Source organism: Bifidobacterium sp. LH_449 (assembly GCF_056356755.1).
Window position 1 is genome coordinate 1 of the sequence record NZ_JBKEUV010000011.1, and the last position, 93,054, is coordinate 93,054.

Here is a 93,054-nt window from a genome sequence, read left to right on the forward strand (position 1 = left end):
CCCACCGAGAATATCGATTGGATAAGGCCCCACGCCCACGGCGAGTCATAACGATCCTGCATGGCGACAGGGCCCTGCGTCATGAACAACGACCATACAACGAAATGCCACAGGCCCGAACCCACGATGACACGCAGCAGAGGCTTTTGCCCGATTAAAAACCTGCAGTCGGACAGTAGGTCGGATCCGAGACCATCGGGCCTCGCGGGAGGAATCTCCGGGAGACGCCTTTGCAGAAGCAGCGACAGGGACATGAACCCGGCGAGCATGAGCCACATTAGCGAAGCGTTGAACAACAGAACGCTTACCGACACGATGGCGGGGCCGACGGCGGAACAGATGCCGAGGACGAAGCTTTGGAGCGAATTCGCTTTTGCCAGACCGCTTTTATCAACGATCAGGGGAAGGAACGAGCCCATCGTCGGAATCATCACCGCCCCGGCCAACTCCACAAAGAAGGAGATACCGACATACCCCTGAAGCGGGATCTGACGTTGTCGGGAATACAATGCGCAGACGACCGCCAACACAATCCATATGACGGTAAGGGCGGAAAACAGTCTCCTTTGTGAGATCCGATGCAACATCATCGGGGCCAGGACCCCTCCGAAAACGGCCGGCAGGGCGCCCAGACCAAGGATCAGGCCTATTTCCGACGCATTATACCCATCCTGAGCCGCGGATGTGGACAACAGAACCGGAACCGAGGCGAACGCGAACGAATAAAGACCCCGCGAAAGCAGGTACGACGGCAATGTCTTCATGATTCCCTTCCATGCCGCAACCGTTTCATGGTCATTATATGGCCCGGGTCGGGAACGTGGAATCGTTCCTCCGCCTGTCGGCCGTTCCCCCGCCCATAGGGCTCCACGATGACGCGCAGCCGGCTTATGACGTTTCGGCATGACGACTCCCCCCGAACCGTTTGGATCCCACGGCGGATCCTGGCGTTCCCGCATGGCGGCAGGCGCCTGCGTCATGAACGACGCGCCCATACGGCGAGGCGACGCAGGGCCCGAACCCGCGGCGGCAAGGTTTTGAAGGGAAATCATGTTTTCGCATGACGGAAGTCGACCGTCTCCTTGAAATGTCATGCGACAGGGATTTACCATGTTTGAGGGGGCCATCCCTTCCATCCAATCGACGAAGATTCGGGGGGACGCGATCATGGGGCCGAAGCCGGATTCTCTCGCGCGGGTCGTCAGGGCACTTTGGGCCATGTCCGCCGTCCGCGCGTGTGGACCGTGTTCCCGTTCACCGCATCCGATCAGGCCAAGGCGCCGTAGGGCGGACGTGCGGCCGGGATGGGTCCGCGGCCGGAGAGGGTGGAAGCGTGCGCCATTACCCGTTCGGGAGGAAGGAGCCGCCATGTTGGTGCTGGATGACGTCGGTTTTTCGTATGGCAGGCGTGTGGTGCTGGACGGGGCCGACGCCGTGTTCGAGCCGGGGTCGGCGACGGCGCTGATGGGGCCGTCGGGGTCCGGAAAGACGACGCTGCTGCGGCTGATGGACGGTTCGCTCAGGCCGGATGCGGGGTCGGTGTCGCTGGACGGCACGCCCGTCGCCGACATCGACCGCGGCGAGCTGTTGGGATCGGTGTGCATGCGCGTGTTCCAGGACTACCGGCTGGTCCCGTACCTGAGCGTGCGGGACAACATCATGCTCGCGGTCGAGGCGTCCTCGCACCGTCGTGGCCATGGTCGGCGGAGGCCGGCCCCCGGCACGGCGGGCGTCGCCGCGGTGGATGCCGGTTCGGTGGACGCGCTGCTGGACCGTGTGCGTCTGCACGGGTACGCGGACCGGGAGGCGGGCGAGCTGTCGGGCGGCGAGCAGCAGCGTGTGGCGATCGCCCGCGCGCTGGTCCTGCGCCCGCGCGTGATCCTGGCCGACGAACCGACCGGCGCGTTGGACGAGGAGAACACGGGGACGGTCGCCGGACTGCTCGCCGACATCGCGCATGAGCGGGGAGCGATCGTCGTCGTCGCCACGCATGACCCGATGGTGGCCGGACGGTGCGACCGGATCCTGCGCATCCACGACCACGGGCTGGTGGCGTCGTGACCGGGCGGGGCCGGCGGGCGGACGCCGTGCGGGTCTCCGGGCGTGTGACCGGCGGGTATGTGCGCGCGCACCGCGGGCTGGCGGTGCTGCTGTTCGTGGTGTCGCTGGCGACGGCGATGCTGCCGGTGCTGGCTTTGAACGGCATGGACGCGTACGTGCGCGCCGTGGAGGAGGGGGCGGCCGGACGGTTCGGCGGGTACGCGTACCAGGTGTCGGGCGGCAGCGACGCGCTGGCCGCCGCGATGGAGGGCCGGACGGCCTCCGGCGACGTCGTCGCCTCCTCGTCGGCGCGTGGCTCGCTCGGCGTGCGGACGGACGGCGGGACGCGCAGCACCGTGGCCGATCTGACGCTGCTGACCGGCCCGTCCCGTTACGGCACGCTCGTCGCGGGGCGACGGGCGGACGCCCCGGGCGAGATCGCGCTGTCGCGGGCCGCGGCTGGGCAGATCGGCGCCGTCCCCGGGGACACGGTGACCGTCGGCTGCGACGATGACGGGGCGTCCGGCGACTACACGCTCGTCGGGCTCACGGTCGACCCGGCCGACACCGGCGCCGTGACGGCCGCGGCGGTGGCCGCGCCGGGCGTGTTGGGGGACGCGCGGCTGTGGCTGACCGACGACGCCGCGGTCGTCGACGGCGGGATCGTGGCGCAGGAGGCCACGACCGGCAGCGTGGCCGTCGGATACCGCGACGCGGCCGTTCGCCGGGCGTCGGAATCGGCGCGCAGCCGCGACCTGCCCGGCTACCGGTGGTACGGGCTGGTCCTGTTCCTGTGCGCGGTGTGCGTGCATACCGCGATGGCGGTCGCGTTCCATCGCGCCGGCCGGTGCAACGGCGGCATGGTCGTGGACGCGCTGCAAGCCTGCGGGTTCCCGCCGCGGGCGGCGCGGTGGACGGTGTTCCGCGGGATGCTGGCCTGCACGCTGCCGGGCTCCGCGGCCGGCGTCGCGCTGGGGTACGCGGTGTTCGCCTGGGGGCACGGCACGTTCGGCGGATGGTTCGGACAGTACTGGCGGTGGGAGGCGTCCGCCGGCGCGCTGTCGGCGGTCGCGTTCGTGACGTCCGTGCTGGCGTGCGCGTGCACGCTCGCATGGGCGGTCCTGTTCCGCCGGCCCTCCCATGGCGGCATGGCCGTGGCGCCGGCCCGGCCCGCGCGCTGGTTCGTCATACCGTCGGCGGCGCTGCTGATTGCGGCGTGCGTGGCGGTCGGACGCTACCACGCCGCCGAATGGGCCTTCGGCGGCGTCGCGGGCGCGCTGCTGGGAGGATGCGCGCTGGGCGCGCTCCTGGCGTCGCTGCCCTGGCTGGCGCGCACGCCGGTGCAATGCCGCGCCGTGGGCCGTTCGCGCGCGCTGGCCGCGCCCGCGTGCGCGCTGGCGCTCCTGCTGCTGGCCGCCGGATCATGGTTCAGCGGGCAGATGATGCTCGCCACCGGCGGCGCGGACAACGGGCTGTTCATCGTCGACTATCTGAACGAACAGGACGTGGACTACCTCGCGGGCCGTTACCCCGACGTGATGGACAAGGCGATCGTGCTCACCGCGCCGGACGAATCCCGTCACCTGGTCCGCGCCACCTCCCAGGCGTACTACGAGTGCGTCGTCCAACGCGGCGTCGACGACTTCGACTGCGGCACCGGCGCGGGCATCGACGAGACGACCGTCATGCTCGTCGACCCCGACTCGCCGTTGGCCGGCACGGCCCGGAGCGACCAGACGGGAACGGACGGGGCCTCCGGCGTCATCCTGATCGACCCCGCCAGCCAGGCGATCGACGGCTCCGCCCGGGTGGACGTCGAAGGCACGGACCCGCTGCTCGACGACGACGCGATGCCCGGCCTGGTCCTGGGCGTCGGCTCCCCTCAGGCTCACACGCTCGGCATAACACCCGGCAGCCAACGCACCCTGGTCATCACCGGCTTCCCCTCGATCGCCTCCGGCGTACGCGACGAGATCCGCTCCGACATCATCAACCGGTGCGGGTACGCGTTCATCACCGAACACGACACGACCTCCTACCGCTCCTACCAGACCCGGGCCATCGCCATGCCCGTCCTGACCGCCATCATCAGCGGCCTGGTGTTCGCCGCCCTAGCCGTGTCCGTCCGCCACTCACAAACCCGGCTGCGCCGCACGCTCCAGGAGTTCGGCGCCGGCCGGAAACGCCTCATGCGCCTGTTCACGCCGCTGGCCGTGACCATGTCGGCCGGAAGCGCGGGCGCGCTGCTGCTCGGCTGGCTCGGCTCCCACCCATGGATCGTCGCACCGTCCACCGGATTCGGCACCACCGGCTGGTGGTGGCTCATCCCCCTGCCCGTCATGCTCATCGAGACCATCGCGCTCACATGGTGGAACAGCCGACCCGAACCCGACGAAAACCAACCGACATGAGCATACACGCTCGTCCCGGGCTCGCCGTTCTTGGATGACTTTCACGGCATACTGGAGGACTGTTGGTATTGACCGGCTTCTGGTCCGATTTGTCACAATCCCGACATGTTGCGCAGGCGGCCTCTGGCCATGTCCATCGATTGGGGGTGGGGGACGATGTGCCGGATATACCGGTATCATCGGTGGTTTTCGATTCCGCTACTCATTGTGTCACGATGATGCCGTTGCCTGGATTGATCGTGAAAACTCTCTATGTCGGAGTCATCAATCCGTAACGTTTTAGAGGGAATCACCTTGGTCGGACGCTTGTGTGCCGTTCATGCTCGGACAGCAGACGGGCCTGAACATCGACGACGCATCCTTCCTTCTCTTTCCCATGTGATGCCGGGTCATGGTGACGGATGGTTGATTCAATGGTATCCGTCCCCTGACCTGCGTGATTCCGCCGAGACGCGGCCATGATTCCACATTTGGTCCTGTCCCCGACCAAGTCTTTTCGGCGGAGGCTGGCCCAATTCCCGATACATCCTCCGCTGCCGGCTATTTCGATACCGTATCTCATGCAGGCGGACACACCCGATTGCACGGCCTGGGGTCATCTCTGTGCCCCGGCTCGATTCGCTCATCGAAACAAATGTCTCCGCCAAAACAGCATTTGCGACCTTCCCGGAGGCCGGATGCTATGCTGAGAATTCATTCATGGTTCCAGAATGACGAAGAGAGGCAAGGACCTATGCCCGCAAAAGGAAGCGATGCGGATCAGCCGTTACTCGACGCGGATGTAGTGGGCAGCGATATTGATCTGCATAAAGTCGCCACCTTATTCGACATCGAAAGCCGGGAACCCAACAGCGCGGAGATATGGTATGGGCATTCCATCCTGACCTCGACGTTGTTCCCGTCGACGCAGCCGGATCCCGGAACCGACTTCGTGTCCAAAAGCAACGGTCAGCTTGAATACATCCTTGAGGCGGGCATCGACCGGCAGGCCCGAGTCCGTAAGTTTCCGTTTGGCAAGTATCCTCGCCTGCTGATGGCGTGGATGGCGAAACAAATTCGGGCCGCAGGGTCCCACCGCACTCAGTTTGTTGATCCGGAGACACGTACCATCACGATTCCGAGCATCTACCAGTTGTGCGAGGACATGGGAATATCGCACGGTGGACGTACCACACAGGCGTTGCAGGAACAGCTGCGTTTGCTGCTGTCCTGCCGTATCTCCATTAACCGAACGACCGGGTTCGCGGGGAAACGCGTAAGCGATACTGCGTACATGCCTATTGTCGAGGCGACTCGGCTTGTCGATGATGAGCGTAATTCCGACTTTTCCGGTGCCACGTTCGTGTTGACCGAGGAGGTGTACAAGCGTCTTGGACATGAGTCGGCTCCGTTTGATACGAGGGCGAGCAGAATCCTGTTGGAGGGACGTAGCGTGCTTCCCTACGACATATACGTGTGGCTGACAGGCAGCATGAAATCTCTGCGGCACGATCTTCCGGTGAGTTGGGATTGGCTGTATGAACGGTTTGGCGATGGCATTAGTAACATGAAGGATTTCCGGAAGATTTTCCGGCGGGCTCTTCAGAAGGTCCGGAAAGTATATCCGCAGGTGAATGTATCGGTTCCTTCTCGTGGACAGGGTATTGTGCTGCATCCGTCGCCTACCGCAGTGACGTCACGGGCGAAACGTGAACTGGAAGACTGACGGTTTCGTTACGTCGTTTCAGCTGTATTGGGGTTTCATCCCCTTGCTTGTGGGGGTTTCATCCCCTATCGGTATCACGGTACTGCTCCGACATGGGGTTTCATCCCCCTCGACATGGGGTTTCATCCCCTTAAATATGGGGTTTCATCCCCTTCGACATGGGGTTTCATCCCCCTCAATGTGACAAAAAGTCTGTAGCGAGTAGGCAAAACAGAGTCGCTTATAGTGTTATAGTTTTATACTTTTTTATAGCAGTACGTTCTTTGACCAGTCACAAGACGATATCGCATAAATGTTTTCCTCCGTCTACCTTCTATCATCTGTCCGATAGCCCACCACATCTCAAATTCATGCAACCAACATATTGTCTTTGATTTACGCGTCAACATGGAAGCAATAAGAAAGGGGATGAAACCCCATTATGCCAACACCTCACATGTCTCCCACAAAATTCCGTTCCACCGTCTACCGTAAAACGTAAACATGGGGTTTCATCCCCCTCCTGTTCTCATGCCGTTTACGCTTCCTTTGCTGAGATGGGCAAATTTCATGAAGTTTGACATGGTTGCGATTTTCTGACGGTGCGAATGCAGATGGCAGCGCCTTTCGAATGGTTCCGTTCATACTGTATTTGTTCCCCAAAGGGGGATGAAACCCCACTATCAGTAATTGATATCGCGTCAAGTTATTTCTTGAACGGCATGAGATTTGCGTTCACGTCTTCGATCAATGGCGGCGCCGTAGATTATTGGGGTTTCGTCCTCCTGCCGATTTTCTGAGATTTCGCTATCTGTTTTGAAACATTCAAGTCGCATCTCCGATTTCGGTTTCCTTTTTGGCAAAGTGACCTGCAACGTCTGCCATGGTTATCGTGATAGGAACCAAGAAATGTTTCCCGGTTTTCAGAAGGACGTTTCACACCGTTTTTCAACGTGAGTTGAAAAACGGTGTGAAACGGTAGTTTAAAACCTTATGCCAGAAGAATATCTGTCCTATCAGATTGATGCTCGGAACTGCGCATAATAATACAGTTTTCAACGTACGATGAGAAAAGGGCGTCATCGCATTTTAATGTTAGCTAGTCCGACCCCCGTCATCTTAAGTCCTTGCCCTTTCGGGTTCCAAGAGCTTGCCATGGACCGATGCCTCGTTCGCGGTGCGGGCGGCGAATGTGATGTGATTTGCCGGATGATTTTTGGGATGCGGAAATCTACGTTTAAACCATGCCGCCATCGTACGTTGAAAAACGGTGCTCATCTTTGGTGTGGAATAACTTCCCTACTCTACTTACGAAGCGGCCTATATCAGGATAGTCAGCGTATCGGCGAGGGCCGGCACCCTATTCCCCCACAAGTCACCCTGCTGTTTGTCAACGCTTAAAGTGGAAATGTTTTCAACGCGAGTTGAAAAATGCGTACAAAATCTTCTTCCCCGTCAACTGTCAAGGTGAAGCATTTTTCATCTGCCGCACAGGGGCGGCCTGCATGGTGCGATTATTAGCTGATGCGATGACACCCCTTTGTCAGGTGTCGTGCATTTCATTTTTTCAACGTGAGTTTGTTAGATGAGAAAAGGGTGTGTGTGATGGTTGTAAGTATCTTTAATGATTGCGATGAAAACATCTTGTAAATGTAGGTTGTAAACAAGTTTTCAACGTGGGATGAAGAATGATTTTTGTTGTCGTTGGTGTGGGGTGCTGTTGTTGGGATGGTGGAGCGGAGTCCTTGTGGTTCTGAATGTCTGGCAGGGCCTTTCGTGGCGTACCGGTGGGGCGCGTTGGTCTTGGTGAGTTCGATGGGGCGTCGTGTGCGTCTTCGTGCGCCGTGGAATATGAAGTGGGTTGCTTGCTGCGGTGACGTTTCGGTCGTGGGGTCGCATGCGGTGTCTCGCGGAGATTGCCGCTAAGTTTTGAGCATATGCGGCGTCTGTTTTCATTCGAGGGATGAGCGGCGTTGGATGGGGCGTTCATGCTCTAGCAGCTGACGATAATCTTCCAGTACATCCAGTGTTACGTCCAATTCACATGCCATTAGGTACGTCTCCCCGTCGTATTCGAATTCCGCGGTCGCATAGGCGTTGACGTCGATGAGGAATTGTGCCGTCTCGCGGCGAGTTCGCAGTTCCGCGCGTTCTCCGTTGATTCCGGCGCAGTCGTTGTCGCCGTGCATCCAATGGAACAGTTCGTGTACGAGCGTGCATTTCTTTTGTACGTCGGTCATGCGTGGGTCTATGACGACAGCCTGCAGATTGTCGTCATAGACCCCGCATGCGGTGTCCGGCAGGTTGGTGCTGATGATGCGTAGCCGTGTTTGTTCGGAGATGGCTGCGCACATCTGTTCGTAGGTCATACCGCAGATGATGGGGAGTCGGCGGCCGTCGTCCTTGCCAGACGTCGAGGTGTTTCTCCCTCGCTGTGAATCTAGTGCGGATAAAAAGTCCTCAACGTCCATCGCCACCTTCGATCTCTTCGTACTTATTGGGATCTCGATTCGCGACAAGCGACATGTCGCCGTTGGCGAGTTTTGCCAGCACGACTTGAGCGAGTTGGTCGTCGGTCAGCGTCGTTGTCGCGTCCGTGGGGTCCATCGTCTTAAGTCTTTCTCGAATGAGGGAAAGCCGCTGCTCGTCGGTTAGTCCCGGTTGGTTTTCCGGCAGGGCGGACAGGTCTTCCGTGCGCATGATCGTGATTTGGTATTCGTCCGGGTGGTCCGAACTGATTTTGAGCATCTGCGCGAGGACGTCGTGTGGATGCGGAGGGGACGAAAGTTCCTGGTCTGTGGGGTGGTGTCCTTCCTTGGTCGATTTGAGTTTCGCGTCCGTTCGGTGTTCCTGTGTCCATTGCGTCCGGACGATGATGTCGCAGAACGCCCGTACGCATGAGGTGTTTGTGGCCTCGCAGATAAGCAGCAGTTCGCTGATGCGCGCCGGGGCCTTCTGCGCGTTCGTAATGTCGCGGATGCGGTTGTATTTAATCTGTCCGCCTGTCTTCTTTTCGAGATCGCGAGGTTTGGTTCCTGTGCGATCCAGCATTTCGGCGATGACGTCTGCCGCCGCATAGTCGGCGGCGCTCCATGGGTAGCTTCTTTGCGGCATGTTCCCATGATATATAGAATTCACTTGCAACATGCCGATTAGTCACTTGCGATTGTTTTTTCGTGTTCTCTGCCATATACTCGACTAAGAAAATTCACTTGCAACCAATGGGGGTTTTATATGAAAGAGTCGGTTACGTTTTCCCATACGACGCAAGAAAGGGCCGACGGCCCACGTGTTTTTCGACGCGGTACGGGCACTCGGTCGCCGCCGCCTTTGGGTGTAAACGCGTTCACCATCTGCGTGTGTGGCGTGGAACGTACGGAGTGTAGGGTTCTGTGCCCATACGTGGACCCGTTTTGCGAGAAAAGCGGAATCTGTGCGGCGCGGGATGTCGACGGTTTCTCCTTTTCACCTGGAATCCCTCAGGATCGGTATGTCCGGCGGTCATCCTGATGTGCCGGTGCGGCGACGGTTTTGAACGCCGTCGGCGTGAGGGTGATTCCACATTCTTCTTGTACTTGGTCGGTTACATCCTAGGGATTCGTTTGCCGGGCCCGCGGAATCGACACTGATGTCGTCGCAATCTTTCATGCATTTGTTTTTTGAAAGGCGCTCGTCTTCCTTCCTATGTGAATACAGGCCGATCGGCTCCATGTCGTTTCGGCGCAGCGGAGTCTCCGGAGATTCATGGGCGGCGAAAGCGACCTGCATGGAGCATGCGGCTCCGTCTCGTGGTCGGGGCTGGACGGCGCACGCAGCTGATGTCCTTGAAAGACGATGCTTGGCGATGCTCCTTGCGAAGACCGTGATTTGAATTTGGAGTTATATCACAATGAATGATTTCATCAAAACATCCTCGTTTCGATATTTCCATACGTTTCCCGGACGTCGTATGACGTGGCGTATCGATTTGTGGAGAGTCGGGAAGGCACGTTGTCGGTCCATGGCGTTCCATCCCTCGTCGAAGTCCGCGGCGACGCAATGCGGCGCGGACCGGGGGTGTGAGTCATGAGCGTGAAAGCGATGGACTGGGCGCTGCGTTTCGCTCCGGTGGACGCGCGTCATAACGGAGCGGAACGGCTGCTGATGTGCTTGGCGAACGTTGCCGATGAATACGGTCGCGACGCGCATCCGACACAACGACGTCTGGCTGAATGGTGCCGCTGCAGCGTGAGCACGGTCAAAAGACATTTGGCATGGCTTGAGTCAAACGGCCTAATACGTCGCGGAGATCAGAGTCGGGTTTCCCACTTCAGTGATGGGCACCGACCGGTTGTATGGGATCTGTGCCTGGAAAACCGTGTGGATTGTTCGAAAAGAATCGTCAGATCCGCCGGTGTCGATTCATGGCCGGACAATCGCCCGGCTATGAAGGGCGAGACGGGCGGGCAAACGGACGTGGTCAGCTGTGAAGGACCATCCGGCAGCAGGCCGGGGGTCACGGCTATGAACTACCCCCCGGCTCAGCAGATGAACTACAGTACGTCCCTGGTACGTAATATCCCCTCTGCCCCTACGGGGCATCTCCCCGAAGACGGGGAGACGCCAGCAGTGGAAAAGACGGACGGTGCTTCAGGGCGGAGGACGGGGGTGGCATGCGATACGGGAATCCTTGACCGTGGGGGAGAGGGTATCTCAGACGTCGATGCGTGCATCCGTTTCTTGGCGGGCGTCCGCTCCTCGAAAGGATTGACGACGCCTGCGGCGACGAAACGTGATAGGCGCGCGTTGTCAAACCTGATGCGTCGTCTGTCCGCGCAGGGAGACCAATCTCCGGAGTCAAGCATTCGTGAGGCGGTACGGTTTGCGGTCGGGAGCGTCTGGTGGGCGAAAAGAATCCGTTCGATGCGTCGACTGGCCGTTTGCTGGGACGAGCTGTCAGACGACATGCGCATCGGCGTGTGCCCTGACCTCGGGGGAAATCAGATCGAACGAAGGCAACGGAACTCAGAGGCAATCCATGTCGGAAAGCATCGGCATTCGCCGGATTGTCCTCATGTACGGCGCCTGTTGGAATCGAGTTTGATTTTGAAGGCTGCGGAGCCGGACCTCAAACGGCGTCTGCTCTGGGGGCCCGAAGTGGCGGACGGCATGAACAATCAAGGCTGCTCCAACGACAACGTATGGATTTTCGATTTGGAACGGCGGATTCGTTCGAGTCGGGAGACGATATGAAAGGTGTGGGGATATGCGTACAGATCGCTTTTGAAAACCCAGATCTGGCCGATCGCATGTGGGGGACCGTTTCAATCGGCGACCACGACGAAGTGGATAATGAGATGCGTGAACGTGCACGTATGCTATGCGGGCGGTGCCCGTTTCGGTCCCGCTGTCTTGCTGTCGCATTGACTCGCGGTTGGAAGGACGACAGCATCATCGGAGGTCTGGATTACCGTCGTCGCGTCATGCTCGCTGCATTGATCAACGATGATCTGCAGCCCGGTCAGCCGACCGTTCGTCTGCATCATGTGCCGGAGTGGCGTGTAAGCGCATGGCTCGATGAGCATGCCGAATGGCCCGGACTTCTGTCTGCCATGGAACGGCGGTATTGGCGTGAGCGCAAACGAATCTCGCGTCGCAAGGACAATGAATCGTCGAAGTCTTTGGGCTAGCTGATTCAATCGCGGTCGCAGGGCGGAATTTGCTGGCGGTGAGGGAAAATAGTTCATTGCATGATCTGTCCTTGGCTGCCTTGCATTTTGGCGGCGTCGCGGCTTTCCTGGGATTCCTGTCGTTTTTGTTGATGCGGTGTTGAAAAAGGGCGATTGTTCATGACCATCCTAAATGTTCGGTGGTTGTCGGCTTCGCGATGTTGATGGGCGCTATATGACTCCTTCCATGGTCTCGAGAGAGCGAATAGCGATGGAATTATTGAACGCGCTTTTCATGCATAGTAATGGTTCGATAGTTTGGGTCACCATCGTGGGTGATTGTTGGTCGCGAGTCCTGGGCGGCGCATTTGATATGACGAAAGCGTGACGCTGCTTTAACGACAGTCCAGGACGCGTACGGCGCGCCCACCCGCAGCCCGCCCTGATTGGGCGCGGCTGTATCCGCGCCGTCGTCCAACCTCGTAGCGATTAGATGGAACCTCGCCTGGCCTTCGCCGGGCCGCCGCGCTCGGTGCCTCGGCCCCCCATGAAACCGTACAACTGCTCGACATGATCCATGCCAACCTCCAATGATCGGAAAACAACCAGCCTTATCATCATCCGATGGACTCGCCGTGTTGTGGACGGACGCGCAAACGGACCATCTTGTCCGTTTTGTCCGTTTGCCGCATGATGGTGGGTATCTGAATACGCAAGGAGGACGAACGATGACGCTGTCATTGATTGATACGCCCGCGCCGGCCGGGGCTCGGTTCGCGCTCCAGGGGTACGGAAGGACCTACGAGCTGACCGAGGAGGAGTTCAACGCGGCTATGCTCGCTGCCGACGCGCTGTCCCCGGACGCGCGCCCTATCGGCACCGGCGAGGCCGCCAGGATCCTCGGGATCAGTGCCAAAACGGTGGCCCGCCTGCTGGACGCCGGTCGCATCCCCTGCTACCGCAACGGCGGGACCGGACACCGCATGATGGAGATGCGCGACGTGCTTGCCTACAAGACGCGGCGCGACCGCCGCCACGACTTGCTCGAACAGGCCCGGGACATCGCCTATGACATGGGCGCTTACGACGATTCCGCCGCCGCGGGGACGCGCAGATGATGCGCGCGCTACTCGACGCGAACGTGTTCTTTCAGACGTGGACCGTCGACCTGCTGCTTTCGTTCGCCGACTCCGAATTCTTCGAGCCCCTGTGGTCCGACCTATTCTGGCGGAGGTACACGAGCACCTGCCCAAGGTATGGGGACGTTTCGCTGCCTCTGGCGTGGACCGCTACCTGCGTCTGGTCGACGCGGCCTCCCCGGACGCCAGGGTCCGCGGATGGGAAGCGCTGGAGAACTCGATTCGGCTCGCGGATCCCGACGACCGGCACGTCCTTGCCGCCGCCGTGACTGGACGGGCCGATGTGATCGCCACATGGAACCTCAAGCACTTCCCGGAACCCGTCCTCGCTCCGTACGGGTTGCGCGCCGTCTCCCCGGACGATCTGCTGTGCGAGCTGTTCGCTATCGATCCGGAGGAGGCCATGACGGTCATGCATGCGCTTGTCGCGTCGAAGATACGGCCCCCACGCACCATGCGCGAGGAGATCGAACACCTCCGGCTAATCGGCGACGAACGATTCGCCGCACTGATCGAGGAACACACCACCCCGGACGCCGAAGTGTTCCTCGAAGAGGAATAAAAGGCCCGCCCCGTTGATGGGGCGTGCTTTGTCCGTCCGTCCGACAGGCCGGTCGGACGGACGCTTCACGCCGGTCAGGCGCGGCTGTTACCGGCCGTCTTTCCGACGTATGCGGCGTGGAAGCCTGCGACGCGTCGGCGGATGACAATCAGGCGGCCGCCGATCGTGAGCATGGCCAATTCGCTTGCAGCGATCACACCAGCAAGACACTCATCTCATGCAGTATCACTCCACAACGGTCTGGTCATCTTTATGGAAAAATTGCTTGATTTCCCATATAAGAACTTTCCCGCGGGTGTTCCATTCATTGAACCAGCGCTTCACCAGTTCCTTGTTTTCGTATTCAGGCCCCCAGCTTTCGGTATAGACGACATCGTCCGCGAAGATATCATCTATTCCTGAATCCTGTTGATTGATCCACATGCCGAACCATAGACGGATGATTCTTTCTCGCTCTTCCATATGATGAAAACCTCCAAGCCGATATTCATGGATACGTAATTCTCAAGACCGATCCCGGCTGATTTCCGGCTTTTTGACTGGTGTGCTTTTTGACTGGTGCATCACTCGTCTTGGGCAATAACCCGCCGTCGCAATCATCATGCCGGCCTTGTCGGATCGGCGGGCTTTCGAATCGGCGAAGCTTTGAAGCCGTGTTCGGCCTTTATGGGATTTGACGGACGGCCGGCGTCCCGAAACCCTCGTGAAGGCACAATCCTTTCAAGGGGATCGCCGTGACCCGAAGGAAATTCATGCTGGAGGAAGTGGCCGGAATCAAAACCGTAACGATCTGCGGCAGCGCATTATAGAACAATAGATATCTGTGATGCCGTTTATATCGTTGACCCCGATGGGATGTCGGAGCATCGGTCGCCGATGAAATTTCATATGCAACGGTAAACGGGGAAGAGTCCATTTTTCACAGCGGACAGTCCTGGAGCATTCCGCCAGATGGGCATGGTCGTCGGCGAGACGGCGGAACCGGTCGCCTTGATGACGATTGTGAGGCGGCGCAGCGTAGCGTGATACGGGATGCCGCTTTGTCCAAACCGGCATGGCGGGAACGGGGTTCTAATGGAGATGGTCACATCCGGTGGCTGCTTCTCATGGGACATGGGGCCGGTTGGCCTGTCGAGGCAGACAGGCGTCCTCGTCCTCTTGGCATGAGGAGGGGAATGAATCATTGGAAGGCCCAGGGATATGAGCTGCAAGCATATATGTAAAATCGTCGCGGCTGCTGTCATGGCCAGCCTGGTTGCAGGAGGGGCGACGGCTTATGCGAACGATATCGAACTGTACGGCGGTGGGGGAGGTAACGCCGGGGGCGGCGTCCCGGCCGGCACCGCCGACATGTATCTGACCTGGCGATACCAGGACAACAACGACGGCGGTTTCGGTCCCGCGTCCGATCCCGCCAGCACCCGTAAAGCACTCGAGATGGACTGGCCCCGCCTCGAGGGCCATGCCGACGACTGGATCGCCGAGGCGACGGCGGAAGCGAACGCGAACTGCTCGGCACGATTCGACGAAGCCCATCCGGACCAGGCGGGTCAGGCGCAATGCCGTGTGGTGGCCGTGGGCGCCGTCGGCGCGCAAAGCTCGAAAGGCAACCAGTTCGGCTATGAGGCGGGCGCGGACCACGGCATCTGGATGGACGCATGGAACCAGATCGTCGCACAGAATGGTCCTTATCGCAATAACGGTAAGGAATATCACACCAGCGATATTTTTGCGGACCAGCCGGGCACGAGCGTGGACTCCCTCGCCGACCAGTGGGCGCCCGACTACGCGAACGGCCAGTCCACCGGCACGATCGTCGTGATCGCGCTCAATCAGTACGAGCCGGCCGATCCCGCATATGACCTGACGATCACGACGACGGCGCAGGCCCCGGACGGGTTCACGGCCGGGTCGACGACGCCGTTGAAGGACGTGATCCACGCGGAAGCGTCCGACGGCACGAAGGAGAGCCTCCAGGCGACGGTGACCCTGCATTTCGACGGGAACGAGGACCAGGACGCGCGGCAGGCGGCGAAGCAGGTGACGATCACATCGAACGGGGACACCACGTCCCCCGAGTTCACGCCGTCCGATTTCGGGTTCGAATACTGGCACAAGGGCAATTACTGGTTCGACGTGCAGGTGCCGAAGCAGGGCGAGATGTCGGCGGCCGTCGACACCCCGGACAACGAGCCGTCCGAAACGGTCGGCGCGAAGGGATACACGCTGACCGGGTCGACCACGATCCAAGCGCCGTCCGACCTGCGTGACGGGAGCGTCGACCCGTTCCGGGACGTGATCCATCTGAGCGGCGGGCCGGGCGTCGAGGTCGACGCGACCGTGACCGCCCACTACGACGGCAACGACTACGTCGCTCCGGCGTCGGCGACGATCCGGATGAAGGTGAGCACGGACGGGGACACCACGACCCCGGACTTCAGCCCGTCGGATTTCGGGATGACGCACTGGCAGGCCGGCACCTACTGGGTGGACGTGTCGATCGAACAGCAGGAGGACATGGAGGAGGGGATGGACACCCCCGACCGCGACCCCGCGGAGACGTTCCGCATCAGCGAGGTCCCGCCGCCCGCTCCGGAGAAGACGATCGAGGAGGGCGTGAGCGCGGATTCGATGGACAACCGGACCACGATCACGACCGGCACCGGCCGCGGCGGCTGGGAGATGACCATCACCGACCGGATCGAACCGAACGGCGTGGACTACGAGATCGACGACATCAGACTGGTCGACAGGACCGACGACGGCAGGGACGTGTCCGGCACCTTCACGATCGAATGGGACAAGACGGCGAACACCGTGACCGCGACGCACTCCAAGGAGCAGGGCGAGCTGCCCCTGGACCACGAGTACGAGCTGAGCTTCCAGGTCAAGGTCCGCAAGCCGTCCGACTGGCAGAAGGTCACGGACCGGGCGACCGTCGAGTGGAACCACGAACCCGACGCGTCGACCGATGAGCACGAGTTCCCGACATGGCGTCCGAACCCGGACAAGAGCTGGGTGAAGATGAACGCCGAGACCGGCAAATGGGAGGCGGTGATCGACCCCGACCGGACCAACGCGACCGGCGGCGACACCCAGAAGTTCCTGGACGGGGACAAGGTCGCCAGCGTGGTGAACGCGACATGGACCGCGGACGCGATCGACGTGCCGTTCAGGTTCGAGATCACGGACGACTGGACGAAGGCCGACTACATCTGGGACGGGCCGGACAAGGCCGGCCTGGTGAAGGTGTACGTGGCCGAGGCGTCCTCGGACCGCGAGTCGAGCGTCCCGGACATCGCCAACAAGGGCGAGGACGTGACCGAGCACTTCGACATCAAGGTCGAGGGCACGAAGGTGACCGCCTCGGCGAAACCCGAATACCTGGAAAGGATGCAGGGCATGGCGAAGCCGATGCAGTACACGCTGCTGCTTCCCGGCGTCGTCGACTACGCCGACGGCGGCGGAGCCGGCCAGGTCCGCGAGGACTTCGGCAGGCAGCCGGGCGACGAACTGACGTTCTGCGCCGATTCGGCGGCGTCGAAGGACCCGACGGACGCGACGCTGACCAACAGCGGTTCGCAGACGGTCAACGACCACACGATCGAGACGAACGAGCCGTACATCTGCGGGTACATCCCGCCGGTGGAGAAGGACGTCATATCCGAGGCGTCGCAGGGCGGCGAGCAGGAAAGCGTGCAGGGCAAGGTCGTGTATCCGGGCCAGAAGGTCGAATACCAGCTCCTGACCACCCCGAACCTGCCGCAGGACCTCGCGTACACGATCGGGAAGGTCGTGTTCACCGACCGGTACGACCAGTGGCTGGAACCCGACAAGCAGACGGTCGAGATGATGGACCTGACGGACGGCAAACCCGTCTCGAAGACCGAATACGAGACCGCCTGGGATGCGGACGGGCATCTGTTCCGCCTGACGGTCACCGACCAGGAGCTCATCGGCCAATGGCGCGCGGGCGGGAACCCGCGCATCCAGATCCGCTTCGAGGGCACCGTCGCGAAGGACGCGCCCACCGACCACAAGGTCGACAACGACTGGGTACTCACCCTGAACAACTCCCTCACCCCGAGCAACGAGGTGTTCAACACGCCACCGGAGTTCGACCCCTCCAAGGAGGACAACCAGAGCGAGACGCAGGGCGATCCGACCGTGTCGATCGACGGGAAGACCCTCCTGCTGGGCGACACCGGCAACTACGTCGTCAGCCTGGACCTGACGCAGACCGGCCAGGCGTACCGGGTGTGGCGCGCGGGCATCGTCGACGACTTCGACGACGGGCATCTGGAGATCCTGGCGAAGGACGTCGAAGTGCTCGACTCGACGGGCCGTGACGTGACCGACCGGTTCAACGTCGAGATCCGCGACGGCGTGGCCTATGCGTTCGCCAGGACCGTGGACACGGAGATCCCCGCGACCGGCGAGACCGTCCCCGGCGACCCGCAGCCGGGGAACCTGAAGGAGTACAGCGAATGGGACGGCTACGACCCGCTGAAGGACCCGGCGATCGACCAGACGCTGCTCGGCCGGTCGTATCAGGTGATCCTGCCGTACACGGTCATCAAGGTCGAGGACGGCTACGTGGTCAGGAACACCGCCACGCAGATCGAGAACGACCAGAGCAGGGAGACCAACGAGGTGTCCAACCCGCTCAAGCCGATCAACCCCGCCAAGGACGTCGTGATCGAGGTCGGCGGCGACAGCGCCGACGGCCGGTCGATCTATCTGGACAACGCGTTCCTCTACCAGCTGGATTCGTCGATCATCCCGCCGGACCGCGCCTACCCCGAGGTCACCGAATGGGGCATCGACGACCAGCTGAACCCGCAGACCGACGTGCTCACCGGCCAGTGGGCCGTATACACGGCCCGCGACCTGTACAAGGACGGACAGGTCCTGGCCGCGAAAGGCGAACGGATCGCGGGCAGCGGCTTCGACCCGACGGGACTGGGCGGCGACCTGTTCGCCGCCGGGCTGGATCCGGCGACCGGCGAGGTCGTGATCGAATCCACCGAGCTCTACCGGTCCCTGGTGTCCGCGGACACCTCGCATGAGCAGGGATGGCGCGCATACATCCAGGTCAAGCGCGCCATGGTCACCGACCGGCAGGAGAACCGGTTCACCGAACGCTACAACGGCAAGACGCTGGAATCCAACGTCGTGTGGACCAAGACCCCGGACATGACCCCGTCTCTTTCGATCGAGAAATGGGACGAGGCCAGCGGCTGGCCGGACGGCGACCGCGACGAGCCGGAGGACGCGCTGCAGGGCGCGAAGGACGGGGACACGATCGTGTTCACCATCACCAACACGTCGAAGACCGATCCCGACACCGGCGACGGCGCATGGTTCCGGGCCAAGGACCTGAAGCTCACCGACGAGACCATCGTCGGCGACGGCACGGTCGTGGACCTCGTGTACCCGGACGACTGGGACACGCTGGTCCTCAAGCCCGGCGACAAGGTCGACGTGAAGGGCACCCTCAAGGGCTTCACGACGGAGAACCACACCGACCGCGCCCAAGTGACCGGCGTCCCGCTCGTCCAATGCCCCGTCGTCGACGAGGACCCGTTCGATGGCGCGGACGAGGGGGACGATCCCAACGCGGACGAGCCCGGAGATGATGGGCATCCCGATCAGGAACGGCCGGAGGAAGGAGACAAGCCTGCCGGCGACGAACCGGATGAGGACGCAACCGGTCCCGTGACCGTCGACGGGCGGACCCTGTGCACGGACACCGTGGTGGAATCCGCGACGGACGACTGGAACGCCACACGCGCCAAACCGCTGGCCTCGACCGGCACGTCGGTCGCGTTCGCGGCGCTGACCGGCCTCGGCCTGCTCCTGGCGGGCGCCGCCCTGGCCTACACCCGCCGGCGGAGCCGCTGCGCCTGAGCCGCTGGTTTCATGCCGACCATTGACCGGCCGCAAATGATCGTGGCCTGAACGAATGGGAGGGCGAACGGACTCGCCATCCGCTCGCCCTCCTGTTGTTCGATGACGTTCAGACGGTCACAAGCGGACGGATATCACCGATCGTGGCCGGGTCGAACGTCTGCAGGTCGTAATCGGTCTGCAGGTTCACCCAGAATTCCGGCGTCGTGTTCAACGCTTTGCTGAGTCGCCAGGCCATGGCCGTGGTGATGCGTCGTTTCCCGTTGACGATTTCGCCGATCGCCGTTTCGCTCGCGTTGATGGTTTTCGCCGGACGGTAGCGGCTGATGCCCAACGGCCGGAGGAACTCCTCGTCGAGGATCGCCCCCGGCGTGCTGTAGTAGTGGTCATTGGCGGTGGTCGTCGAAGTGCGCATCGACCGTCTCCTTCGTCGTGGCGTCCCGTTGGAGGATGGGCCGCCATTGCCGGCTGACCCGTATGCTGTAGCGGTCTTTCAGGTCGCCTTTAAGCGGTTCAAGCCGATTGGCCGGCGGTGTTTTCAGGTCGTTGAGCCCTCGGGCGGCTTTGAGCATCTGAAGTTTTCGCATGAGGGCGCGTTTGCACTCTGTCGGATGGTTTCCGGGGTATCGCCCGCCGTGGAGGGAGTCGCTGAGCTCCCTGTCCCTGGTCTTCACGGCCGCATGCAATCGTATTGCGTTAGTAACGTCGGACGGTGGTGTTGCGGGAAGGGGTTCGCGACGATCCGCCGTCTCGGGTCGGTGTGTTTTGCGGCTGATGCGGTTGCGCCCATGCCGGTTCCGTGGGAGGCGTCGGCGGCTCACGGATCCGCTATCATCGGCGGCTGCCCCCCAAAAAACTCTCGCCGGAAAGGCGGCGATTGAGGAGACGTGCGTGACGATTGCGCATGACGGAGGTCGATCCGCTTGCGTCCGTCGCCCGGATCCGCGAATCCTGGGCTGACCGCCACGTTGGCGGCGTCACGGAGCGAGAGCCCGCCGAAATGGCGAGGTCCTCGCGCCAGTCCGGCAACGGCACGTCGCCGGGCCGGTCTGGGCGAATTCGACGTGGACTCCACGAAGAACGACGGCAGCCACACGGTCGGCTCGACCGTGACCCAGACCATCACCACCAGCGTGTCCAACAGCAAGCTCGGCGGCGTCCTGGCCTGGAAGGTCACCGACACCCCGACCGGGAGATCGCCAAGGCCACCGGCGGACTGGCCAGCACCGGCGTGGACACCATCCTGATCGCCGTCAGCATGGGCGTGCTCGCCCTCGCCGGCGCGGGCAGCACGATCGCCCGCCGCCGCCTTGCCGAACGCTGAGCGACGAAACGGACCTGCCGTCACCGAACGGCGTGTGAGGAGAACCGGGGCCGGCGTCCAACCAAGGCGTCGGCCCATTCGCATACCGGAGCGAACCGGAATCAACGCGCCGGGACGCGCATATTGTCTAGCCCCCACGGGCGCGACGTGTCGATGCGGAGCGGCCGGTCGCCGCGGATGGCCGTAATAATCCGAAGCGGATGGCCATGCGGGCGGGCGATGGGGCGGTCCGCGTTGCCGGCGAACGCTCCTTGGGGGTCACGCGCGGCCGGGGCCATGCCTTCCTCCAAAGGACAAGTTATTGATACACTTTTGATAAGAACAACGAAAGTGTATCAATAAGGTGCCGGGAAGGGAGCAACCGTGCTGTATAAACGAGAGCAGTACCTCAGGAAGATCCGCCCTTTCTACCATGACTGCGGGCTCATCAAGATCGTCACCGGCATCCGCCGCTGCGGGAAATCCTGCCTGCTGCAGACCATCGCGCAGGAACTCAAGGAACAGGGAATCCCCGAATCCGACATCATCTACCTCAACCTCGACCAATACGGTCTGCAGGACATCAGCACGCCGCAGGAACTCGACGAACTCGTCCAACGGCGGGTCTCCGGCGGATCCTCGACCAAATACCTGTTCCTCGACGAGATACAGAACGTTGACGGGTTCGAACGACTCGTCAACGCCTACCGGGAGACGGGGCGGTTCTCCGTCTTCCTCACCGGCAGCAACTCCTACCTGCTGTCGGGGGAGCTCGCCACCAAACTCACCGGTCGGTACGTGGAGACCGAGGTGTTCACCCTCTCATACGCTGAATATCTGCGCATGACTGGCGAAAACGACGGCGGTATGCGTGCATTCCGCCGATACCTCACCTACGGAGGTTTCCCCAAGACCGTCGAATACGAAACCGACGACGCGAAACGCACCTACGTCGAGAACGTCGTCCGCCAGATATTCGACAAGGACGTATACGCCCGCCAGCGCGTCAAGGACCGGGACGCTTTCGACCGCGTGCAGACCTACATCATCAACAACTACGCGGCACCCACCAACCTGACCAACATCGCCGACTACATGACCCACACACAGGGCTCGCCGATCATCCGCCGCACCGTCGCCCGATATGTGAGCCTGCTGGAGAACGCGAAACTCATCTATCGGTGCCCACGGTTCGACCTGAAGTCCCGCAGATCGCTCCAGGGATGGGAGAAATACTACCTCGCCGACCTCGGCATCCACTACGCGCGCAACACCAACACACAGACCAACTACGGGCCCGCGCTGGAGAACATCGTGTACACGTACCTGCGAGGCAAGGGATACTCGGTGAGTGTCGGCAGGATAGGCAAGCTTGAATGCGACTTCATCGTCCGCAAAGACGACGGATATGCGTACATCCAGGTGTCCCAGACCATCGCCGACCCGAAGGTCGAGGAACGCGAGTACCGGCCGCTCCTGTCCATCCGCGACAACCGGCCAAAATACCTGCTCACCCTCGACCCCCTGCCCGAACAGCGCGACGGCATCAAACATCTCAACCTCATGGAACTCCTCGCCTGCAACGAGGACATCGAAGTCGGATAGACGCTAAAGCGACTTTGGGACACCTCCCATTCGTTCGATGACGTTCAGGCGGTCGTAAGCGGGCGGATGTCGCCGATCGTGGCCGGGTTGAACGTCAGCAGGTCGTAATCGGTCTGCAGGTTCAGCCAAAATTCCGGCGTCGTGACCAACGGCGGCAAGGTCTCCAGCTTCGGCGTGCGCGGCGACCCCACATCGGAACGCATGGGCCGCGGACGCGATCGACGACTACAACGCAACGGCGGACGACAACATCGAGATCCCGCTGGGCTACGGCGCGGCCGGCGCGATCGCCCGTCGCCGCATCGTCGAACGCTGAGCGACGGAACCGGACCGCATGCAGGAAGAGCCAGGGCCGGCACCCGTGGGTGCCGGCCCTTTTCCATACGGGAATTCAACGGGAGCTCACATGGCGGACCGCGACGACCTGACGAACGCGAGCAAATCCATGTAGCCGGCATGCCCGGCGGCGACCTCAAGCATCATGCGATGCAGGTCCGTGTGGTCGAAGACGACCGGCACCCCGCCTGCGCGCAGCAGGATGAGCATCAACGCGAGCCCGGTGCGTTTGTTGCCGTCAAGGAACGGGTGCTGCGTTACGACCTCATAGGCGAGCCGCGCGGCCTTCTCCTCCGTCGAGGGATAGAACTCGACGTCCCCGAACCCGGACCACGGCTGCGCAAGGCACGCCTCGAGCGCGTCCCGGTCGCGGATCCCCGCCGCACCGCCGTGACGCCGGATCTGCATGTCGTGAACGGCCGTCGCCGTTGCCGGATCAATCCGCTCGGGACTCACGGGCCAACGCCTCGAACACGTCGCGATACTCCGAGTCCACCTCGTCGGCCAGGGCGAGCCACCCCTTGCCGGTGGAGACCGCGTCCACGGGCACGATCCTGAAGGCGGGCTTGTTGTTCCTGAACACCGTGACCTGCACATGATCCGCCATGACCTTGTCGGCTATGGCCGACAAGTCACGTCGCACATCCGAAAAACTCGCCGTCAAAGGCATCTCGATCATCTCCAGACATCATCGCAATTGAACAACAGACGATAACGAATATTGTACCAAATATTGAGCAACGGGATGTGCGCGGAGGAATGCCGAAACGCGGTTAAGTCGTGCGTGAAACGGACGTTCGACGCACGCCGCGGCAACCGATGGATAACGAACCGTGACCGCCCGGATCCGCATACGGAAACCCGTGCGCGAATCAACGTGCGCAAACCCCCCTATAAGCCACGGGTTCGCGTACGATTGCCATATGAGAAGCGGATACGCCAGGGGCAGCATGCACGACCAGGCCCCCGCCCTGCAGCGCGACGCCCTGGAGAAGGCCGGATGCGAACGGGTCTACGAGGAGCACGCCTCCGGCGCCACCGCGAACCGCCCCCAGCTCGAGCGCATGATCGGCCGGCTGCGCCCCGGCGACGAGGTCGTCGTCTGGAAGCTCGACCGCCTCGGCCGCAGCGTAAAGGACCTCGTCGACCTGGTCAACCGCTTCCATGAGCTCAAGGTCGAGTTCACCAGCCTCGCCGAAGGCGTCGACACCGCCACACCTGGCGGACAGCTCGTCTTCCACATCTTCGCCGGCATCGCGTAGTTCGAGCGCGATCTCATCCGCGAACGCACCCAGGCCGGACTCCAGGCAGCCAGGGCGCGCGGACGCAACGGCGGCCGACCGTCGAAACTCGGCGCCAAAGCCATCCGCGACGTGCAGGCCATGTACAGGGAACGCGGGTTGAGCGCCGACGAGATCGCCCGTATCAAGGGCGTCGGCCGCACCACCGTCTGCAAAGCACTCGGACAGGAGAGGGGAGCAGGCCACGACCGACGATGAGATCCCCTGCGCCAAGGCCCTTCCGCGGCATGATCGCCGACTACTACGACGACAAGGAGAAGGCCGAAGCGCCTTTTCCTGCTGTTCTCCGCTTTTCTGTCAATCGCGAACGGCATCCGACGCGAATTTACCCGACACGATGCCATTGGCTTATCCGCAACATTCTTTTAGCGGTTTGCTTGATGTTGAACGCTTCTATTTCCAAGATGCCGACAAATATTCATAGTATGGGGAAGTATGCGTAAGATCTTCCGGCGTGCCTTGGTCGACCGCTTGTCCCTGCTTCAAAAGCACTATCCAATCTGACGAAGATGTCAATGAGAAACGGTGAGTACTGGGGATGATCGTAGTTTTCCCGCGCAATCCATCGAGTGGCAAACGTATGGATTCCTCAGTGACGCCATCCAGGCTGGAGGTAGGTTCGTCTAAAACGAGCATACGAGGCTTGAGAAGAAGTGCTCTCGCCAGAGAGATTCTTTGCCGCTGTCCACCCGGCAAAAGGCTGCCCTGTTTGCGGAATCCCTTTTTCAACACACGTCCCGGGGCCTTCAACGACGGGTCCTGAGACGGCCGTGCCGTGGTCGGCGGCGTAGGCGCCTTCACCAATTTGTTCCGATGTCTCGAAGGGATCCGCCTAGGTTGTGGTCATCCGCCATAATGACATGGCGACTGCGAGCATGACGACGAACAGTGACGAGGACGCAAGAAGGGTGGTCTTCCTTATCTGTGTTCCGGGTTTTGTCATCACCCCTGAAGAGACGCCGAAGGCTCCCCATCCCATAAGGACGCCGGCGAGCACATACAGCGCCAAGGATTGGCGGCCAAGCACGATCAGTATCACTTGGAGCATGGCCCCGAGGACGAGTTGTCCCAGACGCACGCACGTGAGTCCGAAGAGATTGACGCGCCGTCTCATGGGATGCCCCAGGCTTTCCGTCCGCGGACCGGGCTGCCGGCGGCCGTCGCGGATCCGAACGAACGGGTTCACGCGGGATTCCACGGAGCGAACCGTCTCGGGGAGTCCCGTGATGCCCGTCGTATGATGGAGGCGTTTCCATTGGGGAGGGGATGCATGAAAAACAAGATGTTGTTACCGCTTGCGCTGGCTCTGAGCGTCGTGCTGGTTTTCCCTCAGACGGCCGTTGCGGCGCAGAACCAGCAGGAAGCTCCCGATGTCGATTTGGACCGGGTCCTGGATGAGTATTCGGCTTCGCTTGAAGAGAGCTACTACGCTCCGGGGAATTCACGATCTCGATCCACGCTTCCGTTTAATGCCGATGACCAGCTTGATGATGGTCTCGTGACGACTGATGCGGGCGTCACCACAGAGGTTCGTGCTGTCGAAAAGACCGACGACGGCTACGACCTTCACGTGAATGTAACGCTTTCCGCCGATCTGGAGGCCGATTCCGGAACAAAGATCTATCTTGCCGGCAAGCCGGCCGATTCCATGCATAGCAGTTGGACGGACGAGCATGTCCTCCATGTCGTCCCCGACGGCAGTTCCTCGTCCGGTTACACGATTACCACGGATGAGGTCGTGGATCCCGCAGAAGAAGAGTCTTCGATTGCCGACACGGATTCTTCGATGGATGACGGAAGGGTCCCGGCCTCTCTGGATAGAGAACGGTCCTCATTCGATTCGGAAAAACGAAAGCTGATGGAGTCTCGCGCCGATTTCGGTGAGAACTCGGATGGTCTGAACTATATCAAAGCCATCAACTATGCGGATAAGTGGACCGAACTCGATGAGATGAATCCCGAATACCCGGTATTCGACCAGAATTGCGCAAATTTTGTATCCCAGGCCGTCCATGAAGGCGGGAAGCCGACGCACCCGAGGCTGTGGACCTATTCCACATCCTTGCCGAGCCTGACGACCAAAGGATGGATGAACGCGGATTCGAACTATACGTACATGAAGCATTACACGAACAGCTTCACCAGCCTGGCCGATGTCTGGGACGCTTGGCAAGGCAGCCTGCTGTACGTGGATTGGAATTCGAACGGCGAAATTGACCACACCATGATCGTGGTCGGAGTGGTGGTGAAGGACAACAAGGCCAATCCGGTCATCGATCAGAAAAGCAACAACCGGCATCAGATCACGCTGACGCAGTCACTCCAGTACGCTCATAATAACGGTCATAACAACATGACCTGGTACGGTCTTCAATACAAGTACAACTGATTATGTCCCTGCATTTTCCCCCGCGACCCGTTTGGGGACGGGTCCGCAAATGGGTCTTCAGATTCGTCGCCGGATATCTCATGCTGCTTTCCCTGTCGTATCTTCTCCTGTCCCAGGCCCGGGCGGATTGGGAGGACACGGCGGTGTATTGGGAGGAGGCCTCCAGTCTCGCGGTGGACGTGAACCGGACGGCATCATTGCAGGAGGCGATCCGGTCCGTGGGCGAAAGGCCCGCGCCGCCCGAAGGCGGCGACTTCGAGCCCGATACCCGAAGCCTCGCCGTATGGGATGTCCTGGGAACCTGGGTCAGTGTCCGTAAGAGCGCGAATCGGCTGTCGATAGCCGTCATGGGACAGTTGGAATGGGCCGATGCCGTCCTTCAGGCGGAATCGCGGATGAACGGGGACACGGCCAATTAGCGCGGCCCGGGGCCGTTCCCGCAACAAGGCCCGGGCCTCTGCGAGAGGCCCGGGCCTTTCGTCGCCCTAAGAGCATCTCGCATGCTTTCCATGCGGCGCGGATGGGGCTAAACATATTGTCACATGGACATCGTCGACCGGAACGAAGGGGTTCCGGCGACGACAACAAGTCGCAGTGCCGGAAATCCAATGAAGGAGGCGTCGATGGCACGTATCTGGTGTCGCAGAATGGCTGCGTATATGCTGCGCATGATATTGCCCACATCCCTGCTGTCCCAGTTGCTGGGCATCGTCCTTTTCGGCAGATCCGATCCGGACGGGATCTGCGGATCCTGGATCATCTGCGTTTCCGCCGTCGTCGTTTGTTTGATCTCCGTGCTGTCCACGCGCGACGGACGGTCTTGGGCGCATCGTCTCCTCAATCTCCAGGTGGTCGATCGAAGTTCGCTGCTTCCCGTGTCGCGGGTGAGAATGGCCGTGCGCGAGGTGGCGCACTTGGCTGACTGCATTCTGTTCATCGGGTTTCTTCGTCCTCTGTGGAACCGCCGGGGACAGACGTTCGCCGATACCATCACGAACACCGTCGTGGTCGTCGGGGAAGAGCCGTGCCTGCGGTGACGCGAAGACGCGTTGATGTCGTCAACGGTGCTCTCTCGGCCGGCGCGCCGCAGGGCACGATGTCTCTGTCCGGTGTGGCGGTGCCCGATTCCATGGAGACAGCTGGGTCGTGGGTGGTCAGAGCGCGGGCGTGGCGGTGACGATGGTCGACGGTCGGTCGGCCGTCCGGTCGGTGGGGTCGCCCGGTCCGCAAGGACGCCGCGTTATACTTGCAGCGGAGGGGGAAAGGGCACATCCTCTTGTTCGGAGGTGATTCCGATGAAGCGACGCATCACCGCCAGATTCGTCAGGACCGTTCTGCTGGTGTCCGCGGCATTGCCGTCGATGGTCTTCGTCTACTGCCTTCCCTGTCTTCCCGATGCCGTCCCCATGCATTACGGCGTCGCCGGGAACGTCGATCGGCTGGGCGGCAAATGGGAGATCCTGCTTCTTCCGGCGGTCAATCTGATGATGGCGTTCATGTGGATTTTCCTGGAATACGCTTCGATCCGGCGCCATAAGAAGCGGACGGAAGCTCTCGAACGGTCGGCCAAGGGTTTCCTGGCCGCGGGCGTTGTTCTTCAGATATGCTACGGCGTGGTCAATTATTGTTTTCTCTACCGCGCTTTCGCCTATCGCGGCGGCGATCCGCCGGAAATCAGCGTGGTGGTGGTTCTTCAGATGCTGGTCGGGGTCGCGGCGATCCTGATCGGCAATTGTCCGGCCGACTCCTTCGGCCGGTCGGGCGCCGTGTCCTTGACTGTGTATGGCGTCGCCGTGGTACTGCTGTCGTTGTTGATGCGGAACGAGGCATTGCCCGTCAACATGGCGCTTGCCGTTATCGTCATTCTCGTTCTCGTGATAAGGCGGCGGGGACAGCCAGGACCCGACGGAACGGATTAGCCGCGCATGTCATCGTGAATGTCGTTGCACCGGGCGTGCGGCGGGGGCGGTACGCCGGCGGATGGGACCGTCGATGATGTGAAGTCATCAGGAAACATGAAAGCGTATCGGCGATGACATGATCGTTGATGCATTGTTCCTTGAATTCGCAAAAGCGTGCCGGTGAGGTGGGCGGCGGGACGGCCGGTGCCGTATCGGAGGGAGGTATGTACGGGAGGTCCTCCCCTTTATCGTGATTACGCTCTCGTCAAGACCGTCGCCGGCATCCGTTGCTGCGGCAGGTCCCGCATGTCCCGATGCCGTTTGCAGGGGGAGAGGGATGCGCGGCGGTGCGAGATGCCGTTTTACGGTGACCGGTGTGTCAATCCGGGAGACACGCGGGATCCCGTGCCGTGGAATGGTATGTCGCGGCGAATGATGGTGTGTGGGGACGCATATGGCGGCCGCATCGTAAAACGCGTCGCCGCCCATGACGCCGATGGCCAGGCGACGCCATGCCGATCCCGCGTCGCCGGTCGCGTACGCCCGGGCCGCGTCGGTCATCCATGACGTGGACAGCGCGTCCCTCGCCGCCAGCGCGCACGCGGCCAGGAGCATGAGCGGGGGCACGGGGTCGGGCACGCCGCCGGTGTCCGGGTGGAAGAGCGCGCACGTCGCGGTCCAAGTCACGGCCGATCCGGCGAACCCGTCCGACCCACAGGCGTACGGGGGTCCGGGGCCAGCGCGGAGCCGGGCCTGCGACGTCCGCCCCCGTCCCAGCCGGAGGACGCGTCGGCCGGATCGGCGTACGTGGGGCCGTCCTTCCGTTCCATCATCCGTGACGGGACGGAAGGCGGCCTCCCGTCCGCACGGCGGGCGGATAATATGATGGGAACGGTGGAACGGAAACGGGAGGAGCCGGTATGGGGCACGGGAGCGACGGCCGCGTCGGCGACGGCAAGGCCAGGATGCGTTTGCCGGAACGTCTTGTCATGGAGCGCGACCAGGGCGTGCGCCACGGACTGTTCCATTGGACCCAGATCCATATGGCGTACAACTCGAACCACATGGAGGGGTCCACGCTTTCGGCCGACCAGACCAGGCAGATCTACGAGGACGGCAGCCTGTCGCCGGACTCGCCGGGCCGGATAGTCGTGGACGACGCGATCGAGACGCGCAACCACTTCGTCGCGTTCAACTACATGCTCGACCATGTGGACGACCCCGTGGACGCGGCGCTGGTCTGCCGCCTGCATGCGCTCCTGAAACGCGGGACGTCCCAGGAGCGCGATCCGCTGCGCAACGTCGGCGGCTACAAGACCGTCGACAACGAGATCGCCCAGCAGCTCGGCGTCACCAGCGTGCGCACGGTGCCCGCCGCGAACGTGGCCGACATGATGGGACGCGTGTACGACGCGTATCGCCGGCTGGACGACGATCCGCTGCGCATAGCCATGGCGCACTGGATGTTCGAGAGGGTCCACCCGTTCTCGGACGGCAACGGGCGGGTCGGCCGTCTGATCATGTTCAAGGAGTGCCTGCGGCTGGACACGGTCCCGCCGCTCGTGCGCGACGTCCACCGGGCCGACTACCTGCGCGGCCTGGACCGTTTCCCCGACGAGCCGGGCTATCTCGTGGACACGCTGCTGTACGAGCGCGACACGTACCAGGCCGCGTTCCTGCAACGCTTCGTGCCCGATCTCATCGACTACACGTACCGTGACGTCTGGAACATCCGCGACCATGACGCCGACCTGTCCGAGGCCCGCTCGTTCGTCCGTGACATCCTGGCCCTGCTCCCGGCTTCCGAGGACGAGGGCATGGCGCTGTTCGCCACCTACGCGGACGAGGATCCCGGCCATGCCGTCGAACGACGGCCGGTGCATGGCGGGAACGCGGGCCGGGACGACGGACGGCCGCGTCGCCGTCGCTGACGAACACGTTTCGGACCGGGAGGCCCGCGGCATGGCCCATGCCGCGGGCCTCCCGCCGTTCCGCGCCGCGCGTCCCCCCGAAAAATGTCCAAACCGGTCCGCGCCCGTTGGTCTTACGGTTAGGTGAGAGACCCAACGGACGAAAGGAAACCCCGATGGACGAAAACGTAGTCACCCAGGCGTTGAGCCTGTTCACCCAGTTCGCGATGATCGGCGGCGGCCTGTGGGCGGTGTGGGGCGTGATCACGCTGGCGGGCGGCCTGAAGGACCAGAACGGCCCGGCGACGCAGTCCGGCGTGTGGCAGGTCGTCGGCGGCGGCCTGATCATCGCGGCCGCCGCCCTGTTCGGCACGATCGCCGTGTGAGGCGCGTCGCATGACCGATTGGATCGTGGACGTGCTGAACGCGATCGGCAGCGGCATCTCCCAGACCCAGGTGGACCAGCTGCTCAAGACCCCGGCCGAATACAACGCCACGCTCTACTCGCTGAGCCTGTCGATCGCCCAGTCGGCCGTCAAACCCGTCGCCAGCATCGTCCTGGCGATCGTGTTCACCCTCGAGCTCGCCCGCGTCGGCTCCAGGGCCGACGGCGACCGCGAGCTCGGCGTGAAGCTGATCGCGTTCGCGATGATCAAGATCGCCCTCGTGTTCACGGCCGCCCAGCACAGCGAACTGCTCCTGGGCGCGATCGACCAGATCGGCAGGCAGGTCGTCGACGGATTCGTCGCCGCCTCCCCGACCAGCGGCGACGCGACGACGCTGGGGCTCGGCGACCGGATGCGGGACACGATCGACGCGGCCGGCTTCCTCGGCCAGATACCCTGCATCGTGCTGCTGATCATCCCGTTCCTCGTGGGCAAGGCCGCGTCGATCGTGTTCACGGTCGTGATCCTGTTGCGCTTCGTGCAGATCTACCTGATGACCGCGTTCAACCCGCTGCCGATCGCGTTCATCGCCCACGACGAGACCCGCCAGTGGGGCGTCAACTACTTCAGGCAGTACGCGGTCCTCGTGTTCCAATGCGCCACCCTGTACCTGTCCGTCGTCCTGTACCGCGCGTTCATCGGCGACGTCATGTCCGTCGGCTCCTACGAGGAGGGCGACAGCCTGTCCGGGTGGATCATCGACAACTTCGGCGGCCTGCTGCTGTCGAGCGTGCTGCTGATCGGCATCGTCATGGTCAGCAACGGCATCGCCAAGAAACTGTTCGGCGGCGAATAAGGAAGGAGCGTCACGGATGGCGTTGCAGATGCCCGTCTACCGGGAGATCAGCACGATCGAAAGCAAGGTGTTCATGGGCCTGAGCTGGCGTCAGCTGCTCGCGGCCGTGGTCCTGGCCGTCGTCTGCGGCGGCGGGTACACGGCGTTGTGGCTGCTCGCCGGCGTCGACCCGAACGCGGCCATGTACGTCGTGTTCGTCCCCGGCGTGCCCATCGCCATGTGGGGATGGTGGCGGCCCATGGGGCTGCCGCCCGAACACTATCTCAAATACGTGTGGCGCCACTACGCGGGACGCAACATCTACCTGTTCGACGGGCCCGCGCGCGGCGCGCGCACCAGGCCGTCGCCGTCGCTCAAGGAAAGGGGATAGGCATGCAGACAAGCAGGGAACGCGGGAAGGGAGGCCATGGCCGCCCGCCGAAGGGCGTCAAGCAGCTCGTCGGATACGATTCGATGCTGCGCAACGGCGTCGCATACCTCGGCGGCGACGCGTGGTCCGCCTCGATCATGTTCGAGGACATCAACTACCAGACCGCGCGCGAGGAGCACCAGATGGAGATCATCGACCGTTGGGCGAAGCTGATCAACAGCCTCGACGCCGGCCAGGGACTCCAGATCGGCGCGTACACGCGCACGCGGGGCATGGACGAGATGCTCGCCGGGATCAGCATGGCCGACCGCGGCGACGGCCTCGACGGATACCGGCGCGACTACAACCAGGTCGTCGCCGGCAAGCTCGACCGCGCAAGCCGGAACACCGACACCGTCAAGACCCTGACCGTCACCATCCACGAATCCGACCGCGACACGGCCGTCCGCACGCTCAACGCGCTCTGCCAGCAGCTCACGGCCCAGCTGCACTCCATCGACGAATGCCGCGCGACACGACTCGACCGCGCCGGCCGTCTCCGCCTGCTCGCGGAGGTCCTGCGCCCCGGCGAACCGTTCTCGTTCGACGAACGCCGGTTCGAACGCACGCCCGGACGCCCCTCCACCAAGGACCTCGTATGCCCATGGAGCATCGACGCGCGCGACCCGGCGCGTCTCGAACTGGCCAGCGAGGGGTCGCACTGCTTCCACCGCACCCTGTGGGTCAGCGACCTGCCACCGGAACTGACCGACCAGCTCGTCAACGACCTGACCTCGATCCGGGCGAGGGTCAACGTCAGCATCCACCTGTCCGCCTACGACAGGGCCACGTCCATGACGGTGGTGCGCCGCAAGAACGCGGAGATCAAGATGCAGGTCATGGAGACGCGGCGCAGGAACCGTCGCCAGGGCCTCGACCCGGACGACCTGCCCGACGACCTCGCCGACCAGCAGGCGCAGATCGGCGAGCTCCAGGACGAACTGCGCCAGACGAACCAGCGGCTCGTCAACGCGATGATCGTCATCGGCGTCTCGGCCGACACCGTCGAGGAGCTCGACCTCGCGTGCAGGACGGTCCGCGCGAAGGTCAACGCCCAGTCGTGCAAGGCCGAAAGCCTGCGCTACATGCAGCTCGAGGGCCTGACGGCCGAACTGCCCCTGGGCAACGACCCGCTGCCGATGCGACGCACCCTGACCACGAACAGCGCGGCCATACTGGTCCCGTTCACCAGCCAGGAGGTGTTCGAGCCGGGCGGCCTGTTCTACGGTTCGAACGCGCGCAGCGGCAACCCGATCGTCGCGGACAGGCGCGCCCACATGAACTCCAACGGGTTCATCCTCGGCACGTCGGGCGGCGGCAAGAGCTTCACCGTCAAGCAGGAGATCGCCGGCATGTTCCTCAACCGCGACGACGAGATCATCATCATCGACCCCGAACGCGAATACGTGCCGCTCGCCCGGGCGTTCGACGGGCAGACCGTCCAGATCAGCGCCGGAAGCACGAGCCGCATCAACCCGCTCGACATCGTGTTCGACGAGACCGGCGACTCCGACCCGGTCAAAGACAAGACCAACAACGTCGTCGCGATGATCGGCGGCCTGATCGGCGGCAACCAGGGACTCGACGCGCTCGAACGCAGCCTCGTGGACCGGTGCGCCCTGTCCCTGTACGTGCGCTGCCGCGACACGGGCGGCCCGCAGCCGACCCTCGCCGACCTCCAGACGGCGCTCGACGCGACCGGGGAGCAGGCCGGCCACGACATGGCCACGGCGCTCGGCTCCTACGTGACCGGCAGCCTGAGCGGCTTCAACGGGCAGACCAACGTCGACCTGTCGAACAGGTTCACCGTGTTCGACGTGAGCGGCCTGAGCGGCGAACTGCGCACGTTCGGCATGATGACCGTCATCGACCAGGTGTGGAACCGCGTCGTCCGCAACCGGAAGCTCGGCCGCCGCACATGGCTGTACGTCGACGAGTTCCACCGGTTCTTCGGCAACCGGTACGCGGCCTCCCAGTTCAAGGACATCTACAAGCGCGCCCGCAAATGGGGACTCGGCGTCACCGGCATCACCCAGAACATCGAGGAGCTGCTCGGCGACGACGACGCGCGCATGATGCTGTCGAACAGCGACTTCCTGATGCTGCTCAGCCAGAACCCGGCCGACGCCGACGAGCTGTGCGCCCTGCTCAAGCTGAGCGAGGAGCAGCGTTCGTACTTCACCGGCGTCATGCCCGGCCAGGGTCTGATGAAGATCGGCGGCGCGTTCGTCCCGTTCGACGGCCGCATCCCCGCGCAGGGCACGCTGTACGGCCTGTATTCCACCAGTTTCGACGATTCGAAGGCCGCCGGACGATGACGGCCGGCGCGCACAGCGGCCGCGTCTCCGCACGGCTGGGCCGCGTCGCCGCCGACGCCGCCTCCTCGGCATGGTCGGCCGGCACGGACCGCGCCGACACCGCCGACCAGGCCGGCCACGACGCGGCCGCCCTCGCGGGACGGGCGGCCGCGGGCGGCGCGAACCTCACACGGAAGACGGTCGGCGGGACAGCGAAGACCGCGCGGGCGCGGCTGGGCCGCGGCCGCGACGAACACGTCGCACGGCTCAGGCCCGACCGCGCCAAGGCCAAGGGCCGGCCCATGCGGGTCAGGGACGGCGGCGCGTCCGACAGGATCGGCGGGTTCAAGCGCGCGGGGCGGGCCAGCGCCCGGCTCGGCCGGACCGGAACGCGGCTGGCCGACGACATCGACGCCCGCCTGGCACGCTGCGACGGCGACGACGCGAGCCGGCTGGCCACGACGACGCGCGGCGCCGCGTTCCGTGCGTCCCGCGCCGGCGTCGGCGGCGTCTCCTCGTCGACGAGATTCATGTGGCGTCACCGCGCCGCGCACGCCGCATCCGCGTTCGTCCGGGCCGCCGTCGCCCATGTCGCCCATGCCGTCGGCGCGGCGACCGCCATCGTCCTGCCGATGCTGCCCGTCCTGTCGGCGGTCCTCGCCGTCATACTGGTCGTCGCGTCCGTCATGTCGTTCCTGTTCGGCGCGGCCGCCTCCGCGTCCGGCGCGTCCAACGTGCCGGACGAATACCAAGCGGACGTGCAGCGCGCCGGATCGGTCTGCCAGGTCGTCACGGCAAGCGTCATCGCCGCGCAGATCGACCGCGAGTCGGGCTGGGATCCCGCCGCGACGAGCCCGGCCGGAGCGCGGGGCATCGCCCAGTTCATGCCGGGCACATGGGCGTCCGTCGGCATGGACGGCGACGGCGACGGCACGGCCGACGTCATGAACCCGCACGACGCGATCTGGACCCAGGGCAACTACATGTGCGGCCTCGCCGCGCAGGTCGAGTCCGCGAAGGCGGACGGCCGCGTGACGGGCGACACGCTGCAGCTGACCCTCGCCGCCTACAACGCGGGCCTCGGCCGCGTGCTGGAATACGGCACGGTCCCGCCGTTCGAGGAGACGAAGACCTACATCGAGGCCATCCTCGAGCTGGCCGGCACGACCTACGCCGCCGCCGGCGCGGCCACGGGCGGCACGATGGGCTCGCTCGACCCGAAGCTGACGGCCGTGGACGGGATCGTCTCGACGGCCGGCATGGACCCGGGCGCAGGCTCGACCTACGCATGGGGGCAATGCACCTGGTGGGCCGCGATCCGCCGCGCCCAGATCGGCCGTCCGGTCGACCCGTACATGGGCAACGGCGGCGACTGGGCCTCCACCGCCGTCGGACTCGGCTACACGGTCTCGGCCTCGCCGTCTCCGGGCGACGTCGCCTGCTTCGGGCGTGGCACGCTCGGCGCGGACACGGACTACGGGCACGTCGCGGTCGTGGAGGAGGTCCGCGACGACGGTTCGATCCTCATCAGCGAGGCCAACGCACAAGGCGTCGGCGTGGTCAGCCTGCGCACGATCACGGCGGCGCAGCTGCGCGCGGCCGGGACCGGGATACGGTTCATCCGCTGACCGGCGGAAAGGCGAAAGGAGACCCATGAAATCACGCATCCCCGCCGCATTGGCCTTCCTGGCGGCGACGGCCCTGTTCCTGGGCGTGAACTTCGCGATATCGCACGCCACGTCGGACATGACCGACGTGGCGGCCGTGCGGGAACGGCCCCCGGCCGCGGAACGCGACGAAACGCAGTCCGGAGCGGAACCGTCGCCGGCCATGGAGGCCGGGGACGTGTGCGCGGACCTCGCGCCGCGGGCGCTGCGCGCCTACGTGACGGACTCCCCGGACAGGGACGGCGCGTTGAGGGAGATGTTCACCGCCGACGCGGCCGGACTGTCGATCCCCGCGTCGCGCATCATGAGCCAGCCGTTGGACACGTTCACCGGATTCCTCGTGTCCGGCGACGGGCGGACGGCCACCTGCGCGGTCGCCACCGGACTGGCCTCGGCCTGGACGATGACCTACGAATACGACGACGGCCGATGGCTGTGCTCGGCCGTGGCCGGCCCGCTGGACGGCGCATACGTCGAGGAGGAGGAACGATGAGGAAGCCCGGACGGGACAGGGATCGGCCGCCGTCGCTCAACCCCAGACTGACCCCGCGCCAGCTGCACGACATGGCCGTCGACCTGTCATGGCGGCCGTGGCTGCACCTGATCGCCTCGCATCCGAACGCATGGCCCGAACTGCGCCGCTGGTACGAGGCCGGCAGGATCCACGGATTCGAGACGCTGCCCGTCCCGGACCCGCCCGACGTGCAGGACGCGCCGATAGAACGGTTCATGGCGTCCATCATCGGGCCGCGTATCCCGACCGCGCCGCTGCCGCCGGAACGTCCGCCGGCACGGGACGACGTCCCGGGGACGGCCGCATCGCCCGCCGGCACGGGACGCGACGGCCATGACGCCCCGGCCACGGCCGCGGAGCCGGCGGAACCATCGCCGGACGTCCCCGACACGGCTCCGGAACCGCCGGACGGCCACGCCCGCGACGTCCGGTCCGGCCTCATGCCCGCCGCCGATTCCGAACGACGACGCACGCCTTCCGTCCGGCGCGTCATGGCCGTCTGCCTGACGGCGTCGGCCGTGGCGGCGATCGCCGCGCTGGCCGTCTTCGCGCTCATCCGCCTCCACCGGAACGCGTCGGCCGACGCGGTCCGACAGGCGACGGAATCCTGCGAACAGGCATACGCAGGGGCGGTCGCGCGGCGTGACGGCTTCGAGACCATGCTGGAAAAGGCACGGTCGACGGCCGACGGGACCGACCCCGCGACGGTCTCCGACGAATCCGTGCTTGACGATCTGCTGGCCCTGCTTGACGAGTCGGGTCCGGGTCTGACGCGATGCCCCGCCGACGGTTCGGTCGACGGCATCGATGCGGTCGCGGCGGGCCTGGACGAGGCGGCGGCGTGGTATGAGGGGCAGGAGGAGTCCCTGTCCGCCGCGGTGGACGCGGTGGACGGTTCGGTGGTCGAGAAGCGTCTTGCGGACGCGAGGGATTCCCTGTCATTGACGCTGGAGAAGGCGCGGGAGCTGCTGTCGTCCAGCGAGGGGAGCGTGCAGGACGAGGCGACGAGGACGGCGCTGTCCACGGCGGTCGACGCGGCGCGCAGGCTGCTGGACGAAGGCTCGACGGACGATCCATCCGCCTATGCGGACGCCTCCTCGTCCCTGTCCGCCGCGGTGGACGCGGTGAACGGTTCGATGCGCGCGAAGGAGGAGGCCGAGGCTCAGGTGCAGCGCCAAACCCCGCCAAGGACGTCCACGCCGGAACGGTCCTACGCGCCGGCCGACGGCTCGGGTTCCAGCGGATCGGATGATTCCTCCGCGCCATCGTGGACGGTGCCCGCGCAGCCGGATTCGGGACAGATGCCGGGAACCGACCCCAGCCTGTGAACCTACATACCGATATACCGATATGTTGCATACGGGTGTAAAATATTCCATTAGAAAATTTCGGACGAAGAAGGAGCCCCAATGCGCTATTCCCGCGAACAGTTCAAGATGCTGGATGAGGCCCACGCCATCGCCGACTCGCTGCGGGAGCTTTCGCCGAAACTGTACGAGACTTTGAACGCGGCCAAGGCCGATCTGACGGACCGGTATCCGTCGGAATTGTTCTGGGACAATCAGAACCGTTCGAACATGCCACGTTTGATCAACCAGCGCTGCGCGAGGATCTGGGACGATGACCGATGGGAGCTCTTCGACAAATGCGGTTACCTGCATCTGAAAGAAAGCGCAACTGGGATGCGGGCGATCCTGCGCCGTGTCGACCCGGTGACGAGCGGTCTGCCCAAGACGAACGCCACCAAGGCGTCGCGCGCATACTACATGCAATCAACCTGCAGAGGTGCCGGAATGCTGAAGGAGCTTGCGCAGGACGATCTGTTCGCACCGGCCGGCATGGTCTCGCCCGACCTGAGCGACACCAAACTGATTCTGGCGTGGCAGGAAGAGGGACAGAGCGTTTCGGTCACGGCCTACCGGCCGCTGGACGTGATGCCGTACGCGTATGCAGGGACGGCACGGAAGTACGATTTCAGCTTGAAGCTGCTTGATGAGCCCGTGGAGATAAGCGACTTCACCCCCATTGAGGACAATGATGATAACCTGCTCCCGAACCTCGTTCTCGACGACGCAACCGAAAGCGAGACGATCGAGACCCAGGCGGGGCGATAGAAGAACGCCCCTCCGCCGTTCTGCCGTTGTTAGGAGGTGGAAGAACCATGACGGAATACAATGCCGAAAGAATCGTGCAGGCCAGGCACCTGGAAGGTATGACTCAAAGAGAGCTGTCCGAGCGTTCGCATATCTCCCAGTCGAAGCTCAGCAAACTACAGAACGGTTTCATCGTTTTCAAGGAGGATGAAGCCAAGTCGATCGCCGCCGCGCTGGGCTTCCCCATCTCATATTTCACCCGCACTGATCCCATCTTGCCCATGACGGCGGTAACGTACCGCAAAACCAGCAAGTCGAGCATGGGAGAGCTGTCGGCGGTATCAATCGAGTATTCCGAACTCTGCGCCACCGTATCGCGACTGGCGAAACTATTGGGTATATCTGGTGAGAAAACTGCTTGGATTCAAAAGATCGCACCGCGTAAGCCAAGCCTTTCCAACTTTGAAATCGATTCCATTGCCAGTCGGGCACGGTCGTGCTTGGGCTTGGATCCCGTTGGGCCGATCGGGAATCTGACCCGCAGCATGGAGAGGCAAGGCATCGTGGTGGCCCCGATGAAATCCACCGGCGGCAGTGATGACGAGAAGACAAGGCTGACGAGCGAAGGCATCACATACCCCCAATGCGAAGGGATGCCGTGCATCGGGTACTCCGCCGGCAAGCGCATCGGCGGCGACCGGCAGCGTTTCACCAAAGCGCATGAACTCGGACACCTCATACTGCATCGATTCCGCAAGCCAGACACGCCTCAACAGGTGGAGCGCGAAGCGCATTTGTTCGCAGGGGCGTTGCTGCTTCCCGCCGCCGACATGCGGCATTCCGTTCGGATGAACGCCACGCTAAGCGATTTTCTCAAAGTCAAGTCAGGCTGGGGAGTGTCCGTCGCCGCTTCGATCAGTCGCGCGCATACGTTGGACATCATCAGCGCCGAACGCTATCGTTCCCTGCAAATCCAATTGTCCAGCCGTGGATGGCGCAAGCAGGAACCCGTCAATGTGGGAGAAGAGCACCCTCTGCTGCTCAAACAAATGGTTCAGGCCGTGTTCGGGGTCGGATCGAGCATCGCCGGCGAGCAGGCGATCAGATCCCTTGATGCGGCCCACAGCCTCGCCTTGCCGTTTAGGTATCTCGACTACTGGTCCGACGGTCTTGTCGAAGAGGGAGCGGAGTTCGGCTTCATCGAAGACAGAATCGAATCGGTTGCCAGTGACGGCGTAGCGCGGGAACGGGTCCCCGTCGGCTGATTGCATGCGCTTGCGGCCGGGGTGATCCGTCCGGGCCGCAAGGCTCGTTGCTCATGCCGCTTGTTTCCAATTCTCGGAATGCTTGAGCTTCGATTTCGGTCTGGCGATGGCGGAGCCGGGCCATGCCTTGCGGCTGAGGAACGGGTGAAGGCCTCGCAGCGCGTAGACGCACTTGTCGTTGTCGAGCTGGGCGAGTTCGTCCGGGGTGAGCAGTTCTCGGCCGGTGCGCTGGTGGTTGATGGTGTGGCTGCCGCTTATGCCCTTGGAATCGCTGGTGGTGCGGGTGTCGATGGTTTCCTTGCCGAGCAGTCTGCTGAGCCACTCGGTCGTGGACTGCTCGTTGCCGCCGAGGAACAGCACCGAGTCGCAGTTGCCCGCCACGGTCTCCCAGCTTTTCTCGTACATGGTCTTCAGCTGGGCGATGGTCTGGAGGATGACGCTGACGCTGACCCGTCTCGAGCGGATCGTGGCGATGAGCTTGTCGAAGTTGGGTATGCGCCCCACGTTGGCGAACTCGTCCAGGAAGCAGTGCAGCGGGGTCGCCAGGCGTTCTCCGGGGTAGGTTCGGCAGCGGCGGATGATGCTGTCGAACAGGCACTGGTAGAAGATCGCGGCCAAAAAGTTGAAGGTGGGGTCCTCATCGGGGAGGGCCAGGAATATCGCCGTTTTCCTGTGTGGCCGGGTGTGGGCGTCGTCATCCCAGCCGCCGATGCCGTCGATGCCGATGCTGTCGGCGGCGAGGATGTCGCGCACCTCGCCGACCTGCAACGGAGCGAGTCTGACGCCGAGGCTGATGATGATGCCCTTTTTCGTCTCGCCCGCGCTCTGGCTGAATGGACGGTACTGTTTGGCCGCGAACCGTAGTCCGCGCGCCAGCCGCCACGCCTCCTGCAGGTCTTTGTCCCCGCGTTCCTCATCGCTGGCCGCGTTCCAGACCGCCTGCATCTCGTCGTGGATCTCCATCGCGGTCTTGGCGACCGCGTCCACGGGGCTTTCGTGCGTCTCGTCCTCCTCGCTGGCGTCGAGCAGGTCCCTGAGGTCGGCGACGGCGTTGAGGGTCTTGCCGGAGTCGATTTTGAGGCAGTCGCGCATGATGTCGTCGTCGAGGTAGTAGACGAACGCGGTGAGCGCGGTGAGCAGGCTTCGATCCGATTTGTCCCAGAAATCGTCGCCGGACTGCTCCCTGGCCCGGCTGCCGTTGGTGTTCTCCATGATGTTGGTCACGAGGCGCATGATCGACACGTCGGGCTTGTCGGGATTGATGTAGGACATGGGGTTGAACGTGGTCTGCGTGGTGAAGTCCACGAGGTCGAGCTTGCGCACGTCGTATCCCGCGTTTTCGAGGTCCTCGTGCGTCTTCGCGTAGAGTTCGCCCTTCGGGTCGGTGCACGCGTAGTTCATTGTGGCCTTGCGGATGTTCGGGATGACGTGCGTGGCGGTTTTGCCGGAGCCGGAGCCGCCGATCACGAGCGTGTTGAGGTTGCGGCGCGTGGCCTGCGCGTCCAGGCTCAATCCCTCGGTGAGCGTCATCTGGAGGTTCCATCTTGGGTCGTGATCGGTGTATGGTGCCATTTCCTCGGGTCTGGCCCAGCGGGCCGAACCGTATTCCTCGCGGTCACGCCAGTTGTTCAGGCTCATGGTCCATCGGTAGAGGAGGAACACCAGCGTCGCGGCGGCTCCGGCGAGTCCGCACAGCAGGCTTGTCCTGTCGGTGCCGAGCGCCAACGGCTCTCGGAACATGCCTGTCAGGCCGGAGACGATCTGCTGCGCGTCCTGCCCGGCGGCGAGGCCCCTCTGGATGTGCGCGGCCGTGAGGTCGCCGAGCCAGAAGCCGGCGATCACAAGCACGGCGCGCGCCATGATCCCCGTGGTTTTGATTTTCATTCCCGTCGTCCTTTCTTTCCCGTTTTTTTGAGGTTTCCGCCGAGACGGGCCTTGAACCGTTCGAGCAGGTCGTCCTTCGAGGCGATGCTCGTCGTCTCCGTCAGTCGCGTCGCGGCGGGCTCGCCGTCACGGCCGGCGCCGCGATCGGTCGTGACGGCGAGCGGGGTGCACAGGGTGACGCCGTTGGCCGTCTGGACGAGCAGCGGGTTCCCGCCGTCGCCCATCAGACGCGCGATGAGCGCGCCCGTCGGGTCCCGCGGGTCGATCCGGGCCTCGATGGCCAGGCCCCTGTCGCGCAGCAGGTCGCCGGCGCGTCCGTCGTCGGCGACGATCAGGCCCGGCGTGCGCATGTCGGGGATGACGCTCATTCTCATTCGCTGTCCTCCGCCGGCTCGTCGTCGGGCTCCGGCGCGCTGTGGCTGGGGTTGAACGCGAGGCTTCGGGCTTGGACGTCGACCCCGGAGCCTGCGGCGGCCGGCACGCCCTTGACGATGACGCGCGCGCCGGGCGCGGCGTTGGATTCGATGTTGCCGGAGTGGTCGGCGCCGGCGGCCTCCACGATGACTCGTTTCGCGGGTTTTCTCGGTGCGTCGGGGATGACGTCGAGACGCCACCCGTTCCTCCCTCCCGTTCGCGTCGGCTGCTTCAGCAGGGTGCCTTCCATCCATATGGTTGGTTCTCGGTATTCGATGTCCATCGCATTGCCTCCTTATATCGGGCCGGTTCAGATTCTGATGCCGTGGCGGCGCGGCGTGCCGGCGTCCCGCGACGGGCGGTGCCTGCCGTCGTTCTCCGGCCGCGCCGGGTCGAGTTCGATGGCGGGCGAACCGTGTTCCGGGTCCCGGTGGAATTTGGCGATGCGGTTGATGGTCTCCAGCGAGAGTCGGTCGTCGGCGGCGGCGCGGTCGAGGATGCGTTCGCGGGCCTGCCAGACGAGCTGGTCGGCCTGTTCGCGGGTGATGCCTGTCCAGTCGCCGTCCTCGTTGATGCGCATGAATGCGTCACGTTCCGGATCCCAGCCGCCGTATTCGCGTTTCTCGGCGATGTCACGTTCGTCGAGGCCGTCGCCGGCGAGGCCGATCGCCTCGCCGGACGGGTAGGCGATGTAGCGGCCGAGGTCGCTGTGCGGGTCGTGCCTGCACACTTCGGCGACGATGCCGTGCAGCAGTTCGATGTCGCCCGGCGTCGGGCCGCTCCCGGTGTCTTCGCTCCTGATCACGGCGTTCATGCACGAGTTCTTGCGGTGCGTCTCGATCAGCACCGCCGGATCCCCGCTGACTTTCCTGACCATGTGGCCGGTGTCGTGTTTGGCTTTCATGGCCTTGTCCCGCGCCTCCTCGGAAGGCAGGTATTCACGGTTCCAGCCCGTCTTGTCGATGTTGTGCCACTCGTAGGCCCAAGCCTCCGGCGGCAGCGCCGCCGGGATGCGGCCGGGTTCGCGCGTCGTGCCGGGTTCGAGACCGCCTTCCAGCTCCCATTCCGCGATCGCCCGCGCGAGGCGGCTTGCCGCGTCGGGGCTTTCGGGGTCGAAGGCGACGGCCTCGCGCGACGCCATGTCGTTGTCGTCCCACAGCCACTTCCTCTGGGGTCGGTTGGCGTAGGAGACTTCGACCCGTCCGGCGAGTTCGTCGCGGTCCTTCCATGCCGGGTTGTCGTGCATGGTGATCTGCAGCGCGCGCCCGTCGGTCAGCTCCGCTTCGAGGTAGTCGCCCATGACGCTGGAGCCTTGGGTGATTCCGGCCACGTTGGGGTCCTGTTCGAGCATGAGTTTGGCGTGTTCGATGTTCAACGGCATTGGCGAGGTCCTTTCCTGTGCGTCTTCCGTTTGATTTTCGGTCCGTTCGGGCTTGTCGGGTTTGGACATGAGCCGGTCGAGTTCGGCTTGCTTCTTCCGGTATTCGTCCTCCCTCGGGAATGGCTCGTCGAGTGTTTCCATGGCCGTTGCCAGTTTTTCGGCCTTGGCGAGGCGTGCCGTGATGCCGTCGCCGGCTGTGGCGGTGTCCTTGATGAGGCGGTCGAGCTGCCGGGCTTCCGCCGGTGCCGTGCCTTTGGCGAAACGTGGTTTGCCTGCCATTGCCTTGCGTTCCTTTCCTAGAGTGTCCTGTCGTGCTTCGGGGCGGCGGCGGTGCGCGCGTGCTGGCCGGATCGGGCCGTCAGATTGGCGCTCAGTCTTGCCTTGAGCCGTTCGGCAAGGGTCGTGTCGCCCCGGTTCGCGGCGTCGGAACCGGCCGGCGGCGACGGCGTTCTCGATGGTGCCGCGTTGTCTTCCGCATCGGGGCCGGTCCTCGTCCGGCTGGCCTCGCGCGCCTGTCTGACGGCCTTGCATAGTTCCCACGGCTCCTCGATGCGGATGTCCTCGCGTCGCCCGTCGCGTTCCCGATAGAGGTCGATCGCCTCGCCCGGTTTGAACGCGATCGTCACGTCGTGCCCGTCTTCGGCGGCCTGCCATGCCTTCTCGCTCACGAACCGGTCGACGGTCCATGCGGACACGTCGATGCCGTTGACCGTGGTGCCCTGCGGCATGGCGAGGAGCATCTTGCGCCAGTCGCGTCCGTCCTTCGCGTGCATCGTGTAGGGATGGGCATGGGTGGCCGGGAAGGTGACTTTCGGCCATGCCGGTTTGCCCTCGTCCGTGTCGGGTGTCCTTGCGCGGGCTGCGCGGATCGCCGCGGCGAGTTCGCCGGCGTCGGCCTCGATGACGGTCCTTCCGTTTCCCTTGCCCTTGAACAGGGTGATGGCGGCGTCGGGGCGGAGCCTGATGTTGACGGCATGGCCGTCGTCCTTCTGCCGCCGGTTCGCGTCGCTCATGAACACGTCGATGGAGAATCCCGTGAGGTCGCGCCCGTCGAGGGCGGTGCCGCGCGGCACCGACACGATCATCTTGCGCCAGTCGCGTCCGTCCTTCGCGTGCATCGTGTAGGGGTGGACGAGCGCGTTCGGCACCCATGCGTTCGGCCATTCGCCGCGGTCCGGCGACGTGGTTCCCGTACTGTGCGCCGTTCCGGCCGCCGGGATGGCTTCGGCCCGTGCGGAGATGTTCGGCGATGGGTTTTCCTTGAGGATGGCAAGGGCTGCGGCGTCTGTCCATTCGTCCCATTCGGGCGCGGTCCTGCCGTCTGCGAGTCTGAGCAGCGGCTGCTGGCCGAGCCCCGGTTTGAGGATGCCGCTGCGCGCGATCCGGCCCGTCATGTTCCGCATGCCGCCGTCGTGCTCGCGCAGCCGCATGTATTGGTCGCGGCGCATGCGGCTTTCGGTCAGCAGGTCGCCGTCGTCCATGCGCCGCGCGGGGAACGTCTCCGGCCGGTCGTTGTTCTGCGCGATGACGTTGACCTGCATGGTCAGATCGTCGTATTGCAGGTGCTTGAACGTCATCGACTCGTAGAGGCCTTCGCCGTTCCGATGCCAGGAGAAGCAGGTGACGTCGTAGCCGTTGTCCTCCACGAGGAACACGCATGGACTGTCCTCCCGGTCGAGCGCGTGCTGCATGAGGCTCGCCTGCAAGAGCTGCGGGTCGAGACGCGCCGCGAACTCGGGGGCGACGGCGAGGGCGTCCCTCCATCCCATGCGCGGGGGAAGGCTGGTCCCGGGGACGTTGAGGCTCACGGATCCGGGCTGCCCCGCGATCAGGCCGCTGCGTTCCACGTCGCCGCCGCCCCACCGTCTGATGCCGTCGAGCATCTGCCGCATGGGGTCCGCGCCCTGTTCGGGGTAGATGTTGAACGCGCCGGCGAGCCGTGTGCGGTCGCCGTCGAGGACGTTCCTGCGCACTATGATGTCGCCGGGCATCCAGTACATGCCGGTCGCGTCGCTGCCTTCGGAGGCCGCGGTGCCGGCGGTCCACAGCACGTCGCCCTGTTCCGCCCACATCGTCAGAGGCCATGGCGCGGGGTCGTTCAGGCCGTTGAGCGTGTCCTGGAATATGGCGGTGCGGCGGATGATGGCGTCGGTGTCGTCTGCCATGTCGGCTCCTTTTCTATCGGCCCAGTCGCGGTGTGCGTTCGCGCGACGGGACGGGTGCCTTGGGTGTTTTCTGGGCGGCGAGGTTTTCGCCGAGTCTGGTCTTGAATCTGTTGGAGAGGTCCTTCCTCGATTTGATCGCGAGGGCGCGGTTCCGGCCTGGAGCCGGGGGAGCCATGGTTTCCTGCCCGTAGTCGTCGCGCAGAATGGCGTCGAATTCCTTTCCCAGAGCGTCGTCGCGTCCGGCTTCGGCGATCACCTTGGACGCGAACCCTCGCCCTGTTTCCTCGCTCCAGCCGGTCTCCGCGCCCATCAGGGTCTCCCATGACAGTTCGGCGCGTCGGCCCGCGAGGGTGTTCGCGGCCTGTTCCAGCACTTCGGGATCGACCGTGTTCCAATCGACGTGCAACGCCTCCGGCTCCTCTGTGTCCGGGGTCGCGGGGGAGTCCCGGGGCGCCGTCGGCCGGGTGCTGCCCGGCGTCGTCCTCGACTCCGGCTGCTCGGGTCGCGGCTGGGGCTGTTCGCGTTCGGGGCCCAGGTCGTCATTGTTGATTTCGAGGCCCATGTGGCGGAAGGCGCGCTGCACGGCGTGCCTGATATGGTCTTCGTCCTTGCCTGCGAAGTGCAGGAAGAACTGGCCTTCCTTCGCGGGTTCGATGCTGTAGTTGATGCCTGCCTGTCGCAGGCTGCGGCGAACCTGCGTGAGGCTTTCGCCGTCGAGCTTGAGCGCGTGCAGGTCGCCTTTCTCCATTATTTGAAGTCGTTTTTCGGATACCTCGCCGGTCTCGATTCTGGTTTTGACGACCCCGGCCGCGTGCGAGACGCCGGTTGTCGTCAGGTTCCAGCCGCTTCGCAGCAGGGCGAGGCCCACGCTCTTGGGCACCGCCAGCACGAGCTCCGCGCCGAGGCGCGCGGCGCCGGTGACGATCTGCTGGCCGATGTCCTGGATGCGTTCCTCGGCCTGTTCCTCTATCGCCATTGGATTGTTCCTTTCTGCCTGTGCGTTGTCGTTTGTTTCCCGGCCGGTCTAGATGGAACGGCCAAGCCTGTGTCTGCCGGCGGAACGGGACTGCCGTTCCGCCGTGGCGCGCGTCGCGTTGATGGCGCGCTCGATGCCGCCGAGTTCGCGTTCGTAGCGTTCGCAGTCCTGTTCGCGGCGTTCCATTTCCTCACGCGTCTCGACGATGAGGTCGGGGTCCTCGCGTTCGATCGCGTCGTTCAGCGCGACGACGGCCGCTTGCAGTGCGGTGCGCGACTCATTGACCTTTTCGCGCAGCAGGGCGAGGCCCTTGCCGCTGTCGCCGTCGGCCATGCGCGTCCATCGGATCGCCGCGTTCAGCGCTTCGGCCTGGTCGCGGATGGCGTCGAGGCGTCGCGCCTGCGACGCGTAGTAGCGTTGCTGGGCGGGGGAGAGGCCTTTGCGCAATGACGTGTATCCGGGGTCGGTGACCGGTTCGATGCGCTGGTCGGGGCGTTTGAACCACTGGTACAGGTCGGTGCTTGACGAGAGTCTGCCGGCATACCGGTTGGACTTGTCGAGGATGATCTGCTCATGGTCCAGCGGGAGGAACGCGCGCAATGTCGAGCCGTTCTCGATGATCCGGGCCTCGTCGATGACGATGCGGCGCTCATGTCTGGTGCCGGGAAGCCATACCGTGACGCTGCCGTTGGCGCGGCGGGCGACGAGCCTGCGGTTGAACGCTATCTGCACGACCGGCGAGTTCGACAGCCGCGCCATGATGTTGGTCATGTCGTATCCGGGGCCGAGCTTGGAGTCCCTGATCCTGAAACCGGAGTCCCTCACGGTGAACGTCAGATGCCGGCCGCGTTCGTGGACCTCCACGCCGTAGATGCGCAGCATGGCCTTCAGATCGTCGAACGTCTCCGCCTCCGCGCACGTCAGATCGATGAGCGTGCGAAGCCTGTCCTTGACGCCCAAGCCCTTCGCCGCCGCGTAGATTTCCTCCATGCCCATGCCGTAGCGGCGCTCCGACGCCGGGTTTCCGAGCGGCTGTCCAACTTCGTTCTCGGGCGTTGCCGGGTTTCCTATGGTCGGGGCGGGATCTGTTTCGGCGTTTCTCATGCGGCGTGCCACGGCTTCGGTTGAGGGGTTGATGATGACGCTTAACCCCTCGCGTGCGCATATCTCGTTGGCTATTACACGCCACTGCTCGATGATGTCCTTGGGCAGTTCCGCCTTGAGATGCGGGGCGGTGCGTGCGGCGGCGCACACCATGATGTGGTCGTGCAGGTGGTGCCGGTCGGTGTGCGTGGCGACCACGAATTTGTAATCGCCGTTGGTGATGCGTTGCGCGAATTCGATGCCAATCTCGTGCACCTGTTCCGGCGTCACGGGGTCGTCGGGGCTGAAGCTGAGCTTGATGTGGTAGGCGAGACGACTGTTCCTCCTGATGCCCTTCGGGGATTTGCGGTTGTCGTCGAGCATTGGGCGCGCGAGGCTGTCCGGGCTGGCGGCGTCGGCCGGATAGTTGGCGCTGACCAGCTTGCCGCCATGTGTCTTCGCCGGATCGATGATGTATGCCATCGCCCCGTTCCGGCCGTCGAGATTCGTTTTGATGGGTTTGCCGAGCTTGACCACCGCCATCTCACGCCTCTTCGATGGAGCGCATATGATCGTCGAACAGCGTCCGCACGAGTTCCCCGATTTCGGCGAGAGACTGCTTCAACTCGTCGATGTCATAGATGCTGACATGCCCTTCGGCGTTCGCCTTGCGTGCGATCTGGTTCACGTTCACCCCGATCCGGTCGATCGCCGCGGCGATCGGTTCCGGGTCGGTGAGAGGCCGGACCACGGTGAGGTTGATGCTCCGTTCGGACAGCATCCTGCGCGCGTACGCGCCGAACGAACGGTACTCAACCGAGCTGCCGGCCAGCTGGGCGTGCAGTTTCTCGACTCGCGCCCATTCCTCCGGCGTGAACGTAATTCGCTTGCAAATATTCCGACTTCGGCCGTCCGCCCAGCTCATTCCGCGCCTCCGAGACGGTACGGAATTCCGTTTTCCGATGCCGCGAATGCGGTCCGGAGCCATCGGCGACTATGGGGTCTGGGTCTCCCGGGCAAGTCGATTCGCCGCGCGAATCGAGTGAACGTAGCTACGTTCACGTCACTTGCTACTCCCATGTCCGCCAAGGCGGAATGGGGGAGGCCTTCGCGCCCCCTGCGCTGGCGATTGGTGCGGACTCGTTCCACGCTGCCGTTCCTTCCGACGTTTTCTGTTGCTAGGACAATCGTCGGTCGGTTTGCGGGTCGCTGGATTGGACATTTTTGCGATGAAAAGGACGGCGGGGTCCGTATGCGTTCCCGGCGCGGGATCGCCAGGGCGGCGGCGTCCTTGCCCCGCCGTCGGCGTCGTGTCTCGAAGAGAGGCGCGACGCCGACCCGTACCAGACGGCTCCGCGTCATCCCCGCCTCGTCTGTGTCTGAGGGAGAAGGGGTTCGTCGTCGAACCACCAGTCGTTGATGATGAGCATCCCGTCATGCTCTTCGAGCACCGGCCCGAGGTCGTCGGGCGTGATGACGTCGGCGGTGTGGTTCACCCACACGAAAGGTTCTATGCTGCACGGCTCCCACCCGTCATCCCCTCCTCCCCTCACCGAGTACTTGCGCCATCCGTCGGGAACATCCCGCGCGTTCAGACGCACGTCGCTCCACAACGCCTCGACGCGTCCGGCCTCCTCGGTCTGGAACACCGCGTGCTGCAATGCAATGGGATTCACCTGCATGATTCGCTCCTTTACTGTCGGCCGGCTTCATCTTTTCCCGTGCCGGACATGGGGCGGCCTCGCGGGGTCGCCGCGCGGCGGAGGCCGCGTGGTTCGTGCCCGCGTCGGGAGAATAGGGCGGAGCCCGCCCGGCGTGCGGCGGGAAACACGCGGGCCGCAGACGCGGGCGCGACCCCGCGATGATGAGCCATGGCCGGCCGACCGTTCCCATTCCAGGTGCGCCTGGAAACCGGAAGGGTCGGCAATGGCCGCGCGCGGTGACGCGCTCCGTTCCGCTGCGGGTGGTCTGGCCAGGAGACTCGCTCTTCTGGCCGGACCACCCGCAGGATGTCCAATCCGGACCGAACGGAATGGGGTTCTAATGGAACCACAAGCTCAAACGAAAGGATCCATCATGGCAGACAAAGGAATCCCGGACTTCCTGCAGAAGGAAATGGAAGCCATCAACCGCAAGCAGACCGCGGCGAAAGCCTTTGCGAAACAGATCAAGTCCTTCCGTCAGGCGGCCCAGACGTACCGCCTGGCGGCCGAGGAGGTCACGAGGGAATTCGCTGACATGAGCCAGAAGGCGATCGCCGAGGAGTGGGGGCTGACCGGCACGGAAAAGAGCATCGCCTTCGACAGAAAAGCCGAACTGGTGCTTATTCCCAGACCCGAGAAGGACGGCGACGCATCGTCTCAGGATGACACGCGAACGGCCGATGACAACGGCACCGAGACGATGGCGGGCGAACAGGCTTCATCCAACGGCGGCCAGCCCGTGCAGGCCGATCATCCCTGGTCGAACAACGCCGATAGCTACTGACCGGGGGGGAGCGAAGCGACATGCGCTTGTTCATCGCTGAAAAACATTCCGTCGGAAAGGCGATAGCAGCCGCGCTCGGCGGCGGCGTGGAACGGCATGAGGGATACTTACGGGTCGGCGGAGATCTGATCACCTGGGCGCAGGGCCATCTCGTGGGGCTCGACTGGGCCAAGTGGAGTTTGGACGCGCTGCCCCTCGGCCCGACGCCGGCATGGCGGTGGAACACCAGCACCGGAAAAGGCGCTGCCAAGCAATACCAGATCGTTTCGGGGCTGCTGCGCCGCAACGACGTGGATGTGCTCGTCAACGCGTGCGACCCGGACCGTGAGGGAGAAGATATCTTTCGTCGCATCGTCCAGCACGCCGGAGTCAGCAAGCCGATGCAGCGCCTGTGGGGCGCGTCATTGGAAGAGGGCTCAATACTCGACGCCATCCGCGAAATGAAACCGGAAAGCGAATATCGGGGACTTGCGGTCTCGGCGCGACTCCGTGCGAAGGCCGACTGGCTGATAGGCATCAACGCATCACGCGCCTACAGCCTTGTCTACGACACGCGGTTCGCCGTCGGACGTGTGCAGACGCCCACCCTCGCCATGATCGTGGAACGGGACCGGCGGATCTCGGGCCATGCGGCCCGACCGTACTGGAGGGTCGTCGCGCCCATGGGCGGTTGGTCCCTGACAGGCGAACGACTGGACAGGCGCGAGGACGCCGAAAACCTGTTGCGGGGTGTCAACTCGCCCGACTTCGCGTTCGGCATCTACGCTGTCGAACGCGAACGCAGGCATGACGCGCCGCCATGCCTGTACGATCTGACCAATCTGCAGAAGGACATGTCAAAGCTCCACGGCCTGACCGCCGCGCGCACGCTGGCCGCGTTGCAATCGCTCTACGAGAAGCGCTTGACCACGTATCCCCGCACCGATTCACGGTACGTCACCCATGACGACCTGCCTGCATTGCGCAGGCTCATCGACGGTGATCGCCTCGTCGGGGGCTTCATTGAACCGGGCGCGGTGCCGGCCAAGTCGCGTCCGGAACTGACGGTGAACGACGCGAAGGTCGCGGGCCACACCGCAATCCTGCCGACCTGGCGGGCCGGGGCGGGCGCGCTCGGCGAGCTTCCCGGCGACGAACGTCTTGTGCTCACTCGTATTGTGCGCCGTATGTGGGAGGCGGTAGGCGACGACTACGTGCATGACGTGACGATCGTCGTCGCGAACACCGACACCGGCTGGGTGGAAAATCATCCATGGGATATTTACCTCAGCGAACCGCAGACCCGGTTCACCAGCCGCTCCGACCAGACGGTCTCCCTTGGCTGGCGCGCCATCGAGCACGCCTCCTCCGGAGAGGACGACAGCGACGACGGGGATGGCGGGTCCGCCGGCAACATCATCCCCGTGAATCTCGTCACGGGAGTCTCCGTCGCGCCGATGCCGCCGGGCGGCGCACGGCTGGCGGAAGGCAGGACAAAGCCTCCGAAGCCGTTCACCGAAGCCACGCTCTTCGCCGCGATGGAACACGCCAGCCGCTTCGTGGACGACAAGACGCTCAAGGCCGCGCTGGACGACGACGAATCGCACTCGGGAGGCATCGGAACCCCGGCCACCCGCGCCGACGTCATCGAGAAGCTGATCCGCGCCGGCTACGTGGAGCGCAGGGGCAGGCAGCTGCGCTCCACCCGACAAGGCCGGTCGTTGATCGACGTGGTTTCCCCGCGCCTGAAGGACGTCGCGTTGACCGCCGGCATGGAACGGAAACTCTCTCAGGTCGAACACGGCCACGCCGACCCCGAGCAGGTCGAAACGGAATTCCGCGCTTTTGCCGCAGGCATCCCCATGGACGCGCGCAGCACCGTGCAACAGGATCATGTGCAGTCGAGAACCCGCTTCAGCGAGTCGGTCGGCAGCTGCCCGCGTTGCGGCAAGCCCGTCGTCAAGACCGGCAAGGTCTGGCAATGCTCCACCAACAGTCGGGAGAAACAACCCGACGGCACTTGGAAAACGACGGAGGGTTGCGGCTGGAAACTGTTCCCCGCCGTCTCCGGCAAGAACCTTTCCGACTCGAACGTGCGTCGCCTGCTCGCCGGCGAACGCGTCAGCCTCAAAGGCTTCGTTTCCAAAGCGGGGAAGAAATTCAACGCCGCGCTGGTCGTGGACGCGGAACATGGAACCAAATTCGTCTTCGAATAAAACGACTGTTCGGGGCACGTCTTATGACATGCCCCGAACAGGATCGGTGAACGGAAATAAATGATCTTCGGACTATTCGGCTCAAGAAAGAAGCAATGGACTCCTGAACCGTGCCACTGCGCCGAATGCCACAAGCTGATGCCCTTTCACATCTGGGACAACATATGCGAGGATCGCTACGCCTATGTTGATGCCGGCTTCGGCGCCGACCATGAATTGTACGGCACTGAGTCCCCACACGGTTTCCATGGATGATGGTGGCCGTCCTCCGATGCGCGGACGGTCACCATTCGTCTTGATGGCATTCAACCCTTAGCGAGTTAAGATGGGGAACACACAGGATTGAAGTGGACAAGACTAGGCATGGAGATAAATGAGCGGCAAAACAATCACGCAGATTCGCAATGAGGCTGCGGCTTCGCTTTCTCCGGCGAGCCAGCAGCGGCTGGAACAGTTTTTGACGCCCATGTCCGTTGCCCGGCAGGCGGCTGATCTGTTCACTCCATCGGCTTCACCGGTGCGTGTTCTTGATTTGGGCTCCGGCTCCGGCATCCTCAGCGCCGTAACCGTCAGTCGGACGGCAAGAGGCAGCAGTGTCGTGGCCATCGAGCAGGACGCGGCTCTCGCTGAAGCTTCCGAGGCCTCTCTTCGTCAAGTTTGCGATGACGCCACCGTACTCAACAAGTCCGTCTTTGACGTTTTTCTTGATCCCGATTTCGACCGGGTGATACTGAACCCGCCGTACAAGAAGATCGCTCCCCGCACCATCGCCACGAGCGGCGGCGGAGTAAAGGTCACAAATCTCTATACGGCTTTTATGGTGCTTGCCGTCCAGGCGTTGACAGATGGCGGCGAATGCGTGGCCATCATTCCCCGCTCGTGGATGAACGGCGAATACTTCAAGGACTTCCGCAAATGGCTGCTCAATGAGTGCAGCCTTGATGCGTTGGCCGTGTACAGGTCACGCCAAGAACATTTCAAGGACATGGACATTCTTCAGGAAATCATGCTGCTGAAAGTGTCCAAGCGCGCTCAAGCCGGCACCGTGACCGTGTATGGCAGCGTCTCGCCGACAATTCCGCTGAGTCGGCAGCCGCGCGAGGAGGTTCCGCTGGAAGCGTTGACCATGGGCAAGGACCGGATTCTGCGCGTCGAACGGCAGGATCCACGTCTCTCACGGTTCAAGACGCTATGCGAGCAGGGCATGTGGGTTTCCACAGGCAAGCTCGTGTGGTTCCGCAACCGCGATCTGCTATCCGCAGTCGAGGAGCCGGGCGGATACCCCTTGTACTGGTCGGACAACCAGCATGGCATGATGACCGTGCATCCGGTCGAAAGCGACAGGGAGCAATGGGTCACCGACAAGGCGGACGCGCGTAATGTCGTTCTGCCTTCGGGCAGCTACTGTTTGGTGAACAGGTTCTCGTCGAAGGAACAGAGGCACCGCATTTACGCCTCCTATCTGCACAGCGATACGGAGTATGTGGCGGACAACAAGCTGAATTACGTGCATCGAGGCACGTCCCGACGCACGGTTCCATTGGATGACAAGGTGGCGCGTGGTCTGACAATTTGGCTGACTTCGACGATTGTCGATGAATGGTACCGGCAAGTGTCAGGCAGTACGCAGGTGAATGCCACGGACCTGCGCCAGATGCCGTGCCCGTCGCCGGAGCAGCTCGCACGGCTGTCCGATTTGCAGCCGGTGGACGGCGCGACAAGCCAGGAGGATATCGACAACATCGTGGAAGGAATACTTTCATGGACAAAAGCCAGCTGATTGAAGAGACCATCGATGCGCTGCGTGACTTCGAGATCGGCCGGGAACAGCTGAACGAACGGAGTGCCATGACTCTGCTCGCGCTGTTGCAGCTCAAACCGGGGGATGACTGGAGTCAGGCCACCAACCCCATGATGGGGACCCGCGCCATCATGGACTGGATTCGCGACCAGTACGGCGTCGAATACGCCGCGAACACGCGAGAAACCATCCGGCGATTCACGCTGCACCAGTTCGTCATCGCGCAGATAGTCGAGGAAAACGCCGACCGTCCTGACCGACCCATCAATTCGCCGAAATGGAACTACCGCGTGACCGACGAGGCCTTGGAAGTGTTCCGTCGCCACGGCAAAACCGAATTCGAGCCGATTCTTGAACGGTTCCTCGCCAGCCACGCCTCATACCGCTCTTTGGTCGAGGAACGTCGCCATATGCCCAAGACCCCCGTCTCGTTGCCGTCCGGAGAAAAGCTGGAACTATCACCAAGCGGACAGTCCGTGCTCATCAAGGCGATGGTCGAGGAGATGCTTCCGAGATTCGCGCCCGGCAGCCGAGTGGCGTTCATCGACGACACCGATCACAAGCATGGCGTCATCGACGCCAACCTCTTGGACGAGCTTGGTGTCAGTCTCAAAGCGAGGGAAAAAGCGCCGGACGTCATCGCCTGGGATGCGAAACGTGGCTGGCTGTTCCTCATGGAGGCCGCCAGCACGCACGGTCCGGTTGACGTGACCCGCAAAAACGAGTTGCACACGCTTTTCGCTGACCAATGGGACAAGATCGTGCTCGTATCCTGTTTCCCCGACCGCCGCACCATGCAGCGATACCTCACGCAACTTGCATGGGAAACCGAAGCATGGTGCGCCGATACTCCTGATCATATGATGCACTTCAACGGCTCACGTTTCATGGGGCCATACAAGGAATAGGGCATCCTTCGCGTACCGATTCCGGTGAATACCGGAATCGGTACAGCGGAATGGTAAAAGGTCGCATCACGACGTTTGTTGCATGGCGGAGTCGCCATGCAAGTTGACACTTCGAATTGATAGATTAATTATTGGGCGGTAAACTCAAACTCAGATTTCAAAATCAAACTGCGGCCGGAAAGTCAAATACGGTTGCCTTGTTGCTTGGAGGTCTTTTGGAACGACTTGAACTGATTCGCCAGAGCCTTGCGCCGATCAACGACGCCCTTCCGACGCTGTTGCCGCAGGCCAGGCTCCGCTCGCTCTCCGCCATGGGTACCCTTGGCACCTCTCACACCGAGTATCCGAAACTCTACGCGGACAGCTTCAATGCCACGCTTCGCGCCGAGCTTGCCGATGATCCGATCGACGACTGGAAGATTACGGGCTCCGCTTCCTGTCTTCATCTGCGCAATACGGACACCGGCCTCAAGCTCCGGTTCCTCAAGGAGTTCAAATTCGAGGGAAGCGTACCGCCGGCTGGCATGAATCGACTGCGCAGGGAGGCATGGGCTCAGCCGGCCCTGCTTGATCAGGAGGTTTCCGGCGCCCGGCCGCTCAAGGACTCCGAAATCGTCCTCGTCTGGACTGAGACCAATGGGGTGTTCCACTGCTCCGCCTATCAGCCAACTGGCACCGGACGGTTCCCGAAGGGTGCCCCGTGTATCGCCCTCATGGTTCTGCCGATGGGGGGCAACCTTGAAGACATGTCCTTCAACGGAGGAGATGAGGATAATGAGCTGCTGGTCCCGCGTTCAAATATCATTGTTCAGGAAAGAAAGGAAGAGACGGTCCAATGAACGAGTTCAACCCCGCACGCATCGAACTTGCGCGGCAATATCGGGGTTGGACCAAGAAGGAGCTTGCGGAACGCTGCGGCATGACCCCGACCTACATCGGGAAGTTGATTGCCGATCCGGCTGCCCGTCTGACCGAATCGAGCATCGAGAAGATAGCCTACGCGACAAGTCTTCCCCTGTCCTTCTTCATGTTGCACGCGACTGACATGGATCGGAAGCATCTCGCCTTCCGGCGCAAGAAGAAAATCACCAAGAACCTCGACAACCGCATCTGCGCGGAATTCGAGATGCTGGCGGACACAATCTCCAGAGTCAGGGCAATGTCAGCCGTGCCAGATGAAACAGCATCGTGGCTGGATGAGGTTGCACCGACCTCGGCACCCCAAGCACAGGGTGTCCGCCGTGTCGCGGCCAACACTCGCGCCATACTGGGGCTTCCCCCCACGGGTGCGGTGAGCAATGTGATACGAAGCGCGGAGCGCAAGGGAGTCGTCATTGCGCCTCTGACAGTGGACGTGTCCGATGCGGTCAGCGATGGCGTGACCTATCCCGGCAAGACCCTTATAGGCTATTTCCCCGAAAACAAACCGGGAGACCGACTCAGATTCACTATCGCCCACGAACTGGGACATCTGGTGCTTCATCGGAACCGCCGTCCAAAGGACGTGTCCCTGATGGAGCGCGAGGCCAATGAGTTCGCCGGTGAATTCCTTCTGCCCGAGTCCGACGCGCGAGCGGTTCTCAGCTCCAGCATGATGCTGGAGGATTACCGTTATGTGAAATCCGGTTGGGGGATTTCCATCGCCGCGACCGTGCGTCGTGCCTTCGACCTGGGTGTGATTGACGGGGACAAATACAAGTCCTTGTACGTTCGCATGGCGCAGCGTCATTGGACGAAACACGAGCCGGTGGAAGTCAGAGCAGAACATCCGATACTCTTTGCCCAGATGTTGGGCCGTGCGTTCGGAGGACTGGATGGCACAGGCCATTCCATAGTGCCGAGGTCTGGGTTAGAGGGATTTCTTGGCATTCCCTTCGAACTGGCGAACGACTGGTGTGACAACGGGCTGACGGAGAGAACCGAAAGTTGGAGACTGTAAAGTCAACCAATGGCACCTATCGGTAAATACCGAAATCGGTGGGCGGTATGGTCTTGGCCTCACTGGTCTTCCACCGGCTCGCGGCTTATTCTCCGAATGCTAGCTGCCACAAGATTTTCGCCGGCATGAACATCTCCACGGCGTCGCGCATGAGGTCTGCGTTGACGCCGATGTATCGCATGGTGGTGCCGACGTTGCTATGGCCGAGAAGCTGTGAGACGAGCAGGATATTGCATCCGGTGCGGTAGTACAGGCGCGCATGCCTGGAAACCGGAAGGGTCGGCAATGCCCACGCTCCGTTGTTTAGTGAACAGTGTAAGGAGGTGCATGACGATGTCGAAGCTGATTTGGAAAGATGCAAGAGAACATGCGGCCGATGTGCTCTCGAACCATTGGGATGGAGTCACTCTTCCCGTACCTGTCGTTCAGATAAGCGGGAAGATCGGCGTCACTGCGTTCAAGGCCTCCTTGCCTGATGGTCTGTCGGGGATGATTATCAAGAGACCGAATGAGGCAGCACGTTCGTATGCAGAGGCTTCCGAACCCGAAACGCGACGCAGGTTCACTTTCGCGCATGAGCTTGGGCACTACATCGAACGAGTGGATGTTTCCAACGATAACGATTTTTCGTTCGCCGATGGCAGATTCCCGGAACGATACAATCTGCATGAGTTCTATGCGGACGAATTCGCAGGAGCGCTGCTTATGCCGGAACGGCAGTTCATGCAGATGCTTGAGAATGGCGACAGTCTTATCGACATAGCGGCCCGCTTTGGTGTGTCGCTTGACGCGGCGCGCAAGAGGAAAGAACGGCTGGAGAAGAATCCTCCCGATTCTCACATGGAAGAACGCGCGTGATGTGCAAGCCTGACGATTATTCGAATGACGAGTATCTGACGAATGCCGAGATCGACAAGCTCGGCGGCGCGCACGCCGATGAAAATCCATCGGTCGGCGTCTCCCATGAGCAGAGCGAGCAACTCGAGAGGGAAACCCGGCATGTCGCTATCGAGGACATGAGCAGGGCGATGCCTCTGATGAGAAGTCCTCATCGAACACGGTGGTCGTGAAATCCTTGACGGGATGGCATCCGTTCATGCGTTTCCTGTTCAGGGTGGCCGATATGAAGTATGCCCATGTAATGCCAAGAGAGGAACGGGCGTATAGATTCATTAGCAAGCACAAGAAAACATTCTGGGCGTGCTTCTGGGGCGACTGGATCATCGTGCTTGTGGGAAGCGTAGGGGTTATCGCAGCGATTGTCTTTGCGGCGCTTCGCACGGTGGGCATCGACTTCTGGGCCTGATTGGCCTGGCCTCTCACCGCGGTGATCAGGCACGATGTTGGCCGATCCTCAGATCGAAGCTGATTCAGAAGTCAAAAGAACTTGGTCAGATTCCACGCGTGCCAGGCTTAGCCGGATGCAGATTGATGATGCGGAGAATGATTCAGATGTCGATATGAATGTGGCTGACGATGTTCTGACGGATCGTGATAAATGTCGCATGATGCGGTTTGCGCGTCGTCTGAGGAAAACGGCCGATAAATCCTGACGAGGGCGCAGCGGTAGGTTGATGTAGGTATGGGCTGGCCGTATGCGTCCAATTCATCGAATCATGCCGGGCTGTGTCGGTCTGTTGCATGAATATTATCGTTGTTCACGTTCCTGTGCGGTCATGGCGAAATGGATACCGGACATCGCGATCATGCGTTGCTCGAGAACAGTGGGACCTGCAATCGCATAGAATGGCCGTTATAACGAAGTATGACTGAATATATGGTGTTGCAACTTGTTGCAACCGGAACATGAAAAGAGGGGCGCAATGGTCAACTCCGGGCTGTCGCAGCGCATACAAGCCCTTCCCAAAGAACTACTCGACCTTGGGAACGAACCAGGATTCGCTGAATGTCTCCGGCAAGTCGACATGTTGAAGGACCAAGCACACTCGCTGGAGCCTCTGGACGGCATCGAGGACATGGCGTTGGCGGATTACGACCGTGACTGGCTGGTGCGCTATACCTACAACTCGAATGCCATCGAGGGGTCCACATTGACGTTGGAGGACACGTCTCTGGTTTTGGAGGGCGAGTTCGTCCCCTCGGACTCGCCGGCCAGATACGTGTTCGCGGCACGCGGCGTCGCGGATGGTATGGCTTATGTGCGCGAATACGCTAAGAATGGGCGGAAGCTGGACGAGGATCTGATTCGTCGCATCCACGAGGTGACCGCGTTGGATCTCCAGCCGTTCGCCCGTGGCGCGTTCCGCCCTTATGGCTATCTGGCGAGGATCACCGCGACCCGGGTCAGGACCGCCGACCCGTTGGAGATTCGCGACGACCTGCATGCCCTGATCGACGGGTTGGGCGGAAGTGCCGCGCACCCGTTGCTGAAGGCCGCCGGCTTCCATGCGATGTTCGAGAACATCCATCCGTTCATGGACGGCAACGGGCGGACCGGCCGTCAGCTGCTCAACTTCATGCTAATTGAGCATGGATATCGTCCCGTGGCCATCAAACATGATGCGGGACGCGCCTATGCGCGCAGCTTGGAGGCCTGGCAGGTGGACGGCGATCCCGCATCGTTCTGTTCCATTTTCCTTGACTGCGTGCAGCATGAGGAACGCGCGATCATCGATCTGGTCGAGGGGCTGCGCCGGAAACCGTAGACGCGCCGTACCGTCCGCGGCAGGACGGATCTGTCGGACAGGTTCGGTGAAACGTTGCAGGAGAACCTTGACCGGCGTGGCAGAGACGGCAGAGGCTCCGGAATCGATCGTAAAGATCCAGCGCGCCGTATGGGCCATTAGTCCGCGACACATATTTGGATACGCCGATCTGAAGCGGGGGACAAGCCATGCCGTCTTCAGAACGAAAGGGGAGGGAACAGGGAGTCTCTGCCTACAGGCGGCCGGCAGAGACTCCCTGCCTTTTCGCACGGGAACAGACCACGGCGGGTAACGCATCATCAGTCCGCGGTCCGCCCATTCCATCGGCGGATGCCGCTCCACCTCGCCAGGCGGTGCAGGTACCGGCGGTCGAACGCATCGTCCAATTCTCGGAACGATCTTGCCGGCCTGCAGTTTAGGACGAGCCCGTTGCGCATGTCTATGCTGGCCGCGGTGCTCGTTGCACCGGCCCCCGACCGAACATACAGAGCAGCAGGCCTGTCGGCCCCGACTTGCGGGAGATCTGCGGAATCATGCGACGATTCCCGGCCGAACATCGTGTCACATGGCCAGACATACACTAGCCAATAGTTAATCATCGTCATTGTTGAATGTGTGCAAAACATCGCTCTTTTCGGGAGAGAAAAGCGACATCTGTACACATTCCGGACCTTATCAGCATCATGTCTGTTCATATAGGTGCGAGTAAAGTCCGTGCAATGCCATGAGTTGCTCGTGGGTGCCGGATTCCACGATATGTCCCTGGTTCATGACATATATGCGGTCAAATTCCCGAATGGATGCCAGTCTGTGCGCAACGACAACACAGGCGGCCGTCGAATCCAGTAGCTCGGACATGATGCGCCGTTCCGTTACATTGTCCAAGGCGCTGGTGGGTTCATCCATAAGCAGGTATGACGGTGATGCCGCCACCGCCCGTGCAATGGCAATTTTCTGACGCTGCCCACCGGACAGATTCATTCCCTGTTCGCTGATCATGGTGTCGAGCCCCGCCGCGGGATTCATCATGCGCTCGTCGATACATGCAATGCGACATGCTCTGGAAATATCCGAATCCGTCAGCCAACCGCGGTGCAACACGATATTATCCCGCAGCGTTTCATTGAACACCATGGAATCCTGATTCACGTATGCCAGATGATGCATTTTCCATTGCATATCGCAACAATGTGCGGGTACGTTGCCTATAGTCGCGTCGCCGATGGTGGGGGCGATGAGTCCGGCGAGCAATTTGAGCAGCGTACTTTTGCCGGACCCTGTAGGTCCGACTATGGCGATTTTCTCACCAGGACGCACGGTCACGGTCGCATGCTCGACCACAGCGGGAGCGAACGCCGTATATGCGTATCCGACGTCGTTCAAGGCAAGGGCGACCGGCCTTTTGTTCGGAAGCGAATCTGGATGATTCCGTGTCACGCCTCCTTTATCGTGACTATCGTCGGTCTGTTCCGGGATAAGATCCGTAACCTTGCGGATGTATGTACGTATCGCCGCGAATTGCCCAATCAGTGCGACGATGGACGAAAACGGCGTGGCGAACGATGACGCCAGCGACATGAATCCGACAACGGTGCCTGTTCCGGCAATGCCATCGGCCACCAGTAGCGTACCCAAGCCGATGACGACCAGCGGCAGAATGAACACCAAGGTTCCCGACAGCGACGACAACGCGGCGGTGAGATTCCCTCGCCGACGTTGAACTGCCAACTGCGTTTCCAGACGGCTCGACCATTGTTCGAGAAAATGCTGTTCCAAGCTCAGGCTTTTGATGGTCTCAATGCCCGAGAATATCTCGATATACGATCGCTGCACATCGGATTGTGCGGCGGCTTCATGCTCGGACAATTTTCTGTTGCGGGACGCATACACCGAGGAAACTGTCAATACGATTGCGCACACCAGCAACGTGACCAAGGTGAGCAAGGGCGAGAAATCGGCCATCATGATCAGATACACCCCCAGGAACAGCAGTGATGTCATTGCACCGATCATTCCGGAGGCCAGTGCCTGTTGGATGACCATGACGAGATTGGCACGATATATCAAATCACCGCTGGAACGGTTGATGAAGAACGAGAAGTCACGTTCGAGCACTCCCTGCATATAGGCATGAAACAAGTGTCGTCCGAACCGAATCTGCAGACGGGTGGATACGATGACGTTGAGTGCCGTAGACGCATAGTAGGCAGCGAACGAGCCAAGAAGCACGCCGGCAAGCATGCCGGCATACCCCGCGCCATCTGCGATGGAGGGTCGGTCGACCAATACGCGGGTCGTCACCGGAACCACAAGCGTCAGGCATTGGATGCACAGCGACAACGCCAACGCCGAAGCAATGGACCATGGCTGGCTTCTCACAAAAGCCCGCATGGTTCGCCAGGTGGCACTATGCCATTGCCCCAGACGGTCACGTGCCTGTGTTTCCCGACCTGACACCAATAACGCGATGCCCGAGCAGTGCTGCGCGCATTCCGACGGCAACAGTCTGCGGCTTCCTTTGGCTGGATCGAGGATATGAAATCTGCTGCGCGTAATCCGTTCCAACACCACGAAATGGTGATCATCCCACAGGAGAATGCACGGCAGGTCCATGTTCCTCATTGCCTCGACGCTCGGTATGCGAACGCCGCGGACTTCAATATCATGATCCCGCAGAATACGGATGAGCTGTTGCATGGAATAACCGCCACGCGGTACGCCGTATCGCGTTCGCAATCCCTCCAATGACGCGTTGCCCGTGAAGGCGGCGATGATCATCGCCGCGCAGGCTAGACCGCAGTCGCTGTGCTCGGTCTGCTCGATGAACGGAATCCTGATGCGTCGTTTAATCATCCGCGCCGCTCCGACGTCTCGCCGCCGGTGCGCCGCAGGCCGAAATCCACGTCGGCATGTCCGCGTCCCAGCGTGGCGATGTCGGTGAACGTCCCGTAGTCGGGCACGTCGGCAAGCATGACGTCCTCGACGACGTGCCGGTCATCGAGGACGACGACCCGTTCCGCGGCCTTCCAGCAGTATTCCAGGTCGTGCGTGACGGTCAGGACCGTCCGCCCGGCGACGTGCAGCTGGTTGACATAGTCGATGAACAGGTCGCGCGTAATCGGGTCGATCGAGTTGGTGGGCTCGTCCAGCAGGATGACGCGCGGATCGAACAGCATGCCCGCCACCAGCCCCGCGCGCTTGCGCAGCCCGCTGGAGAGGTCCGTCGCCTTCTTGTCGAGATGCGGCCCCAGCTCGAACGCGCGTACCAGCGGCTCATCGTCGAGGGCCGTAGGATCCACGCCGCGCGCCCCGGAGCCCGCGCCGCCGAACAGCAGGGCGCGGAACCGGATGTTGTCGCGCACGGTCATCGAGTTGATGAGATCGGCCCGTTCGGTCATCAGGAACACGTCGCGCATCGACGGCACCAGCTCCTGGTTGATCACGCACCGGCCGCTCCACGGGCGCAGCAGCCCGACGATGAGGTTGAACAGCGTGGTCTTGCCCACGCCGTTGTAGCCCAGCAGGGCCATCGTCTGTCCCCGCGGGACCTCGAGGGAGACGTCGTCGAGCACCGCGCGGCGCTTGCGGTAGCCGAAGGTCACGTGATCGACGGCGATGATGGTATCGGTGTTCATATACAGGTCCTTCCCTGATGATGACTGTTATGGAGTCCTTCAATGTTCCTGCTGTGCCACCCGTGCAAAATACTCTTGCATGGTGGCGCAGTCGAGCATGCCGTGCTCATGCCAGTACCGGGCCTCGTAGTCGTCGTCGGCACGTCGACGATACATGCGCCGGTAGGCGCGGAACATCTGCTCCTGTCGTTCACTCGGAGTCAGCACAGGTTGTGTGCGCAGGTTTGTGATCACCTCAGAGATGCGATACGCCACGTTTTCGGCTGAGGTTTCGTCGAATGGCGCAGCCGTGGTGTGGTAGGCGGTCTCGCCGATGACCACGCCCAAGGACTCCATGAACTGCTCCATCAAGACACCGACTTCCAGGAACCCGTTGGTGGTGGCACTGACGAACGCCATCCCGGGTTTGTTGGACAATCGTATGAGATGCGTCCAGTAGGTAAGCCTGTCCATCAGGATCTTCATATCCCCCGACACGTTGTGGCCGTAGGTCGGCGTACCGAGAATCAGGTAATCACATGTCTCGATGAGCCGTTTCATCGTGGAGGAGTCATCATCCCCGGATTCGGCGATATGATCAACACCGGTGAAGAACTCGTCGGCCGTACCATCGCTAGGTAGAATCGTCATATCGTGCGGCGTTAGAATGGACCATGTCACCGGCAGAATTCGGTCGAGTGCCGCTTTAGTTTGTCTCACGGCACGCACCGTTTGGGAACGAGGATTGCGGGATCCGATGTAGGCTACGATATGTGTCATCGATTCACCTCCAGCGCCAGAATCGAAGGAACTGTTGGATCTTGTATGCGCAGCATCGTATAGGCGATTCCCACCGGCCCCAGGAAGTATGACAAGTCCACGAATTCAGGGATACGCCCCAACTTGAAAGAACCTCCTTCACAAGCCTCGGCCAGCATGTCGTTCATAAGCCTACGGGCACGGTCAAGATACCAGACATCATTGGTGGAGCGATGGCAGGAGATGAGCGTATCGATAGCCCCGCACCGGCCGTGGCATACCGTGTCGTCGTTCCAGACGGCCTTGCTGAGCAAGCTATCGACTGACGCCCGGGTCGGGAAAGGCCGTTCCTCGTCGCAGCTGAAGAACGGTTCTCCGTTCGGGCCTGATACGGAATCTAGTTCGTTCTGAACCCACAGCACACCGATATCACCACGGCACCATTTGGTCAGCGAACGGGTATGTTGCCTCGCTCTGCGCCGGGCCGCACGATTCCACGCTTCATGCGAGAATCGTGCGTATTCGCCATCATCGGTCGCACTATACAGATGCCAAAACGCCAGTGCAACACCCTCCAGGCCGTGCGCGGCACCATAGGGGAAAACGAAATCATCGTCGGCGGCGATGTTATCCCATCGAGGCGTAATAGCCGCAATCATCTGTTGTCCCAGATGATCAGCACGATCAAGAATCGCGTCGTCGGATAGAAGCTCATGTATGGCCTGCAGGAGAACGATGACACCAGCCGCTCCCGTCACGTAATCGACGTGCAGGTTGGATGCGGGCGTGGCATCGTCCGTGATGTATTCTTCGGCATACCGTGGCATGGCTTGAACGATGTCACGGAGATTCCGGCGAAGAGTACCGGTGTCATCATGTGCGAGGAGACGCAGGGCCCCGTATCCGCGCGAAATTCCACCGGAGAATGCCGACTGTGTAGAGCTGGCCGTTTGGAAACGGAATGCGGATTCGACGCACCGATGGGCGAAGGACGAATATTGTTCCTCATGCATCCGTTGCCCTAACTCCTGGAACAATAATGCGGCCCCCGTCTGTCCCAAATAAAGTTCATTGCTACCGACATTCAGACTCGATTGTTGCGTGTCGGTACGATTGGATGACAGCCATGCGACAGTTCCGGTAGAGTCGTCCATGACCGCCTCCGACATAAGCTCCTCCGCGACTGCATGAGCATAATCCGTATCATGCCAGTTCTTGGGAATGCGCAGCGGCTTCCGTGAGGAAGACATACCCAAAGCATTGCGAATCACGCGACGCTGCAGCTTAGCTTCATCTCGAATATGCGCATGCCTGGTACGGATGATGTCTATAGCAGATTGTTGGCAGGCATTTTCTATAACCGTTCCGTCCGCGCCAATGACTGATGACGATGATACCTGCGTAGTGAATAAGGGGATATCTCCGGCCAACAGTTGATTATATTCACTGATGAAAATCTGCTTTTTCACAAACGGAAAAACATAGAGGTTTTCAAGAATTGCCTCGACATCACGCATGTCCGTCAGCACCGCGGGGTGGTGCATGAAATCCTGGAACCGTGCATAGCTGTTGGTCGGGCGGATCAGCACTCTGACGCGGCCATTGGTTCCGATGATATCGAGCAGTTCATCGATGTCGATGTCGGCGAGAGCGCTCACCGCAATGTTGAACCCTTTTAGAATCGCTTCCCGGTATGGCTGGGGATTCACGGCCATGCCGTTCAGGTTCAGTACATGCGAAGTCTTGTCGAGCTGAAGCTCACGGTGTTCGTAATGGGCGTGATCCGAATCCATGTCCACCGCTTGGGCGATCATCGCCGGCACTTTCTGCGGCTCGGGGTTCAACGCGCTGACATCGATGCTTTCGCCCGCGGCGTTTACGGGCATGCCGGAGGGCAGCAATGCGCTGTACGCCAACGAATGTGTTATGGTATCTTCCACGATTCCGGCGGCCCCTTCATTATGCCGCTCGAACAGCACCTTGTTGGTGATCACGGTTTCGAAATCGACGATCTGCGGATATTCACCATGGGGAATGATGTTCTCGAAGTGCATGTCGTTGCCGTTCAGCAGCCACACCATTCCCATGATTTGCCCGTATCGGCGGTAATACCGTTCCACCTCGTCAACGGTGGAGCAGTCACATGATTCGACGAATTCTTCGAATCCGTAGTCACCGCAGTCCAGTACGTCCGACACCTGCAGTGTCAGGAAACCCGTCTGGTGCTCGCACCGGTGCGCCAACGCGGCGAACATCCGATGCATGGATAATGGCCTGGGTTTGTATACGACATGTTTGCCGCTCATCGTCAGGATGGCGACCGACGCGCCGTGATTGTGCAGATCGCCTTCATCGAGCTGGACGTGCTCCAGCTTGAACGATTTAGAAAGGTTGAAATGTTCCGTCAGTGTTGTTCGATTGTCCGACAACCGTTTCAACAGCTGTCTGCAGAAACGCAGGAAGTCCAGGGTCGTCCGGGCACAGAAACGCATCAGCACCGGATACTTGCCGAACAAGGTCTCCCTGTATGCCGGTGAGCACAGCTTCAAGCAGAAAGCGTGCTTTCTGGCGAATTCGTCATCTCCTTGCAGATGCCCTGCCTGACGTTCCCTGTTCATCTCTAGAATCAACGTCTTGGCTCCGATGCGTAGCAGCCGATTCCCCAGCGTCGTCAGCAACTCTGACATGACGATTTGCCGATCCGACGCATACGGCAGGTTATCGAACATTGATGTTGTTTCGTCTGCGCCGTAGGCGAGGAACGGTGCGAAGGCGCTGATGAAATCGGCGACTGAAGCATCTGAGAATGCATCACAGTGTGTGTTGTATGCCCAGACCGACATCACATCACGCTGCCATGGCATATGGGAGTCATCGGCTGGCTCATCACGGTTCAGACAATGCGCGTAGCCAGCAGGCGTGTACTGACGCAGAATGAGCATTTCATCGAAATCTGAGTCACGTAACGCCGTATGGCGGGAGCGCCACCGTTGCAGCCACATCTTGTCGGCAGGCGAACATTCGAGGTCGAAATCGTGTGAATAGCGTTCCGCAATGGTCATGGCTTGGTTCAATTGCGTGCACAACGGCATGGTTGGTCCTTTTCGAAATAAATTACATGATTGGTGGGTCGATCTTGCCGAGATTGCCTAATGTGGATGCGTACCGGCGGCGCAATACGGTGAGCGACAGCAGGAACGCGCCTCCCGCGCAGAACAGAATGATGGCCAGCGAGACCAGCACGGCCGCGGCGAACGGCAGCAGTCCCCACAGGGCGATGCAGACGAACACCGGAAGCATCAGCATGCAGGCGGTGAGCAGGAACGCTGTGTCCGGCATCAGCAGGCGCAGGAACATGGCGAGCTGCGTGTCCAGCGCGGTCCACGCCCAGTTCATCAGGCAGGCCATGACCAGTTGCGCCGCCAGCATGCCCGGCGTCGGCAGCGCGCCGCGGTCGGTATGCAGCGCCGCCAGCAGCGATATGACGAGGAAGACCGTGGACGCCGCCTCGTAGACCCACAGTTTGGACAGCAGATAAGTGCGGAACGACGCGCCCGACTGCACGATGAGCTCGGGCACGCCGTCCAGATAGTCCTGCCAGGTGGTGTAGTCCACGGTGATGGCGAGGAACAACGCGATCGCCGGCGCGTCCATCATCGCGGTGAACAACGCGTTCCCGGTATGGAGGAACAACGGGTTGAGCGCCGCGAACGTCGGAAAGGCCAGGGAGACCCAGACCGCCCGGTTCAACGAGGTGAACAGGCGGAACTCCTTGAACAGAAAAGCTTTCATTACGGACTTTCATGCGTGTGCGGCTACTCTGCAAGATCGCGATAGCCGCACACGATATCGGGAGCAGTATTAGTTACTTGTTGCAAGTCACTGTCAGCTGCGACAAGCAGTAAAATACGGTCATCACCGCCGAGATGCTGAGCTCGACGAAACAGCCAATTACCGTATCGGATGTAGTGTAGGTTTGTACATCTCCGCGTCCGGTCAGCATGGCCATCTCCTTATCGGACAGATCATCAAATGTCTCGCCGACGATCGACTTCTCATTCATACTCATAAGGACCTCCTTAGTTGTTGTTCGACTTCCGTAGCGAAGTCGAACAACAACATCTCCCTCCCACTCCGGTAAATCCAGCTTCGTATCCCATTGAGGGGACGAAAATACACTCATCAACATCAATGTGTAAATATTGCTGTATGGAATAAGAAGAAAGGAAGACCTGCGCACATGCATAGATTGGCTGCATTGTTATGTACACTCGTTTTCACGATTGCGCCACTTGCTCCCGCGGCGGTCTGCATAACATCGGGAGCTCATCCGATATCATACTCCGGGGCATTTAACTGCCCGGTTGTGTTTTTCTGGCTATGTAGACAATGACGTCTAACCGTGCAGCGATAGCATACAGAATATCTGCCATCGTCCCCCGGTAGTGCCACTTCTGACTGTGCCGCCGAACTTTTTGATTTGTTCGACATGCAAAATCAGTCCACGCCCGGATTCAGGAGGCTCAATCCACCGATCAGATGTCTCCAGCCCATTAGTCTGTGAAAGTGTGACCGAGTCCCGCGTGAACCGAATGCGGACACAGTACGTGGAACGCTCCGGATCGCAGTGGCGTTCGATGTTGGCATAGATTTCATTGAGCAACGCGATGAACGCATAACCGCGGTCATTCAGACGGCAGTCACACTCGCCCTGCACGACGCTTTCACCATCGTGCCCGAGTGCGCGCAGCCGACGGTCGGCCGCCGTTGCAATCGCTCGGACGGTTGGCAACAGTGCGAAAGGCTCCGTCTCCTTCATCGGTCTGTCACCGTGAATCAGGTCGATGGCCCGGTGGGTCTCATGCAACGCGTCGGCGGCATATTCGGCGATTTTCTCCACACCACAGCGCGCACAGACCTCGGGATGCTCCCGTCTGGCGCGTTCAGCAGCTACCAGAATCCTAACCAGATTGCCTGATATTGAGTCATGAAGTGATGTAGAGGCCAACAGCTGAAGCCGTGTCCGCTCGAGCTGGTACTGCGTCTCCTGCTGCGCGCGCTGTCGTTCCCGGTACCGGGTCGACACCCCGACCAGATAGGCACACAGCAATCCGATGCCAAAGTTCACAATGCCGGACGGCACGGAATACCCCATGACCTCCGGCCGCGCCATCGCGGCATAGAATGTGCTAACCATGACAAGCCCGATCGACACGACGCATTCTGTAATCCGTGCACGCCGACCGAGTACCACCATCGCCAACAGCAGTCCCCACGTGCCGCTCGGTCCCGACGCGTCGATGCAAACGGTCAGATTCCCAACAAGAACGACAATCAGGATCATCCATGCCGCTGCCCGTCCCCGCCATGGCAGCAACGCCAGCGCGACGCACAGCAGCATCGACACCACGATGCCGACCACTGTACGCGGCGGGTTCATGATCCATTCGGCAACCGCCGCGCACAACGCGGCCGCCGACAGGCACAGGATGACCCGGTCCGCCATGGACCATGCGGCGATGTTCCGGAGAACGCCACGAACGCCACGAACGCCCCGGAAGACGGCCCCGTACGTGCGGTCGCCGCGGTTCCCCCGGTTCATGCCCGCCACCGCCACCACAACTCCGCCAGATCCGCGCGCGAGGACAGCCCCAGGCGCTTCTGCGCCCGGTCCAGATGGGTCTTGACCGAACCCGGCGTGATGCCCAGCCGGAACGCGATCGCCGCCGGCTTGCAGGCCTGCGCGTACAGTTCCACGACCTGCCGTTCCCGTTCGGTGAGCGCCGTCAAATCCAGGTCACCCACGGCACGCAGCCGCTCATGCGCCTTCCCCGCGGACTCAAACGACACGGTCCGTTCCCCGACGACGCGTATCGGAAGCGTCCCGCCATCCGCCACCGCGGCGATCGCACGGCACAGACCATCGAAATCCGCCTTGCCGACGATGCCCTGCGCGCCCGCATCCGCCACAGTCGCCGCGTACTGGTTCAGCGAGAAGGCCGTCATCGCCAGGATCGGCAGCGTGCCGTTCCTTTCGCGTATCCGCCTGCACGCCTCCGTGCCGGTCATGTCCTCCAGGCTCATGTCCAGAAGCAGGATGCCGGCACGGCTCAACGGATCCAACGCCCGTTCGATGGTCTCATGCCCCGAACGGGCGACCCAGCTGACACAGGCCTGCGGCAACCGTTGACGGACGATCGCCGTGAGCCCCATCAGCACGACCTCGTCGTTATCGGCGACCGCCAATTGAATAGCACTGTTCCCCACACGCAACGACTCTACCAGCCCAACCGTCCGCGGAAGCCGATTCGTCCAGCAGGATCTGCCGGCAATCCGGTGTCCGCGTCCGATCGGCACTGGCCCGTTCCACCGTTCATCCTCTCCGATACGGCAATGACGCGCCATTGAGTCTTCCCTCGTTCCATGGACGCAGTCGTGTCCGGTCTGTCAAACGTTCGTTCACGGTGGTCAAGGTCATTGCGGGCGCCGGCAGCGCCCGCACGGCTCCGAGTCCCTGGTCGGCCGTTCGAGCGATCCGGCGGGGCGCTGCGGGTCAGTCGAGTCCGTCCCATGGATCGACGGGAGGCGGCGCGAGGCGGGTGCGTGGCGGCAGCGTGCCTGTGTTGCGCAGGTGGTTGACGATGTCCTGCGGCGTGGCGGTGGCGTCGTCGTCGATGTGTGCCCAGGGGTCGTTGATGCTCATGGCGGTGTGTTCCTTTCCGTTCGTGGTTGGCGCGTTCGGGCCACGCGGCCCGACGTCGGCGGCGGGGACGCGCGGGGTCCCTCCGGGGTCGCGCGGCCCCGTCGGCGATGTCGGGGCGTGTGGCATGATGGTGCCGGCCACGGGCGGAGGGGAACACGTCGCCGGCGTCGATGCCGTGCCGTGGCCGGCGGTGCGTCATGCCGGGTTGATGCCGTGATGGAAGGCCGTGAGGACGATTGCGGCGAGCGAGCATGTCTCGTCCGCGGCGAGGGCCGCGAAGGCGTGCGCGACGGCGGCGGGGGCATCGCCCGACCACCACAGCAGATAGGCGGCGACCGCCTCGGTCTGCGCGCGGGGGACGTCCATCGGGATGCCGTCGATGTATCCGATGATCGTGACGGCGGATTCGTGGAGTCGCGGACGGTCGTAGTCGCCGGTCGTGAACGCGTGGGTGAGGGCGGCGTCCATCTTCCCGGCCGTGTCCGGGCGGTGGGGGTGCTCCGCCATGTCGATGATGTCCTCGCGCGGCGTGGACGGGGCGATGAGGTGGACGAGGAACGCGTCGCGGGCCGACAGCCTGGCGTCCATGAGCCGGGCGAGGGCTGCGGCGTGCCGGTCGGCGAAGGTCCCGTCGTCCCATGCGTCGAGCAGGCGTGCGAGCGTTGTGGCGATTCCCGTATCGGTGCAGTTCATCATGTGTCTCTCCTTGCGTGAGCGTGGTCCTGATTTTTCTTTTCGACCTGTTCGGTCAGCGGATGCGCACGGCCCCAAGGAGCGGACGTCAAGGCCGACGCCCCGACCCCGTCGGGGTCGCGTGCGGCGGGCTTGACGGGAACGACGGCGGCCGTAGTCTGGAGCGGTCCGAAGAAGGTCGGACGATATGGGCGGCGCCCCTGCAGGGGCGCTCCTTGTCCCGCCGCCCCGACGGGGCGGGGTGGCGTGGCTGCGCCGGCGGCGCCGCCGCGCGGATGATGGGGCCCTTGGGGCCCGGCCGCGGGCATGGCCTGGTGTGACGGTCGCCGTCGTCGTCCGTCCCGTTCCGGCGTCGTTGTCGCCGCGGCATTGTCCGCGGGACGGCGCCGGACTTGAGGGGCGGGCAACGGCGGCGTCCTTTTCCTGGGGCCGTGCCGGCGGGCGCGCCGCCTTCGGGCGGCGTCCTTTTCCCGTTGGCCCGATCGGCCGGTGGCCGGAGGCGTCGGGGTCCGGGGAACGTCCCCGGCGCCTGGGGTCCAGGGGAGGGCGGGCGCCCCTGGCCGCCGGAGGCCGCGCCGGACGGGTGTCCGGCGCTTTCGCGTGGTTTAGCGGGGTTGGTAGTCGGGGATGCCGGTGAGTTCGGCTTGGGCGTCGGCGTAGCCTTCCTCGTAGGCGCTTATCCATTCGTCGCCGTAGTAAGGGGCGTACAGGTCGTCCCATTGGCTGGCGTATGGGTCGTCCCATTGGCGGTTGCTGACGGCGATATGGCCTTTCTCGCCTTGGATGACGGTGTGGCCTTGGGTGAGCCATTCGAGGTCGCCGTTTTGGTCGATGAGCGCGAACTGGCCTTGGCTTCCGTCGGTGAGGTCGGTGTGGCCGTCCTGCCATGCGTCGATGGCGTTGCGGCTGTCGTTGTCGTATCGTCCGTGGACGTGGCGGCGGGCGATGCCGTTGTGCGCGATGTAGCCGTTTCGGTCGCCTTTTCGGAACGTGAACGGGTGGGTGTTGCGCACGTGGACGCCGCCGTGGGTGGCGAGTCTGAAGTGGATGAGGCAGGGCATGTCCGTGAGGGCTTCCCAGTTGCGGATGATGAACGCGAGGGTGTGGTGGTTGTCCGGGTTGCGGTAGCGGTGCAGGCGGGTGCCGTCGTGCCATGCGATGCCCGCCCCGTCGGGGTTCGTGTCGCTCATTCGGGCGAGCTGCGTGGGCGAGGGCATGCTGCCGGGGTCGGCGGTGCAGATGACGCACATCAGCGTGCTCCTTTCCGTGCGGGCGCGGGCATGGCCGCGTGGTGGGCGGTGCGCGAGCAGGCCATGATGTCGGCCTGTTTCAGGCTGTATACGGGGTGGTGTTGGAAGAGCCTCCACATGGCGTGCGCCCAGCGGATTGCGGGGTCGAGCTTGTGGGCGGTGCCCACGTGCCATGCGCCGAAGGTGCGCAGTTCGATGGTTCGGTGGTGGTCGTCGTTGACCGCGGTCGCCTTGCCGTGGTACAGGCCGTGTTCGAGCCGGCACCATCGGCAGTCGGTGTGGTGTCGCATGTTCAGGTCGTCGCACTGGTCGGGGGTGAGCGCCTTGAGGGCCCAGTACCATCGGCTCGGGGTCTGGCGACTGGTGCGGCTGATGTGCATGTGGCCTCCGGCCGCGCTGTCTTCGTCGGCGCGGTGGATGCCCGCCGCAAGTCCGGTGAGCATGTCGATGGTGCGGTCGTCGCATGTGATGGGCTGCGTCTGGTATTCGAGGCCGCCGTGGTGCAGGCTTCCGTCCGTGCACCATCCGGCGATGAGCTCGTGTTCCTGCATGCGTTCGCGGTCGTGTTCGCCGTCGATTTCGATTTCGAGGCCGACGCTGAACGTGTCGAGCCGTTCGGCGGGCGTGCCCCGGTAGGGATTGTCGTATTCGGGGTGCCGCACGTCGCTGCATCCGCGGCACCGGTCGCGGCAGTCGTCGCAGCACCATGCGTTGTCGCAGTCGCACCATAGCGTGCATTCCGGGCATGTGACGCCGTCGCACCAGCTGCATGTGTATCCGCAGTCGGGGCACATCCCCTCGCCGCATCGCGCGCAGAAGCTCTGGCATTCATGGCATACGGCCGTGCCGCATTCCGCGCAGGGGCACACGCAGTCGTCGCACAGGCCGGTCCGGCATTCCGCGCATCGGCGGATGCGGTCGTCGCGCAGGACGGTCCCGCATTCCTCGCATCTGCATGCGTGCGCGGCCTCCGTCGTCAGTTCGTCCCTGTCGCCCGTGTTCTTGTTCTCGTCCGTCATGGGTATCACGCTCCTATGTCGTCTTCGTCGTTTTCCGGACGGCCACGGCGTGCCCGGCCGGCCGGGCACGGCGCAGGACGGCGTGGCGGTCGGCGGCGTGCCGTAGGCGCCCCGCGCCGGCATGCCGCCGGCCGACGCGGCCTTCTTGCGACGCGGCGGCGGGTCGGGCATGGTGGGGTCGGCCGGTCCGTTGCCGATCCGCGCGCCCGCACGACGACGGGCGTGTGGATCGGGGGCCGTGAGTGGGCCCGCCGGCGGGCGGGTCCGGGAACGGGCCCGGTGGGGTGGACACTCCCGTTGTTGTGCATGTTGTATAGTTGTGGCTATACGTTGTGTTAGTCGAGTGTTTGGAGGTCGTGATGTACAACGGGGTCACGGATACGCGGTCGAAGGCGGATTTCCGCATGTATCGGGACATGCTGCACGTGTCGCAGCAGGTGATGGGCCATCTGCTGGGCTTTTCCAGGGCGGCGGTGGCCGATTGGGAGGATCCGGCGGCGTGGGTGCCGGGCCGGGACGCGTGGGAGCGGCTGCTGCGCAGGTGGCGTCGGGCGGAGGAGAAGGCCGCGGCGCTGGTGGACCTGTCCGCGGGCGTGGACCGGCCCGTGCTCCCTTATCGGATCCGCGCCAGGGACGGCGTGGGCGACGCGATGATCTGGCATTTCGAGAACCTGGCGACACGTCTGGCGTGGGACGAACTGCGCAGGAGCGGGGTCGAGGCCGGGGTGACCAGGCCGGGCGCCGACCCCGGCGATCCCTCGCTGGCGGACGCTTCGATGCTCAAGCTGCGGATGGACCTGCTGTGCCTGCCGCAGTCGACGCTGGCCGACTTGGCCGGGGTCACGCGCGGCCGCCTGCAGTCATGGCGGAGCGGCACGGGCCCCCGGGCCGACCGGGTGGTGTGGGAGGCGCTCGACCGGCTGCAGGAGCGGGTCGACGCGCAGGCGGACCGGATCGTGGGGGTGGCCGAGGAGAGCGCGCAGGTGGCGCGCAGGGCCGGGGTGCGGCCCGCGTTGATGCTGGTCCCATACCGGCGCCTGGGCGACGACGTGGACACGCTGGTCGCGAACGCGGCCGCACGCCAGGCCGCGCTCCGCCTGCACGCGGCGGGACTGGGGTGCGCGGCCGTCTGGGAGGACGGAGTCCCGGAACCACGATGACGCGGAATCGCCTCACTAGACTATGCCATCGAAAGCGTATTACGATAGTATGCCAACGTGTTACAATAGATATATATTGTGCTACAAGCGGGAGGTAGTCATGGCCATGGCGTCGGTGACGGTCCGTGTGGACGAGGACACGAAGCGAAAGGCGTCCACTATAGCGGAGGATCTGGGTCTCGACCTGTCGAGCGTGACCAGGGCCTTTTATCGGCAGATCGTGCGCGAACGGCGCATCCCGCTCGACCTGTCCTGCTCGCCCCTGCCGGAGGAGACCGTGGATGCGTTGAACGAGGCCCGTCGTATCGTGGCGTCGGGGGCGACTCGATTCGACACGGCCGACGACATGTTCGCGTCGCTGGGGATCTGACATGCTCAGGGCTGAGTATACGAAGGCGTTCGAGCGGGACGTGAAGCGCCTGAAGCGACGCCATGCGGATCTCACGGACCTCAAGGAGGTCATACGCCTGGTGCTCGCGGATACGGGCGACGCAAGGGAAACGTTGCGGCGTCGGCATCGGGCTCATATGCTGGCCGGCGACCTGGCGGGCGTTATGGAATGCCACGTCGGCAACGCCGGCGACTGGCTCGCGATCTGGATGCGCGGGGACGGGGTCGCCGTGTTCATGCGCACGGGCGGCCACGACGAGCTCTTCGGAAGAAGATGACCAGGCCTTCTGAGTGGACATCAGACTCGAATGAGCCGATCAGGCCTTCACACGGCAGGAACGATTCGATGAAACCGCCTCGAACCGAGTGCACGGACCGCCCTGCCCGCAATCAGTCATCTCGGCCTTTCCCGGATGCTGCATTCATCATGGCCGATGTATGTCGAACGCATGAGCGCGGCGGATTCGGAAGAATCGGGCCGGCACCTATTGGAGCCGGCCCGACGTTGATTGGTTATAGAAGAATTCCGACGATGATCTTGGCAACCGAGTGCGCGGTGGACGAATCGACGCCCTGGTCTTCCAGGAATTCGGCGATCTTGTCCTCAGTCCAATTCTCGACATTGTCCAGGAACCCGGTGAGCTTATCCAGCCACTTCACTCCCTTGAAGATCTTCGAGACGACCTTCAGCACTGTCTTGATCGCGCTGACCTTGCTGTATGTCTGCGGGCCGGTCGTCGATTCGACGAGCTGTTCGAGGACCTCATGACGCTCCTGACCGGAAAGAAGCCCGGACGTGCACAGGTCATCGAACGCCGAACGGATTTCGGGGTCAAGAATACCGAGAAGCATGTCGTCGGTCATGTCTGTCACGTCCATGGAGAGATCGACCTGCGACGTCACGGGTTCGGCGGCGGACGCCGTCGTAGCAAACGACACTCCCGTTGCCAACGTCGCGGCGGCGGCCAGAATCGCGATGAATCGTGTCGAATTGTTTTTCATGATGAATTCCTTCTCTGCGACCCGGGGCGGGTCGCAGCTCTCACGCTACGTCGCCGACGTGTTTCCGGATCGTCATGGTCACCCGAATGGGTGACAGCCGTCGGGATCGTGGATTTCCTTGGCGATCGTGTCGCCCATGAGGGCGACAGGAAGCGGCGGAACGCCGCTGCCTGTGCTGTGATGTGGGTATGGCGGCCGGATCGCCGTATGGACGGTCCGGTCGCCGGGCGTACGATGTCGTTTCAAGAGGTGTGTCATGGGAAAAGATAACGGTGGCGTTGAGCCCGGGAGCCAAGGCGTGCGTGGCTTTCTGCGCGACGTGTTCCTGGATCCCGAGGACCTGGAGCATGAGCGTCGTTTCGACATGCGTTCGCTGCCGTTGGCCGCGTTGGCGTTGGCGGCGGGGTTCGCGTATTCGAGGACGGGAGCGTCGTGGCTGGCGGCCGTCTCCGCGGTGTGCATGGCGGCGTATGTGGTGTATTTCGTCGTGAACCGCTCGGCATATGTGATCCGTCTCGTGCGCGGACGGGGCGTGCTCGGCGGTCGCGCACGTCGGACCGGTCCGGTGCGGTCGCCGGCGTGGGTGCGTTGGCTGGAGCGTGTGGCCGGCGACGATACGGCGTACGCGCTGGTCGGCGGCTACGGTGTGCCGGTCGCGGGTTCGGTGGTGGTGGCCGTGTGGTCGGTGACCGGCTGGCCGTGGCTGCTATGGCTGGCCGCGGCTCTGGCGGCCGTGTATGCGGCGTACTGGCTGATGATGCTGTTCGTGCGCGCGAACCGCCGACTGTCCGGGTTGCTGCGCGACCGCGAGACCCGCTTGGACGAGGCACGCCGTCGCATGGACCGCATGCGCAGGGATCGCGAGCTGGCCGGGCGCACGCACGACACGGTCGCCGGAGGCTTGTCGTATATCGCGTTCCTCGCCCAACAGCGCTTGGAGGATCCCGGGCTGGACGACGCGGAGCGGGAGGCGTGGCAACGGGTCGACCAGGCCGCGCAGCGTACGCTGGACAACGTGCATCGGGTGATCGACGTGCTCGACGGCGGCGAGACGCCCCCGGGATCCGGCTCCATGGCGGATCTGCTCGACGGACGGGTGAAGGCCGGTGTCGCGCGCCTCCGCGCGCTCGGTTTCGACGGCACGGTGTCCGTGGACGTCGATGGACTGCTGGGCGTCCAGGTCGGTGAGGCGGCGTCGCGTGAGGCGGGTGATCTGGTCGACGAGCTGTTCGTCAACATCGCGGCCCACGCGGACCCTGACCAACCGTACAGCGTCGACGTCGCCGCACGGTCCGGCAGGCTTCGCGTCGTGCAGACCGATGTCGCCGCCGGCCATGGACGGTTCCGTCGCGCGCGCTCCGGCAGGGGGCTCGGACTGCACCGCCGCCGCATCCGGGCGCTCGGCGGCACGCTGAACACGTCCCTGGAGGACGGGGAATGGACGCTGTACGCGGATCTGCCGTTACAGGACAGAGACGGGGACGGGGCCGGGACCGACGATGCCGTGACCGACGGAAGGCCCTCCCCGACCGCGGATGCCGGCGCGCACGGGCCGGACCGGGAGGACGTCCTATGAATATCGGCGTCGTGGACAACGACGAACTGGTTCTGGGCGCGCTGTCCTCCTCCCTGGCCGGCGCGTTCGGACGGGACGCGGTGGCCTGGCGCTGCCTGTCGGGACGCCGGGCGGTGTCCCTGTGCCTGGACGGACGGACCAGGCCCGACGTGCTGCTGATGGACGTGTCCCTGTCCGACATGTCCGGCATCGAGGCCTGCCGCCGCATCCGAGAACGCGACGGAAACATGCCGGTCCTCATGATCACCGCATTCCCGATCGACCGGTACGCCCGCGACGCCGCACAAGCCGGCGCGCAGGGCATCGTCGCCAAGCGCAGTCTGCGACGCATCCGGACCGCCATCACCGCGGTCGCGGACGGATTGACGTGGCACGAGGACGCGCCCGACGCCGGTTTCGGTGCCGCCCGCCTGGCGCACGAACGGCTCGCAGCGCCCGATGCAGCAGAAGACCGACACAACGGGCGTGTGGACTTGTCCATCAGGGAGGCCGAGATCCTGCGCTGGTATGCCAGGGGGCTGACCACACGGCAGGTATCCGAATTGACGGGCCTGAGCGCCAACACCATCAAGACCTACACCAGACGAGCCATGGACAAACTCGACGCCGCCACCCGCGGCCAGGCCATCGCCAAACTCATCGAGCACGAACGCCGCCAATGACCACTGCTGCAGCACGCCGGGGCGATCCTCGATAAGGAATTCCTCCGGCCGCTGGGTATCAGCCGCTACCGTTTGGCGAAAACCATCAACATGAGCGAAACGGCGATCGGTGAAATCGTCAACGGGAATATGGTACGGTTCGGGACTGCGGTGGCGATCCTGATACCGGTCATCCGTTGGCGAATCCGCTGACCGTCACCCAGCCGCTCTGATCCGTCGATTGCGTTGGATCATATTTCAGATGGAACTCATAGGAGCCTCTGGGCGACAGCCACGATATGTCGTCACTGAGTTCGTCGCAATGGTAATACACCGTATATTCGGCCTGCGTGCCAGGTACGTTCCTTACGGCGTCCCTGTCCGTCCCCAGATTCTCGGAATACTTTATCTCGTCGATGCTGCATTCACGCAAAGGACTCAGGTCCCTTTCGAGATGCTCCACGCCTTTCAGGAGCACGTCCTTCGTGAACAACACCGAATCCGAAATGGAGACCTTCCTGGGAATCACATCCGCGGAGGACTGTGTCTTCATGTCATGCGTGACGTAAAGCACGCAGCACGCGATCGCCAGAAGACCGGAAACCAATAGGAGAAGAAGCAGCTTCGAGCGTTTCCTTGCCGGCGTGGACATGTTCCCCCAATCAGCAATCGTCTCCAACGTCTCACTTCCCGATGACCCGCACCCTCACGAGGCGAGGCATACATCGATGATACATGCGGCGGGAGCACAGGGCCGTTTGGTCCGGCGGATCCTGATCATATTCCAGACGGATGCCAGTCCGAGGCCACTCCGAAGAGGTACCGTCTCAATGGCGGGACGAAGACCGGGAGGCCGTCAACCAGGCCGCAGACGGACGGCCGGACGGGCAAAGACCAGGGACGGATACGCCGCCCGATTCCAAGAGACGGAGGACGTGAATGGACGGTTCGTTGTGGCGTATCGGCAATTACAGGAACTGGTTCGTCTCCGACACCGCGGAGGCCCTTGCGAAAAGCATGAGGGCCTTCGCGGTTCCCCTGATCGCGTTCGAGATATCACGGTCGGAAAGCGTCGCCGGCGTTCTTACCGCAATCGAATCCACGCTGGTCATGGCGCTCACCCCGATAGGCGGCGGCCTCGTCGATATGCTGGACAGGAAGAAGATGATGCGTCTGCTCGGCTTCGCGGGCTTCGCCCTGTCGCTGGCGACGGCCCTCATGCTTTGGCTGGGACCGGACATCGCGGCCCTCTGCGTCCTGATCGTCCTGTTCGGAGTGGTCACGGGCCTGCTCGGAGGCTCCAACGACGCCATACTCAAGTCGCTGATCCCCGAAACATTGTTTCCGGGCGCCCAGGCGGTGAGGGAAAGCCGCGAGGCGGCGCTCGACCTTTCCGGGGGACTGGTGAGCGGTCTGCTGTACAGCCTGTCGAGCGCCGCGATCTTCGTGGCGTCCTCCCTCTCGTATCTGACAAGCGCCGTTGCCGCGTCGTCCATCCGCGCCCCCTCCCCGCATCGCCCGGACGACGCATCCGACCGGAACGGACCCCGCGCAAACCCGCTGCCGGCCTTCGCGAGGCATCTGCACGAAGGCTGGCGCTGGTGCTCCCGCAGGCCGACTTTCCTGGCGGCCATGCTGGTCGGGGCGTTCGTGAACGTCTCCTTCGTCATGCTGGTGACCGGCTCCCAGATCATGCTGGCGGCGTCGGGAACCAGTTCGGTGCTGATCGGTCTGATCAGCACCGGCATGGGCGTCAGCGCGCTGATCGGCTCGCTGCTGGCCATCCGGCTGGTCAACCGGGTCCGCACGGGACTGCTGATCGTTCTTTGCCTGGCGTTCATAATGGCGTGCTTCGTCCCGCTGCTGTTCCGCGGCTCGTTCCCGTGCATATTGGCGATGACGTCGTTGGTCGGGCTGCCCGTGCCGGCGTTGAACGCCGCGCTGTACGGCTTCCTGTTCGGCAAGACCCCGGAGGACATGCAGGGAAGGGCCTCGGCGGTGTTCGAGACATCGGTCGGTCTCGCAAGCGCGGTGACCCCGGCCTTCGTCGGACCGATGCTTCAGCTGGACAACGGCTTCACGCTCGTCATCGCATCGGCCGTCGTCTTCTCGGCCCTTGGCGTTCTCACCGCCCTATGCTCCAGAATCAAGGACATCCCGCGCATCACTATGTGGGATACGGTAACACTATAGAAAGCAAGGCGATGCCAGTCGGATCTTGTCCGGGAGTGAGCGGATTCGGATGATTGGAGTGCCGAACAGTCCGACGCGTCGCCGACGTCGATCGTGATGCGTCATGCTACGTCCGTGACATGGGCGGATGGCGGCGAATGCGGACGGAGCCAACGGAAATCCCATGTTTGGACAACAGATACGGATGCATGTAAAACGTATTGAGTATATATGTATGTGCCCATATGAGGTTCTGTTCATTTGCGTATGCGCAGGCGCCGGTCAAGGATGTCCGGGCACCGCGAGAGATCACGCCCCGTCATTTGTCCGCCGCGTGGGAGATCCCGAATCGGCTTATGTCGTGGACAATGACCACACCGATTTGGCAGGCCAATCGACCTGCCGCCTATGACATTCGCTAGGAGGTATCAAGGATGGCCAAACCCGGAAACACCAGAAAGAACCGCGCTTTGTCCGGTCTGCCGAACCTGCTTGATTCGTGCGGCTGGAGCGTGCGCAACGCGTTTTCGACCTGCCCGGCGCTGTCCGTCATCGCCACGTTGGTCACGGTGTTGATATCGCTGGTGCCGAGCGCGCAGACGGTGTTCGTATCCCGCATGGTCTCGCACATCTCAAACCCAGGCAAGGCGATGCTCTGGGCCTGCGCGACGGGAATCGTCGTGGCGGGCTACCTTGCCGCGCAACAGATCATGTACACCATCCAAAGGATGGTGCAGATATCGATTGGGGCACGCTGCCACGAACGAATCGACCACGTCTACGCCTCGTTGGATCCATGCGAGATCGCGGATTCCGAAGTGATTGAGTTGGGCAGGCAGGCCCGGGAATCGATCGACTCCGGAAAACTGCCGATGCAGCCCGTATCGCTGCTGTCGACGCTGTTCTCCCTGCTCGTATGCGGCTCGTTAACCGTGACGCTCTGGCGAACCAGCTGGGTCGCGGCGCTGCTGATACTGGCGACTCTGCTGCCGTTGACCGTTTCCATGATGTTCTATTCAAGGGAGGATGCGAAGCGCTGGCCCGGAATCACCACGGCGCAGCGGGCCGCGGAGTACCGGGAATCCATGCTGACCTACCAGAGCACGGCCCAGGAGCTGTCGCTCTACGACGCGTCGGACACCGTCGCCGACTGGGCTTCTCGGCACCGCAGAAACTATCGGGACCTGAGACTCGGATTGGAATCGCTGTCGATCGCCAGCGACGGTGCCGCCGGCATCGTCTCCGTGGCGCTGCTCACAGGCGCTCTAGCCGCGATGATCACATCCGGGGCATCCGCATCCATGATCGCGGGCGGCACGACCGGAATCCTGTCGGGCATCATCGCCACCAGCAACGTCGGCTACTCGATCGGCGAGCTGCTGACCTCGTCGACAGCGGTCACGGCCTTCCGCCGCTTCATGGGTCTGGGCGTACACGCCCCCGAACACGCCCAGACGAAGTCCTCGACGCTGCACGCCGAATCAATCGCGGTGAGCAACATGGACGTGTTCTATCCCAACAGCGACGCCCCCACGGTCACGGGCATAAACCTCAATCTCCGCAAAGGCGAGATGGTGGCTTTCGTGGGAGCCAACGGAGCGGGAAAGACGACCACGGTCAAGGGACTGCTGGGCATGCTCGACGCCAGGTGCGATGCGCTCAGCATCGATGGCATCGACTTGACCGGCTCAACCTACCGCCAGCGCCATCGCTTCTTCGGGGTCGTTCCCCAAGAATACGGCAGGTATGAACTGACCGTGCGCGACAACCTGTCCATGGGCGATCAGCAGGTACGGGACGACGACCGGAGGCTATGGCAAACGCTCAAGCAGGCACGGGCGGACGGGTTCGTGGATGGACTGCCGGACGGGCTGGATTCGCAGCTGGGCAACCAGTGGGGCGGGGCCGGGCTGTCCGGTGGCGAATGGCAGCGGCTGGCATTGGCGCGGCTGGAACTGCGAAACGCGCCGATTCGCATACTGGATGAAGCGACCAGCAACGTCGACGCCGAGACAGAGGAATCACTCTTCAGGGACCTGCGCAACAGCGCGAAGGACTACATCACCATAGTGGTCTCCCACCGGGTATGGACTCTGCGGGACATGGACCGGATCTACGTGTTCGACCACGGGCGAATCGTCGAAACAGGCACCTACGAGCAACTCAGGCGCGAAGGCACGCGGTTCGCCGAACTGTTCTCATTCCAAGAACACGAGAACAGAGGTGACCAGAAACATGAAGAAACCGCTTCCCAAGCCGATGAATGTCAAGACCCTGATGCACCCCGATAATGCCATGCTAGGGCTTTCATCGACTACGTCAACCAGCTGCACGCCGCAGGACGGACGATCCTGACCATCACGCACGACTTGGAATACTGCTGGAAGACCGCGGAACGGGTCGTCGTCCTCGACGACCGGCACGTCGTCGAGGACGTCATGCTCGCCGACGTGCCCGACTACGGGACGTTCACCAGCATCGCCACGCCGGGCCGCGGACATGACGACATGGTTTCCGGGCTCCCGTCCCGAAACCGTTGAAGGCGACGGAAGCCGTAATCGCCGATAATGTAGATTATGTCAGTTTTGCGTGACGGGAGGGGGCACGATCGGTTCCCTTCCCGTCACGGCGGACGCGATGTTCCCCATGGGTCAACAAGCGCTATCGACTTAAAGGACTCCCTAAATAGCTACGAACTTTTTCAACAAACTTTTCCACATTGGTCGAATAATTCGGGTACGCGATTTCCAATTGTTCAAAATTGTTCGCGTAGACCAATACCACGTTGTCGTAGAAGTTTTCATCTTTCATCGCGAAACCGTCGACATTATGTGTCTCGATCCTGTTCTCGTAACAGTTATACCGTTCCAGCGCCCTATTCAATCTGGATTCAGGGAACGACTCAATATCGAGGAATTGATCATCTCTCGAGAATTTAAGAAGAAACAGATTGTTGTTTTCCTCTGAAAACTTCGGTTGAAGGAAAAATACATTAGAGACGGATGCCTGCAAATCATCCAATAACGGTACTGTGCAGTCAAGGGATCGCAAATCATCAACCAAGATATCATACGTCCGTTCAAATTCTGGAACTTGCGGAGCATCTTCCTCCAGAGCAAACAGACTCGACACTATCTGGAAAAATACTATGCGTTCCGCATCGACGCCTGTCGACGACCTACGAATTTCCGGACTTTTATACTCGGTTCCATAGATTTCCCCGGCCGCCTCGACTGCGGTTGACCAGCAATGTTGCAGTTGTGTACGAAGCTGTATCTCCACTTGATACGACCCGCCATCGGTATTGATTTTCGCTAATAGATGATGCGATCTATAGCCAGACCGCTGCGGGGAAGCAATGTAGTCTTTCTCGCCACCGCTGTTTTTCAACGGAATAATGTCTTTGAGGATCTTGGCGACATACCTAACCTGATCAATATTCTCCGCGATCACACGGCATCCTCCAATGTCATCAAGTTCTCCCAGCTTAAGATGCGTATTGGCTCTCTGCAGCTTGCGAATAATCGAGTCCAACCGCTTCAACCGGTATGTACAAACATAATTCCCAGAACCCGACGTTCGTGCCAGGACAGTGGAGAAACACCGCTGCGTTGCTTCTACGTGTTGGGATCTCCATGCCTGAGCGACCTCAATGGCTTCAGAATATTGTTCATCAGTAAAACTTCCGCCATGTGCCGCAGCCCGTAAAGTCTTTCCGGCCTGATTGGCCCTATTACGGCTAATGGAGACGTTTTCGCCAAAGGTACCCATATCCGCACAGTATAGTAAAATGCTTCCGATTAAAGAAAGGAGGGTGCCATGGCTACCGTGGTAGATGTCGCCGCATATGTTTTGCAACGATGCGGGACTATGACAACCATGAAATTGCAAAAGCTCGTGTTCTATGTTCAAGCGGAGTTTCTTGCGCATCGTGGATATCCTCTTTTTCAGGAAGACTTCCAGGCATGGCGAGGTGGACCCGTATGCCGTGAATTGTTTGCACGGCATCGCGGCATGTTTCTGATTCGCCCCGGCGAGTTGACCGTATCGAACGTTGATAGCGTCTTCACCAATGAAGAGCGACGCGTGATTGACGCCGTATGCGATGAACTCGGCTCGCTGACCGGCAACGAACTGAGTTCACGGACCCACAGTGAACTGCCTTGGAAAACCGTGCGGGGTGATTTGGCTCCGGCAGCAGCTTGCACCGGTCTCATAACCAAGCAATCGATGCGCGAATTTTATTCTGAGCATCCAGTCCTCCCGTAGAGAACACTCTTCTTGTTGTTGGAGTGTTCAGAAAAATCGGCCGCCCCAACACATTGTTGTGCAAACAGAAACCGAACCGCAGCTCGTCCCTTTTGAAGGGTATCCCACATTCCGCACACATGTTCCGTAACCGGGAATAAACCGGAAACGGAACCACGGCCGGCGGGCATGAAAGGAGCCCGCGACATGAAAAACGGAATGTTCATTCCCGCCGAACGGGAACGCCTCGCCGCGCTCGGCGCGGTCGAGGCCGTCACCGCCCGGCGTATCACCTACTCCAAGACGTTCAAGATCGAATTCATGCGCCGCCACCACGCCGGAGACAGACCCGGAACGATCTTCGCCGACGCCGGCCAGGACGGCGCACAGGCGGAACCGCCCAAAACAACACGGCATCCGTCGACAGGGAACGGGCATGATGCCGTCGGTGGATCAGTCCCGCTGTTTCCGTCGCTGTTCGTCCAGCTGCAGGTACCTGTCGACGTAGGGTTTGATGACGTCCAGGTGGTTGTCGCGAATCACGTATTCCAGCAGGGCGTTCACGATGACCTTCTGCTTCAGTCCGGTACGATACGACAGGTCCCGGATGGCGAGCCAGTTCTCCTCCGTGATGTCCACCCCGAGACGGTGCTGCCTGTACGCCATTTCACGCAGCCTGCGCACGTCCTCGTCCGCCTGTTCCTTCGTGCCGGGTTCCGGACGAGGCGACGCCGGCGCGTCCCGCAGCCTCTCCCGCAGCACCTGCAGCACCATCGGGTTGGATGCCACCGCTGGATCGTTGAGCAGCGCGGTCACGGCATCGGACTGCGCTGTCGGGACGGTGCCCGTCGTGTTCCCCGACGGGGCGATGGAAGCATCGGCCTCCGCTGCGACGGCGGTCGCGGAGGACCCTTCCGTGGCCGCCTCCCGACGGCGCTCCCCTGACCGTATGCCGTCCGTCATGTTCCCGGCGTCCGTTGCCGGCACGTCGGCGGCCGACGCGTCAAGCGCCCTGACCGACATGTCGCGCCTGTCGGACAGGCCGACCGCGAAGGCGTTCCTGCGTGCGTTCTTCACCATGGTCTCAGACCTCCTTGCCGTTGTCGCGCACGTAATCGAGCAGTTCCTGCAGGACGCTCGAATATTCCTTGTTGTCGACGGCGTTCGTGCCGTACAGGTTCTTGATCGCCTCTCGTTCGCTGATGTACGTCTCGAATCGTGCGATGCCTTCCTCATCCAGCTGCGCGATGGCGTTCTGCGCGAGAATCGTGCGCGGCTTCACGCGGGTCAGGAGCACGATGCCGTTGGGGGTCGCGGCGTATGTCTTGCCGGCATGCGTCAGATCGCTGATGCTGGGCTGGCACGGGATGACCACCACGTCGGCGGCCCGGATGGCCGCCTGCACGACGCCGGCGTCGGACGGTGGCGTGTCGATGATGACCCATCCGGAGTATTTGCGGCGCAGCAGCTCCGGACTGTTCAATACGGCCTCGTTGGTCTGGATGACGTCAAAGCCGAGTGTGTACGGCTTGTGGGGCTTGCCTGCGGCCTCGTCCTCGTCGCGGAGACGCTCGTCTTCCAATGCGACGTACTGCTCCCACATGGTGGCGCCGCCGGTGTTGTCGGAATCCAGGACCGTGACGGTCTCGCCTCGGCGAGCGAGAAGCCCGGCCAGGGACATGGCCGTGGTGGTTTTCCCCGAACCGCCCTTGATGATCGCGACCGTGACGATGATGGTGTTCTGCGGCATTGGCTTCCTTTCCTTGCAGCGGACATATCCGATTATATGGGAACCACTCTTGCGTTGACACCCGGCATGTCGTTTTCCAACATAAAAACATTTCCTTTTTTCAACGCGCGTTGAATACTATACCGTCCTGGTCGCTTATCGGGATCCGGCGCATGCAGCTACATACACGTTCCATGTGAGGTGCGTTCCGGGCCCGCCGCCGACATGATCGCTAACGCTTCGAATCATCAGCGAATAAGCTGATTCGGTTTCTATAACTCCTGAAAGACGGGCAACGCTTCCCGTTTTTGTACAACAGATCGACGGGAACCAGACCACGGCAGGGATGCATAACGGCCAGGCGGGCAATCTTCATCGAAACCCTCGTCAGGACATTACGATGATTCTCAATGGAAGAATCATATTGAGAATCTCGCCATAAGCGAGCCGTTCCCGATGAGAAAGAGTCCCATTCCAATAAGAGCATGGCCGCAAGACGAATCAGACACCGCTTACACGGCGGGAAGCCGCATGGTGTACCGGAATAAGCGTACGGCGGATCAACGTGCCTCAACACCGCGGGCCGGCTCGAATCGTTTCCCACAGGGAACGGCATGCTGTTCATGGAGGATTCCATACGCCGCCAGCAGTGATATGGCGAGGAAGACCGTGGACGCCGCCTCGTAGACCCACAGTCTGGACAGCAGATAGGCGCGGAACGACGCGCCCGACTGCACGATGAGCTCGGGCACGCCGTCCAGATAGTCCTGCCAGGTGGTGTAGTCCACGGTGATGGCGAGGAACAGCGCGAACGCCGGCATCCATCGGCGTCACGCCGGACATCGGACAGAGTGCCGACGCCTATGATGCCGGGATCACTCCCGATGCTGAGGGGACGGTGGACATCGACTACGTCCTGTCACGGATCCCATGACGCCCCACGAACCAAGACGTCGGTTCTACGGGAAACCCGACGATTGCCCCCTGCCGGCCCGTTCCCACGCCCCTGCCGTTGCGGTATTCGGTCCGCGCCCGGCAACGTCATGCGGGAAACGGCGCCGTCCGGGTCGTGGGAACGGGGAGTCCGACGCCGTCACAGGATGCGTTCGCGCACGCAGACACGGATGGCCTCGGCCCGGTTGTGCACGCCCATCTTCCTGTAGGCATGGTTCATATGGGTCTTCACTGTCCCCTCGGACATGTGCAGCAGACGCGCCGTGGCCGCCGTGGTGCGGCCCCGCAGGTATTCCCGCAGCACCGCCACCTCGGTCTCGGTCAGCATCATGCGCGCGAACGACCACGACCGCTCCCTCCACCCGGACAGATCGTCGCGTCCCGCGGCCGCGGCGACGGCCCTGACGTACTCCTGCAGCGTGGCCTCCTTGCGCAGCACCGCCGCCACGCCCGAATCCCGAGGAACGCCACCGACGGCGTCGGTCCCGAACGCGGTCACCGCCACGACGCGGACGCCCGGATGCCCCTCACGCACACGCCGGGCCAGTTCGATCCCTCCCATCCCGGGCATCGACACGTCGGCCAGCAGCACGTCGGGCACCATATCCGGCGATCCGCAACACAGCAACACCTCCCGGGCCGAACACACGCTCCACAGCACATGGACCGGCGTCGGCGCATCTTCGAACATCGCGGCCAGGGCCTTTGCCACCACAGGGTCGTTGTCGACGATGCCGACGGTGACAGGAGACGGCGCGACCATCCCCGACCCTTCGGACTCCGCATGACGACGCGGCCCGACAGGCCGTCCTTCCCTCAGCATCCCTCCCCCTTCGCCGACGCGCCGCATGGTATGACCGCGTACACGGTCCATTCCCCGGACTCGTCCGCCCACCGCAGCGATCCGCCGCGCCGGTCCAGCTCCCGACGAAGCAGCGCCAGCCCGCAGTCCGACGACAGGACCGACTCCGGGCATGGTCCGCAAGCGCCGCCGCGCCCGTCCGTCGCCGGAACGGAACCGCGCCCGACGGCATCGCGGCCGGCGGGACCGCGTGCAACGGGATTGGAGGCGAACACGCGTATGCGGTCCCCGTCGACGTCGACCTCCAACGCGAACGCCCCGGGACTGCCGTGCTTCAGCATGTTCACGCCCAGTTCCCGGACGCACCGCTCGGCCAGCCGCACCGACGCCGCGTCGATGTCCGAGAGGTCCCCGGTCACACGCACCAGGCCCTTCCACCCCCGCGATTCCAGCCACCGGTCCAACTCCGCCACCGTCGCCGACAGGCACGGGCCGGACGTCGGAACGGCCCCATCGTCCGCGGCGCCTTCCGGTCCAGCGCCGACGGGGCCCGCGCCCCCGTCAAGCAGGGCGCGCTCCGGAGCGAGGACGTCCTCCCGCAGCCGCGTCAGGCTCCGTTCCAGAATGTCCCCGACCTCGCGCATCTCCGCCAGCGTCGTGACGTCGACGTCCCGGCGGGAGACGACGGCGCGGCAGCGCAACAGCGCGCCGACGAGGTCGTTGGCCAGCGAATCGTGCAGCAGCCCCAGCATCCGCAGCCGATGCTCCCGCTGCCGGGACCGTTCGGCCAGCACCGCCCCGGCGCGTTCGGCGTCCCCGGCCCTGCCCGCCATCGCGCCGACGCACCACCACATCGCGCACGTCTGCACGGAAGACGCGGCCTCGGACAGCGGCCCGAACCCCGACACGGCCCCCAGGAGCCCTGGCAGGCATCCGAGAACGAGCGCCGCCGCCACGGACCGCGCCGACCGCCATCGATGCCCGAGCACCGCCAACGCCAGACAGACCGGCACGGACGACAGCCAGTTCACGTCCGGCCCGGGAACCGGCAACGCCACGAAAAGGACCCCGCACGCCACGACGACCAGGGACACCGCGACAGGGGCGCAGGGAAGGACGACAAGCAGGACCGCCATCGCCGCCACCGGGACGTCCGGCAGTACATGCGCCCCCGCCCGCCACGACCAGACCCCGACCCGCCACGCCCAGTCCCCGGCCAGCCACGCCGCGCACAGCCACGACGGCAGGCACAACACCGCACGCCGCCTCATCACATCGACAAGACGCCGCATCACGCCCGGACCACCCTGCGGACCACGTAACGGCCGCCGTCGCAGCGAAGCACGCACACATGCGCGCGCAGCCACGACGCCGCCGCCACGCCGCATAACACCCCGCAGTAATTCACCAGGACGTCGTCGACATCGCACACGCCGAGAGACAGCGCATACTGCAACGCCTCAGCCGACAGCAGCACGGCCGCCACCCCGACATGGGCCCACGGCGATTCCCTCAACGCATCGGTCAGCATCATGCCCACCGGGACGAAAAGCAGCACGTTCAGAACCAGCGTCGGGGAAAGCGGCACGAGCTCGTCCACGATCGCCGCGACATCCCAGTTCACGCCACGCACCCCCACGCTCTTGCCCATCACGGCCCCGGCCAGCAGCACGCAGTACACCACCGCCTGCGCATCGCCCGCCGCCTTCGGAACCCCCGAACCGAACACCCCCAGATCCCAATAGCACACCGCCACGGCAACCGACACGACCGCCACGGCCATCCCGACCCCCAAAACCGGATCGGACTCCAACGCCCCACGCGTCATCGACAGGAGATACGCCCACGCCACGTGCGCGTACACCCAATACGCGAAACCGCCACACGCCAGGGACGCGACCAGCCTGACCGGCGTATGACGCGCCCGCACGACGCCGATCGCCCCATGCCGGCCGACCCTGCGAGAGACCCCGCTCATCCCATGTCTGCCACCCATCACGACACCTTCCGAACAGCCGATAGTCATATGCACGCATCCCGCCGATCGTCTTCGGCATCCCACGACCGACCCGGCCCTCCGCTTCAAAATGGCACGGACGGAACGCGGCACCAGACGCATTGTATGGCGACGACCCGTGCGGCAAGGCTGTACGGCCTCATACGAACGGACAGAGTTCCCGGGATCAGGTCACGCCGCGGCTTCTGGACCACGAACGAATCACCTGTTCATCGACTACGTCAACCAGCCGCACGCCGCCGGACGGACGGTCCTGACCATCACGCACGACCTGGAATACTGCTGGAAGGCCGCGGAACGGGGAAACCACGACTGGTTTCTCTCCCGTCACGGCGGACCCGACGTCCCCATGTCAGGAGCGCGCGGCCGCGGGGTCATGCGTCTCCACGCCGGCCAGGGTGTTGTCCCCCATGGTGATGACGGCCGTGGCCCGCGAGGACAGCGCATGCCCGGGCCTGTGCGTCACGGCGACGAAACCGTCGAAGCTCTCCAGCAGGACGCGCTCGATCAGATCAACCGTGTCGTTGTCCAGCCCCGTGTCGAATTCGTCCAGCAGGCAGAAACGGTAGCCCTGCGCCAGTGTCCGCGCGATGAGCAGACGCTGCCGCTCCCCTCCGGACAGGAGGTTCAGGCTGTCGTCCACCTGCCTGTCAAGCCCGCGCGCGTCCGCCCAATCGCCCAGCTGGGCGCGCCTCAGCGCGTCCATCACGGCAGCGTCCCTGATGGACGCGTCGAACATGCGGACGTTCTCACGGACGCTGCCCCGGAAGATATGGCTCTGCTGGGACAGGTAGCCGATGCGGGCCGCAACGCGCCGCTCCCCCGAACGCGCGTCGACGCCGCCGATGGCGATCGAGCCGTCGTAGTCGTCGTCCAGCCCGACAAGCGCGCGCAGCAGCGAGGACTTGCCGCCGCCGGATGGCCCTTCCACCACATACCGCCCCGACAGGTCGAGACCGAGATCGAACGGACGCCCGACACGGTGCAGCCGTACGCCCGTGAACCGGATGCCGTCACGTGCGGCGCCTGCCGGACCGGACGCCGGCGACGGCGCCATCGGCGCGGGGGTCCGGGACGGCCGTACGGACAGGTCGCCCTCGAGCCGGAGCAGGGTCTCGCGACCCGCGTGATACTGGGCCACCAGTCCGGAGAGCTGGAACATGGGCACGGAGATGTTGCCGATCAGCGCGTACAGGGCGACCACCTGGGAGATCCGCATCGTGCCCTGCATGATCAGCAGCCCGCCGGCCAGCCAGATGCCGAAGATCAGGACACGGCTCAACGCGTTGGTGACCGCGTCCACGCCCATCTGCGTGTCGGCGTCGCGGTAGGCCTTGCCGAGCCATCCGCGGTTCCGCCGCGTGAAATACGCGCGGACGAGCCGCTCCCTGCGCATGAGCCTCCAGTCCGGCATGCCCCGCAGCAGATCCCCCATGCCGTCGTTCAGTTCGTTCTGCGCGTCGACGAGCGCGTTGCGGGCGTCCCGCACACGACGCTTCGACGCCACGGGCACCAGCGCCATGGGAAGGCACAGCAACAGCGCGAACGCCCCCAGGACGGGATTGATGGCAAGGATGCTGACGACCGCGAACGCGACCTGCGAGGCGAGGACCGTGCCGTAAAGCAGCACGTCGATCAGATCGGCCTTCACCTGTTCCAGCTGCGAGGTCATCTGGGAGAAAAGCCGGTCCGCCGACAGGTCCTTCATCCGGGTCAGAGGCATCGCCGATATCCCGTCGAACATCCGCTGGCGCAGACGGCCGAGCATGAGATACGACATGCGTTCGCTGTACGTCTGCCTGCCCCAATACACCACGGACTGCACGACGAGAATCACGACGGCCAGGACGGCGCACAGGCGGAACCGCGCCCACTCACCGTTCTGGACCGCGTCGATCAGCCACTGGAGCACGAACGCGTCAGCCGAGATCAACGCCCCCAGCACGATCGACAACGCAAGGAACAACGCCACCCGCGCACGCCCGACCGAAAACAGCCTCACTATCATCGCAATCCCCCATCGACTCCACGAAGCGCACCACCAGCACGCCATTACCGAAACATAACAGACCGGCCGATACGACGTCCGCCGACACGCCGCGGGAACGACGGCGAACGGTCAGCGGCAGGAAAGGTCACGACGCCGGCGCGTCCCGCAGCCTCTCCCGCAGCACCTGCAGCATCATCGGATCGGACGACACGACCGCACGTTTCCTTCGACGTCGCCGGAGCCGCTCCCCAGTCCCGATGGAGACCGCAGCGTCTCCCCTCTCAGTCGCCATCGGCTCCCTTTTCGTAGCCCAATAACGCTTTCCCGCCCATGGACAGGGCCACAAGAATCGCAGCTGTGGAACAGACAACAGCATACGTCGCGGCGGAACCGGAATCCGGGCAAAGCATCGGCATCAGGATGAAACCCACGGGACTGATCCCCTCGCTGAACACGTAATCGAAAGCGAACACACCCGCCAAGTGCCTACCGGGGACATCCCGCTGGAGCGCGGTGGACCATCGCACCGAGGCCGCGGCAATCGTCAGGCTTCCGAACGCGACCAACGCATACAGCATCCATAGAGGCGCGCCGAAGGACATTCCTACGGGAATCAGGCAAAACGGCAGAAGGGACAGCAAACACACCTTTGCCGTCCGGAACCGATCCGGGACCGTGACGAGCGAGCCGATTATCGAACCCACCGAGAATATCGATTGGATAAGGCCCCACGCCCACGGCGAGTCATAACGATCCTGCATGGCGACAGGGCCCTGCGTCATGAACAACGACCATACAACGAAATGCCAC

Annotated in this window: 88 protein-coding genes and 1 pseudogene; 47 read left to right on the plus strand and 42 right to left on the minus strand. The window is 62.7% G+C overall.

What is annotated here, in order from left to right; translation table 11 throughout:
• Positions 1-764 (minus strand): MFS transporter (locus AC1AX7_RS08240; RefSeq protein ID WP_476509601.1); only part of this gene is annotated, 764 nt, incomplete at its 3' end.
• A 604-nt stretch (positions 765-1,368) separates the two neighbouring features.
• Here AC1AX7_RS08240 and AC1AX7_RS08245 point away from each other — a divergent pair.
• The 3 genes from AC1AX7_RS08245 (at position 1,369) to AC1AX7_RS08255 (ending at position 6,156) form a co-directional block, all read left to right on the plus strand.
• Positions 1,369-2,061 (plus strand): ABC transporter ATP-binding protein, encoded by a 693-nt coding sequence (locus AC1AX7_RS08245; RefSeq protein WP_476509602.1) that lies wholly within the window; start codon positions 1,369-1,371, stop codon positions 2,059-2,061.
• Between the two features lie 59 nt (positions 2,062-2,120).
• Positions 2,121-4,451, plus strand: coding sequence for an ABC transporter permease family protein (locus AC1AX7_RS08250; protein ID WP_476509603.1), 2,331 nt, complete (start codon positions 2,121-2,123; stop codon positions 4,449-4,451).
• Positions 4,452-5,184: 733 nt separating this feature from the next.
• A complete protein-coding gene (locus AC1AX7_RS08255; protein ID WP_476509604.1) occupies positions 5,185-6,156 on the plus strand; it encodes a replication protein RepA in 972 nt (323 codons plus the stop codon).
• A gap of 1,931 nt (positions 6,157-8,087) precedes the next feature.
• Here AC1AX7_RS08255 and AC1AX7_RS08260 read toward each other — a convergent pair.
• Entirely contained in the window at positions 8,088-8,606 is a 519-nt protein-coding gene (locus tag AC1AX7_RS08260; protein WP_476509605.1) for an ImmA/IrrE family metallo-endopeptidase, read from the minus strand.
• Positions 8,596-9,282, minus strand: coding sequence for a hypothetical protein (locus AC1AX7_RS08265; RefSeq protein WP_476509606.1), 687 nt, complete (start codon positions 9,280-9,282; stop codon positions 8,596-8,598). The genes AC1AX7_RS08260 and AC1AX7_RS08265 overlap by 11 nt, the downstream gene beginning before the upstream one ends.
• A 996-nt stretch (positions 9,283-10,278) precedes the next feature.
• On the opposite strand from AC1AX7_RS08265, the pseudogene AC1AX7_RS08270 reads away from it, so the two are divergent.
• From AC1AX7_RS08270 to AC1AX7_RS08290, 5 genes and pseudogenes are all read left to right on the plus strand, one after another.
• Positions 10,279-10,353 (plus strand): annotated as a pseudogene (locus AC1AX7_RS08270) (hypothetical protein); the annotation flags it as partial.
• A 684-nt stretch (positions 10,354-11,037) separates the two neighbouring features.
• Positions 11,038-11,367 (plus strand): hypothetical protein, encoded by a 330-nt coding sequence (locus AC1AX7_RS08275; protein ID WP_476509688.1) that lies wholly within the window; start codon positions 11,038-11,040, stop codon positions 11,365-11,367.
• Positions 11,368-11,471: 104 nt separating this feature from the next.
• Positions 11,472-11,804 (plus strand): WhiB family transcriptional regulator, encoded by a 333-nt coding sequence (locus AC1AX7_RS08280; protein WP_476509607.1) that lies wholly within the window; start codon positions 11,472-11,474, stop codon positions 11,802-11,804.
• A gap of 707 nt (positions 11,805-12,511) precedes the next feature.
• Positions 12,512-12,901 (plus strand): helix-turn-helix domain-containing protein, encoded by a 390-nt coding sequence (locus AC1AX7_RS08285; protein ID WP_476509608.1) that lies wholly within the window; start codon positions 12,512-12,514, stop codon positions 12,899-12,901.
• A 91-nt stretch (positions 12,902-12,992) separates the two neighbouring features.
• The gene (locus AC1AX7_RS08290) at positions 12,993-13,484 is read left to right on the plus strand and encodes a PIN domain-containing protein (protein ID WP_476509609.1); all 492 of its coding nucleotides are present in this window, start codon (positions 12,993-12,995) and stop codon (positions 13,482-13,484) included.
• Between the two features lie 225 nt (positions 13,485-13,709).
• Here AC1AX7_RS08290 and AC1AX7_RS08295 read toward each other — a convergent pair whose 3' ends face one another.
• Entirely contained in the window at positions 13,710-13,946 is a 237-nt protein-coding gene (locus AC1AX7_RS08295; protein ID WP_476509610.1) for a nuclear transport factor 2-like protein, read from the minus strand.
• A 738-nt stretch (positions 13,947-14,684) separates the two neighbouring features.
• Here AC1AX7_RS08295 and AC1AX7_RS08300 point away from each other — a divergent pair.
• A complete protein-coding gene (locus tag AC1AX7_RS08300; RefSeq protein ID WP_476509611.1) occupies positions 14,685-19,394 on the plus strand; it encodes an LPXTG cell wall anchor domain-containing protein in 4,710 nt (1,569 codons plus the stop codon).
• Between the two features lie 109 nt (positions 19,395-19,503).
• On the opposite strand, the gene AC1AX7_RS08305 is transcribed toward AC1AX7_RS08300, so the two are convergent.
• Together AC1AX7_RS08305 and AC1AX7_RS08310 are read right to left on the minus strand one after the other, a co-directional pair.
• Positions 19,504-19,809 carry a HigA family addiction module antitoxin gene (locus tag AC1AX7_RS08305; protein WP_476509612.1) on the minus strand — a complete coding sequence of 102 codons (306 nt, stop codon included), beginning with the start codon at positions 19,807-19,809 and terminating at the stop codon, positions 19,504-19,506.
• The gene (locus tag AC1AX7_RS08310) at positions 19,781-19,981 is read right to left on the minus strand and encodes a type II toxin-antitoxin system RelE/ParE family toxin (RefSeq protein ID WP_476509613.1); all 201 of its coding nucleotides are present in this window, start codon (positions 19,979-19,981) and stop codon (positions 19,781-19,783) included. Before AC1AX7_RS08310 ends, AC1AX7_RS08305 begins: the two co-directional genes overlap by 29 nt.
• A gap of 317 nt (positions 19,982-20,298) precedes the next feature.
• On the opposite strand from AC1AX7_RS08310, the gene AC1AX7_RS08315 reads away from it, so the two are divergent.
• Positions 20,299-20,718, plus strand: a complete 420-nt coding sequence (locus AC1AX7_RS08315) for a hypothetical protein (protein ID WP_476509614.1) — start codon at positions 20,299-20,301, stop codon at positions 20,716-20,718.
• Between the two features lie 363 nt (positions 20,719-21,081).
• Complete coding sequence (locus tag AC1AX7_RS08320; RefSeq protein WP_476509615.1) at positions 21,082-22,302, plus strand: ATP-binding protein; 1,221 nt, start codon at positions 21,082-21,084, stop codon at positions 22,300-22,302.
• A gap of 44 nt (positions 22,303-22,346) precedes the next feature.
• Here AC1AX7_RS08320 and AC1AX7_RS08325 read toward each other — a convergent pair whose 3' ends face one another.
• From AC1AX7_RS08325 to AC1AX7_RS08335, 3 genes are all read right to left on the minus strand, one after another.
• Positions 22,347-22,505 carry a hypothetical protein gene (locus AC1AX7_RS08325; protein ID WP_476509616.1) on the minus strand — a complete coding sequence of 53 codons (159 nt, stop codon included), beginning with the start codon at positions 22,503-22,505 and terminating at the stop codon, positions 22,347-22,349.
• Between the two features lie 199 nt (positions 22,506-22,704).
• On the minus strand, positions 22,705-23,094 hold the full coding sequence (locus tag AC1AX7_RS08330; protein WP_476509617.1) for a type II toxin-antitoxin system death-on-curing family toxin: 390 nt from the start codon (positions 23,092-23,094) through the stop codon (positions 22,705-22,707).
• On the minus strand, positions 23,075-23,317 hold the full coding sequence (locus AC1AX7_RS08335) for a type II toxin-antitoxin system prevent-host-death family antitoxin (RefSeq protein ID WP_476509618.1): 243 nt from the start codon (positions 23,315-23,317) through the stop codon (positions 23,075-23,077). The genes AC1AX7_RS08330 and AC1AX7_RS08335 overlap by 20 nt, the downstream gene beginning before the upstream one ends.
• 244 nt (positions 23,318-23,561) lie before the next feature.
• On the opposite strand from AC1AX7_RS08335, the gene AC1AX7_RS08340 reads away from it, so the two are divergent.
• Positions 23,562-23,900 (plus strand): recombinase family protein, encoded by a 339-nt coding sequence (locus AC1AX7_RS08340; protein WP_476509619.1) that lies wholly within the window; start codon positions 23,562-23,564, stop codon positions 23,898-23,900.
• Positions 23,901-23,915: 15 nt separating this feature from the next.
• Positions 23,916-24,137, plus strand: a complete 222-nt coding sequence (locus AC1AX7_RS08345) for a helix-turn-helix domain-containing protein (protein WP_476509687.1) — start codon at positions 23,916-23,918, stop codon at positions 24,135-24,137.
• 195 nt (positions 24,138-24,332) lie between these two features.
• Here AC1AX7_RS08345 and AC1AX7_RS08350 read toward each other — a convergent pair whose 3' ends face one another.
• Positions 24,333-24,740 (minus strand): ATP-binding cassette domain-containing protein, encoded by a 408-nt coding sequence (locus tag AC1AX7_RS08350; protein WP_476509620.1) that lies wholly within the window; start codon positions 24,738-24,740, stop codon positions 24,333-24,335.
• A 211-nt stretch (positions 24,741-24,951) separates the two neighbouring features.
• On the opposite strand from AC1AX7_RS08350, the gene AC1AX7_RS08355 reads away from it, so the two are divergent.
• From AC1AX7_RS08355 to AC1AX7_RS08420, 14 genes are all read left to right on the plus strand, one after another.
• Positions 24,952-26,328, plus strand: a complete 1,377-nt coding sequence (locus AC1AX7_RS08355) for an amidase domain-containing protein (protein WP_476509621.1) — start codon at positions 24,952-24,954, stop codon at positions 26,326-26,328.
• A gap of 80 nt (positions 26,329-26,408) precedes the next feature.
• Positions 26,409-26,747, plus strand: a complete 339-nt coding sequence (locus AC1AX7_RS08360; protein WP_476509622.1) for a hypothetical protein — start codon at positions 26,409-26,411, stop codon at positions 26,745-26,747.
• A gap of 123 nt (positions 26,748-26,870) precedes the next feature.
• Complete coding sequence (locus tag AC1AX7_RS08365) at positions 26,871-27,365, plus strand: RDD family protein (RefSeq protein WP_476509623.1); 495 nt, start codon at positions 26,871-26,873, stop codon at positions 27,363-27,365.
• A 303-nt stretch (positions 27,366-27,668) separates the two neighbouring features.
• Positions 27,669-28,247, plus strand: coding sequence for a DUF1648 domain-containing protein (locus AC1AX7_RS08370; RefSeq protein WP_476509624.1), 579 nt, complete (start codon positions 27,669-27,671; stop codon positions 28,245-28,247).
• Positions 28,248-29,149: 902 nt separating this feature from the next.
• Entirely contained in the window at positions 29,150-30,160 is a 1,011-nt protein-coding gene (locus AC1AX7_RS08375) for a Fic family protein (protein WP_476509625.1), read from the plus strand.
• Between the two features lie 155 nt (positions 30,161-30,315).
• Entirely contained in the window at positions 30,316-30,525 is a 210-nt protein-coding gene (locus tag AC1AX7_RS08380; RefSeq protein ID WP_476509626.1) for a hypothetical protein, read from the plus strand.
• A 10-nt stretch (positions 30,526-30,535) separates the two neighbouring features.
• Complete coding sequence (locus AC1AX7_RS08385; protein WP_476509627.1) at positions 30,536-31,381, plus strand: VirB6/TrbL-like conjugal transfer protein, CD1112 family; 846 nt, start codon at positions 30,536-30,538, stop codon at positions 31,379-31,381.
• Between the two features lie 16 nt (positions 31,382-31,397).
• A complete protein-coding gene (locus AC1AX7_RS08390; protein WP_476509628.1) occupies positions 31,398-31,751 on the plus strand; it encodes a PrgI family protein in 354 nt (117 codons plus the stop codon).
• A gap of 2 nt (positions 31,752-31,753) precedes the next feature.
• Entirely contained in the window at positions 31,754-34,108 is a 2,355-nt protein-coding gene (locus AC1AX7_RS08395; protein WP_476509629.1) for a VirB4-like conjugal transfer ATPase, CD1110 family, read from the plus strand.
• The gene (locus AC1AX7_RS08400; protein ID WP_476509630.1) at positions 34,105-35,715 is read left to right on the plus strand and encodes a lytic transglycosylase domain-containing protein; all 1,611 of its coding nucleotides are present in this window, start codon (positions 34,105-34,107) and stop codon (positions 35,713-35,715) included. The genes AC1AX7_RS08395 and AC1AX7_RS08400 overlap by 4 nt, the downstream gene beginning before the upstream one ends.
• Positions 35,716-35,740: 25 nt before the next feature.
• Positions 35,741-36,247, plus strand: a complete 507-nt coding sequence (locus AC1AX7_RS08405; protein ID WP_476509631.1) for a cobalt transporter — start codon at positions 35,741-35,743, stop codon at positions 36,245-36,247.
• The gene (locus AC1AX7_RS08410; protein ID WP_476509632.1) at positions 36,244-37,596 is read left to right on the plus strand and encodes a hypothetical protein; all 1,353 of its coding nucleotides are present in this window, start codon (positions 36,244-36,246) and stop codon (positions 37,594-37,596) included. Before AC1AX7_RS08405 ends, AC1AX7_RS08410 begins: the two co-directional genes overlap by 4 nt.
• Positions 37,597-37,677: 81 nt before the next feature.
• Positions 37,678-38,382: a hypothetical protein gene (locus tag AC1AX7_RS08415; RefSeq protein WP_476509633.1), complete on the plus strand. Its 705-nt coding sequence runs from the start codon at positions 37,678-37,680 to the stop codon at positions 38,380-38,382.
• Positions 38,383-38,429: 47 nt separating this feature from the next.
• Positions 38,430-39,626: an XRE family transcriptional regulator gene (locus AC1AX7_RS08420; protein WP_476509634.1), complete on the plus strand. Its 1,197-nt coding sequence runs from the start codon at positions 38,430-38,432 to the stop codon at positions 39,624-39,626.
• Positions 39,627-39,677: 51 nt separating this feature from the next.
• Here the strand turns inward: AC1AX7_RS08420 and AC1AX7_RS08425 are convergent, their stop codons facing one another.
• From AC1AX7_RS08425 to AC1AX7_RS08465, 9 genes are all read right to left on the minus strand, one after another.
• The gene (locus AC1AX7_RS08425) at positions 39,678-41,510 is read right to left on the minus strand and encodes a VirD4-like conjugal transfer protein, CD1115 family (protein WP_476509635.1); all 1,833 of its coding nucleotides are present in this window, start codon (positions 41,508-41,510) and stop codon (positions 39,678-39,680) included.
• A complete protein-coding gene (locus AC1AX7_RS08430; protein WP_476509636.1) occupies positions 41,507-41,884 on the minus strand; it encodes a hypothetical protein in 378 nt (125 codons plus the stop codon). The genes AC1AX7_RS08425 and AC1AX7_RS08430 overlap by 4 nt, the downstream gene beginning before the upstream one ends.
• Positions 41,881-42,207 carry an aminopeptidase gene (locus AC1AX7_RS08435; protein WP_476509637.1) on the minus strand — a complete coding sequence of 109 codons (327 nt, stop codon included), beginning with the start codon at positions 42,205-42,207 and terminating at the stop codon, positions 41,881-41,883. The genes AC1AX7_RS08430 and AC1AX7_RS08435 overlap by 4 nt, the downstream gene beginning before the upstream one ends.
• A gap of 27 nt (positions 42,208-42,234) precedes the next feature.
• Positions 42,235-43,584, minus strand: coding sequence for a hypothetical protein (locus AC1AX7_RS08440; protein ID WP_476509638.1), 1,350 nt, complete (start codon positions 43,582-43,584; stop codon positions 42,235-42,237).
• Positions 43,585-43,601: 17 nt separating this feature from the next.
• On the minus strand, positions 43,602-45,470 hold the full coding sequence (locus AC1AX7_RS08445) for a hypothetical protein (RefSeq protein ID WP_476509639.1): 1,869 nt from the start codon (positions 45,468-45,470) through the stop codon (positions 43,602-43,604).
• A gap of 13 nt (positions 45,471-45,483) precedes the next feature.
• Entirely contained in the window at positions 45,484-46,446 is a 963-nt protein-coding gene (locus AC1AX7_RS08450; RefSeq protein WP_476509640.1) for a DUF3801 domain-containing protein, read from the minus strand.
• A gap of 48 nt (positions 46,447-46,494) precedes the next feature.
• A complete protein-coding gene (locus tag AC1AX7_RS08455; protein ID WP_476509641.1) occupies positions 46,495-48,072 on the minus strand; it encodes a relaxase/mobilization nuclease domain-containing protein in 1,578 nt (525 codons plus the stop codon).
• A 1-nt stretch (position 48,073) separates the two neighbouring features.
• Positions 48,074-48,454 carry a MobC family plasmid mobilization relaxosome protein gene (locus tag AC1AX7_RS08460; protein WP_476509642.1) on the minus strand — a complete coding sequence of 127 codons (381 nt, stop codon included), beginning with the start codon at positions 48,452-48,454 and terminating at the stop codon, positions 48,074-48,076.
• 433 nt (positions 48,455-48,887) lie between these two features.
• Positions 48,888-49,211 (minus strand): LPD28 domain-containing protein, encoded by a 324-nt coding sequence (locus tag AC1AX7_RS08465; protein WP_476509643.1) that lies wholly within the window; start codon positions 49,209-49,211, stop codon positions 48,888-48,890.
• Positions 49,212-49,605: 394 nt separating this feature from the next.
• Here AC1AX7_RS08465 and AC1AX7_RS08470 point away from each other — a divergent pair, with 394 nt between their 5' ends.
• The 11 genes from AC1AX7_RS08470 to AC1AX7_RS08520 all read left to right on the plus strand — a co-directional run bounded on the left by AC1AX7_RS08470 (position 49,606) and on the right by AC1AX7_RS08520 (position 59,525).
• Positions 49,606-50,016 (plus strand): hypothetical protein, encoded by a 411-nt coding sequence (locus AC1AX7_RS08470; protein ID WP_476509644.1) that lies wholly within the window; start codon positions 49,606-49,608, stop codon positions 50,014-50,016.
• A 20-nt stretch (positions 50,017-50,036) separates the two neighbouring features.
• Positions 50,037-52,211, plus strand: coding sequence for a type IA DNA topoisomerase (locus AC1AX7_RS08475; protein WP_476509645.1), 2,175 nt, complete (start codon positions 50,037-50,039; stop codon positions 52,209-52,211).
• 373 nt (positions 52,212-52,584) lie between these two features.
• Positions 52,585-53,991, plus strand: coding sequence for an Eco57I restriction-modification methylase domain-containing protein (locus AC1AX7_RS08480; RefSeq protein WP_476509646.1), 1,407 nt, complete (start codon positions 52,585-52,587; stop codon positions 53,989-53,991).
• Positions 53,973-54,920, plus strand: a complete 948-nt coding sequence (locus AC1AX7_RS08485) for a BsuBI/PstI family type II restriction endonuclease (protein WP_476509647.1) — start codon at positions 53,973-53,975, stop codon at positions 54,918-54,920. The genes AC1AX7_RS08480 and AC1AX7_RS08485 overlap by 19 nt, the downstream gene beginning before the upstream one ends.
• Before the next feature lie 215 nt (positions 54,921-55,135).
• Complete coding sequence (locus tag AC1AX7_RS08490; RefSeq protein WP_476509648.1) at positions 55,136-55,759, plus strand: hypothetical protein; 624 nt, start codon at positions 55,136-55,138, stop codon at positions 55,757-55,759.
• Positions 55,756-56,859 carry a helix-turn-helix domain-containing protein gene (locus tag AC1AX7_RS08495; RefSeq protein ID WP_476509649.1) on the plus strand — a complete coding sequence of 368 codons (1,104 nt, stop codon included), beginning with the start codon at positions 55,756-55,758 and terminating at the stop codon, positions 56,857-56,859. The genes AC1AX7_RS08490 and AC1AX7_RS08495 overlap by 4 nt, the downstream gene beginning before the upstream one ends.
• A gap of 327 nt (positions 56,860-57,186) precedes the next feature.
• Positions 57,187-57,717 (plus strand): ImmA/IrrE family metallo-endopeptidase, encoded by a 531-nt coding sequence (locus AC1AX7_RS08500; RefSeq protein WP_476509650.1) that lies wholly within the window; start codon positions 57,187-57,189, stop codon positions 57,715-57,717.
• Complete coding sequence (locus AC1AX7_RS08505) at positions 57,714-57,929, plus strand: hypothetical protein (protein ID WP_476509651.1); 216 nt, start codon at positions 57,714-57,716, stop codon at positions 57,927-57,929. The genes AC1AX7_RS08500 and AC1AX7_RS08505 overlap by 4 nt, the downstream gene beginning before the upstream one ends.
• A 26-nt stretch (positions 57,930-57,955) precedes the next feature.
• Positions 57,956-58,165, plus strand: coding sequence for a hypothetical protein (locus AC1AX7_RS08510; RefSeq protein WP_476509652.1), 210 nt, complete (start codon positions 57,956-57,958; stop codon positions 58,163-58,165).
• A 34-nt stretch (positions 58,166-58,199) separates the two neighbouring features.
• Complete coding sequence (locus AC1AX7_RS08515; RefSeq protein ID WP_476509653.1) at positions 58,200-58,412, plus strand: hypothetical protein; 213 nt, start codon at positions 58,200-58,202, stop codon at positions 58,410-58,412.
• Positions 58,413-58,682: 270 nt separating this feature from the next.
• Positions 58,683-59,525, plus strand: a complete 843-nt coding sequence (locus tag AC1AX7_RS08520; protein WP_476509654.1) for a Fic family protein — start codon at positions 58,683-58,685, stop codon at positions 59,523-59,525.
• 681 nt (positions 59,526-60,206) lie between these two features.
• On the opposite strand, the gene AC1AX7_RS08525 is transcribed toward AC1AX7_RS08520, so the two are convergent.
• From AC1AX7_RS08525 to AC1AX7_RS08580, 12 genes are all read right to left on the minus strand, one after another.
• Entirely contained in the window at positions 60,207-62,378 is a 2,172-nt protein-coding gene (locus AC1AX7_RS08525; protein WP_476509655.1) for a peptidase domain-containing ABC transporter, read from the minus strand.
• The gene (locus tag AC1AX7_RS08530; protein ID WP_476509656.1) at positions 62,375-63,160 is read right to left on the minus strand and encodes an ATP-binding cassette domain-containing protein; all 786 of its coding nucleotides are present in this window, start codon (positions 63,158-63,160) and stop codon (positions 62,375-62,377) included. The genes AC1AX7_RS08525 and AC1AX7_RS08530 overlap by 4 nt, the downstream gene beginning before the upstream one ends.
• A 39-nt stretch (positions 63,161-63,199) precedes the next feature.
• Positions 63,200-63,919, minus strand: coding sequence for a flavodoxin family protein (locus AC1AX7_RS08535; protein WP_476509657.1), 720 nt, complete (start codon positions 63,917-63,919; stop codon positions 63,200-63,202).
• Positions 63,916-66,990 carry a type 2 lanthipeptide synthetase LanM gene (lanM, locus tag AC1AX7_RS08540; protein ID WP_476509658.1) on the minus strand — a complete coding sequence of 1,025 codons (3,075 nt, stop codon included), beginning with the start codon at positions 66,988-66,990 and terminating at the stop codon, positions 63,916-63,918. The genes AC1AX7_RS08535 and lanM overlap by 4 nt, the downstream gene beginning before the upstream one ends.
• Before the next feature lie 22 nt (positions 66,991-67,012).
• Positions 67,013-67,690 carry a hypothetical protein gene (locus AC1AX7_RS08545; RefSeq protein WP_476509659.1) on the minus strand — a complete coding sequence of 226 codons (678 nt, stop codon included), beginning with the start codon at positions 67,688-67,690 and terminating at the stop codon, positions 67,013-67,015.
• Between the two features lie 73 nt (positions 67,691-67,763).
• Positions 67,764-67,967: a lichenicidin A2 family type 2 lantibiotic gene (locus AC1AX7_RS08550; protein WP_476509660.1), complete on the minus strand. Its 204-nt coding sequence runs from the start codon at positions 67,965-67,967 to the stop codon at positions 67,764-67,766.
• Between the two features lie 327 nt (positions 67,968-68,294).
• Positions 68,295-69,515: a sensor histidine kinase gene (locus AC1AX7_RS08555; RefSeq protein ID WP_476509661.1), complete on the minus strand. Its 1,221-nt coding sequence runs from the start codon at positions 69,513-69,515 to the stop codon at positions 68,295-68,297.
• Positions 69,497-70,165: a response regulator gene (locus tag AC1AX7_RS08560; RefSeq protein ID WP_476509662.1), complete on the minus strand. Its 669-nt coding sequence runs from the start codon at positions 70,163-70,165 to the stop codon at positions 69,497-69,499. The genes AC1AX7_RS08555 and AC1AX7_RS08560 overlap by 19 nt, the downstream gene beginning before the upstream one ends.
• A gap of 286 nt (positions 70,166-70,451) precedes the next feature.
• Complete coding sequence (locus AC1AX7_RS08565) at positions 70,452-70,601, minus strand: hypothetical protein (protein WP_476509663.1); 150 nt, start codon at positions 70,599-70,601, stop codon at positions 70,452-70,454.
• A gap of 195 nt (positions 70,602-70,796) precedes the next feature.
• Complete coding sequence (locus AC1AX7_RS08570) at positions 70,797-71,297, minus strand: hypothetical protein (protein ID WP_476509664.1); 501 nt, start codon at positions 71,295-71,297, stop codon at positions 70,797-70,799.
• 602 nt (positions 71,298-71,899) lie between these two features.
• Positions 71,900-72,484, minus strand: coding sequence for a class II glutamine amidotransferase (locus AC1AX7_RS08575; protein WP_476509665.1), 585 nt, complete (start codon positions 72,482-72,484; stop codon positions 71,900-71,902).
• 59 nt (positions 72,485-72,543) lie between these two features.
• Positions 72,544-73,563, minus strand: coding sequence for a hypothetical protein (locus tag AC1AX7_RS08580; protein ID WP_476509666.1), 1,020 nt, complete (start codon positions 73,561-73,563; stop codon positions 72,544-72,546).
• Between the two features lie 359 nt (positions 73,564-73,922).
• Between AC1AX7_RS08580 and AC1AX7_RS08585 the strand changes: the two genes are divergently transcribed.
• From AC1AX7_RS08585 to AC1AX7_RS08595, 3 genes are all read left to right on the plus strand, one after another.
• Positions 73,923-74,723, plus strand: coding sequence for a helix-turn-helix domain-containing protein (locus tag AC1AX7_RS08585; RefSeq protein WP_476509667.1), 801 nt, complete (start codon positions 73,923-73,925; stop codon positions 74,721-74,723).
• Positions 74,724-74,823: 100 nt separating this feature from the next.
• Positions 74,824-75,093 carry a type II toxin-antitoxin system RelB/DinJ family antitoxin gene (locus AC1AX7_RS08590; protein ID WP_476509668.1) on the plus strand — a complete coding sequence of 90 codons (270 nt, stop codon included), beginning with the start codon at positions 74,824-74,826 and terminating at the stop codon, positions 75,091-75,093.
• A 1-nt stretch (position 75,094) separates the two neighbouring features.
• Positions 75,095-75,391: a type II toxin-antitoxin system RelE/ParE family toxin gene (locus AC1AX7_RS08595; RefSeq protein WP_476509669.1), complete on the plus strand. Its 297-nt coding sequence runs from the start codon at positions 75,095-75,097 to the stop codon at positions 75,389-75,391.
• A gap of 235 nt (positions 75,392-75,626) precedes the next feature.
• On the opposite strand, the gene AC1AX7_RS08600 is transcribed toward AC1AX7_RS08595, so the two are convergent.
• Complete coding sequence (locus tag AC1AX7_RS08600; RefSeq protein ID WP_476509670.1) at positions 75,627-76,115, minus strand: hypothetical protein; 489 nt, start codon at positions 76,113-76,115, stop codon at positions 75,627-75,629.
• A gap of 256 nt (positions 76,116-76,371) precedes the next feature.
• On the opposite strand from AC1AX7_RS08600, the gene AC1AX7_RS08605 reads away from it, so the two are divergent.
• The gene (locus AC1AX7_RS08605) at positions 76,372-77,691 is read left to right on the plus strand and encodes a sensor histidine kinase (protein WP_476509671.1); all 1,320 of its coding nucleotides are present in this window, start codon (positions 76,372-76,374) and stop codon (positions 77,689-77,691) included.
• Positions 77,688-78,353 carry a response regulator gene (locus tag AC1AX7_RS08610; RefSeq protein ID WP_476509672.1) on the plus strand — a complete coding sequence of 222 codons (666 nt, stop codon included), beginning with the start codon at positions 77,688-77,690 and terminating at the stop codon, positions 78,351-78,353. Before AC1AX7_RS08605 ends, AC1AX7_RS08610 begins: the two co-directional genes overlap by 4 nt.
• Positions 78,354-78,522: 169 nt before the next feature.
• Here the strand turns inward: AC1AX7_RS08610 and AC1AX7_RS08615 are convergent, their stop codons facing one another.
• On the minus strand, positions 78,523-78,984 hold the full coding sequence (locus tag AC1AX7_RS08615; protein WP_476509673.1) for a hypothetical protein: 462 nt from the start codon (positions 78,982-78,984) through the stop codon (positions 78,523-78,525).
• A 287-nt stretch (positions 78,985-79,271) separates the two neighbouring features.
• Between AC1AX7_RS08615 and AC1AX7_RS08620 the strand changes: the two genes are divergently transcribed.
• The 3 genes from AC1AX7_RS08620 to AC1AX7_RS08630 all read left to right on the plus strand — a co-directional run bounded on the left by AC1AX7_RS08620 (position 79,272) and on the right by AC1AX7_RS08630 (position 83,044).
• Positions 79,272-80,525, plus strand: a complete 1,254-nt coding sequence (locus AC1AX7_RS08620; RefSeq protein WP_476509674.1) for an MFS transporter — start codon at positions 79,272-79,274, stop codon at positions 80,523-80,525.
• A gap of 413 nt (positions 80,526-80,938) precedes the next feature.
• Positions 80,939-82,795, plus strand: a complete 1,857-nt coding sequence (locus AC1AX7_RS08625) for an ATP-binding cassette domain-containing protein (RefSeq protein WP_476509675.1) — start codon at positions 80,939-80,941, stop codon at positions 82,793-82,795.
• Positions 82,796-82,873: 78 nt separating this feature from the next.
• A complete protein-coding gene (locus AC1AX7_RS08630) occupies positions 82,874-83,044 on the plus strand; it encodes a hypothetical protein (RefSeq protein WP_476509676.1) in 171 nt (56 codons plus the stop codon).
• Positions 83,045-83,165: 121 nt separating this feature from the next.
• Here AC1AX7_RS08630 and AC1AX7_RS08635 read toward each other — a convergent pair whose 3' ends face one another.
• The gene (locus tag AC1AX7_RS08635; protein WP_476509677.1) at positions 83,166-84,275 is read right to left on the minus strand and encodes a RelA/SpoT domain-containing protein; all 1,110 of its coding nucleotides are present in this window, start codon (positions 84,273-84,275) and stop codon (positions 83,166-83,168) included.
• A 48-nt stretch (positions 84,276-84,323) separates the two neighbouring features.
• Between AC1AX7_RS08635 and AC1AX7_RS08640 the strand changes: the two genes are divergently transcribed.
• On the plus strand, positions 84,324-84,773 hold the full coding sequence (locus AC1AX7_RS08640; RefSeq protein ID WP_476509678.1) for a Panacea domain-containing protein: 450 nt from the start codon (positions 84,324-84,326) through the stop codon (positions 84,771-84,773).
• A gap of 432 nt (positions 84,774-85,205) precedes the next feature.
• On the opposite strand, the gene AC1AX7_RS08645 is transcribed toward AC1AX7_RS08640, so the two are convergent.
• The 8 genes from AC1AX7_RS08645 to AC1AX7_RS08680 form a co-directional block, all read right to left on the minus strand.
• Complete coding sequence (locus AC1AX7_RS08645; protein ID WP_476509679.1) at positions 85,206-85,832, minus strand: hypothetical protein; 627 nt, start codon at positions 85,830-85,832, stop codon at positions 85,206-85,208.
• Between the two features lie 4 nt (positions 85,833-85,836).
• Entirely contained in the window at positions 85,837-86,502 is a 666-nt protein-coding gene (locus AC1AX7_RS08650) for an AAA family ATPase (protein ID WP_476509680.1), read from the minus strand.
• Between the two features lie 539 nt (positions 86,503-87,041).
• Complete coding sequence (locus AC1AX7_RS08655) at positions 87,042-87,302, minus strand: hypothetical protein (protein WP_476509681.1); 261 nt, start codon at positions 87,300-87,302, stop codon at positions 87,042-87,044.
• Between the two features lie 272 nt (positions 87,303-87,574).
• Positions 87,575-88,198: a response regulator transcription factor gene (locus AC1AX7_RS08660; RefSeq protein ID WP_476509682.1), complete on the minus strand. Its 624-nt coding sequence runs from the start codon at positions 88,196-88,198 to the stop codon at positions 87,575-87,577.
• Positions 88,199-88,251: 53 nt separating this feature from the next.
• Positions 88,252-89,532, minus strand: coding sequence for a sensor histidine kinase (locus AC1AX7_RS08665; protein ID WP_476509683.1), 1,281 nt, complete (start codon positions 89,530-89,532; stop codon positions 88,252-88,254).
• Positions 89,529-90,263: a VanZ family protein gene (locus AC1AX7_RS08670; protein ID WP_476509684.1), complete on the minus strand. Its 735-nt coding sequence runs from the start codon at positions 90,261-90,263 to the stop codon at positions 89,529-89,531. Before AC1AX7_RS08670 ends, AC1AX7_RS08665 begins: the two co-directional genes overlap by 4 nt.
• A gap of 343 nt (positions 90,264-90,606) precedes the next feature.
• Positions 90,607-92,262, minus strand: a complete 1,656-nt coding sequence (locus tag AC1AX7_RS08675) for an ATP-binding cassette domain-containing protein (RefSeq protein ID WP_476509685.1) — start codon at positions 92,260-92,262, stop codon at positions 90,607-90,609.
• A 263-nt stretch (positions 92,263-92,525) separates the two neighbouring features.
• Positions 92,526-93,054: MFS transporter (locus AC1AX7_RS08680; RefSeq protein ID WP_476509686.1), on the minus strand; the 529-nt coding region annotated here is incomplete at its 5' end.

What these genes read in the sequence shown, in the direction of transcription:
- AC1AX7_RS08245 (WP_476509602.1), top strand. Translation starts at nt 1,369, where the DNA reads ATGTTGGTGCTGGATGACGTCGGTTTTTCGTATGGCAGGCGTGTGGTG.
- AC1AX7_RS08255 (WP_476509604.1), top strand. Translation starts at nt 5,185, where the DNA reads ATGCCCGCAAAAGGAAGCGATGCGGATCAGCCGTTACTCGACGCGGAT.
- AC1AX7_RS08260 (WP_476509605.1), bottom strand. Translation starts at nt 8,606, where the DNA reads ATGGACGTTGAGGACTTTTTATCCGCACTAGATTCACAGCGAGGGAGA.
- AC1AX7_RS08265 (WP_476509606.1), bottom strand. Translation starts at nt 9,282, where the DNA reads ATGTTGCAAGTGAATTCTATATATCATGGGAACATGCCGCAAAGAAGC.
- AC1AX7_RS08275 (WP_476509688.1), top strand. Translation starts at nt 11,038, where the DNA reads ATGCGTCGACTGGCCGTTTGCTGGGACGAGCTGTCAGACGACATGCGC.
- AC1AX7_RS08280 (WP_476509607.1), top strand. Translation starts at nt 11,472, where the DNA reads ATGCGTGAACGTGCACGTATGCTATGCGGGCGGTGCCCGTTTCGGTCC.
- AC1AX7_RS08285 (WP_476509608.1), top strand. Translation starts at nt 12,512, where the DNA reads ATGACGCTGTCATTGATTGATACGCCCGCGCCGGCCGGGGCTCGGTTC.
- AC1AX7_RS08295 (WP_476509610.1), bottom strand. Translation starts at nt 13,946, where the DNA reads ATGGAAGAGCGAGAAAGAATCATCCGTCTATGGTTCGGCATGTGGATC.
- AC1AX7_RS08300 (WP_476509611.1), top strand. Translation starts at nt 14,685, where the DNA reads ATGAGCTGCAAGCATATATGTAAAATCGTCGCGGCTGCTGTCATGGCC.
- AC1AX7_RS08305 (WP_476509612.1), bottom strand. Translation starts at nt 19,809, where the DNA reads ATGCGCACTTCGACGACCACCGCCAATGACCACTACTACAGCACGCCG.
- AC1AX7_RS08310 (WP_476509613.1), bottom strand. Translation starts at nt 19,981, where the DNA reads ATGCGAAAACTTCAGATGCTCAAAGCCGCCCGAGGGCTCAACGACCTG.
- AC1AX7_RS08315 (WP_476509614.1), top strand. Translation starts at nt 20,299, where the DNA reads ATGACGGAGGTCGATCCGCTTGCGTCCGTCGCCCGGATCCGCGAATCC.
- AC1AX7_RS08325 (WP_476509616.1), bottom strand. Translation starts at nt 22,505, where the DNA reads ATGCGTTCCGATGTGGGGTCGCCGCGCACGCCGAAGCTGGAGACCTTG.
- AC1AX7_RS08335 (WP_476509618.1), bottom strand. Translation starts at nt 23,317, where the DNA reads ATGATCGAGATGCCTTTGACGGCGAGTTTTTCGGATGTGCGACGTGAC.
- AC1AX7_RS08340 (WP_476509619.1), top strand. Translation starts at nt 23,562, where the DNA reads ATGAGAAGCGGATACGCCAGGGGCAGCATGCACGACCAGGCCCCCGCC.
- AC1AX7_RS08360 (WP_476509622.1), top strand. Translation starts at nt 26,409, where the DNA reads ATGCTGCTTTCCCTGTCGTATCTTCTCCTGTCCCAGGCCCGGGCGGAT.
- AC1AX7_RS08365 (WP_476509623.1), top strand. Translation starts at nt 26,871, where the DNA reads ATGGACATCGTCGACCGGAACGAAGGGGTTCCGGCGACGACAACAAGT.
- AC1AX7_RS08375 (WP_476509625.1), top strand. Translation starts at nt 29,150, where the DNA reads ATGGGGCACGGGAGCGACGGCCGCGTCGGCGACGGCAAGGCCAGGATG.
- AC1AX7_RS08380 (WP_476509626.1), top strand. Translation starts at nt 30,316, where the DNA reads ATGGACGAAAACGTAGTCACCCAGGCGTTGAGCCTGTTCACCCAGTTC.
- AC1AX7_RS08385 (WP_476509627.1), top strand. Translation starts at nt 30,536, where the DNA reads ATGACCGATTGGATCGTGGACGTGCTGAACGCGATCGGCAGCGGCATC.
- AC1AX7_RS08390 (WP_476509628.1), top strand. Translation starts at nt 31,398, where the DNA reads ATGGCGTTGCAGATGCCCGTCTACCGGGAGATCAGCACGATCGAAAGC.
- AC1AX7_RS08395 (WP_476509629.1), top strand. Translation starts at nt 31,754, where the DNA reads ATGCAGACAAGCAGGGAACGCGGGAAGGGAGGCCATGGCCGCCCGCCG.
- AC1AX7_RS08400 (WP_476509630.1), top strand. Translation starts at nt 34,105, where the DNA reads ATGACGGCCGGCGCGCACAGCGGCCGCGTCTCCGCACGGCTGGGCCGC.
- AC1AX7_RS08405 (WP_476509631.1), top strand. Translation starts at nt 35,741, where the DNA reads ATGAAATCACGCATCCCCGCCGCATTGGCCTTCCTGGCGGCGACGGCC.
- AC1AX7_RS08410 (WP_476509632.1), top strand. Translation starts at nt 36,244, where the DNA reads ATGAGGAAGCCCGGACGGGACAGGGATCGGCCGCCGTCGCTCAACCCC.
- AC1AX7_RS08415 (WP_476509633.1), top strand. Translation starts at nt 37,678, where the DNA reads ATGCGCTATTCCCGCGAACAGTTCAAGATGCTGGATGAGGCCCACGCC.
- AC1AX7_RS08420 (WP_476509634.1), top strand. Translation starts at nt 38,430, where the DNA reads ATGACGGAATACAATGCCGAAAGAATCGTGCAGGCCAGGCACCTGGAA.
- AC1AX7_RS08425 (WP_476509635.1), bottom strand. Translation starts at nt 41,510, where the DNA reads ATGAAAATCAAAACCACGGGGATCATGGCGCGCGCCGTGCTTGTGATC.
- AC1AX7_RS08430 (WP_476509636.1), bottom strand. Translation starts at nt 41,884, where the DNA reads ATGAGAATGAGCGTCATCCCCGACATGCGCACGCCGGGCCTGATCGTC.
- AC1AX7_RS08435 (WP_476509637.1), bottom strand. Translation starts at nt 42,207, where the DNA reads ATGGACATCGAATACCGAGAACCAACCATATGGATGGAAGGCACCCTG.
- AC1AX7_RS08440 (WP_476509638.1), bottom strand. Translation starts at nt 43,584, where the DNA reads ATGGCAGGCAAACCACGTTTCGCCAAAGGCACGGCACCGGCGGAAGCC.
- AC1AX7_RS08445 (WP_476509639.1), bottom strand. Translation starts at nt 45,470, where the DNA reads ATGGCAGACGACACCGACGCCATCATCCGCCGCACCGCCATATTCCAG.
- AC1AX7_RS08450 (WP_476509640.1), bottom strand. Translation starts at nt 46,446, where the DNA reads ATGGCGATAGAGGAACAGGCCGAGGAACGCATCCAGGACATCGGCCAG.
- AC1AX7_RS08455 (WP_476509641.1), bottom strand. Translation starts at nt 48,072, where the DNA reads ATGGCGGTGGTCAAGCTCGGCAAACCCATCAAAACGAATCTCGACGGC.
- AC1AX7_RS08460 (WP_476509642.1), bottom strand. Translation starts at nt 48,454, where the DNA reads ATGAGCTGGGCGGACGGCCGAAGTCGGAATATTTGCAAGCGAATTACG.
- AC1AX7_RS08465 (WP_476509643.1), bottom strand. Translation starts at nt 49,211, where the DNA reads ATGCAGGTGAATCCCATTGCATTGCAGCACGCGGTGTTCCAGACCGAG.
- AC1AX7_RS08470 (WP_476509644.1), top strand. Translation starts at nt 49,606, where the DNA reads ATGGCAGACAAAGGAATCCCGGACTTCCTGCAGAAGGAAATGGAAGCC.
- AC1AX7_RS08475 (WP_476509645.1), top strand. Translation starts at nt 50,037, where the DNA reads ATGCGCTTGTTCATCGCTGAAAAACATTCCGTCGGAAAGGCGATAGCA.
- AC1AX7_RS08480 (WP_476509646.1), top strand. Translation starts at nt 52,585, where the DNA reads ATGAGCGGCAAAACAATCACGCAGATTCGCAATGAGGCTGCGGCTTCG.
- AC1AX7_RS08485 (WP_476509647.1), top strand. Translation starts at nt 53,973, where the DNA reads ATGGACAAAAGCCAGCTGATTGAAGAGACCATCGATGCGCTGCGTGAC.
- AC1AX7_RS08495 (WP_476509649.1), top strand. Translation starts at nt 55,756, where the DNA reads ATGAACGAGTTCAACCCCGCACGCATCGAACTTGCGCGGCAATATCGG.
- AC1AX7_RS08500 (WP_476509650.1), top strand. Translation starts at nt 57,187, where the DNA reads ATGACGATGTCGAAGCTGATTTGGAAAGATGCAAGAGAACATGCGGCC.
- AC1AX7_RS08510 (WP_476509652.1), top strand. Translation starts at nt 57,956, where the DNA reads ATGCGTTTCCTGTTCAGGGTGGCCGATATGAAGTATGCCCATGTAATG.
- AC1AX7_RS08515 (WP_476509653.1), top strand. Translation starts at nt 58,200, where the DNA reads ATGTTGGCCGATCCTCAGATCGAAGCTGATTCAGAAGTCAAAAGAACT.
- AC1AX7_RS08520 (WP_476509654.1), top strand. Translation starts at nt 58,683, where the DNA reads ATGGTCAACTCCGGGCTGTCGCAGCGCATACAAGCCCTTCCCAAAGAA.
- AC1AX7_RS08525 (WP_476509655.1), bottom strand. Translation starts at nt 62,378, where the DNA reads ATGATTAAACGACGCATCAGGATTCCGTTCATCGAGCAGACCGAGCAC.
- AC1AX7_RS08530 (WP_476509656.1), bottom strand. Translation starts at nt 63,160, where the DNA reads ATGAACACCGATACCATCATCGCCGTCGATCACGTGACCTTCGGCTAC.
- AC1AX7_RS08535 (WP_476509657.1), bottom strand. Translation starts at nt 63,919, where the DNA reads ATGACACATATCGTAGCCTACATCGGATCCCGCAATCCTCGTTCCCAA.
- lanM (WP_476509658.1), bottom strand. Translation starts at nt 66,990, where the DNA reads ATGCCGTTGTGCACGCAATTGAACCAAGCCATGACCATTGCGGAACGC.
- AC1AX7_RS08545 (WP_476509659.1), bottom strand. Translation starts at nt 67,690, where the DNA reads ATGAAAGCTTTTCTGTTCAAGGAGTTCCGCCTGTTCACCTCGTTGAAC.
- AC1AX7_RS08550 (WP_476509660.1), bottom strand. Translation starts at nt 67,967, where the DNA reads ATGAGTATGAATGAGAAGTCGATCGTCGGCGAGACATTTGATGATCTG.
- AC1AX7_RS08565 (WP_476509663.1), bottom strand. Translation starts at nt 70,601, where the DNA reads ATGAGCATCAACGACCCCTGGGCACACATCGACGACGACGCCACCGCC.
- AC1AX7_RS08570 (WP_476509664.1), bottom strand. Translation starts at nt 71,297, where the DNA reads ATGATGAACTGCACCGATACGGGAATCGCCACAACGCTCGCACGCCTG.
- AC1AX7_RS08575 (WP_476509665.1), bottom strand. Translation starts at nt 72,484, where the DNA reads ATGAGCGACACGAACCCCGACGGGGCGGGCATCGCATGGCACGACGGC.
- AC1AX7_RS08580 (WP_476509666.1), bottom strand. Translation starts at nt 73,563, where the DNA reads ATGACGGACGAGAACAAGAACACGGGCGACAGGGACGAACTGACGACG.
- AC1AX7_RS08585 (WP_476509667.1), top strand. Translation starts at nt 73,923, where the DNA reads ATGTACAACGGGGTCACGGATACGCGGTCGAAGGCGGATTTCCGCATG.
- AC1AX7_RS08590 (WP_476509668.1), top strand. Translation starts at nt 74,824, where the DNA reads ATGGCCATGGCGTCGGTGACGGTCCGTGTGGACGAGGACACGAAGCGA.
- AC1AX7_RS08595 (WP_476509669.1), top strand. Translation starts at nt 75,095, where the DNA reads ATGCTCAGGGCTGAGTATACGAAGGCGTTCGAGCGGGACGTGAAGCGC.
- AC1AX7_RS08600 (WP_476509670.1), bottom strand. Translation starts at nt 76,115, where the DNA reads ATGAAAAACAATTCGACACGATTCATCGCGATTCTGGCCGCCGCCGCG.
- AC1AX7_RS08605 (WP_476509671.1), top strand. Translation starts at nt 76,372, where the DNA reads ATGGGAAAAGATAACGGTGGCGTTGAGCCCGGGAGCCAAGGCGTGCGT.
- AC1AX7_RS08610 (WP_476509672.1), top strand. Translation starts at nt 77,688, where the DNA reads ATGAATATCGGCGTCGTGGACAACGACGAACTGGTTCTGGGCGCGCTG.
- AC1AX7_RS08615 (WP_476509673.1), bottom strand. Translation starts at nt 78,984, where the DNA reads ATGTCCACGCCGGCAAGGAAACGCTCGAAGCTGCTTCTTCTCCTATTG.
- AC1AX7_RS08620 (WP_476509674.1), top strand. Translation starts at nt 79,272, where the DNA reads ATGGACGGTTCGTTGTGGCGTATCGGCAATTACAGGAACTGGTTCGTC.
- AC1AX7_RS08625 (WP_476509675.1), top strand. Translation starts at nt 80,939, where the DNA reads ATGGCCAAACCCGGAAACACCAGAAAGAACCGCGCTTTGTCCGGTCTG.
- AC1AX7_RS08635 (WP_476509677.1), bottom strand. Translation starts at nt 84,275, where the DNA reads ATGGGTACCTTTGGCGAAAACGTCTCCATTAGCCGTAATAGGGCCAAT.
- AC1AX7_RS08640 (WP_476509678.1), top strand. Translation starts at nt 84,324, where the DNA reads ATGGCTACCGTGGTAGATGTCGCCGCATATGTTTTGCAACGATGCGGG.
- AC1AX7_RS08645 (WP_476509679.1), bottom strand. Translation starts at nt 85,832, where the DNA reads ATGGTGAAGAACGCACGCAGGAACGCCTTCGCGGTCGGCCTGTCCGAC.
- AC1AX7_RS08650 (WP_476509680.1), bottom strand. Translation starts at nt 86,502, where the DNA reads ATGCCGCAGAACACCATCATCGTCACGGTCGCGATCATCAAGGGCGGT.
- AC1AX7_RS08655 (WP_476509681.1), bottom strand. Translation starts at nt 87,302, where the DNA reads ATGCCGGCGTTCGCGCTGTTCCTCGCCATCACCGTGGACTACACCACC.
- AC1AX7_RS08660 (WP_476509682.1), bottom strand. Translation starts at nt 88,198, where the DNA reads ATGGTCGCGCCGTCTCCTGTCACCGTCGGCATCGTCGACAACGACCCT.
- AC1AX7_RS08670 (WP_476509684.1), bottom strand. Translation starts at nt 90,263, where the DNA reads ATGACTATCGGCTGTTCGGAAGGTGTCGTGATGGGTGGCAGACATGGG.
- AC1AX7_RS08675 (WP_476509685.1), bottom strand. Translation starts at nt 92,262, where the DNA reads ATGATAGTGAGGCTGTTTTCGGTCGGGCGTGCGCGGGTGGCGTTGTTC.